The sequence below is a fragment of the Methylobacterium sp. Leaf361 genome (assembly GCF_001424445.1).
Taxonomy (GTDB): domain Bacteria; phylum Pseudomonadota; class Alphaproteobacteria; order Rhizobiales; family Beijerinckiaceae; genus Methylobacterium.
The window spans coordinates 1-110,810 of sequence record NZ_LMPY01000004.1 but is presented as its reverse complement, the minus strand read 5'-3'; the positions used below and the strand labels follow the sequence as shown (position 1 = coordinate 110,810).

Here is a 110,810-nt window from a genome sequence, read left to right as displayed (position 1 = left end):
CATCGCCGGCGGCGTCATCACCCCGAAGCAGTGGCTGATCCTCGACGACATCGCCCGGACCTACGCGGGCGGGGCGCTGCGCGCGACCACGCGCCAGACCTTCCAGTACCACGGCGTGATCAAGTCGAACCTGAAGCGCACGATGGCCGCCATCGACGGCGCGCTGCTCGACACGATCGCGGCCTGCGGCGACGTCAACCGCAACGTCATGGCGGCGACGAACCCCGCTCAGACCGGCGCCCACAAGGCCGCCTACCAGCTCGCCAAGGACATCTCCGACTCGCTGCTGCCCAAGACCAGCGCGTGGCGGGAGATCTGGCTCGACGGCGAGCGCGTGGTCGGCGGCGAGGAGGAGGCCGAGGTCGAGCCGGTCTACGGCCGGACCTACCTGCCGCGGAAGTTCAAGACCGTCGTGGCGGTGCCGCCCTCCAACGAGGTCGACATCTTCGCCCACGACCTCGGCTTCATCGCGATCCTCGACAAGAAGAACCAGGTCACCGGCTGGAACGTCACGGTGGGCGGCGGCATGGGCATGACCCACGGCGAGCCCGACACCTTCCCGCGCACCGCCGACGTGATGGGCTTCGTGAAGCCCGAGGACGCCCTGAAGGTCGCCGAGGCGGTGATGACCGTCCAGCGCGACTGGGGCAACCGCAAGAACCGCAAGAACGCCCGGCTCAAGTACACGATCGAGCGCTACGGCCTCGACGCCTTCCGGGCCGAAGTCGAGAAGCGCGCCGGCAAGAAGCTCGGCGCGCCCAAGCCCTTCACCTTCACGGGCAACGGCGACCGCTACGGCTGGGTCGAGGGCGACGACGGCCGCCACCACCTGACCCTCTACGTGCCCTCGGGCCGGATCAAGGACATCGCGGGCGGCGCGCAGTTCCTCTCGGGCCTGCGCCGCATCGCCGAGGTGCATCAGGGTGATTTCCGCCTCACCGGCAACCAGAACGTCATCATCGCCAATGTCCCGGCCGAGAAGCGCGCCGAGATCGACGCGCTGGTCGACGAGTACGGCCTGACCCGGGGCGCGAGCGCGCTGCGGCGCAGCTCGATCGCCTGCGTGGCCCTGCCGACCTGCGGCCTCGCGCTCGCCGAGAGCGAGCGCTACCTGCCGGACCTGATGACCGAGCTGGAGGAGAGCCTCGCGTCCCACGGGCTCGCCGAGGAGGAGATCACGATCCGCTCCACCGGCTGCCCGAACGGCTGCGCCCGGCCGTTCATCTCGGAGATCGGCCTCGTCGGCCGCGGCCCCGAGCGCTACCACCTCTACCTGGGCGCCGCCCACGACGGCTCGCGGCTCAGCAAGCTCTACCGGGAGGACGTGGCGGCCTCTGAGATCCGCGACACCCTCGACCCGCTCTTCGCCGACTACGCGAAGGGCCGGCAGCCGGGCGAGCATTTCGGCGACTACCTGATCCGCGCCGGCCACGTGGCGCAGACCACCAATGGCCCGGACTTCCACGAGCGGACCGGCGCCCTCAAGCCGGCCACGCTCGGCTGACGAAAGGCCGCGCGCGTCCGGGACGGCGCTTCCGGACGCGCCGGGACCGCGAGGCCGCGGCGGCAGGGTCGCGGGCAGGGTTGCGGAATGCGGGTCGCGGCCCGGCCCCGCCCTGACCGGAGCCGCGCGCCGATCCCGGGCGGCCGGGTCGCGGCGCGAGGGATCCGAGCCCCGGAGGAGCTCCCCGCCCACGCGTGGATCCGGACGGTCGTTCCGAGAAAACCGGAACCGCCGCCGGAGACCCGGCCGCGCTCGCGCCGGCACGCCCGGTAGATCCCCGCCCTCGCATATCCCGGCCCCAGCGATGCGCTGCCGTCGCAACCCATCGCCCACGATGAGAATGAACGTTCATTGACATGAGAATGAACGTTCATTATAAGGGTGGGGCAAACAGGAGCGCGCGATGGCTCTCACACTCGAAGGCCGCTGGTCCGATCTCGATGCCGAGCGTTTCGGCGCCCGCGGCCCGGGCGCCCTCGCCCTCGTCCGCGCCGTCTGCACCCCCGCCAACCTGACCTTCGGCGCCGTCCTGGCCCTCGCCTGGCTGGCCCTGATCAACTGGACGGGCGCCGGCCCGGACGGCTGGCAGGCCCGGATCTGCGCGGACCTGCATCAGGGACCGCAATCCTGCGCCGTCGCCAGCCTGGGCAAGGACCAGAGCCGCGTCGCCCCGGTCGCCGTCACGGCGCAGCCGGGATCGTGACCGGCGCGGCGGACAGGAGGGCGGAGGCCCGCGGCGACCCGTCCGCCCGGCGCGCGCACATCCTCGACGCCGCCGAGGCCTGTTTCGCGCGCAACGGCTTCCATCGCACCACCATGCAGGACCTCGCCCGCGAGGCCGCGATGAGTCCGGGCAACTTCTACCGCTACTTCGAATCCAAGGAGACCCTGGTCCTCGGGCTGGTGGAGCGCGAGCGCGAGCGCGGCACGCTCCTGGTCGCCGAGATGGAGGGCAGCGGCGATCCGCGCGGGACGTTGCTGGGCATCATCGCCCGCTACTTCGCGTCGATCACCCGTGAGGCCGCAACCCTGCGGGTGGAGATCTGGTCGGAATCGACCCGCAACCCGGACATCGCCGCCATGACGGCGCGGACCGAGGCGGAGAGCCGCGACTGGTTCGTGGCGACCCTGGCGGCGCTCGCCACCGCGCCGGGATGCGATCCGGCCGGGCTCTACGCCCTGCTCGCGCCGCTGATGAAGGGGATCGTCGTCGGCCGGGCCGCGCTGCCCGACTACGACGTCGCCGCGGCGATCGCCCAGCTCCACGCGCTCCTCGACGCCGGGCTCGACGGTCGCCTGCCGTCCCCGGCGCCCTCGGACCGGCACGCCGACCGCTGATCCCGGCGCCGCCGCCGCGCGCCGGGCCGCACCGGCGGCGCGTTGGTCGAGCCGCCATCGACGATCGCGCGCCGGACACGGCGCGCGGTACGCCGGCCGGTCCGCGTTTCCCCCCTCGCGCGGGCCGGCCGGCCGTTCTCCCGGGCGATCCCGCGCGGTCACCTGACAGACGCGACGGCGTGAGTCGGCCCGCGGCCCGGGATTCAGCCGGTTGCGAAGGCCACGCATTACACACTCTGTAGTTGGCATCTTTGAATGATTTCAAAGCATTGCCCCTCAAAGCGTGCCTTCCGCGCCACATCCGGGCAGAGGATGCGCGCGTCACCCGCGGCTTTCCGGATCGGCGTTGAGAAAGGACGGCGTTTGCACTCTAGAAACACCGCACCGCGTCGATACGCCGCTCTTGAGAACGATTTTAAATCATGCACGCCGCCCGGATCGACGTCGTCGATCGCATCAAATACTGCCGGTCGCGCCTGAATATCTGCAGCACCGGACTCGCGACGTCGCTCCTCCTGCTCGCGCCGACGGAGATCCGCGCGCAATCCGACCCGGCCGCCGACGAGGTCGTTCTCTCCGAACTCAGCGTTGCGGGCACGGGCCCGGCCAGCGAGCGGGCCGACGGTCCCGTCGTGGGCTACCGGGCGACGCGCTCGGCGACCGCCACGCGCACCGACACGCCGGTGCGCGACTCGCCGCAATCGATCAACGTCGTGTCCCGCTCGGTGATCACTGACCAGCAGGATCTGCGGCTCACCGATGCCGTGACCAACGTCAGCAACGTGGTTCTCGGCAGCACGGTGCAGGGCCGGTCGCAGAACTACCTGATCCGCGGCTTCTCCACGCAGGTCTTCGCCGTCGACGGCGTGCTGGTCGATCCGGCCATCAACTTCTACCCGGTCACACGGGACCTCGTGGACGCCGAGCGCGTCGAGGTGATCAAGGGCCCGGCCTCGGTGCTGTTCGGCCGGGGCGATCCCGGCGGCGTCATCAACATCGTGACCCGCCGGCCCACCTTCGAGCCCACGGCCGACGCGAGCGTGCAGGGCGGCAGCTTCGGCTTCCGGCGCTTCCAGGGCTCCGTGTCGAGCGCGCTGCCCGCCGTCGAGGGCCTCGCCGCGCGTCTCAGCTTCGCCGCCCAGGAGGATCCGACCTTCCGCAATTACGGCGGCGACACGAACCGGCGCGTCTTCGTGGCGCCGGCCTTCAGCTGGACGCCGAGCGCCGACACCCGGGTCTACGTGAACTCGGAATTCACCAACCAGCACACCCAGTACGACGAGGGGCTGGTGGCCTTCCGCGGCCGCGTCCCGCTCGACAACATCGGCCGGTTCTACGGTGAGCCGTCCTCGCGCTACTTCGGCGCGTTCAACACGATCACCATGCGGGCTGAGCACGACGTCAACGAGAACCTGACGCTCCGGCAGGTCATCGCCGGGCAATGGGGCACGTTCGACGTGTTCGCCGCCCGTGCCCTATCGGTCAACAATGCCGGCACGCTGCTGAGCCGGCGCGAAGCCACGGTCAATTCGCGCTTCGCCGCGGTCGACAGCCAGACCGAGGCCGTGATGAAGTTCGACACCTTCGGCTTCGCCCATACGGCGCTCCTCGGGTTCGAGTACTCGAACGGCTTCCGCCACGCCTTCTCCCAGCAGGGCAACCTCGCCCCGGTCAGCTTCCTCAACCCGATGTTCGGCGCGGCCTTCCAGCCGCTCCAGTTCCAGGCCGACCTGAAGCAGAAGCTGGAGGTGTTCGGGCTCTACGTCCAGGACCAGATCGTGCTGGCGCCGGGCCTGCAGCTCGTCGTCGGGGCCCGGTTCGATCTCGGCAGCCAGTACTATTTCAACCGCCAGCCGGCCTCCCGGACCCAGCCGCCCGAGCAGACCCTGTTCGGCGCCTCGCCGCGGGTCGGGCTGATCTACCGGCCGTTCGAGCCGCTGACCTTCTACGCGAGCTACGCCACGTCGTTCCTGCCGCAGACCGCCAGCGTGCTGAACGTGGCGAGCCCCCCGCCCAGCACGGGCGAGCAGGTCGAGGCCGGCACCCGGGTCGATCTCACGCCCGGCCTGACCCTGAGCGCGGCCGCCTTCCAGATCGTCCGGGACAACGTCGCGGCCACCGACCCGCGCAATCCGACCTTCTCGGTCATCACCGGCCAGCAGCGGTCGCGGGGTGTCGAGGCCGATCTGGCCGGCGAGATCCTGCCCGGCTGGAGCATCATCGGCAGTGTCGGCCTGATCGACGCGCGGATCACCAAGGACACGACCTTCGCGGTCGGCAACCGGCTCACCGGCGTGCCGGTGTTCAGCGGCAGCCTGTGGACGACCTACGCGTTCCAGGACGGCCCGCTGCGCGGGCTCGGGCTCGGCTTCGGCGTCACCCATGTCGGCCGACGCTACGGCGACCTCGACAACAGCTTCACCGTGGGCGCCTACAACCGGCTCGACGCGCTCGTGTACTACGATTTCGACGCCCACTGGCGCCTGTCGGTGAACATGCGCAACCTGACGAACGCGCGCTACATCGAGGCGCCGACCAACGCGACCAACAACACCCCCGGGGCGCCGTTCACGGTGCTGGCGACGATCACCGCACGGCTCTGACGGGCGGGCCGCATCGCCCGAGCGGCCGGGCAGTCGCCCCGCCGGAGGCCGCCGTCAGGGGCTCGCCGTGCGGACGGCGCCCCCCGGCGCCCCGGCCGCGACGGTCCTGCGCCGGGCGCCGGCGCGGCGACGCAGGACGTAGAGCGTCAGGCCGGTCGCCGCGAAGCCCGGCATGGCCAGCGCCGCGAGGCAGAACAGCAGCGCGACGAGGTCGCCGAAGAAGCGGCCGCGATGCACCTCCAGGACGTTGTCCAGGAGGCGCCGGCCCAGCGGCGCGTCGGCGGCCCGCTCGGAGGCCAGCAGCGCGCCCGTGGCGGGATCGTAGCGGATCTCGTTGCGGGCGCTCGGCGCGTCGACGCCCTTCGGCAGCCAGCGGATGCGGATCGCCTTCGTGTCGGCGCCCGGCAGGGTCAGGACCGCCGTCCCGGCCTCCGCGCCGGTCCGCGCGCGGAAATCCGCCCAGGCGCGGTCGACGGCCGCGCCGTCGGCGGCGGGATCGGCCGGTTTTCCGGCGGCCCTGCGGCCGGCCGGCTTCGCGGCGTCGGGGGCGCCCACGAGCAGCCGCGTCGCGCCGTCCTTGAACCACGGGTAGGACCACGTCAGGCCGCTCAGCGCGATGACCAGGTAGACCGGCAGGAGCCAGGTCCCGACCACGGCGTGCAGCGACCACCAGCGCGGCCAGCCGGGCCGCGACAGGGCCGGCTTCAGCCAGATCCGCCAGCGGTGGATCCGGGGCCAGCGCAGGTAGAGGCCGGTCGCCAGGAAGGCCAGCAGCGCCAGGGTGCAGGCGCCCGTCACGGTGCGGCCCCAGCCCTTGGACCCGCCGGGCAGCAGCAGCCAGCGGTGCAGGTCCCGCACCGTCGTGAAGGCGCCCTCCAGCCGCACCGGGCCGAGCAGAGCGCCGTCGTAGGGGTCGGCGTAGGCAGCGGGCGGCCGCGCGCGAGTCTCGGGATCGCGGGCGAAGCGGACGTGGACGCTCGCGCGCGGGTCGTCCGACAGGGTCAGCACGTTGGCGACGCGGCCGCCCGCCTGCGCGTCGATCCGCGCCGCCAGCGCCGCGGGGGGCAGTGCCGTCCGCCCGGCGGGCGCGACCTCGAGCCGGTCGCGGTTGGCGAAGGCGGTGACCGCCTCCTCGTAGCTCATCAGCGCCCCGGTCAGGCCCATCAGGGCGAGGACGAGGCCGGCGGTGAGGCCGAGCGCCCAGTGCAGGCGGAAGAGCAGGGTCCGGAGGGAGGGAATCGGCAGCGTCATGGCGGTGCCGGCTGCCTAGCAGAGTCCGGCCACGCTGACGACGCGGCGGGACGCATGCCCCGCCCGACCGTCCGGCCGTCCGCCGGTCTCAGGTGATCGGCGCGGGGTTGAACAGGGTCAGGTCGTTGAACAGCCCCCACCGGTCCGACCAGGGGCGCTTGCGCCCGCTCGCGACGTCGAGGATCAGGTGGAACAGCTCCCAGCCGACCTCCTCGATCGTCGCCGCGCCGGTGGCGATGCGGCCGGCGTCGAGGTCGATCAGGTCGGACCAGCGCTCGGCCAGCTCCGTGCGGGTGGCGACCTTGATCACCGGCGCCTGACTGAGGCCGTAGGGCGTGCCGCGGCCGGTGGAGAACACCTGCAGGGTGATGCCCGAGGCGAGCTGCAGCGTGCCGCAGACGAAGTCGCTCGCCGGCGTCGCGGCGAAGATCAGCCCCTTCTCGCGGACGCGCTCGCCCGGCGCCAGGACCCCGGAGATCGCGCTCGTGCCGGACTTGGCGACCGAGCCCAGCGCCTTCTCGACGATGTTGTTGAGCCCGCCCTTCTTGTTGCCCGGCGACGGGTTGGCCCGGCGGTCGGCCTCGCCCTTGGCGAGGTAGGCGTCGTACCACGCCATCTCGCGGACCAGCGCCGCGGCGACCTCCGGGCTCTTCGCCCGCGGGGTGAGCAGGTGGATCGCGTCGCGCACCTCGGTCACCTCGGAGAACATCACGGTGGCGCCGCAGCGGACCAGCAGGTCGGCCGCGAAGCCGAGCGCCGGGTTGGCGGTGACGCCCGAGAACGCGTCGCTGCCGCCGCATTGCAGGCCGACCACCAGTTCGGAGGCCGGGCAGGTCTCGCGGGTCCGGCGGTTCAGCACCTCCAGGCGGGCCTCCGCCATGGTCAGGATGCTGTCGATCATGGCCGAGAAGCCGCGGTGGCGCTCGTCCTGCAGCCGCACCACCCCGTCGCCGGCCGCGCCGCTGTCGGGCAGGAGCCGCTCCGAGACGAGCTTCTCGCAGCCGAGGCCGACGACCATGACCTCGCCGCCGAAATTCGGGTTCTGCGCGAGGCTCTGGAGCGTCCGGATCGGCACCACCGCCTCGGGGGCGTTGATGGCGACGCCGCAGCCGTAGGCGTGGGTCAGGCCGACCACGTCGTCGACGTTGGGGAAGCGCGGCAGCAGCTCCTGCTTGATCCGCCGGATCGCCACGTCGAGGGTGCCGGCGACGCACTGCACGCTGATCGAGATCGCCAGGATGTTCTTGGTACCCACCGACCCGTCCGGGTTGCGGTAGCCCGCGAAGGTGTAGCCCTCGAGCGGGGGCAGGGGGGCCGGCACGCGGGTGGCCATCTCCAGGGCGTCGAGGGCGGGGGCGACCGGCGTCGCGACGCGGGATTCCTCCACCCAGGCGCCCCGCGGGATCGGTTGCGTCGCGATGCCCACCACCTCGCCGTAGCGGCGGACCTCGCCGCCCTCCGGGATGTCGGTGAGCGCCACCTTGTGGCCCTGCGGCACGAACTCGACGAGCTCCAGCCCGTCCGGGAACACGGTGCCGGCCGGCAGCCCGAAGGCGTTGACCACGATCGCGACGTTGTCGCTGTCGCTCAGGCGGATCGTGCGCGGCACGTCGCCGGCGGCCCCTGCGGCCCCTCCGGCCCCCGCGCCGGCCGGGTGCGGGCGGGTCGGGGCTTCGATCTCGGCCTGCATCGGATGCTCCTTCCGTCTCGCGCCCGTCCGGGCTCCTGTCGGGATCAGGCGGCGTCGCCGACCGCGTGGTTCGCCAGGGCCTCCAGGGCCTTCACCATGGCGGAGTGGTCCCAGGCCGCGCCGCCCTGGGCCACGCAGGCCGAGAACAGCTGCTGCGCCAGCGCCGTGGCGGGCAGGCTGAGGCCGAGCGTCCGGGCGTTGTCCAGGGCGAGGTTCAGGTCCTTCTGGTGCAGGCCGATGCGGAAGCCGGGATCGAAGGTCCGCTCGATCATCCGCGCGCCGTGCAGCTCCAGGATCCGCGAGGTGGCCAGCCCGCCGGTGATCGCCTGCCGCACCTTGGCGGGATCGGCGCCGGCCTTCGAGGCGAAGAGCAGCCCCTCGGCCACCGCCTCGATGGTCAGGGCGACGATGATCTGGTTGGCGACCTTGGCCACCTGTCCGGACCCGACCGGGCCGACATGCGTGACCGTCTTGCCCATCGCGGCGAACAGGGGCTCGGCGCGCGCGAAGGTCTCGGCCTCGCCGCCGACCATGATCGAGAGCGCGGCGTTCTTGGCCCCGACCTCGCCGCCCGAGACCGGCGCGTCTAGATAGGCGCCGCCCCGCTCGGCGATCCGGGCGGCGAAATCCTTGGTGGCGAGCGGCGCGATCGAGCTCATGTCGATCACGGTCTTGCCGGGCGACAGCCCCTCGGCGACGCCGCCCGCGCCGAACAGGACCTGCTCCACGTCCGGGGTGTCGGGCAGCATCAGGATGATCGTGTCGGCGCGCTCGGCGACCTCGGCGGCGGTGGCGCAGGCGGTGCCGCCCGCCGCGAGCAGGGCCTCGGGCACGCTGCGCCGGGACTTGAGGAACAGGCTGTGGCCCGCCGCGATCAGGTGTCCGGCCATGGGCGTGCCCATGATGCCGAGGCCGATGAATCCGATGTTCATGGGTACGATCCCGTTGCGGAGCTCAGGCGCGGAAGCGGGCGGCGAGCGCCTCGGAGCTGCGGGCGAGGAGCCCCATGTCGGAGCCCACCGCGGTGAAGCGGGTGCCGGCCGCGATGTAGCGGCGGGCCAGCTCCTCGCTCGGCGTGAGGATGCCGGCCTGCTTGCCGGCCCGGACGATCCGGGCGACCGCCGCCTCGATGGTGGCGACCACCTCCGGGTGGCCCTGCTGGCCGACATAGCCGAGGCTGGTGGAGAGGTCGCCGGGCCCGATGAACACGCCGTCCACGCCCTCCACGGCGGCGATCGCGTCCAGATTGTCGAGGGCGCGACGGGACTCGACCTGCACAGCCACGAAGATCTCGGCCTCGCAGCGGGTGTGGTAGTCCTTGATCCGGCCGAACCGGGCGGCGCGGGGCGCCTGCGAGAAGCCGCGGATGCCGCGGGGCGCGTAGCGCGTCGCCGCGACCACGCGGGCGGCCTGCGCGGCGTCGTCGATGTTGGGGATCATCAGCGACTGGGCGCCGGCGTCGAGGATCCGCTTGATGGTGATCGGGTCGTCGCTCGGCACCCGCACCATCGGGTGCGTGTCGCCCTCCATCATCGCCTGGAGCTGGGCGTAGATGTCCCGGAGGTCGTTGGCCGAGTGCTCCATGTCGAGGAGCAGCCAGTCGAACCCGGCCCCGGCGACCACCTCGGTGGAGATGGGACTGGCGAGGCTGCACCACAGGCCGATCTGCTGGCGCCCCTCGGCGAGGGCCGCCTTGAAGCGGTTGGTGAGGTTGTCCATCACGATCCTCCCTGGGGGCGTCGCGGCGTCTGCGCGCCGTCCGCCCCATCACGCGCAGCCTTCCGCCGCGAGGTCAAAGCCAAACACTGGATCGATCGATGCGGATCGCGCATCGATCGACCGTGCGGGCTCACGCGGGCGGCATCTCGGCCACGATCGAGACCAGCTGGGCGATGAGGGGGTCGTCCGCGTCGCGCCGCCACGCGAGGAGCAGTTCCACCGGGCGCGGCGCCGGCAGGACGAGGGGGCGGAACACCACGCCCTCGAAGCGCAGGCGCTCGGCGGCGGCCGGCACCAGGGCGATGCCGAGCGCCGCCCGGACGAGGGCCAGGATCGAGTGGATCTGCGTGAGCTGCTGGACCGTCGGGGGCCGGATCTCGGCCTCGGCGAGCAGGCCCAGGACGAGGTCGTGGAAGTAGCGCGCCTCGTTGGGCGCGTAGCCGATGAGCGGCTCGCGCGCGAGATCGGCGGGGGCGAGCCCGTCGCGCAGGGCCAGGGGGTTCCCGGCCGGCAGGGCCACCACCAGGGGCTCGGCCAGCGCCCGGACGGCGATCAGGTCCGGGTGCGTCACGGGCGGGCGCACCAGCGCGGCGTCGATCCGGCCGGCGAGCAGCTCCTCGATCTGGTCCTTGCTGACCATCTCGCGCAGCGCGAGCGTCACGTCCGGCAGCGCCCGCCGGAACGCGGTGACGAGGCGCGGCAGGAAGTCGTAGGCCGAGGCCGCCGTGAAGCCGAACTTGAGGACGCCCGCGCGCCCCGCCGCGACCTGCCGGGTGACGTGCGTCGCGGTCTCGGCGAGCCGCAGGATGCGCTGCGCCTCGGGCAGGAAGCTGCGACCGGCGGCGGTCAGCCGGACCGTGCGGCTGGTGCGCTCCAGGAGCTGCACGTCGAGGACGCGCTCCAGGACCTGGATCTGCCGCGACAGCGGCGGCTGCGTCATGTTCAGCCGGGCGGCCGCACGCCCGAAATGCAGCTCCTCCGCCACGGCGGCGAAGCACCGGAGCTGGCTGAAGTCGAACATGAAGGCTCCCTCTCCCGGACCGCGGCGCAGTCGGGCGGGAGCATAAGGCCTTCGCGGCGGCCACGTTGAGATCGCCGCCCTCATCCAATTAGGTAAGGCGGCGGCCTCCGGGCCCGACCGGCCTACGGGGTCACCTCGTGCCCGGCATAGTCGATCCGGCCGTCCGGCCCCTTGGTCCACTCGTAGATGACGTAGTCGGGGCGGGTGAGGTCGCCCTTCCCGTCGTAGGCGATCGGCCCGACCACCGTGTCCACCGGCTTGCCCCGGTGCAGCCACTCGGCGAGCGCCTTGCCGTCGCTGGAGCCGGTCTCGGCCATCGCCTTGGCCAGGACCTGCACGGCCGCGTAGGCGTAGAGCGTGTAGGCCTCGGGATCGATGCCCCGGGCGTTGAACGCCGCGACCACGCCCTTGGCGTTCGGGTTCTTGCGGGCGTCCGGCGCGAAGGTCATCAGGGTCCCGGCCGCGCCCGGGCCGGCGATCTGGACGAATTCCTTGTCGGGGATGGCGTCGCCGCTCATCATGCGGGCGGCGAGGCCCTGATCGCGCATCTGCCGGATGATCAGCCCGGCCTCGGTGTGCACGCCGCCGAAATAGACGACGTCGACGTTGGCGGACTTCATCTTGGAGACGAGCGCCGAGTAATCCTTCTCGCCCGGGTTGATGCCCTCGGACAGCACCTCCTTGCCGCCCTTGGCCCTGAACGCCTTCAGCGTCTCGTCGGCCAGCCCCTTGCCGTAGGGGGTCTTGTCGCGGACGAAGGCGATCTTCTTGCCCTTGAAGTGCCCGGCCAGGTAACTGCCCGCCACCGCGCCCTGCTGGTCGTCGCGGCTGCAGGTGCGGAACGTGTTCCACATGCCGCGCTCGGTGAACTTCACGCTCGTGGAGGCCGGCGTGACCTGGATGATGCCGGCGTCGAGATAGACGTCGGAGGCCGGGATCGTGACGCCGGAATTGTAGTCGCCGACGACCATCTTCACGCCGTCGCTGGCGAACTTGTTGGCCACCGAGACGCCCTGCTTCGGGTCGGAGGCGTCGTCGCCGACCGTCNCGCCGGAATTGTAGTCGCCGACGACCATCTTCACGCCGTCGCTGGCGAACTTGTTGGCCACCGAGACGCCCTGCTTCGGGTCGGAGGCGTCGTCGCCGACCGTGACGGTCAGCGTCGTGCCCTTCAGCGTGCCGGCCCTGTTGATGTCCTCGACCGCCTGGCTCACGCCGTTCCGGATCTGGGCGCCGAAAGCCGCGTTCGGCCCGGTCATGGGCGCGGCGACGCCGATCTTCACCGGTGCGCCGCCCTCCTGACCTCGCGCCGCGGTCATGAACAGCAGCCCGGCCAGGCCGGCCATCAGTAATCGCGTCATCGTTCCCCCAAGATGTGGCCGGTCAGATCGCCGACGAACGTTGAATTCGGATAGATCAACGCGGCTCCCCGCGCGTCGAGTCGCAGATCACCCGGCGCGATCCTGTCGCTCACCTTCACCGGGGTCAAGGTTTCGGGGCGGGCCGAGACGGTCACCGGCGCGGGCGCGCGATCGGCCGGCGGGTCCTCACGGAGCCGTGCGGCGGCCCGAAGGCCCGACGGGTCGGGATGGCGCCGATGATGCATCGGGCCGGCGCATCCGCAGCAACCCGCCGTGACCGATGACCGCCTCCCGTCCCCGCCGCACCCCCAGCCCCGGCCGACCGGGCCCGCGTCCGGGACGCGGCTGATGGGGCCGCGCGCAGACGAGGATCGGGACGAGGATCGGGGCGAGGGTCGGGACGAATGCCGGGACGCGTCGGTGGACTGGGCCGAGCGCCGCCGGATCGCCGAGCAGGGCCGGGGCGACCGGGCGTGGTCGCTCTGGGGCCCCTATCTCAGCGAGCGGCAATGGGGGACCGTGCGGGAGGATTACAGCCCCTGCGGCAACGCCTGGGCCGCCCTGACGCACGAGGACGCCCGCTCGCGCGCCTATCGCTGGGGCGAGGACGGGCTGGCCGGGATCTGCGACGAGCGCGGCAACCTGTGCCTGGCCCTCGCCCTCTGGAACGGGCGCGACCGCATCCTCAAGGAGCGGCTGTTCGGCCTGACCAACCAGGAGGGCAACCACGGCGAGGACGTGAAGGAGGTCTACCACTACCTCGACGCGGTCCCGAGCCACGCCTACCTGAAGATGCTGTACCGCTACCCGCAGGCGGCCTTCCCCTACGCGGAGCTCGTCGACGAGAACGGGCGGCGCGGGCGGGAGCAGCCCGAGTACGAGATCGAGGAGACGGGCGTCTTCGACGGGGACCGGTTCTTCGACGTCACCGTGGAGTACGCCAAGGCCGACGCCGACGACGTCCACGCGGTGATCACCGCGCTGAACCGGGGGCCCGAGCCCGCCGACCTCCACCTCGTCCCGCAGCTCTGGTTCCGCAACACGTGGTCGTGGGAGGCCGGGCAGGCGCGCCCGCGGATCGCCCGCGCGCCCGACGGGGGCGCCGTCTGCACGCACGAGCGGCTCGGGCCGTACCGGCTCGCCTTCGACGGGGCGCCGGACCTGCTGTTCTGCGAGAACGACACCAACCTGCGGCGGCACGGCGGGCAGCCGGACGCCGCGGGGCCGTTCAAGGACGGTCTCCACGCGGCGATCGTCGACGGCGATCCCGCTTCGGTGCGCCGGGACGCGGGCACCAAGCTCGGCCTGCACTACGCGCTGCGGCTGGCGCCCGGGGAGACCGCCCGGATCCGCCTGCGGCTGTCGGCGGGCCTGCGCGCCCGGGCCATCGACGACGGGTCCCTGGTCCGCCGCCGGGTGGCCGAGGCGGACGCGTTCTACGAGGAATTGCAGGACGGCATCGCGAGCGCGGAGTCCCGCGCGATCTTCCGCCAGGCCGCCGCCGGCCTGATCTGGTCGAAGCAGCTCTACAGCTACGACGTGCGGCGCTGGCTGGAGGGCGACCCGCTCCAGCCGCCGCCGCCCCGGGGGCGCGCGGGCGGCCGCAACGGCCAGTGGCGCCACTTCGCGGCGGCCGACGTGCTGTCGATGCCCGACACCTGGGAATATCCCTGGTTCGCCGCCTGGGACCTCGCCTTCCACTGCCTGCCGCTCGCCCTGCTGGACCCGGACTTCGCCAAGAAGCAGCTCCTGCTGCTCACCCGCGAATGGTACATGCACCCGAACGGCCAGCTCCCGGCCTACGAGTGGGAGTTCGGCGACGCCAACCCGCCGGTCCACGCCTGGGCAGCCTACCGGGTGTTCGAGATCGACCGGGACCGGCGGGGCGGGCGCGGCGACCTCGCCTTCCTGGAAGGCGTGTTCCACAAGCTCCTGATCAACTTCTCCTGGTGGGTGAACCGCAAGGACGCGCAGGGCCGCAACGTGTTCCAGGGCGGCTTCCTGGGGCTCGACAATGTCGGCGTGTTCGACCGCTCGCGCCCGCCCCCGGGCTTCGGGGTGGTGCACCAGGCCGACGGCACCGCCTGGATGGCGATGTACGCGCTCACCATGATGCGCATCGCCCTGGAGCTCGCCCTCCACAACGACGTCTACGAGAGCACCGCCTCCAAGTTCTTCGAGCACTTCCTGCTGATCGCCGAGGCCATGACCGACATGGGCGGGTCGGGCGGGGACGGGCAGGGCTACGGCCTGTGGGACGAGACCGACGCGTTCTACTACGACGAGGTCGACATCCCCGGCGGCGGGATGCTCCCCTTGCGGGTCCGCTCCATGGTCGGGCTGGTCCCGCTCTTCGCCGTCGAGGTGATCGAGCCCTCCGTGCTCCACCGGCTGCCGGATTTCGCCCGGCGCCTGAACTGGGTGCTGGAGAACCGGCCCCACCTCGCCCGCTTGGTCTCCCGCTGGACCGAGGGGGGCGTGAAGGACCGCAAGCTGCTGTCGCTGCTGCGCGGCCACCGGATGAAGGCGCTGCTGCGCCGCATGCTCGACGAGGCCGAGTTCCTCTCGCCCTACGGCGTGCGCTCCCTGTCGAAGGTGCACCGCGACGCGCCCTACGTGCTCAACGAACTCGGCGCCTCCTTCACGGTCCGGTACGACCCGGCCGATTCCACCTCGAACATGTTCGGCGGCAACTCGAACTGGCGCGGCCCGGTCTGGATGCCGATGAACTTCCTCATCGTCGAGGCGCTGCGGCGCTTCCACACCTATTACGGCGACGACTTCCTAGTGGAGTACCCGACGGGCTCGGGCGCGATGCTGACGCTCAGCGCCATCGCGGACGCCCTCGAGGACCGCCTGATCGCGCTGTTCGCCAAGGACGGGACCGGGCGCCGGCCGGCCTTCGGGACCCGGCCGCCGATCGCCCCGGCGCCGGGTGCCGAGGAGGCGCTGCTGTTCCACGAGTTCTTCGACGGGGATACGGGGCGGGGCCTCGGCGCCGCGCACCAGACCGGCTGGACGGCCCTGATCATCAACCTGCTGCGCGACCGGGCACGCCCGCGATAGGCGCGCCCGGCCGGGAGCCGGCCGATCGGGTCAGCAGCTCAGCCGCCGGCCTTCGCGACGCCCGAACACTTTGTAGTGGGCGGCACCCGATTCCATCTGGCCGTTGGCCACGGCGCGGCGGACATCCGGATTGCAGCGCAGGTACTCGCGCTCGTCGAACCCGTAATTGGCGCGGCCGCGGTAATCGTCCCGGTCGCGGTAGCCGCGGTCCCGGTAATCGTAGTCGCCGCGGTCGCGGTAGCCCCGGCCGCCGTAATCGTCGTAGTCGGGGCGCGGCTGCGCGGAGACCGGGCCGACCACGCCCAGAATGCCGAGGCTCACCGCGGCCGCTGCCAGAATCGCCTTCATCGTACCAATTCTCCCTTGTCGGTGGCCAGAAACGCGTCGGGGCGCGGATGGTTCGATCGCCTCGGACGTGGCACCCCCGGCCAGCCCGAGCCCAGCCCCCGCGATGCGGGAAGCCCGCCTCGCGGCTCTGCCCCGGCCCGCGCCGGGGCGGACGCAGCCCCGGCGCGGATGCGCGTCACATGCGGCGCATCATCTCGCGACGCATCTCGCGGTGGCGCATCTCGCGGCGCATCTCCCGATGCATCATGTGGCGCTCCATCCGGTGGCGCATCATCCGGCGCTCCATGCGACGGCGCATCATGTGGCGCTCGACGGGATCCATCTGGACCGTCGAGACCATGCCGGCGGGCGCCGACACGCCCGTGCCGGGGCCGATCGGCGCGGCGGAGGCCGGGATCGCGACGGCGGAACCGAGGGCCGCCAGCAGGGCAGCGGCAATGATCGTTGAACGCACGTGAGGTTTCCTCTCTCGCCGCCCGGGAAGACGGGCGGGCGTTTCCAGGGGACTCGCGGCCGGATCCGCCCGCAATCCCGCCCAGGAAGGCTCGGGCCGCCCGGATGGTTCCCCGGACCGGGCCGCCCCGCCAGGAACGCGCCGGAGCAGTATCGCGACGGGCATCGCGTCGGGCCGGCGGCCCGGCCCCGTGGCCGCCCTGGGTTAGACCGGGCAGGGCGCAGGTGATGCACGAACGCATCACCCGGCCGCAAAAGCGAACGGAACCAAGCCGCGGCACGACCGAAGATCAGATCAACATCTCCGCCCACAATGAATCGAATACACCCTCAAAATACTCATTCTATAAAATCCGTGAGATCTATAAAATATCATTCTCGTCTCAACGATTGCAGAACCAGTCAAATTTGAGGAAAAATCTCGAAAATCAACACTTCAGAATCGAGACATCATGACCTAATCATAAGAACGCATCATGCGAACCGCGCGAGATCAGCAGAAGCTCCGCTTCGGCATCCGAAGCCTTACCGGCGAAGAGACCTTGACGCTCATGCCTTCGACGACGCGCGGCGGGGGACACTACATGTACCGCATCTCGAGTTCTGGACTTCTCCTGTGCCTGCTGTCGCAGACCGCGATGGCGGCGGACCTCCCGCGGCGGGCCCTTCCGCCGGCGGCGACGGCCGTGCCGATCTTCTCCTGGACCGGAGCGCATGCCGGCCTGTTCGCCGGTTACGGGACCCTCGATCGGGCCACGCAGTTCGTCTGCACAGGTCCGGACGGGCAGCCCGGAGCCCGGAACTGCCCGGTCATTCCATCGAAGCGGGCCTCGGACGGGAGCTTCGTCGGCGGCGCCGAGGTCGGCTACGATTGGCAGGTGAATTCCGGCTTCGTCGCCGGCGCCGCCGCGGATTACCAGTTCACCCGGCTGTGGGGCTACGATCGCCGCGAGGGCGCCTTTCCGGCCGCGGGCGGCGGCTTCTATCGCCGCAGCGTCGCCCATTCCGGCCAGAGGCTGGACGAGCTCGCCACCCTGCGCGGCAGGATCGGCTTCGCCGTCGATCGCACCCTCGTCTACGCCACGGGCGGCCTCGCCGCGGGCACGGTCCGGACCGACAACAACCTGTCGTTGGCCGGTTTCCCGCTGTTCGACGGGCGCCAGGGCGCGGTGCGCCTGGGCTACGTGGCCGGCGCCGGCATCGAGCACGCCTTCAGCGAGCACCTCTCCGCCAAGGTCGAGGGTCTCTACTACGATCTCGGCTCCCGGGCGGTCCTCCCGGCTCCGTCGTACCCCGTGCTGACCGGCTACCACGCCGGCACGCGGGTCGCGACGGACGGCTTCCTGGCCCGCGTCGGCCTCAACTACCGGTTCGGAGCCGGGCTTCCCACCCTGGCCCCGATCGCGTCGGCAGGCCCGGCCACCTGGGATTTCGAGGGCGGCCTGCGCTACTTCTTCAGCTCCGGGACACCGCGCGAGAAGCTCGGCGACCCCGACGCGCCCGGCCAGCTCAATTCGCGCCTGACCTACAACAACACCCAGGCGCATGCCGGCGAGAGCTTCGCACGGCTCGAGCACAACCCCACCGGCCTGTTCGCCAAGGGCTTCCTCGGCTCGGGCGGCGTCACCGGCGGCCGCCTCGCCGACGAGGACTTCCCGCCCGCCCTGCGCCGCTATTCGAAGACGCTATCGCCGATCAAGGACGGCGACATCGGCTACGGCGTGATCGATCTCGGCTACGACGTGCTGCGCCGGGACGGGTACAAGCTCGGCGGCTTCCTCGGCTACCAGTTCGCGTCCGAACTGTATAACGGCTACGGCTGCCGTCAGGTGGCGGGCGGGGCTCCCTGCGCCAGACCCTACCCGACCAGCATGAAGACGCTGGGCGAGAGCATGCAGTGGAACGCGCTGCGCGTCGGCGTGATCGGCGAAGCGCGGTTCGACCGGGTCCGGCTGAGCCTGGAAGGCGCCTACCTGCCGGTCGTGAGCCTGAGCGGCGTCGACCGGCACTGGCTGCGGCCCGACATCAATCCGGGGCCGGAAGGCGGCCGCGGCGACGGCTACTTCCTGGAGGGGATCATCTCGTACGACCTGACGCCGTCCGTCAGCGTCGGCGTCGGCGGCCGCTACTGGCAGCTCCAGGCCGACAAGGCGCACACGACGGCCTTCCCGTTCTCGCCGCCCAGCCCGATGAAGTTCGAGACCGGTCGCTACGGCGGCTTCGCGCAGCTCTCCTACCGGCTGGCCGATTTCGGCTTCGGCGAGACAGGCGCTCCGGCGGCCCCGATCCGCAAGGACTGATCCAGCCGCCACGCCGCGCCCGAACGCGGGCGCGGCAGGCCAGGGGACGGGCCGCGCCGGCCGTTCGATCCCGGTGCCTCGATCCCGGTGCCTCGATCCCGGCATCGGCTCCACCCGGCCCGCGGCAGCGACGCCGCGGGGCCGCACAGCTTGGCCGCGCGGCCGCGTGAACCGGCCGCGACCGGTCGTCGGCGTCCCCGGCAGGTCCGGCCCGGACGGGAGTTCCGGCCCGGACGGGAGCGCCGGCACGCTCGACGGAGGGCCGACGCGGCCGGACCGCTCCCCCACGCAGCACGCGCCCCGCGCGCCCGCACCCCCTCACGGCCGCGGCCGGGCCGGGTTCCCCACCACGGTGGCGCCGGCCGGGACGTCGCGCGTCACCACGCTGCCCGCCCCGACGATCGCGTCATCGCCGATCGTGACCCCGGGGAGGATGATCGCGCCGCTGCCGATCCAGACATTGGCGCCGATCACCACCGGGCGGGCGAATTCCAGCATCTGCCGGCGCTGGGCCGGGTCGCGCGGATGATCGGGGGTCAGGATCTGCACGGCCGTGCCGATCTGCGTCAGGTCGCCGATCGTGACCGACATCACGTCGAGGATGCTGCACCCGAAGTTCAGGAACACGCCGCGGCCCAGGCTGATGTTGTAGCCGTAGTCGCAGTGGAACGGCGGCCGGATGTTGCAGCCCGGGCCGACCCGCGCGAAGGCCTCCTCCAGGAGCGCCTGCCGCTCGGGCTGGCTCCGCGTCTGCGCGGCGTTATACCGGTCCATCCATTCCGAGATGCGCCGGTTGTCGGCGGCCAGTTCCGGGTCGTCGGCGCAGTACAGTTCGCCCGCCAGCATCCTCTGCTTCTGGGTCTTCACGATCTCTGTGTTCATGGTGGGGACCTCCCTCCGGCCGCGTCGGACCCTAGCTATGCGTACAGATGTACATATCAAGGCCGCGCGCGTCACGGCCCGGCTGCCCTGAACCGGATCCGAGGAGGTCCCCTTGCCCGCCGCCCAGCGCCGTTTCGACCCGGATCGCCGGGCGCGCATCATCCGGGCCACCCTCGACGTCGTCGCCGAGCACGGCGTCGCCGGCACGACCCACCGCCGGGTCGCGGCGGCGGCCGACGTGCCGCTGGGCTCCATGACCTACCATTTCGACAGCCTCGACGCGCTTCTGACCGAGGCGTTCACCGGGCTCGCCGACACGGTCTCGGCGCGGTTCGCCGACCGGCTCGCCGCGGCCGCGACCGTCGATGAGGCCTGCGAGGCCGTGGTCGACCTGATCGTGAGCGACCTCTGGGCGAGCCCGCGCACGATGCTGCTGAGCTACGAACTCTACGCCTTCGCGGCCCGGAACCCGCCGCTGCGCCGGGTCATGCAGGACTGGATGGCCAAGAGCCGGGCCGCCCTGGAACGGCACTTCGCGCCGGAGACCGCCAAGGCCCTCGACGCCGTGATCGAGGGCCTGACGATCCACCGCTCGGTCGACCCGCAGCCGGCGGATCGGGCGCAGGTGCGGGCGATCGTGGAGCGGCTGGTGCGGTAGGCCCGCACCCGTCCCCGCACCCGCCCCCCACCGGGCCGGGGACGCCGCGTGCCGGCCCCTCAAGCGATCGTGATCGCCGGCCGGACAGGTGCCGAATGCCGCACGGTGCCGGCAAGGAATCAGCAACCGTCGCGCGAGCAGGTTCGCCCCGATGCGTGCCGAGGGCGCGCCCGGGCGCGGTCCGCGCCGGTGGTGGGGAACCCTGGGGCCGATGCAGACTGACGCGACCCGCCCGGCCGCGCCGCCGGATCCCGCTCCGCACCGGGCCGCGGGCGAGCCTGCACCCTGGGACGGGGGCCCCGGTTTCGGGCAGTGGCGTCTCGATCCGCGGACCCGCCGGGTGACCCGATCGGCGAGTCTCGCGCGGCTGCTCGGGACGCCCGGCGCGTGCGACCTGCCGCTCGCCGAGCACGTCGCGTGCTATCATCCGGACGACCGCGCCGCCCTGGTCGCGCGGCTCGAGGGGATCCTGGAAGGAAGCCGGCCGGCAATCCCCTACCAGGCGCGGGCCCGCATCGTCCGCCCGGACGGGACCGTGCTGGACGCGATCATCCAGGGGCTGCCCGAGTTCGGGCCCGACGGCGCGCTCGTCGCCCTGCACGGCCTCATCCTCGACGTGACCGACCTCGTCCGGTCGGAGCGGCGGGCGCGCGAGACCGACATGATCCTGCGCGGCACGCTGGACAGCTTGGACCAGGGCCTCGTCGTCCTCGACGCCGACCAGCGGGTGCGCGCGTTCAACCGGAGCGCCGCGGACCTGCTCGACCTGCCGGACGACGTCCTGCGGGCGGGCGTCGCCCTCCCGGACATCCGCGCCTACCAGCGGGCCCGCGGCGACTGCGCGGCGGCCGGGTCCGATCCGGGCCTCGGAACGGGCGCGCGCGCCGGGCTGCCCCCGCTGTTCGACTGGCGCCTGCCCGGCGGCCCGATCCTGGAGGTCCGGTGCGCCGCCCTGCCGGACGGCGGCACGGTCCTGACCTTCGGCGACGTGACCCAGAACCGGATCGCCGAGCGGGACCTGGAGGAGAGCGAGCGCCGCTACCGGCTGCTGGCCGAGAACGCCACCGACATCATCATCTGGTCCGACCTGACCGCCCGCCGCCGCTACGTCTCGCCGGCGGTGCGCGCCGTCCTGGGCTACGACCCGCAGGAGCTGATCGGCACCCATCCCCTCGACTTCGTCCATCCCGACGAGGTCGGCGCGTACCGCCGCGTCCTCGACGACCTCACCGGCGGCCGCGCGTCCCGCGCCCTGACCTCCCAGCGCTACCGGCACCGGGGCGGGCACTGGGTCTGGGTGGAGATCTCGTTCAGCCTGACCCACGATCGGGCGACCGGCGCCCCGGACGGCTACGTGGCGACCCTGCGCGACGTGAGCGCCCGCAAGGCCGCGGAGGACGCCCTGCGGTTGAGCGAGGCCCGCTACCGCGCCCTGGCCGACGCGCTGCCGCAGCTCGTCTGGATCGCCAGCACGGAGACCGGCGACGCCTCCTACGTCAACCGGCGCTTCGAGGATTACTACGGCCCGATCGGCCCGACGCGCGCCGCCCGGATCGCCCGGACGCATCCCGACGACACGGAGCGGATGGAGCGGCTGTGGTCGGAGGCGCCCGCCCGCCGCGCGCCCTACGAGGTCGAGGGCCGCCTGCAGCGGCACGACGGCGCCTACCGCTGGCACAAGATCGTGCTCCTGCCGATCTGGCAGGGCGAGAGCATGGTGGGCATGCTCGGCACCGCCCTCGACATCGACGAGATCGTCACCGCCCGGCGCGCCGTGGAGGATGCCAGCAGCCTGCTGCACCTCGCCCAGCAGGCTGCCCATGCCGGGACGTGGCACCTCGACCTCGACAGCGGCCGGATCGAGTGGTCCCCCGAGAGCGCGCGGCTCCACGGCATCGAGACCGACCGGAACCACGCCCTCGACACCCGGGACTGGCTCGCCCTGATCGACCGCGCCGACGGCGAGCGGGCGCTGCGGATCGCGGCCGCGGCCGCGGCCGCCGGGCAGACCTTCTCGATCGAGTTCCGGGTCCCCACCGCGGACGGCGGGGTGCGCTGGATCAACGGCGTCGGGCGCGGCGCGCCCGGGCAGGCGCGGCGGATGATCGGCCTCAACATCGACGTCACCGCCCGCAAGGCCGCCGAGGCGGCGCTCCTCGCCGCCAAGGCGGCGGCCGACGCCGCGCGCCTGGAGGCGGAGCGGGCGAGCGCGGCCAAGAGCGAGTTCCTCGCCGCCATGAGCCACGAGATCCGCACGCCGCTCAACGGGGTGATCGGCTACGCCGACCTGCTCCTCGACGGGACGGATCTCGGACCGTCGGCGCGCCGGAACGCCGACCGCATCCGCACCGCCGGGGCCGCGCTCCTGACCGTGGTCAACGACGTCCTCGACTTCTCGAAGGTCGAGGCCGGGCAGATCGAGATCGTGCCCCGGCCCTTCGCCCTGGAAGCGCTGATCGACAACGCGGTGTCGATCGTGCGCCCCTCCGCGGAGCGCAAGGGGCTCGCCCTCACGCTCGCCCAAGGCCCGGGCCTGCCCGACTGGGTCGAGGGCGACGAGGACCGCCTCCGGCAGATCCTGCTCAACCTGCTCAACAACGCCGTGAAGTTCACCGCGTCGGGCGGCATCGACCTGTCGGTCCGGGTCAGCCCGGACGCGATCGGCGGGACGCGGCTGCGCTTCGCGGTCCGCGACACCGGCATCGGGATCCCGACCGACAAGTGCGACCGCCTGTTCCGGCGCTTCTCGCAGGTCGACGGCTCGATCAGCCGCGAGTACGGCGGCACCGGGCTGGGGCTCGCCATCTCGAAATCCCTCGTCACGCTGATGGGCGGGACGATCGGCGTCGCGAGCACGGTCGGGCACGGCTCGACCTTCTGGTTCGAGGCCGACCTGCCCGCGGCGGTCCCGCCGGCCCGCGCGACCGCGCCGGCCTCGGCGATCGCCCGGGCGACCGGCCGCCGCCTGCTCCTGGCCGAGGACGTGCCGCTCAACCAGGACCTCGCCCGGATGATCCTGGAGCGCGCCGGGCACGCGGTGGACGTGGTGGCCGACGGGGTCGCCGCGGTGGCGGCCGTCCAGGCGCGGTCCTACGACGTCGTGCTGATGGACGTGCAGATGCCCGTGATGGACGGCATCGCGGCGACCCGGCGGATCCGCGCCCTGGGCGGCGCCGCCGGCCGCCTGCCGATCCTCGCGATGACGGCGAACGTCCTGCCGCAGCAGGTGGCCGAGCTGCGCGCCGCCGGGCTCGACGACCATATCGGCAAGCCGTTCCGCGCGGACGCGCTGCTCGCCGCGATCGACCGGTGGGCGGCCCCTCGCGCCGAGCCGCCGCGCCGCGCGGGGACGATCGACCGGGCCACCCTGGACGAGATGACCGCGATGGTCGGCCAGGCGCGCATGGGCGACCTCCTGGCGATGCTGGCGAAGGAACTCGCCGAGCGGTTCGGGCCGGCGGCGACCGACGGCGACCGGACGCGGCTGATGGGGGACGCGCACGCCATGGTGTCGGCGGCCAGCATGATCGGCTTCCTGGATCTGGCCGCGACCTGCCGGGCCTTCGAGACGGCCTGCCGCGCGGGCGAGGACGTCACCGCGCTGCTGGCCGCGCTCCGGGCCCAGGCGGCCGCCACGATCGACGAGATCGCGGTGCTGCGCGCGGCCTGAGCGGGGGCGCCGCCGGAGCCGGCCCGCGGGTTTTGCACGCCCAAATTCTCGTCTCCCAGGCACGCGGCGGCGAGGAACGATCTTCCAGCCGGCGGTCCCGCGGCGGCGGCGCACCCGCCGGGCCGCGACTCCGGGACGACGATGGCGGGCGCCTCCGGCGAGGGCGGTTCGGAGAACGGCACCGGGGATCGCGCGCGTCCGGGGAGATGGATGTTCCGGCGCGCGCGGTCCGCGCACCGCCGCGGGCGGCTGCCCGGGACCCGCGCACCGCCGCGGGGGCCGCGGCGCGAGGCGGATCCCGGGCGCGACCGGGGCAGGGCGCGGGCCCTTGCCTTCGTGGCCGAGCTCGGTCGACCCTGCGCCCGGCCGCCCGAGTCGCCTCCGCGCCGGGACGGCCGGAATGGGGGACATCTCATGACATCTGCCGGTCCGCACCGCCGCGCCGTCGCGCTGGCCGCCCTGGCCGCCCTGGTTCTCGGCGCGCCGTTCCCCGGCACCGCCCGCGCGGCCGACCGGGAGGTCACCTTCGCCCACCAGGACATGGTGGTGCCGTTCCGCGCCCTGATGGCCTCCGGGGCGATCGAGAAGGCGACCGGCTACACGATCCACTGGCGCAAGTTCGGCGGCGGCGGCGACGTGATCCGCGCCATGGCCTCGGGCAGCGTCCAGATCGGCGAGGCGGGGTCGAGCCCGATCGCGGCGGCCGCCTCGCAGGGGCTCGACATCCAGCTGTTCTGGATCCTCGACGAGATCGCCGACGCCGAGCAGCTCGTGGCCCGCGCCGGCAGCGGCGTGACGGGCGTGGCCGACCTGCGCGGCAAGACGGTCGCGGTGCCGTTCGTGTCGACCGCGCATTACCAGCTGATCGCCGCCCTGGCGGAGGCCGGGCTCACGCAGGCCGACGTCCGGATCCTCAACATGCGGCCGCCCGAGATCGCCGCCGCCTGGGAGCGGGGCGACATCGACGCGACCTTCATCTGGGACCCGGTGCTCGCCCGGGTGAAGAAGTCCGGCACCGTGGTCGTCTCGGCCGGCGACCTCGCCCGCCGGGGCAAGGCGACCTTCGACGGCCTCGTGGTCGACCGGGCCTGGGCGGCGCGGAACCGGGACTTCCTGGTGACGCTCGTCCGGCTGATCGCCGCCCAGGACGCGGCCTACGCCGCCAGGCCCTGGGGCGCCGACGCGCCGGAGGTGGCGGCGGTGGCCCGGATCAGCGGCTCGGCGCCCGCCGAGGTGCCCGCGAGCCTCGCGGCCTACCGGTTCCCGACCCTGGAGGCGCAGGCCTCCCCGGCCTGGCTCGGCGGCGCCGCCGCCAAAGCCCTGACCGAGACCGCCGCCTTCCTGAAGGCGCAGGGGCGCGTGCAGGCGCTGGCGCCCGACTACGCCCGGTTCGTCACGACGGAGGTCGTGGACGCGGCCCGGAAATAGCCTGTCCCCGGACCGGAGGGCCCATGATCGAGATCCGCAACCTGAGCGTCCGCTACGGGCAGGGCGCCGACGCGGTCGCCGCGCTGTCGGGGATCGACCTGACCATCGGTCCCGGGGAGTTCGTGGTGGCGCTCGGCGCCTCGGGCTGCGGCAAGACCACCCTGCTCTCGGCGATCGCGGGATTCCTGGCGCCCACCGAGGGCCGCATCCTCCTCGACGGCGCGCCGGTCCGGGGTCCGGGAGCCGAGCGGGGCGTGGTGTTCCAGCGCCACGCCCTGATGCCCTGGCTGGACGTCGCCGAGAACGTGGCCTTCGGACCGAAGATGCGGGGCGTGCCCCGGGCGGAGCGGCGGCGGATCGCCCTGGCGACGCTCGACCTCGTCGGCCTGCCCGACTGCGCCGACCGGAAGGTCTACGCGCTCTCGGGCGGTATGCAGCAGCGGGTCGGCCTCGCCCGGGCGCTCGCCGGAGACCCGCGCGCCCTGCTGATGGACGAGCCGCTCGGTGCGCTGGACGCCTTCACCCGCGAGCAGATCCAGGAGCTGATCCTCCGGATCTGGCACCGGACCGGCAAGATGGCCTTCTTCATCACCCACGACGTCGAGGAAGCGGTGTTCCTCGCCACCCGGCTGGTGATCATGAGCCCGCGGCCCGGCCGCATCGTCGAGACGCTGGACCTGCCCTTCTCCCGGGCGTTCGTCGAGGGCCGCGACGCCCGGGCCGTGAAGTCGGACCCCGCCTTCATCGCCGTGCGCGAGCGCGTGCTCGCGCGCATCCGGAGCGGCGCCGCCGCGGCACCGGAGGCCGTCCGATGAGCGGTCTGCCCCGCGCCGCGCCGGACGCGGTCCCGGACGTGATCCCGGACACGGCCCCGGCCCCGGCTCCGGCGGCGGCCCCGCTGGCGCGCACCGGAATCCGCCGCCGCCGTGGGATCCTGGTGCCGACGGTCAGCGCCGCCACGGTGCTGGCAGCCCTCGGCCTCTGGCTGGTCGCCACCCGTGCCGGCTGGGTGAAGCCGCTGTTCCTGCCGCCGCCGGAGGCGGTCCTGGCGGCCTTCGGTCAGGCCTGGCGCGGGGAGATCGACGGCGCCCCGCTCGGGCTCCACGTCGGCGACAGCCTCCTGCGCGTCCTCGGCGCCTTCGCGCTCGCCGCCCTGGTGGGCATCCCGGCCGGGCTCGCCATGGGCACGAGCCGGATCGCCCGGGGCATCCTCGACCCGCCGATCGAGTTCTACCGGCCGCTGCCGCCGCTCGCCTACCTGCCCCTGATGATCATCTGGTTCGGGATCGGCGAGCTGTCGAAGGTGCTGCTGATCTTCCTCGCCTGCCTCGCCCCGGTGGCGCTCGCCGCGCGGGCGGGGGTGCGCTCCGCCTCGGTCGACCAGATCAACGCCGCGCGCGCCCTCGGGGCGAGCCGCTGGCAGGTCCTGCGCCACGTGGTCTTCCCGGCGGCGCTGCCGGAGATCCTGATCGGCCTGCGGATCGGCATGGGCGTGGGCTGGACCACCCTGGTGGCCGCCGAGATGGTGGCGGCCCAGGCCGGGCTCGGCCAGCTCGTCCTCAACGCCTCCAATTTCCTGCGCACCGACGTGGTGGTGATGGGCATCCTGCTGATCGGCCTGTTCGCGGGCCTGTTCGAGCTCGGGATGCGGGGCCTGGAGCGCGTGCTGGTGCCCTGGAAGGGCCGACACTAGCGCCGCCGCAGCACCCGCTTGAGCCGGCTGCCCGCGTGCGGATCGACGTAGTGCAGCAGGGCCGTGGCCCGGATCGCGTCGGACGCGCAGGGCTCGTTCGTGTGCAGCGAGCGGTAGCCCCAGAAGAAGTACAGGCTTCCCGGCTTCAGCGACAGGCGGATCACGCGGTCGCTGCCGCGGTCGTAGGCGCGGGTCAGGAGCTTCTGCGCGAGCGGATTGTCGACCAGCGCCTTGTCGACGAGGTTGCGGAGGTAGCTCCGACGCAGTGCGCGGGTGTTCGGGTGGATGATCAGGCGCCCCGGAGTACCGTGGTCCGGCATCGTGATGGGGACGAGGGCCGTGAGCACGTACGAGTCGAAGTGGAAGCGCATCGAGTGCGTCCTGGCGCCATGTCCCGCCAGACAGCGCAGGATCTGGTAGTAGCCGACATCCGGCGCGGGCCGTCCCACGGCGCTCTCGTAGATGCCGCGGCACAGGGCGTTGAAGGTCGGGTCGTCCGGCAGGGCGGCCAGGAACGTGCCGCCGAGATCCTTCGTCCCGGTGAAACCCGCGTACTCACCGCCCTTCGCGGCGACCGCCCGCGCGACGAAAGCCTGCGCGACGCGCAGGTCCTCCGGGCTCACGTAGTCCTCGAGAACCGCGTAGCCCTGTGACGTGATCTGCTGCGCGATCGCCCCCGCCACGGCGCCGGAGGGGACCTTGAACATGTAGCTCATGGGACCGAACCTTGCCGACCCGAGCCAGACGACACCTGAGAGCCGGTCCGAACGCCATCGAGCGCACGATCTGAGCCGATAGATCCGGATTCGTCAATCATTCAGCTGGATAAATAGCGGCACAAGATGGCGCAAATTGCGCCATTACTGTACAGGCCGCCGGAACGAAGGCCCCCCGGGTTCACGGCGCGGCGGCGGATGGGTCCGCACGGAGACCCTGCGGATCGGAGGAACCGTCCGGCCCGCGCGCGGCTCTGCATCCACGTCCGCGTCCCGACAAGATGTGGGGCCCACCAGGCAGCGGACGTGGAGGTCGGCAGAACCAACCCGTTCTTGATCGCGTCGGCCCGCTCGCCGGTCGCCCTCATTTGATGCGCTCACTGCGCTGACGAACCGCGTCCAGCGCCCGCGCGGACGCGCAGGGCGCGCAAGCTCCGGCCCGGACCGGGACGTCCCGGGCCCCTCGGCCTGGACGCTGGGCCTGGACGCTGGGCCTGGACGCTGGGCCTCGCCCCGTCCCCGCCGGCGGAGTCAGGTGTCGGCCAGTGGAGGGACGGCACGTCGCGGCGGCCAGCAGAAGAAAATTCCCTTCGAGTCCGCCGCTCAACTCTGATGGAAGCCTAGGGCGGGCGAACCGGGCACGGCGAGACAACACATATATTTGAATACAAGATCTTTACGGGAATTTGTATTAGGCTATAACGGATTTTGCAGGATCACAATCGTCGCGCAGCGTCGCCTCTGGTTGCGGTGAGATCGGGGAGGTCTCGGATGGACCACGCGGACGACGTCGTATCCGAGGCGGCGCTCGTCGCGGCGCTCGAAGCCTCGGGCGGCGTCGGCTTCTGGATGTGGGACATCCTCCGGGACGAGGCGCGGGCCGATCCGGTGAGCGCCCTGCTGTTCAACATCAGCCCGGCCCGGTCGCGGGTCGGGGTCAGCCTCGCGGAGCTCCTGAAGGCCGTCCATCCGGACGATCAGCCCCACATCTCGCAGGTCATTCTGGACTGCGTCCGGACCGGCGGCTCCTACACGGCGGAGTACCGCGTCTGCTCGCCGGAGGGGCGGCTGCGGTGGCTGTTCACCCGCGGGCACTTCTACCTGGACCAGGACGGGCGACCGACCACCGGACGGGGCGTGATCGTCGAGATCTCGGACAGCAAAGCGGCCGGCGCGGCTTTCGCGGAGCGCGACGGGGACACGATCGACGACGCCCTCAGCCGCACCGCCGACCTCTGCCTGTCGCTGCACAACACGGTCTCGGTGGTCGGCGACACCGCCCTCGTGGCGCTGACCGAGACGCTGCTCCTCGAGATCGGCAAGCGCCTCGCGGAGCGCCAGCGCGCCGAGCGCAGCGGCGGCCTGCACTGAGCGGGGCAGCTGCCGGAGGTCGCGGATCATCCGCTCGATGCGCGCCGCCCCGGCTTCGTCGACCGGCACCGGCTGTCCGGTCTCGTCCGGCCCGTCCGGGACCGGCGCCCCTCCCGCGCCTGCGACCTTCCGACCGGAACTTGGCCGTGCGGCACCCGTGTTTGCCGGTTGAATGAGCCCCGAGCTCACAACTGCTGAGAGGTGAACGCCATGACCACGGACGCCCGCGAGATCTACGTCACGGCCCTGAAGAACACCCATGCTGTGGAGATGCAGGCGCTGCAGATCATGGAGCGGCAGGTCGAGCGCCTGGAGCGCTATCCCGAGATGGAGCAGGCCCTGCGCCGCCACATCGAGGAGACGCACGGGCAGCGCCACCGGCTGGAGGAGGCGCTCCAGAGCCTGGGCGACAGCCCCTCGACCCTCAAGGAGGGCTTCCTGGGCTTCGTCGGCAACATGATGGCGCTGGGTCACACGCCGGCCCAGGACGAGATCCTGAAGAACACCTACGCCAACCACGCCTTCGAGAATTTCGAGATCGCCGCCTACGAGTCGCTGCTCACCATCGGCGACGCCGCCGGCCAGCAGGGCCACCGGACGGCGTTCGAGCAGTCCCTCAAGGAGGAGCAGGCCATGGCGGAGGCGGTGCGCAAGCTGATCCGCCCGACCACCGAGCGCTACCTCTCCCTGACGGTATCCGGCGCCAAGGCTGACCGCTGAGGTCCCGCCGTCCCCGCCCCGAGACCGGGCGGGGACGGCCCTTCGTCCACCTTCGCCCCCACCCGAGCCACGCTGACCCGGTCTGATCGCGCGCCCATGGACATCGGAAGCCGCCCATCGACGGACAGTCCCCGGCCGGAGCCGGAAACCGCCGGCGGGGCCCTGGGGAGGGGGTGCGTCCACCTCTGCGTGGACATGCAGCGCATGTTCGCCGAGCCCACCGACTGGCAGACCCCGTGGATGAACCGCGTCCTGCCCCATGTCTGCCGCCTCGCGGCGGCGCATCCGGAGCGGACCGTCTTCACCCGCTTCATCCCGGCCGCCCGGCCGGGCGAGGGCCGCGGGACCTGGGCGACCTACTCGCGGCGCTGGGCCGGCATGACCCGGGAGCGCCTCGACCCGGGCCTGATCGACCTCGTCCCGGACCTCGCCCGACTGGCTCCGCCCGCCGAGATCGTCGACAAGACCGTCTACTCGCCCTGGCTCGAGACGGGTCTCGACGCGCGCCTGCGCGCGCGGGGGGTCGACACGCTGATCGTCACAGGCGCCGAGACCGACGTCTGCGTGCTGGCCGCCGTGCTCGGCGGGGTCGATCTCGGCTACCGGATCGTGCTGGCCACCGACGGCCTGTGCAGTTCCTGCGACGAGGCGCACGACGCCCTCCTGCTGATGTACCGGATGCGGTACGGCCACCAGGTCGAGACGATGACGACCGCCGAGATCCTCGACCGCTGGCACTGAGCCGGCCGCGCGCCCTCCCGCCGCGCCCGAGCATCCGATCTGTAATGGCCAAGCTCAAGGCGAGTTCTCGGCCCGGCTCCGCCGGCCACCCCGGCTCACGAACACTCGATCCGTGCGGCCGCGCACGCGAAAAACAGTCGCGGCGCATGAACCGGTGGCCGGTGAGACCGTTATGTTCCTGAACAGGGTTCCGGAGGAAAGGTTATGGCCAAGCACGAGATCCTCGGCTACTTCGAGCACCGCCGCGACGGGGCCTGGGTCTGCGTCCGTCCCTTCACCCTAACCACGCGGGACGCGAGCGTCGACATCCGCCAGGGCATGCGCTTCGACTACGGCAAGCGCGTCGGGGGCGTCGATCTGGCCGAGTACCTCGAGCGCCTGGGTTCGCAGTTCGGCTCCTGAGGCGCGGTCACGCGCGAGCCGCATATCGCAGACCCTTCGACGCGGCGCCGGGCGTGACCCCTGCGCCGCGCTTCGTCGTTCCGGGCGCCGCTCAGGCGCCGCCCCACTGCATCGTCAGGCCGCCATCGACCACCAGGGTGTGGCCGGTGACATAGGCGGCGTCCTCCGAGGCGAGGTAGAGGATCGCCCGGGCGATCTCCTCGGGCTGGCCGGCCCGGTGCCACGGGATCCGCTCCAGGGACTCGTCGAGAACCTCCGGCTTCTCGAACCGGTCGGCGGTCATCGGCGTCTCGATCAGGCCCGGGGCGACGCTGTTGACGTTGATCCGATCCTCCGCGAGTTCGCGCGACAGGGACCGGCAGAGGGAGCCGAGCCCGGCCTTCGACATGCCGTAGGGGGCGCTCTCCGGCGTGGGCAGGTGCTGGGCCACGGAGGAGACGAACACGATCTTTCCGTTGCCGCCCTGGGCCCGGCGCATCCGGATGAAGGGGCGGGCGCAGAACAGCGGCCCCATGAGGTTCACCCGCAGGATCCGCTCCAGCACCGCGTCGTCCATCTCGGCGACCGGCATCCCGCTCATGGCCTGCCCGGCATTGGCCACGAGGATGTCGAGGGTGCCGAACTCGCTGCCGATGCGGTCGAAGGCCGCCGTGACCGCCGCCGGGTCGCCGACGTCGAGCTGGAGCACCAGCGCCCGCCGGCCCGCGGCCTCCACCCGCGCGGCGGTCTCGCGGATGCCCTCCGCGTCGCTGTGATAGGTGATGGCCACGTCGGCGCCCGCGCGGGCGAGCAGTTCCGCGGTCGCCTGCCCGATGCCGGAATCGGCCCCGGTGACCAGGGCGCGGGTGTCGGTGAAGCGCATCGCGGATCTCTCGCTGACGCCGCCGTCGCGGCGGGGTGCCTGGGCAATGGGCGCCGCCCGGGCCGGTTCCGGGCGCGCGCAGCCGCCGCAGGGGAACCCGATCCGGGTTCGCGTCTTTGACGCCCCGCCGCCGCATGGCCTAGTGAGGTCGCATGTCCCTGGAAGATACGACCCGCTCGCTCGCGGAGGAGTGCGCGCCCGACACGCGGAGCCGCATCCTCGCGACGGCGGGCACGTATTTCCGCGAGATCGGCTACCAGAAGACGACCGTGGCCGACATCGCCCGGACGCTGAAGATGAGCCCGGCCAACGTCTACCGCTTCTTCGAGTCGAAGAAGGCGATCAACGAGGCGGTGCTGGAGCGGCTGATCGGCGAGAGCGAGGCGGTGATCCTCGGCATCGCCGACCGGCCGGGCCTCGACGCCACCGCGCGCCTCGCGGCGGCGATCGAGGCCCTGCATCGCGACTCCACCCGGCGCTGCGAGACGTTTCCCCGCCTGCACGAGATGATCGAGGCGGCGATGGCGGAGAGCTGGGACGTCTGTCGCCACCATGTCGCCCGGATCACCGCCGGGTTCGAGCGGATCATCCGCGACGGGGTGGCGCGGGGCGAGTTCGAGGCGGCCGATCCCGCCGAGGCGGCCGCCTGCGTCCACGTCGCCATCGCCCGCTACACCCACCCGCTGCTGGTGGGCTGCTCCACCCTCCAGCCGGTGCCGCCCATGGCGGCGATGACGGCGTTCCTGCTGCGGAGCCTCGCGCCGCGCGGGCCGCTCCCGTAGCGCGCCGCCGCCTACTCGGAGGCCGGCCCCGCCTCCGGCGCCGGCTCGGAGGCGCTGGGCTGCGGCCCGTCATAGCCCTCGATCACCAGGATCTCGGCCTCGACGCCGCCGCGCTGCTTGGCCTTGGCGGCCTGGTAGAGGTCGGAGTTCCAGCAGGCGAGGGCGTCGGCGTAGCTCGGGAACTCGATCACCACGTTGCGGGACCGGGCCGGGCCCATCACCGCCTCGTGGGCGCCGCCGCGCACGAGGAACCGGCCGCCGAACTTGGCGAAAGCCGCGCCGTTGGCCGCCACGTAGTCCTTGTAGGCCTCCGCGTCGCGGACATCGACCCGCGCGATCCAGTAGCCCTTGGTCATGCTGCGTCTCCTGCCCTGCGGAGCGAAGTGGGACCGCTCCGCCCGAAGGCAATCCCGCTCGGATCAGGCAAGGTCCGCCACGATCGCCCGCGCCACTGCGCGGGGGTCGGCGGCGCCGGTGATCGGGCGCCCGACCACCACGTGGTCGATCCCGGCCCGGCGGGCATCGCCCGGCGTCATGACCCGCTTCTGGTCGCCGGCCGCGGCGCCCGCCGGGCGGATGCCCGGGGTGACGATCAGCCGGTCCGGACCGACGACGCGCCGGACCGCGCCCGCCTCGGCGGCCGAGCAGACGAGGCCGTCGATGCCGATCTCGGCCGCCTGGGCGGCGCGCTTGGCGACGAGCTCCGCCACCGGCAGGCCGTAGCCGGCCTCCGCGGCGTCGGCGTCGTCGTAGGAGGTGAGCACCGTCACGGCGAGGATCCTGAGTCCCGCGCCCCGGCCACGGACCGCCGCCCGCATGGTCTGCGGGTAGGCGTGGACGGTGAGGAAGGTGGCGCCGGAGCCCGAGGCCGAGCGCACGCCCTCCTCGACGGTGTTGCCGATGTCGTGGAGCTTCAGGTCGAGGAAGACCTTGAGCCCGCGGGCCGCCAGCCGCTCGGCCAGGGCGAGGCCGCCCGCGTAGCCGAGCTGGTAGCCGATCTTGTAGAAGGTCGCGGCGTCGCCGATCCGGTCGATCAGCGCCTCGGCGGCCTGCACGCTCGGCAGGTCGAGGGCCACGATCAGGCGGTCGCGGGGGTCGGCAATCTCGGTCATCGGCGCGTCCTTCGGGGGTCGCGGCACGGATCACGGGCCGGCGATGCCTGTCAATGCGGGCGGGTCCGGGCGACGCCGTCCCCGACCTGCCGTGCGCGCCCCGACTCGCGCGCCGTCCTCGCGAGCGCAGCGAAGCAATCCAGGGCGGCGCGACCCGTCAGTCCCGAGCGATTTGGCACGCGCATGTCGTCGCTGTCGGGACGAGGCCCCGACGGCCCCTCACCCCGCCATCACCCCGCCATCACCCGCGCCACCTCGGCGCGCAGCACCGGCAGCAGCTCCGCCTCGAACCAGGGCTCGCGCTTCAGCCAGCCGTTGTTGCGCCAGGACGGGTGGGGCAGGGGCAGGACCCGGGGGCGGCGCGGCTCGGCCAGGATCTCCCGCCAGCGCCGCACCGTCCCGGTGAGGCCGCCCTCCATCCGTCCGAGGTGCCAGCCCTGCGCGTACTGGCCGATCACCAGGATCAGCTCCAGGTCCGGCAGGCCGGAGAAGAGTTCCGCCCGCCAGCGCTCGGCGCATTCCCGCCGCGGCGGCCGGTCGCCGCCCTTGGCGTCGAGGCCGGGGAAGCACGACCCCATCGGGACGATGGCCACCCGGGCGGGATCGTAGAACCGCGCCGCGTCGAGGCCGAGCCAGGCGCGCAGCCGCACGCCCGACGGGTCGGTGAAGGGCTGCCCGGTGCGGTGGGCGCGGGTTCCGGGAGCCTGGCTGGCGATGCAGAGGCGGGCCGTGGCCGAACCCTGGACGATCGGCCGGGGCTCCTGGGGCAGGGGCGGCCCGTAGCGCGGCGTGTCGCGGCAGAGGCGGCAGGCGCGCAGGCGCGCGGCGGTGTCGTCGAAGGCGGGCATGGCCCGGAGATGGCGTCGCGGCGCCCGAAAAAGAAACGGCGCGGTGTCGCGCCGCGCCGTCGTCAGTCGGGTCTCTTGCCTTGGGGGGAAGGCCCACCCTTCCTACGCCGATCCGGGCCGGCGGAACGTGCGTTTCCTCACGCGCCCTTCACGCCGGAGAGGTCGAGCGGCAGCGAGCGCAGGCGCCGGCCGGTCGCGGCGAAGACCGCGTTGGCGATCGACGGCCCGAGCACGGGCACGCCCGGCTCACCGATCCCGGTGGGCGCCGCCTGGCTCGGCACGATGTGCACCTCCACCTTCGGCATCTCGCTCATCCGGGTCGGCTCGTAGGCGTCGAAATTGTGCTCCTGCACCTGCCCGTCCTTGAGGGTGATGCGGTTGCGCAGCACCGCCGACAGGGCGAAGCCCACCGCGCCCTCGACCTGCGCGCGGATCACGTCCGGGTTGACCGGAACGCCGACATCCACCGCCGCCACGATCCGGTTGACGCGGATCGCGGCGTCGTGCGCCGTGACGTCGGCCACCATGGCGACGTAGGAGCCGAAGGATTCGTGGACCGCCACCCCGAGGCCGCGGCCCTGGTCCTGCGGCTTGGCGCTCCAGCCGGCCTTCTCGGCGGCGAGCTTGAGCACGCCGGACAGCCGCGGCGCCTGGGTCAGGAGGGAGAGCCGGTAGGCGACCGGATCGACGTTGGCGGCGTGGGCCAGCTCGTCGATCATCACCTCCATCACGTGGGCCGTGTGGGTGTGGCCGACCGAGCGCCACCACAGGACCGGCACGCCCTCGCGGCCGTTATGGACGCCGAACCGGTAGGCCGGCAGCGCGTAGGCGGTGTCGGAGGCGCCCTCCACGGTGGTGGCGTCGATGCCGTTCTTGACGATCATCGCCTCGAAGGGCGAGCCGATCATGATCGACTTGCCGACCATCACGTGGTCCCAGCCGACCACCGCGCCCTTGCCGTCGATGCCGGCCCGGACCCTGTGCAGCACGGTCGGGCGGTAATAGCCGCCGGCCATGTCGTCCTCGCGGGTCCAGACGAGGTGGAGCGGGGCCTTCTCGCCGGACGCCTTGAAGACGGTGGCGGCTTCCGCGAGGTAGTCGGCGGTGGGCGTCGCCCGGCGCCCGAACGAGCCGCCGGCCCAGTTGCTGTGCAGCCGGACCCGGTCGGCCGTCACGCCGAGGATCGCCGCCATGGTGGCCTGCTCGACGGTCTGGAACTGGAAGCCCGCGTAGACGTCGTAGCCGCCGTCGGCCCCCTTCTCGATCGTGGCGTTCAGGGGCTCCATCGCCGCGTGGGCGAGGTAGGGGAAGGTGAACTCGGCCTCGACGACCTTGGCGGCGCCCTTGAGCGCCGCCTGCGGGTCGCCGCGCTCGGAGGCCGTCAGGCCGGGACCCTTGGCGCGCTCGCGGTACTCGGCCAGGATCGCGTCGGACGAGCGGGTCTCGGCGGTGCTGTCGTCCCAGGCGACGGTCAGCGCCTCGCGGCCCTTCATGGCCGACCACGTGTCGCGGGCGATCACCGCCACGCCGGTCGGCACCTGCACCACGTCGAGGACGCCCGCGACCTTCCGGGCGGCCGCGGCGTCGAAGCTCTTCACGGTGGCGCCGAAGCGCGGGGCCCGGGCGACGAGGGCCGTGACCTGGTTCGGGCGGCGGATGTCGAGGGAGTAGACCGCCGTGCCGTTCGTCTTGGCGACGGAATCGAGGCGCGGCACCTTCTGGCCGATCAGCGTCCACTCGCTCGGGTCCTTGAGCCGCGGCTCGGAGGGCACCGGCAGCGAGGCGGCCGAGGCCGCGAGCTCCCCGAACCGGGCCTGCCGGCCGGACGGGGCGTGGCGCACGAGACTGTCGGCGACCGTGATTTCGGAGACCGGCACCTTCCAGCGGAAGGCGGCCTCGGCCATCAGCATCTCGCGGGCGGCCGCGCCCGCCTTGCGCAGCTGGAACCAGGAATTGGCCACCGCGGTCGAGCCGCCGGTGCCCTGGATCGGGCCCATCAGGGTGTTGTTGTAGAGCGCCGCGTCGGCGGGCGCGAACTCGGTGCGGACGTGTCGCCAGTCGGCGCCGAGCTCGTCGGCCAGGATCGTGGCGAGCCCGGTCGTGTTCCCCTGGCCCATGTCGAGGTGCTTGATCACCACCGTGACGGTGTCGTCCGCGCCGATCCGCACGAAGGCGTTGGGCTGCGCCTTCACGTCGGCGAGGTTCGGGCCGGGCGCGGCGCGGGCGGGTTTCGGGTCGAGCCGGAACGCGACCACGAGGGCGCCGGCGCCCGCGAGCAGGCCGCGGCGGCTCGGACGGACGGGGAGGGGGTTCGGTCGACGGGCGTTCAGCATGGCGGCGAGGCTCCGGTCGGGACCGCGGGGGAGGGCGGGAAGGTGGGCGCCGGGACGGATCAGGCGAGGCTGCGCGCGGCTTCGTGAATCGCCGCGCGGATGCGCTGATAGGTGCCGCAGCGGCAGATGTTGCCGTCCATGGCACCGTCGATGTCGGCGTCGGTGGGCTTGGCGTTGCCCGAGAGCAGGCCGATCGCCGACATGATCTGGCCGGACTGGCAGTAGCCGCACTGGACCACGTCGAGCTTGCGCCACGCCGCCTGGACGGCCTCGGCCACCCGGCCCGACACGCCCTCGATGGTCGTCACCTGCGCGGCGCCGACATCGCCCAGGCGCGTCTGGCAGGCCCGGACCGGCTGGCCGTCGAGGTGGACCGTGCAGGCGCCGCACTGCGCGATGCCGCAGCCGTACTTGGTGCCGGTGGCATCGAGCCGGTCGCGCAGCACCCAGAGCAGGGGCATGTCGGGATCGGCGTCGATCGCGTGCGCGACGCCGTTGACGGTGAGATTCGGCATGGTCGGCGACCCTCTCTCGACGCGCGTGTCCGGGCGCCCCGGATCGCGGCGTGCGACCGCGCTCGGGCCGGCGGGCCTCCACCCGAGACTAGCGGGCGCGGGCCCCGACACGATGTGCGGCACCGCACGTCGATCCGGCGGCACGACAGTCTCGATACAGCCCGCGATGCTTAAGATTGCAGGGATGTCGGCAGCCGCTTCTTAACATATCCGCCCCATCCTCACGGAGTGCTTCCCCGCCACCGCCGCCCGTCCGCGCATTCGAGCCGAGTTTGAAGACGCGCATGTCCGATCTCACCGTCGAGATGGTCCAGCGCGGTCGCGGCCCCTCGACGGAGGAGGCGGCGCGCCGCCGCGGGGTCGCCCGGGAAATCCGCTCGGCCCGGGAGAAGCTGACCTCGCGGACCGGCCTGGAACGGGCCTTCGACTACGAGCTGCTGCGCCACTACGCCCAGTACCGGGTCGGCGCGGGCATCCCGCTGGTGGGGTTCGCGGCGGTGCTGGCCGCGGCGTCGACCTTCTGGATCGCGCCGCCGGTGGCGGCGATCTGGGCGCTCGGCGTGGTCCTGATGATCTCGCTCAACACGACGTTGAGCCGGCGCTTCCTCCGCGCCGACCCGGCGACGATCCCGCTCGCCCGCTGGCGCCGCCGCTTCCTGGTCGGCGAGGTGCTGCAGAGCCTGTCGTGGGCCGCGATGATCGGGCTCGGAACCACCGGCGGCTGGACCTTCGCGCTGTTCGGCCTCGTCATCGCCTCCGCGGTCACCACCATGCTGGCCGCGACGGTGCCGCTCGCCGCCGTCGCCGCCCTGGTGCCGCTGGCCCTCGCCACCGCCTCGCTCGCGGCCTTCTCCCGCGGGATGGACCTGCTGATGCTGGTGGTCATGGCCGGCGGCGCGCAGGTCTTCTTCCTCGGCCTGTCCCGCCGCCTCTACACCTCGACGGTGGGCGCCCTGCGCTCCCGCGCCGAGAAGGACGCGGTGTTCGGCGAGTTGGAGCAGGCCAAGGCCAATTCGGACGAGGCCCGCCGCCGGGCCGAGGAGGCCAACCTCGCCAAGTCGCGCTTCCTCGCCACGATGAGCCACGAGCTGCGCACGCCGCTCAACGCCATCCTGGGTTTCTCGGAGGTGATGAAGAACGAGGTGTTCGGCACCCATACGGCGCCGTCCTACCGCGAGTACTCGCACGACATCCACGACAGCGGGATGCACCTCCTGAACCTGATCAACGAGATCCTCGACCTGTCGCGGATCGAGGCGGGGCGCTACGAGCTGAACGAGGAGCCGGTGCAGCTCGCCCACGTGGTCGAGGAGTGCCGCCACATGATGGGCCTGCGGGCCAAGGCGAAGAACCAGACCTTCCACGACCTCGTCGACGGCTCGCTGCCGCGGCTCTGGGCCGACGAGCGGGCTCTGCGCCAGATCGTCCTGAACCTCCTGTCGAACGCCGTGAAGTTCACGCCCCCGGGCGGCGAGATCTGGCTGAAGGTCGGCTGGACCGCCTCGGGCGGGCAGTACGTCTCGGTGAAGGACAGCGGCCCGGGCATCCCCGAGGACGAGCTCGGCACGGTCCTGTCCTCGTTCGGGCGCGGCTCGCTCGCGATCAAGACCGCCGAGCAGGGCTCCGGCCTCGGCCTTCCGATCGTGAAGGGCCTCGTGGAGCTGCACGGCGGGCAGTTCCAGCTGTCCTCCAAGCCCCGCGAGGGCACCGAGGTGGTGGTGACCCTGCCGGCCGCCCGGGTCATGGACACGCTGCCGCCGGTCGAGGTCGAGCCGGACTTCGTGGGCCCCGTGCGCGGCCCCCTCAACCGCGCCGCCTGAGCGGCCCGTCGGGCCGCGGGCCCCGGCTCAGCCGAGACCGCCGAGGGCGCAGACCCGCGCCCACTCGGCCTCGGTCACCGGCTGCACCGACAGCCGGGAATTGTTGACCAGCACCATGTCGGCGAGCGCCGCGTCGGCCTTGATCGCCTCGAGCGTGACCGGGCTCGGCAGCGCCCGCACGGCCCTGACGTCGACCATGCCGAAGCGGCCAGTCTCGTCGGTGTGGTCGGGATAGTAGGCGCGGATCACCGCCACGATGCCCACCACCGCCTTGCCCTCGTTCGAGTGGTAGAAGAAGCCCTCCTCGCCGACCTGCATGGCCATCAGCTGCTTCTTGGCGAGGTGGTTGCGCACGCCGTTCCAGTGCGTGCCGGCCTCCCCGGCCGCGACCTGCTGATCCCACGACCAGGTCGCGGGCTCGGATTTGAACAGCCAGTACGCCATCGCTGAAGTCCCAGTAGACCGCCCGGCCGGGCGGCGCGCCCCGCCATAGCCCAGCTTCGCCTCCCGGGAACAGGCCGGTCCGGCCCCGGCCGCGCGCGGGACCGGCGGTCAAGCAGAACCCGCGTAGAACGCCGCAGCTCTGCTAGCGCAAGCCTTGGGCAAATATTAAATTCTGCATGCAAATAGCCGTATAGCGCGTCACGCACCAATCGCCGGTTGCATACATGATCTCAGTCATCGGTTGCTTTATCGGTGAACACAACCTGTGGCTGGTAGGCCTCGCGGCCCTGGTCTGCGCGCTGGCGAGCGGCACCGCGATCGAGCTCCTCACCCATGCCGGCCGGACCGGCGGCCGCGGCCGCTACGTCTGGGTCGCGGTGGCCGCCGCCGCCGGGGGATCGGGGATCTGGGCGACGCATTTCCTGGCGATGCTCGCCTTCGAGCCCGGGCTGCCGTCGGGCTACGGCGTCGGGCTGACGCTCCTCTCCTACGTGGACGCCGTCGCGATCACCGGGCTCGGCTTCGCCCTGGCCGTCTCCGGCCGGGCGGTCCAGGCGGGCCTCGGCGGCGCCGTGGTCGGCGGCGGCATCGCGACGATGCACTACACCGGCATGGCCGCCTATCAGGTGGCGGGGCACCTCGCCTGGACCCCCGCGCTGGTCGTGGTCTCGGTCGGCCTCGGGGCGGGGCTCGGCGCCGCCGCCCTGGTGGTCGGCCTGTCGGCCACCACGTTCCGGGGCCGGTACGGCGGCGCCGCGCTGCTGATCCTGGCGATCTGCGGCCACCACTTCGCCGGCATGGGCGCGGTGACCCTGCATCCCGACCCCACCGTGGCGATCCCCTCGGGCGCGATCCGGAGCGGGTGGCTCGCCGCGGCCGTGGCGGTGGCGAGCTGCCTGATCCTGCTGCTCGCCGGCGCCGCCCTCGTGGTCGACCTGCGCGAGCGCCGCCGCGCCGACCTCGAGCGCGAGCGCCTGCGCAGCCTCGCCAACGCGGCCGTGGAGGGCCTCGTCGTCTGCCGCGGCGGCGAGATCGTCAGCGCCAACGAGGCCTTCGCCCGGCTCGCGGGCCTGGAGGCGGCCCTCCTGACGGGCCGGAGCCTCAGCGCCTACCTGCCGGACCTCGTGCCCGGCTCAGGGACGGCCGACCAGCCCCTGGAGACCGAACTCGTCCCGGCGGCGGGCGCCCCCATTCCCGTCGAGGTGATCATGCGCCCGGTCGCCGAGTACGGGCGCCTGCCGCACCACGCCGTGGCGGTGCGCGACCTGCGCGCGCGGCGCCGGGCCGAGAGCGAGATCCACTACCTCGCCCACCACGACGCGCTCACCGGCCTCGCCAACCGCACGAGCTTCCACGCCCGGCTCGAGCGCGCGATGCGCGCCGCGGACGCCCAGGGCGGCCGGCTCGCGGTGCTGTGCCTGGACCTCGACCGCTTCAAGGAGGTCAACGACCTGTTCGGGCACGCCGCCGGCGACGCGATGCTGCGCGACCTCGCGCTGCGGGTCGGCGGTCTCCTCGATCCCGAGCAGCTGATGGCGCGGCTCGGCGGCGACGAGTTCGCCATCCTGACGCCGCAGGCGGAGGGACAGGCGGAGGGAAAGGCGGAGAGACAGGGGGAGAGACAGGGGGAGGGACGGGCCGAGCGGCTGGCCGAGCGGATCCTCGCCACCCTGGCGGCGGTGCCGGCCGCCTCCGGCCCGGTGATCGCCACCAGCATCGGCATCGCGGTCTATCCCGACGACGCCGCGGACCTGCGCGCGCTCCTGAGCCACGCCGACGCCGCCCTCTACCGGGCCAAGAGCGAGGGGCGCGGCACCTGCCGGCGCTACGACGCCAGCATGGGCGCCGAGATCCGCGACAGGCGCCAGCTCGAGCACGACCTCCGCCACGCGGTGGCGCGGGGCGAGCTGGAGCTCGTCTACCAGCCGCAGAGCCAGATCGAGTCCGGCACGGTCACGGGCTTCGAGGCGCTGCTGCGCTGGCACCATCCGGCCAGGGGCGGCATCTCGCCGGCCGTGTTCATCCCGATCGCCGAGGAGACCGGGGCGATCCTCGAGATCGGCGCCTGGGTGCTGCGGGAGGCCTGCCGGGCGGCGGCCGGCTGGCCGAACCCGCTGGCGATCGCCGTCAACGTCTCGGCGGTGCAGCTCCACAACCCGCACTTCGTCCCGTTCGTCCACGGGACCCTGTACGAATCCGGATTGCGGGCGGAGCGCCTGGAGATCGAGATCACCGAGACCGCGCTGATCCGGGATCCGGCCCGGGCGCTCCTCACCCTGCGCCAGCTCAAGGCCCTCGGCGTGCGGATCGCCATGGACGATTTCGGCACCGGCTACTCGTCGCTGTCGAACCTGCGCGCCTTCCCGTTCGACCGGATCAAGATCGACGGCTCGTTCATCAGGGCGGTCCACAGCAACCCGCAGGGGGCCGCGATCGTGCGCTCCGTCCTGGGGCTGGGGCGCGGCCTCGGGCTCGCCGTGGTGGCGGAGGGCGTGGAGACCGCCGAGGAGCTGTCCTTCCTGGCCGGCGAGCAGTGCCACCTCGCCCAGGGCTACCTGCTGGGTCGGCCGGCGCCGATCGCGCGCTTCGCGGCCCACACCCACGGCCAAGGACAAGGCCACGCTGTGCCGGCGGCCTCGGTGGCGTGACGCGGGTTGCGGGCCGGGGCCGGCGCTCAGTCGGTCTCCCCGCGCAGCGGACGGGCCAGCAGGCCGGCGATCACGTCGTCGACGCTGGCGGTGCCCGCCACGATGGCGGCGACGGCCGCCGCCACCGGCATCTCGATGCCCCTGGCGGCGGCCAGCCCGGCCAGCGCCGCGGCCGTGAACGCCCCCTCGGCGAGCTTGCCGCCCGCGGCCTCGGCCGGGCTCGCCCCGGCGCCGAGGCGCTGGCCGAAGGCGAAGTTGCGCGATTGCGGCGAGGAGGCGGTGAGCACGAGGTCGCCGAGGCCGGAGAGCCCCATCAGCGTCTCGGGCCGGCCCCCGAAGGTGCGGGCGAAGCGCATCAGCTCGGCGAAGGCCCGGGCGATCAGCGCCGCCCGGGCGCTCTCGCCGAGCCCGCGCCCGGCCACGATCCCGCAGGCGATGGCGAGCACGTTCTTGCCGGCGCCGCCGATCTCGACGCCGCGCACGTCGTCGGTGTGGTAGAGGCGGAAGCTCGGTCCCGACAGCAGGGCGCTCAGGGCGGCGGCGCGGCCGGCATCGGCCGCCGCCAGGGTCACGGCCGTGGGCAGGCCGCGGGCGACGTCGATCGCGAAGCTCGGGCCGGACAGGACCGCCACGGGCGTCCCCGGCGGCAGGACCTGCTCGGCCACCGCGCTGAGGAAGCTGTCGCTGCCGCGCTCGATCCCCTTGGCGCAGAGGATGACCGGCCCGGCCGTCGCCAGGGGTCCGCGCAGGGATTCCAGCACGCCGCGCACGGTCTGGGCGGGCACGACCAGGAGCGTCGCCCGGGCACGGGCGAGGTCGGCGGCCTCGCCCGTCGCCCGGATCGCCGGGTGGAGCGGCACGCCCGGCAGGTAGCGCGGATTCTCCCGCTGGGCCTGCAGGGCGGCGGCGGCCCCCGCGTCGCGCAGCCAGAGGGTGACGGGATGGCCGGCCCCGGCGGCGGCGTTGGCCAGCGCCGTGCCCCAGGCCCCGCCGCCGACGACGTTGATCGGGGTCTGGGCGCTCATGCCGCTTCCTCCCTGTCGGCGCAGTCCAGCCGGTAGAGCACGTGGTCGCGCAGCGGCCCCTCCGGCACCGCCGGGTGCGGGAATGTCCCGGCCGCGCGCATGCCGAGGCGCTCCATCACGGCGCGGGAGCGGCCGTTGCCGGCCGCCGTGAAGGCCACGACGCTGCGGATCCCGCAGCGCTCCGCGAGGTCGGCGCGGGCGAGCCGCGCGGCGCGCGTGGCGAGGCCGCGGCCCCAGGAGTCGCGCGCGAGGCGCCAGGCCAGCTCGACCGTCGAACCGGGCCGGTCGCCGCCCGGGAAGGGCAGGGGCCGCAGGATCCGCATCGCGCCGGCGAAGCCGACGAACCGGCCCGCGTGTTCCAGGGCCCAGGGGCCGAACCCGTCCGCCACGAAGCGGCGGTCGAGGAGGCCGGCCTCGGCCTCGCTCTCCGTCGCGGTCCGGGTCCGGGGACAGTGGGCCATCACCGCCGGATCGGCGTTGAGCGCCGCGAACGGCGCCGCGTCCTCCGGGCGCCAGCGGCGCAGGGTCAGGTCGCCGTCGCGGAGAGCCGCTGGCACCGGTGCCAGGGCGATCTTGCCGCGCCACGCGAGCGAGCGGCGGTTGAGGAGGGCGAGATCCGCGCGCCCCGCGAGCACCGCCTCGCCGAGCGCGATCGCCAGCTCCAGCTGCGCGAGGGGCATGGTGGCGTGGGCGGGCGGGCGGACATGGTCGCGCCAGGCACCGCCGCAGGCGTGGTCCAGGAGGATGCGGGCGAAGCAATGGTCGAGCCGCACCGGCCAGCCCGGCCGGGCGGCCCCGGGCAGGCGGCGCTCCACCAGGTCCCGCCAGTGGGCGCGCCGGTCCGCCGCGCTCATCCGGCCGGGACCGCCGCGCGGGCCGGGGCGGCCGCCAGCGGCCAGCGGGGCCGCGCCGGGGCTGTGAGGTCGTCCACCAGCCCGAGGCGCAGGCGCTCCAGCCCGGCCCAGGCGATCATCGCGCCGTTGTCGCCGCAGAGGGGCAGGGGCGGGGCCACGAAGCTCAGGCCCGCCTCGCCCGCGAGGGACGCGAGCGCCCGCCGGACGGCGCCGTTGGCCGCCACGCCCCCCGCCGCCACCAGGGCGGTCGGGCGTCCGGCGACGTCCGAGAAGGCGCGCAGGGCGACCCGGGCGCGGTCCACCACCACGTCGACCACGGCGGCCTGGAAGCTCGCGCAGAGATCGGCGACGTCGCGCTCGGCCAGCGGGGCGATCCGCTCGGCCTCGATCCGCACGGCGGTCTTGAGGCCCGAGAGGGAGAAGTCGGCCTCGCGGCGGCCGAGCATCGGCCGTGGCAGGGCGAAGCGCTCGGGATCGCCGGCCTCGGCCACGCGCTCGACCTCGGGGCCGCCGGGATAGCCGAGGCCCAGGAGCTTGGCGACCTTGTCGAAGGCCTCACCGATGGCGTCGTCGACGGTGGAGCCGAGGCGCACGTAGTCGCCGACGCCGCGCACGGCGACGAGCTGGGTGTGGCCGCCCGAGACCAGGAGCAGCAGGTAGGGGAAGGCGATGCCGTCGGTGAGCCGCGCCGTGAGGGCGTGGGCCTCCAGGTGGTTGACGGCGAGCAGGGGCTTGCGGGTCACGAGCGCCAGGGTCTTGGCGGTGACGAGGCCGACCAGCACGCCGCCGATCAGCCCGGGCCCGGCCGCCACCGCGATGCCGTCGAGGTCCCGGAAGCCGGTCCCGGCCCGGTCGAGGGCGCGGGCGATCAGCCGGTCGAGCACCTCGACATGGGCGCGGGCGGCGATCTCCGGCACGACGCCGCCGTAGGCCGCGTGCTCGGCGATCTGACTGAGCACCTCGTTGGCGCGGATCTGAGCGCCACCCTCCTCGTCGACCGACACCACCGCGGCGGCGGTCTCATCGCAGGTGGTCTCGATGCCGAGCACGGTCTTCTGCACGCGCGGAACTCCTTGGTCCGGGCTCATCCTATCCGGCGGCGGCGGCGGCGCGAAGGCGGCCGGCCCCCGTCCGGGCCCGGAGCGTGGTGAATGGGCGCCGCCCTCCGTCCAAGAGGGCGGCGCGCGAGCCGTCGTCAGTCGACGGCGACCATGACGTCGGAGGCCTTGATCACCGCGTAGGCGGGACCGCCGGCGACGAGCTTGAGGGCCTCGACGGCCTCGTTGGTGATCGAGGCGGTGACCACCTGGCCGGGGCTGATCTCGATCCTCACGTGGGAGGTGGTCGCCCCCTTCTCCACCGAGACGACCGTACCCTTGAGAACGTTGCGCGCGCTGATCTTCATGGTCTTCTGCCAATCTCCACGAGCGGCACCGGAACGGGCCGCGGGGCGGCCCCGGGCCGGTCTCCTACAGCATGGCGGAGCCCGGCGCGACCGCCTCAGCGCGGATCGGCCCCGGGCGCGCCGGGCTCGTCCTCGGGGACCGGCGCGGCGCCCCAGGCGGCGAGCGCGGCGTTGAGGTCTTCGAGGACGAAGTGCCGGGCGCTGTCCCGGTCGTAGCCTTCCGCGAGGAGTTCGTCGTAATCCGTGAAGACGTGGCGCGCGTAGGCCACGAGGGCGAGGCGGGCCGCCGTCTCGGGGGCGGCCCGGCGCAGGCCGGGGCTCGCCAGCGCCCGGTCGAGGGCGGCCTCCGCCTCGAAATCCGGCAGGCGCGGGGCGAGGCGGGCCAGGGCCGCGGCGACGGCCTCCCGGCGGTTCAGGGGCGGACCGGCGCTCACCGGGGATCTGCCGTCGGCATGATTTTAAAGGTGTGATCGGGTAGGATCGCCGCCAGATGAGGCGGGGCCGGCACAGGATCCTCCGCCGGGGAGATCACGTCCATGGCAATTCTTCGTCCCGCGCTGCTTCTCGGCCTCCTGCTCGGGGCGACGCCGGCGCTGGCCCAGAGCCCGGCTCCGGGCGCAGGCCCCGGCCCCGCCGCCCCGGCCGGCCCCATCGTGGGCGGCCGCCGGGTCACCCCCATGAGCCAGACCAAGCCGACGGGCAACGCCGCGGCCACCGGACTGCCGCAGCCCGTGAGCCAGGCCGAGATGATCAAGGCTCAGAAGGCCGCCGAGGCCCGCTCGAAGGCCTGGGACAGCAAGATGCGGCACACGATGGGCTCGATCTGCCACGGCTGCTGAGGCCCGCGCCCCGTCCCGGGTGCCGGAGGCCGGCCTTCGGGACGAGGGTATCGAAACGCGAAGGGGCCGCCCGAACGGGCAGCCCCTTCATCGGTCGCCGGGGCGACAGGATCAGCGGGAGTAGAACTCGATGACGAGGTTCGGCTCCATCTGCACCGGGTAGGGCACCTCGGACAGGCTGGGGATGCGGGTGACGCGGGCGGTCATCTTGGCGTGGTCGGCCTCGATGTAATCCGGCACGTCGCGCTCGGAGAGCTGGGTCGCCACGATGACGATCTCCAGCTGGCGGGACGACTCCTTGACCTCGATGAGGTCGCCGGCCTTCACTTGGTAGCTCGGGATGTTGACGCGGACGCCGTTGACCTTGACGTGGCCGTGGTTGACGAACTGGCGCGCGGCGAACGGGGTCGCGACGAACTTCGCCCGGTAGACCACGGCGTCGAGGCGGCGCTCGAGCAGGCCGACGAGGTTCTCGCCGGAATCGCCGCGCAGGCGGATCGCCTCGGCGTAGTAGCGGCGGAACTGCTTCTCGGTGATGTTGCCGTAGTAGCCCTTGAGCTTCTGCTTGGCGCGCAGCTGCGTGCCGAAGTCGCTCATCTTGCCCTTGCGGCGCTGGCCGTGCTGGCCGGGGCCGTACTCGCGGCGGTTGACGGGGCTCTTCGGGCGGCCCCAGATGTTCTGGCCCATGCGGCGGTCGAGCTTGTGCTTCGCCTGAATCCGCTTCGACATATCTTCCGCGTCCTCTCGTGACGAGAATGAGGAACGCGCCCTCCTTTTCCCGGCCCTTCGCGGTCCGGGACGACAGGGCGGGAGGATCCCGCCCACGGGTGCGCGTGAAAACGCGACGGGGCCCCGTGCGGAGCCCCATCGACGGGCGGGTCTTTAGGGGACGGACGCGCCGCGGTCAACCGTGAGAGGTCAGATGAACGAGTCAGTCGCGCTCCGGCGCGGTGCGCCCGCGGACGCGGACGCGATCCGGGCGCTGGTGGAGGCGGCCTACACGAAGTGGATCCCGGTGATCGGCCGCCTGCCGATCCCCATGTGGGCGGACTACGCGCAGGCTCTGCGGGACCACCGCTTCGACCTGCTGGTGGCCGGCCCGGATCTCGCCGGCCTGATCGAGACGCGGACCGAGGCCGATCACCTTCTGGTCGTCAACGTCGCGGTGCATCCGGCCTTCCAGGGCCGGGGCTTCGGCAGCCGGCTGATGGGACGCGCCGACGCGGTCGCGGGCGAGGCCGGGCTGACGCGACTGCGCCTCTACACCAACAAGAAGTACACGGCGAACCTGCGCCTCTACGGGGCACTCGGCTACCGGGTGGAGCGGGAGGAGCTCTATGACGGACCGGGTCGGACCCGCGACGACGACGTCACCGTGCACATGGTGAAGGACCTGGTTTGAGGAATCGGCGCCGGCCCTGCCGCCATCGCGCGCGCAGCGAAGCGACCCGGAGTCGCGCCGTCGTCGAGTATGGCGCCTCTGGGTCGCTTCGCTCCCCGCGCAGAGACGGGACGTCTCCCGGCTCCCCTCAGGTCACCACGCTCGGCTCAGGCCTTCCGGTGCGCGGCGCGATCTCGGCGATCGCGCGGGCTGCGGCGGCAACCGGGGCCAGCACCTCGGCCACGGCCAAGTCGAGCCGGTCCGGCGCGTTCTCGTAGCGCTCCAGGTAGACCCGCAGCGTCGCCCCGGCGGTGCCGGTGCCCGAGAGCCGGAACACCGCCCGCGCGTCCTCGGCGAAGCCGATCCGGATGCCCTGGCGCTCGGTGAGCGAGCCGTCGACCGGGTCGCGGTAGGCGAACTCGTCGGCCGTCGACACCGTGAGGTCGCCGATCCGCGTGCCCGGCAGCCCGGCGAGCTTCTCGCGGAGCGCGTCCATCAGGCCGTTGGCGGCGTCGGAATCGACCTCCTCGTAATCGTGGCGGGCGTAGTAGTCGCGCCCGTAGGCGCGCCAATGCGCCCGCACCAGCGCGTCGGCGCGCTCGCCAGTGGCGGCCAGGATGTTGAGCCAGAGCAGCACCGCCCAGAGCCCGTCCTTCTCGCGCACGTGGTTCGAGCCGGTGCCAGCGCTCTCCTCGCCGCACAGGGTGATGAGGCCCGCATCCAGCAGGTTTCCGAAGAACTTCCAGCCGGTGGGTGTCTCGTAGGCCTCGATGCCGAGGGCGGCGGCGACCCGGTCGGCGGCGCGGCTCGTGGGCATGGACCGCGCGACACCGGCGAGCCCGCCGGCGTAGCCCGGCGCCCGGTGGGCGTGGGCGGCGAGCAGGGCGAGGCTGTCGCTCGGCGTCACGAACAGGCCCGGCGCCACGATCATGTTGCGGTCGCCGTCGCCGTCCGAGGCCGCGCCGAAATCCGGCGCGTCCGGGCCCTGCATCAGGTCGAACAGGTCGTGGCAGTGGACCGGGTTCGGGTCCGGGTGGTGGCCGCCGAAATCCTCCTTCGGCACGGCGTTGACCACCGTGCCGGCGGGGGCGCCGAGCATCCCTTCGAGGATCGCCGTCGCGTACGGCCCCGTCACCGCGCTCATGGCGTCGAAGCGCATGCGGAAGCCGGAGGCGAACAGCCGCGACACCGCGTCGAAGTCGATGAGCGTGCGCATCAGCTCGGCGTAATCGGCCACCGGGTCGATCACCGTGACCGTCATGGCGCCGAGGCGGGTGTCGCCGAGCGTGTCGAGGTCGAGGTCCGGGGCCTCGACGAGGCGGTACTCTGTCAGCGCCTTGGCCCGCGCGAAGATCGCGTCGGTGACGGATTCCGGTGCCGGGCCGCCGTTGGCGGCGTTGAACTTGATGCCGAAATCGCCCTCCGGGCCGCCCGGGTTGTGACTCGCCGAGAGGACGATGCCGCCGAGCGCCTTGGCCTTCCGGATCACGCAGGAGGCGGCCGGCGTCGAGAGCAGGCCGCCCTGCCCGACCAGAACCCGGCCGAAGCCGTTTCCGGCGGCCAGCCGCAGCGTCTTCTGCACCACCTCGCGGTTGAGGAACCGGCCGTCGCCGCCCAGCACCAGGGTGGCGCCCGCCCTGTCGGGCAGGGTGTCGAAGATCGCCTGGACGAAGTTCTCGACGTAGTTCGGCTGCCGGAACACCGGCACCTTCTTGCGCAGGCCGGAGGTGCCCGGCTTCTGGTCGGGGAAGGGCGTAGTGGCGACGGTGGTCGGAGTCGTCATAAGCGGGCGTCTCCCGAAATCCTGCGCCTCAATGCCCGCCCGGAGGCGCGGCGTCACCAGCCCCGGCGACAGGGGCGGGCTTTTATCACGCGGTTTCGCCGGATCGGGCGACGGAACCCGCCGCCTGTCCGCCGCCGGCCGCCCCGGAGCGTTGCGCCCGCCGGCACCCGCCGGTTCAATCGCCCGAGCCGCCAGACAAGGCGGACCGGAGGAAACCATGGCGGACAGACCGATGCGGACAGATCCGAACGGGGTACGACCGGGCCGGGGCCTGGCCCGGCGCGAGCTGGTCGGGGCGCTCGCCGCCGGGGCGGCGGTCGCGGCCGCGGCGGCCCCTGCCGTCGCGGCTCCCGCGGCCCGGCTGGCCACGGAAGAGTTCCGCCTGCCCTGGAGCGAGCCGGGCGTCGACATCTACGTGCGCAACAAGCGCCCGGCCGGCACCGACACGTTCCCGGGCGACCGGATCCTGCTCTACGTGCACGGCTCGACCTACCCGTCCTCCACGGCCTTCGACCTGCCGCTCGGCGGGATGTCGGCCATGGACTACCTCGCGGGCCTCGGCTTCGACGTCTACTGCGTGGACCTGCCGGGCTACGGCCTGTCGGGGCGCCCGGCCGCCATGGACGCGCCGCCGGACGACAACCCGCCGCTGATGCGCACGCCCGACGCCGCCAGGGTGGTGGGGCAGGTCGTAGACTTCATCAAGAAGCGGCGCGGCGTCGAGAAGATCGACCTGATGGGCTGGTCCTGGGGGACCTCCACCATGGGGCTCTACACCAGCACCCACAACGACAGCGTCAACCGCCTCGTCCTCTACGCGCCGCAATGGCTCGCGCGCACGCCGGGCCTGATCGGCGGCGGTGGCAAGGTCGGGGCCTACCGCACCGTCAGCCGGGACAGCGCCCGGGCCCGCTGGCTGACCGGGGTGCCCGAGGACAAGAAGGCCGACCTGATCCCGGCGGGCTGGTTCGACCAGTGGGCCGACGCGACCTTCGCGACCGACGCGGCCGGCGCGAAGCGGTCGCCGCCGGTCCTGCGCGCGCCGAACGGCACGGTCGCCGACAAGGACGCCTACTGGGCGGCCGGCAAGCCGCTCTACGACCCGGGCGAGATCCGCGTGCCGGTGCTGATCATCCACGCCGAGTGGGACGCCGACCTGCCGAGCTACCAGGCCCAGGAATACTTCGCCAAGCTCACCCACGCCCCCTACAAGCGCTTCGTCGAGCTGGGGGAGGGCACCCACACGGTGATGATGGAGAAGAACCGCATGCAGTTCCTCCACGCCGTCGGGGCGTTCCTCACGGAGGCGGACCCGCAGGCGCTGAACTGAGGCACCTCGGAAATAAGGTCCGCGGCGGCCAGCCCGGCCGCCGCGGGAGGCTCGCCCTACTCCGCCGCCTGCCGGGCCGCGTAGCCCAGCCGCTCGTTCAGCGCGCGGATCAGCTTGGCGGCCGCCTCGGCGATCACCGTGCCGGGCGGGAAGATCGCCGCCGCGCCCGCCGCCGTCAGCGCCTCGTAGTCGCCCGGCGGGATGACGCCGCCGATGGCGATCATCACGTCGTCGCGGCCCTGCTCGGTGAGCGCCGCCTTCAGCTCCGGCACCAGCGTCAGGTGGCCGGCCGCCAGCGACGAGACGCCGACGATGTGGACGTCGTTCTCCACCGCCTGCCGGGCGGCCTCCGCCGGCGTGGCGAAGAGCGGCCCGATATCCACGTCGAAGCCGAGATCCGCGAAGGCCGAGGCGATCACCTTCTGGCCGCGGTCGTGCCCGTCCTGGCCCATCTTGGCGACCAGGATGCGCGGCCGGCGGCCGTCGTTCTCCTCGAACGCCTCGACGAGAGCCCGGACTTCCTCGACCACTGGCGACATGCCCCCCACCTCGCGCTTGTAGACGCCGGAGATCGAGCGGATCTCGGCGCGGTGCCGGCCCCAGGCCTTCTCCAGGGCCTCGGAAATCTCGCCCACCGTCGCCTTGGCGCGGGCCGCGTCGACGGCGAGTTCGAGCAGGTTGCCGGTGCCGTCGGCGGCCTTCGTGAGCGCGTCGAGCCGGTCCGCGACCGTCGCCTCGTCGCGCTCGGCGCGCAGGCGCTTGAGCTTGTCGATCTGGAGCCGGCGGACATTGCCGTTGTCCACCCGCAGCAGCTCGATCGCCATCTCGTCGTCGGCCCGGAACTTGTTCACGCCCACGATGGTCTGGCGGCCGGAATCGATCCGCGCCTGCGCCCGCGCGGCGGCCTCCTCGATGCGCAACTTCGGGATGCCGGCCTCGATCGCCTTGGCCATGCCGCCGAGCCCGTCGACCTCGCGGATGTGCTCCCAGGCCCGGGCGACCATGTCGGCGGTGAGCTTCTCCACGTAGTAGGAGCCGCCCCAGGGATCGACGATCCGGGTGGTGCCGCTCTCCTGCTGGAGGAACAGCTGGGTGTTGCGGGCGATCCGGGCCGAGAAGTCGGTCGGCAGCGCCAGCGCCTCGTCCAGCGCGTTGGTGTGGAGCGACTGCGTGCCGCCCTGCGTCGCCGCCATCGCCTCGATGTTGGTGCGGGTGACGTTGTTGAACACGTCCTGGGCGGTGAGCGACCAGCCCGACGTCTGCGAGTGGGTGCGCAGGGCGAGCGACTTTTCCGACTTCGGATCGAACCCCTTCACGAGCTTCGCCCAGATCAGGCGCGCGGCCCGCATCTTGGCGACTTCCATGAAGAAGTTGGTCGAGATCGCCCAGAAGAACGACAGGCGCGGGGCGAACTGGTCGATGGTCAGCCCGGCCGCCAGCCCCGCCTTGATGTACTCGACGCCGTCGGCGAGCGTGTAGGCGAGCTCCAGGTCGTTCGTGGCGCCCGCCTCCTGCATGTGGTAGCCGGAGATCGAGATCGAGTTGAACTTCGGCATGTTCTTCGACGTGTAGGCGAAGATATCGGAGATGATCCGCATCGATCCCTTCGGGGGATAGATGTAGGTGTTGCGGACCATGAACTCCTTGAGGATGTCGTTCTGGATCGTGCCCGCGAGCTTCTGCGGCGGCACGCCCTGCTCCTCGGCGGCGACGATGTAGAGGGCGAGGATCGGCAGCACGGCGCCGTTCATCGTCATCGACACGGTCATCTCGTCCAGCGGGATGCCGGAGAACAGCGTGCGCATGTCGTAGATCGAGTCGATCGCCACGCCCGCCATGCCGACATCGCCCGAGACACGGGGATGGTCGGAATCGTAGCCGCGGTGGGTGGCGAGGTCGAAGGCCACCGACAGGCCCTTCTGCCCGGCCGCGAGGTTGCGGCGGTAGAAGGCGTTCGAATCCTCGGCCGTGGAGAAGCCGGCATATTGCCGGATCGTCCAGGGCTGGGTGACGTACATGGTCGGGTAGGGGCCGCGCAGGAACGGTGCGATCCCCGGATAGGTGTCGAGGAACTCGATGCCCTCCCGGTCCTCCGGCCCGTAGCGGCCCTTCACCGGGATGCCCTCCGGCGTCATCCAGGGCTCGCCGAGCGCCGGGGCCGACACCGCGAGCGATTCGCCTGAGAACGGGACTTCGGCGAAGTTCGGGATGCGGGAGGTCATGGCGTTGACTCGTTGTGGCGTTTGTCACGCCATTATAGGGACCCGCTCGGAGCGGGCTACTCCCCTATCGGTCAAGCCTCGCGCGGAGGCCGCGCGGCGCCGGCGCCCCAGCAGGCCTCAGCGCGCCTCGGCGTCCCGGTCCCCCGGGCCGCGCCGCAGCAGGTAGATCACGGCGCCGGCGAGCATCAGCGCCATCCCGTACCACGTGATCGCGTAGACGAGGTGGTTGTTGGGGAAGGCGATCACCGTCAGGCCGCCCACCGGCAGGCCGCCCGGATTGGGTGTCGCGTCCGCGTCCACGAAGTAGGGGGCGACGTCGGTCAGGTCCCGGGCGGCGGCGATCGCCGCCACGTCGCGGGAATACCAGCGGCCGTCCTTCGGATCGTTGGCGCGCAGGAACGCCCCCCCGGGCTCGGTCAGCCGCAGGAGGCCGGTCACCGCGGTCTCGCCCGCGACCTGCCCGGCCGCCCGGGTCGCCGGGTCCCGCCGGTCGCCGGGCACGAAGCCGCGATTGACCAGCACGACGGTCCCGTCCGGCCGCCGCAGGGGCGTCAGCACCCAGAAGCCGCCGCCCAGCTCGGTGACGGCCTGAACCAGGGTCTCGCGATCGTGCAGGAAAGTGCCGGAGAGCCGGACGTGCCGGTAGGCGTCGTCGGGGCCGACGCGCGGCCACGCGGCGGCGCCGGGCGCCGGCATGGGCGGCGCATGGACCCGGGCATCGACCCGGGCGATCAGGTCGAGCTTCCAGGCCCGCCGCTCCACCTGCCAGGTCCCGAGCCCCAGCAGCACCAGGAAGACGAGGCCCGCGCCGGCGCCGAACACGGCGCGCCGCAGCAACGAGAGCGGGGCCGGGGAGGGGCCCGGATCGGACCCCCCTCCCGACCCCGCGGGTCTCGAAACCGAACGCGCGCTCAGCGGGCGTTCTTCATGACGTCGTGGGCCTCCATCGGCATCATGTTGTGGTTGAGGTGGTACATGACCCACACCGAGCCGGCGAGCATGATCACCACCAGCGTGATGGTGAAGATCAGCGCCATGAAGGTCCAGCCGCCCTCCGACTTCGTGCTCATGTGCAGGAAGTAGATGACGTGCACGACCATCTGGATGCCGCCGAGCGCCAGGATCACCAGGGTGGTGACGAGGCTGTTGTCGAGCACGTTGCCCATCACCAGCCAGAACGGGATCACCGTCAGGATCACCGACAGGACGAAGCCCGTCATGTAGCTCTGGAAGCTGCCGTGGCCGCCCTCGCTGTGGGCGTGGGGGTCGTGCGTGTCCTGACCGTGGCCGGTGAGGTGGTGTGCGTCGGCGCTCATTCGAGCACTCCCATCAGGTAGACGACGGTGAAGACGCCGATCCAGATCAGGTCGAGGAAGTGCCAGAACATCGACAGGCACATCAGCCGGCGCTTGTTCTCGACGATCAGGCCGCGCTTGCTGACCTGCACCATCAGCACGACGAGCCACAGGATGCCCATCGAGACGTGCAGGCCGTGCGTCCCGACCAGGGTGTAGAAGGAGGACAGGAACGCGCTACGCCAGGGCGGCGCGCCCTCGTGGAACAGGTGGACGAACTCCCGGATCTCCAGGGCCACGAAGGCGACGCCGAACAGGCCGGTGATGGCGAGCCAGATCTGGGTCTGCTTCACCCGGTCCCGGTCCATCTCCAGCATGGCGAAGCCGTAGGTGATGGACGAGAACAGCAGCATGGCGGTGTTCACCGCGATGCCCGGCAGGTCGAACAGCTCCTTCGGGGTGGGGCCGGCCGCGTAGCTGCGCCCGAGCACCCCGTAGGTCGCGAACAGGGTCGCGAAGATGAGGCAGTCGCTCATCAGGTAGAGCCAGAACCCGAGCATGGTCGAGCCCTCGGAATGATGGCCCTCCTCGTCGGTCTGGTAGAAGACCGGCGCCGCGGCGCCGGGGGGTGCAGTCTCCGCGTGCATCATCGGATCACGCCATCTCCAGTTCGCGCGTCCGCTGACCTTCCGTCCGACTGACGACGTCGGCGGGAATGTAGTAGTCGCGATTGTAATTAAAGGTGTGGGCGATCGCCACGACGAAGATCGCCACGAAGCTGAGGATCGCCAGCCACCAGACGTACCAGACCATGGCGATGCCGAACGTGAAGTTCAGCGCCGCCAGGATCGCGCCGGCCGCGGTGTTCTTGGGCATGTGGATCGGCCGGTAGCCCTTGAGCGGGCGGTCGAAGCCGCGGTTCTTCATGTCCCACCACGCGTCGGAATCGTGGACCACCGGCGTGAAGGCGAAGTTGTAGTCCGGCGGCGGCGAGGAGGTGGACCATTCCAGCGTCCGGCCGCCCCACGGGTCGCCGCTGAGGTCGCGCAGCTTGTCGCGGTTCCGGATCGAGACCACGAACATGATGATCTGCGAGGCGATGCCGCAGGCGATCAGCGCCGCGCCGATGGCCGCGATCACGAACCAGATCTGAAGCGACGGGTCGTCGAAGTGCTGCATGCGCCGGGTCACGCCCATCAGGCCGAGCACGTAGAGCGGCATGAAGGCGACGTAGAACCCGGTCACCCAGAACACGAGGGCCATCTTCCCCCAGAACTCGTCGAGCTTGAAGCCGAAGGCCTTGGGGAACCAGAAGGTCACGCCGGCGAACATGCCGAACAGCACGCCGCCGATGATCACGTTGTGGAAGTGCGCGATCAGGAACAGCGAGTTGTGCAGGACGAAGTCCGCCGGGGGCACAGCGAGCAGGACGCCGGTCATGCCGCCGATCACGAAGGTGACGATGAACGCCACCACCCACAGCATCGGCACCTCGAACCGGATCCGGCCGCGGTACATCGTGAACATCCAGTTGAAGATCTTCGCGCCCGTCGGGATCGAGATGATCATGGTCGTGATCCCGAAGAACGAGTTCACGTCCGCACCCGAGCCCATCGTGAAGAAGTGGTGCAGCCACACGAGGTAGGCGAGGATGGTGATCACCACCAGCGCGTAGACCATCGAGGTGTAGCCGAACAGGCGCTTGCCGCAGAAGGTCGAGGTGATCTCCGAGAACACGCCGAACGCCGGCAGGATCAGGATGTAGACCTCCGGGTGACCCCAGATCCAGATCAGGTTGAAGTACAGCATGGCGTTGCCGCCGAGGTCGTTCGTGAAGAAGTGCGTGCCGACGTAGCGGTCGAGCGACAGCATCGCGAGAACGGCCGTGAGGATCGGGAAGGCGGCCACGATCAGGATGTTGGTGCACAGCGACGACCAGACGAAGATCGGCAGCTTCATCATGGTCATGCCGGGCGCCCGCATCTTCACGATGGTGGCGATCAGGTTGATGCCCGAGAGCAGCGTCCCGATGCCGGCGATCTGCAGGGCCCAGATGTAGTAGTCGACGCCGACGCCGGGGCTCATCGCCGCCCCCGAGAGGGGCGGGTAGGCCAGCCAGGTGGCGCGGGAGAACTCGCCGACGAAGAGCGAGACCATCACCAGCAGGCCGCCGGAGACCGTCATCCAGAAGCTGAAGTTGTTGAGGAACGGGAAGGCGACGTCGCGGGCGCCGATCTGCAGCGGCACGGCGAAGTTCATGAGCCCCGTGACGAACGGCATCGCCACGAAGAAGATCATGATCATGCCGTGGGCGGTGAAGATCTGGTCGTAGTGGTGCGGCGGCAGGAAGCCCTGCTGGTCGCCGAACGCGACCGCCTGCTGCGAGCGCATCAGGATCGCGTCGGCGAAGCCGCGCAGCAGCATGATGCCCGCGAAGATGCAGTACATGATGCCGATCTTCTTGTGGTCGATCGACGTGATCCAGTCACGCCACATCGGCCCCCAGAAGCGGTAGTAGGTGATGACGCCGAGCACGGTGAGGCCGACGACGGCCACGCCGGCGAACGTCCCCTGCAGGATCGGCTCGTGATAGGGGATCTGCTCGATCGTGAATCGCCCGACGAGCAGCTGCTGTAGGTCCAGGTTTGCGAACATGGGATCGGCCCGTTCAGTGGGTTCGACGGCGACCGCCGGTTGTGTGTGTGGAGTCCGCTGTCAGCACGCGCGGCCTCACTGGTTCAGCTGCTTCGGGGCGATCTGGATGCCCCCGCTCCGACCCCCGCCGGAGCCCTGGCCCGTGGCGTCGGGCGGCGTCGTCTGGCCCCGGACGTCCGGGTTGCCCATGTCGGGCCGCGGCTGCATGCCCTGCGGCTGCGTCTGGCCGTGCGGCGCCGTTCCGGAGGCCGGCGCCGTCGCGCCCGGCCCCTCGACGCCGCGCTCGGCGAGGCGGTTGTCGTACCGGAGACGCGCGTAGTTCTCCGCGGCCTCCGCGCCGGTGGCGCCGCCCTGCGCGTCGATCTTCGCCATCTCGCCGACGCACATCTGGTCGGGCCGGGGGCACATGCCGATGATCCGGTCGTACAGGCCCTTCATGTAGGACTTGTAGAACCGCGCCGGCTCGGCCTCGCTCGGCTCCTCCAGCTTCAGGTAGGCCTCCTGGGTCAGCTCGCCGCCCTCGGCCTTGGCCTTGGCGATCCACTGGTCGAACTTGTCGTCGGTCAGGCCGTGGAACTTGAAGAACATGTTGGAGAAGCCGGCGCCGCTGTAATGCGCCGAGCGGCCCTCGTAGGCGCCCTCGCGGTTGATCACCGCGTGGAGCTGGGTCTGCATGCCCGGCATCGCGTAGACCATGCCGGCGAGCGTAGGCACGTAGAACGTGTTCATCACGTCGGTGGCGGTGATCTTGAAGCGGATCGGCCGGTCCACCGGCGCGGCCAGCTCGTTGACCGTGGCGATCCCGTATTGCGGGTAGAGGAAGAGCCACTTCCAATCCATGGCCACGGCCTCGACCTCGAGCGGCACCGTCCCGGCCGGGACGTCGCGCTTCGGGTCGATCTTGCTGAGCGGCCGGAACGGATCGAGGGTGTGGGTCCCGATCCAGGTGAGGGCGCCCAGGGCGATGATGATCATCAGCGGCGCCGTCCAGATCAGCACCTCGAGCTGCGTCGAGTGGTGCCATTCGGGATCGTAGACCGCGTCCTGGTTGCTGGCGCGGTAGCGCCACGCGAAGATCAGCGTGAAGGCGATCACCGGGACGATGATCAGGAGCATCAGCCCGGTCGCCGCCAGCACGAGGTTGCGCTGCTGCTCGGCGACGTAGCCGGCCGGGTGCAGGACCACGAAGTTGCAGCCGCCGAGCAGGGTCAGGAGCGGCAGGGCGAGGAGCGGCAGGAGGCGCCGAGCGCGACCGCCTCGGCGGGTCGCGGTGTCGGTCCTGTCCGGTCGATGGATCGTGGATGTCACAGCACGCGTCTCGTCATCCCAGGCCGCTGCCGCGGCACTTCTGCCATGCCGCTGCCGCGGCGCTTCTGCCGTACCGCGCGAGGCGGCGTTCCAGTCAGCTCACGGGCGGGCCGGGCGGCCTGCGCCGCCGGCCGCCGACTCACATCTGGCGCAGTTCCGACCGGTCGGTGAACAGGGCCACGAGGCTGCAGACCGCGCCGGAGAGGAGGTAGACGCCGATCATCGCCAGGCCGTAGCGCTGCGACAGGAACAGGGCCACCAGGGGCGCGAAACCGGCCCCGATCAGCCACGCGAAGTCGGAGGTCAGCGCCGCGCCGGTGTAGCGGTAGCGGTTGCCGAGGCGGGCGCTCACCGCTCCCGCGGTCTGGCCGTAGGCGAGGCCGAGCAGCATGAAGCCGATCGTGACGTAGATGGTCTGGCCGATGGCGCTCTCGCCGAACAGGAGCGGCGCGATGATGCTGCCGACGGCGAAGAAGCCGATCAGCGAGCTGCTCATGATCAGGCAGTTGCGGCGGCCGATCTGGTCGGCGATCAGCCCCGAGGCCGCCACCGCGCCGGCGCACACGATCGCGCCGGAGAACTGCACGATCAGGAACTCGCCCGGCGAGCGGGTCGTGCTGTTCAGCGCGAGCCACGCGATCGGGAAGATCGTCACGAGGTGGAACAGCGCGAAGGCGGCGAGCGGCACGAAGGCGCCGCGGACCACGTCGCCGGCGTGGTGGCGGAACAGCTCCAGGGCCGGGACCGGGCGCAGCCGGTCGAGGTCCATCATCCGGGCGAACTCGTCGGTGGCGACGAGGCGCAGCCGGGCGAACAGCGCGACCACGTTGATGGTGAAGGCGCAGTAGAACGGGAAGCGCCAGCCCCAGTCGATGAAATCGGCCTCGTCGAGGTTGACGATGAAGAACGCGAACAGGGCGCTCGCCACCATGAAGCCCAAAGGCGCGCCGAGCTGCGGGATCATCGCGTACCAGCCGCGGCGCTCCCGCGGGGCGTTCATGGCGAGCAGCGAGGCGAGGCCGTCCCAGGCGCCGCCGAGGGCGAGGCCCTGCAGGATCCGCAGGCCGGCCAGGATGTAGACCGCCGAGATGCCGATGCTGTCGTAGCGCGGCAGGAAGCTCACCGCCGCCGTCGACCCGCCGAGCAGGAACAGGGCCGTGGTCAGCTTGACGCTGCGGCCGTGGCGCCGGTCGATCGCCATGAACAGCACGGTGCCGAGCGGCCGGGCGATGAAGGCGAGGGCGAAGATCGAGAAGGCGTAGAGGGTGCCCTTCAGCGGGTCGACGAAGGGGAAATACACCTTCGGGAAGACCAGCACGCAGGCGATGCCGAACACGAAGAAGTCGAAGTATTCGGACGCGCGTCCGATCACCACGCCGATAGCGATCTCGTTGGGGTGGACCTTGTGGTCTCCCATCGCCTGCTGGGCGTCGCGCTCCAGGCCCGCGACCGTAGGGGTGTTCGCACTCATCTCTGATTGTCGCCCTCGCCGCGCGCCCGTGGGGACGCCTTGGCCGGAACTGCCTCTTGCGGCATGTCCAGAGGTACCGCAACCGGCTCCGGACGCAAGTTTACCCACTGACGCATGCATAGCACCGCGCGGTCGCGACCACCGGTGTCGCCACGGGGCGAGGACCGCTCACACGCGGTAATGGGCGGAATTCCGTGACAGGTTGATGTTGTAATAGGGGTCGGCACGCAGCTCCGGGCCCCAGCGGTCGAGCATGGTCAGCACCTCGCCCTCGAAGCGCTTCTGCTTCTCCGGCGTGTCCTCGGCCCCGCGGCTCTTCGACTCGTGATGAATCAATTTCGCGAAGGGGGTCCAGACGATCCGGTAGCCGGACCGGCGGATCTTCAGGCAGAGGTCGACGTCGTTGAAGGCGACCTTCAGGGCCTGCGCGTCGAAGCCGCCGACCTCCGCGAACACGTCCGCCCGCATGGCCAGGCACGCGCCGGTGACCGCCGAGACCTCGTGGGCGATGACCATGCGGCAGAAATAGCCCGGATCCGCGTCCGCGACGCCGAGATGGCTGTGGCCGGCCACGCCCCCGATCCCGAGGACAATGCCGCCGTGCTGGATCGTGTGGTCCGGGTAGAGGAGCTTGGCCCCGACGGCCCCGATCTCCGGCCGCACGGCGTGGCGGACCAGCTCGGCCAGCCAGCCGGGCTCGAGCACCTCGATGTCGTTGTTGAGGAACAGGAGCACCGCGCCGGTGGCCGCGGCGGCGCCGCGATTCGACAGATCCGAGAAATTGAACGCCCCCGGCACCGGCACGACGCGCACCCGCGGATCGTCCCGGTAGCGGGCGAACAGGGCGGCGGTCTCCGGCTCGCGGCTGTCGTTGTCGACGATGATCACCTCGATGTCGGGGTAGTCGGTCGCGCCGAGCAGCCCGTCGAGGGTCACCGACAGGATCTCGGCCCGGTCGCGGGTCGGGATGATCGCGGAGACCCGCGGCGGCGAAGCCGGCAGCGGCCGGACCAGGCGGTTGAAGCCGCCGGGACCGCGCTCCGCGCGGCCGCCCCAGGGCGCCACGACCTCCTCCAGAGCGCGCAGGCGCGCGGCCTCCGCCCGGGCGAGCGCCCGGTCCGAGAAGGTGCCGGACCCTTGGGCGGCGCGCCAGTGATAGAGCACCCGCGGGATGTGGCGGATGCGGGCGGGGTCGAGCCCGTCGGTCAGCCGCAGCAGCAGGTCGTGGTCCTGACTGCCCTCGAAGCCGGGGCGCAGGCCGCCGACGGCGCGCAGCGCCTCGGTGCGCACGACCGTGAGGTGGTTGATGTAGTTCTGGGCGTAGAGCAACTCGCGGTCGAAGCAGGACTTGAAGTGCGGGTCGAATCGCCGGCCGCGCCCGTCGATCTTGTCCTCGTCGCTGTAGATCAGCACGAGGCCCGGGTCGCGGCGCAGCGCCCGGGCGACCTCGTAGAGGGCGTCCTCGGTGAGCGCGTCGTCGTGGTCCATGAAGGCGCAGACCGCCCCCCGGGCCATGCCCAGCGCGTCGTTGGTCGCCCGGGCGATGTGGCCGTTCTCCGTCCGGGCGAGGACGCGGATGCGCGGGTCGGCCTCGGCCGCCCGGCTCAGGATCCGCGGGATCTCGGGGCGCGTGGAGGCGTCGTCCACGGCGCACAGTTCCCAGTGGGGGTAGAGCTGCGCCCGCAGCGAGGCCAGGGCCGCGCGCAGCACCTTCGGGTCCGGATCGTGGACCGGCATCAGCACGGAGATCAGGGGCGGATCGGTCCAGGCGGCGATCTCGGCGGCGATCCCGTCCCGCTCCGCGCGGCCCAGGGTGTGGGTCCCGAGCCAGGCCTCGTAGCCGCTCACGCGCCGGTGGCGCAGCGCCCGGCCGAGGAAGCCCCGCGCGCGCACCTTCTTGCCGAGGATCCGCCAGGTGAAGGCCTGCACGGTCAGGCCGGGATCGCGCAGGAGCCCGCGGGCGGCCAGGACCGGCCGGGCGAGGCGGCGCACGGCGATCCGGCGCAGCCGGACCGGGACGCGCCCGGCCGGGTCGGCGACGCGCAGCTCGACGACGTCCTCGGGCAGGCAGCCGATCCACGCGAAGGCGCCGCCGCCCCGGGCCTCCTGCGGCAGCAGCGTGCCCGCCCGTCCGTCGGGACCGACGAAGCTGATGTCGGGGAGGGTGTCGCGGGCCTCGGCCGGGTCGTTGGACAGGATGATCTCGACCCAGCGGCCCGCGAGATCCGGCAGCGCGACGCGCAACCCGTCGGAGCCCGCACGCGCCGGGAGGGCGCGCCGCTTGCCCCAGAGCCCCGTGACCTGCGCCGTCGGGAGGCGGAGTTCGGGCACCGCCGGCCCGGTCGAACGCACCATCAACTCCAGCTCTTGTCGACCGAGGCCTTCACGGCATCCGACATGGCCACGTCGAACACGATCATGTCCTCGACCGCCTTGACGCTCTTCAGGCGCTCGGCCAGCGCCAGCGTCTCGGCCGGCACCGGCGGCAGCGTCGGGATCGGCGCGCCGATCCCGAGGCGGTCGAACAGCGTCGACGCGAAGGCGGGGAACCGGGTCTTGTGGCCGACGATCCCGACCCGGGCGAGAATCTCGATCGCCGCGATCGAGTTGCCCGGATGCAGCCGGTCGTCCGGCATGCGGGTCCCGAGCTGGCGGGTCAGGGGGTTGTAGAGCAGCCGGTAGGCGGGCTCGGGCAGCATCCGGAAGAAGCGCTTGAGGCTCTTCACGTCGGAGAAGTCGTACCCGTCCGCGAAGGCGGCGGCCTCGGCCAGCGGCCCCAGGCGCCAGCTGCGCGCCGGATCGGCCGCATCCGCGGCCCGGGCCTTCAGCCAGCGCATCCGGGCCGCCATCTCGATCTGCGGCTCCTGGAGCAGGATGGCCGTGACCATCAGGTCCGGCGTCATGAAGTTCTCGTAGCGCGGGATGGTCACGGCGCCCGACAGGAAGGCCGACGGGGCGGCCGGGCCGGCCAGGACGCAGCTCAGGATCTCGTCCGGCAGCTTGTGGATGCCGAAGTAGCAGTGCTGGAAATACGGGAAGAGCGCCGTCTGGAGGACGGTCTCGGGCTCGATGCCGGTGTTGATCAGCATGGTCCGCAGCCGAATCTGCCCCTCGACCGGCATGCGGCGGTAGACCAGCACGTTGGTGTCGGCATCGTAGAGTTCGAGCCGCGGGATCTCGGACAGGCCCGGCACCTCGGCCTCGCTGACCACGAAGGTGCATTGCCCGGTGGCGTGCCAGCCGTTGCGCTTGAACGCCTCGTCGATGACGCTGGCCGGGACCTCGGCCACGCGTCGGCCGTCGACCGCGACCACGACCCGGCTGATGGCGAGGGGATTGTCCGGCACGATCCAGCCGCGGATCGAGTCGCCCTGATCGTGGTCGATGAAGTAGCGCATGTCCTGAAGCGTGAGGCGGCGGCATGCCGGCGCCGAGTGTCCGCCATGTGTCGCGGCGCGGCCGGATGCCGAGCGGCAGGGCCATAGCGCATTTTCCCGTCGGCGTGCACCATGGCGCGTTCAGCCCGGAGACGGATCCCGGCGGGTTGCCCCCGCCGGCTCGTTCTCCCCGTCTCTAAGCCATTGACGCAGAATGCGCTATCCGCGCGCGGCGCGGGGCGATCGGGTCGGCGCGCGCCGCGGCCGGACCCTCGAGGGACGCGATCGATCGGCCTGGTCACGCAGGTTCCGCTTGCGCCCTCGCCGGGCAGCCGCTATAGGCCCCGCCCACCGGAGCCCGAACGGCGCCGGCCCGGACGCGCAGCTCGGCGGGAGAGCACTACCTTGACACGGTAGTCGGCACTCTCATAAGTTACTGAGCAGTCTGGACTATTTCGATGGCTTGCAGGTTCGTCGAACCTGATCGCGGTCGATACGGAGACGTAGCACAGCGGTAGTGCATTCCCTTGACATGGGAAAGGTCACAGGTTCGATCCCTGTCGTCTCCACCATTCGACGCCGTGACTCCCGGCCCGTCTCCAGATTGAACGCCCCAGACTGACGTCACGGCAGGATCGCCCACCGAGAGGGGTTCTCCGAACCCGTCGCGGCCTCCGGCATCGCGCCTGCCCGCTCCTCCCTCACGGCGTCGCTCGTGCCTCCTCTCGCGTGGCGAGACGGCGAGGCTCGAGCAGAACCGATGCCCGACCCGGCGGCGGGACCGGGATCCTACGGGATCGCGGCGCGGGCTAGGGCCGCGCGGCGCAGCCGACAGGCGGCCTCCGTGACACGGCGCGAGCGGTCCCGTCCCGCGTCCGGCCGCGCGCGGTCGCAGGTCTTCGCGACCGCGTCCAGCACGGCCGAGGCCGCCGCCATGAGGGCCAGCGTCGTCGCCGAACCGACCGAGACCAGGAAGAAGATCGTTGCGATGACTTGCGGAGCGGTCATGACGCACCTCCTCGGGTGCTTCGCGGTGATGCGGGAGACTTATGGCCGGTGCGGCGGGAACAGCGTGCGGCCGAGCACGGGCCGCGTCGCGTCGGGCGCACCGCCCGCGGGCTCCGTACGGGGGGAGAACCTCAGCTCGATCGTCCGGCCCTCGCGCGCGACGACCTCGCAGGCCTGGTTCAGCAGCAGGGCGATCGAGACGAGCCGGACGGCCTGCGGTGGCACCGCCTCCGGCTGGACCTCGATCCGCGCCCCGGATGTCCTGAGCTCCCAGATCAGGCAGTCACAGCATTCCTGCGGGTGCCCGAAGAAGATCTGTCCGGTCTTGAAGGCCGGCCTCCAGGCCTCTTCCATGCGGTTCCCGGCCATCGCGATCTCCTGCAGAACAACCATTTCAGCCCGTACCGATGAGCTGAATACGCGGTCATTCCGGGCGCGAATTCCGTATCAAACAGCACATCCGGCGAGCGCGCCGGCAATCCTGCCGCCGGCTTCGATCCGGCGATCCGGGGCCCGGCGCGAGGCCCGCCCGGCCGTGGCCGCCGCGCGCGGATCGGCCGCCGTCATCAATTGTCCAATACCCGATCACCCGTCGTTTAATCCTTCGTTAACCATTCTAAACAGCTTAGTCGGATCAGAATCGCGTACACAGGGAGCAGGGGATCCGTGAGCGAGCTGCAGAGGCTTCTGAGCGATCCTCGGTTCCGGCCCGCAGACAAGGCCAAGCGCGGCGCCGCGTCCGAACCCGACCTCGGCAACGTCCTGCGCGCCGTCGCGTCGCTGCACGCGCGGGCCGAGTCCCCGACACCGCCGGCCGCGCCGCGGGACTGGGACGCGCTGATCCACCGGGTGCAGACCGCCGCCCGCCAAGCGCGCGTGATCGAGGCCCAGGCGCGCGAGCGGGAGGCGCGGATCGAGCAGGTGCTGGATCAGGTCCGCGAGGAGGTCCACGCCTCCAACGAGCGCGCCCGGATGGCCGAGATGCAGGCGCGCGAGGCCCAGCTGCGCGCCGAGGCGCAGGTCGTCGCCGCCGAGGAGCGCGCCAAGGCGGCCGAGGCCCGCGCCCGCGCCGCCGAGGATCGGGCCCGGCAGGCCGAGGAGTGGCTGGACCGTGTCCAACAGGCGATCCTGTCCGAGTTCTCGGACCTCACCGAGCAGGCCGCGGCATGAGCGCCGCCCGCGCGTGGGCCGAGCCGACGGCGCCCCATCCCCTGTCCGACCCGGCCCTGCCGCGCGACGGCCACGCCGACCCGATCGACCGGGTCGTGGCGCTGTTCTCCGGCGCCGCGGCCGCATCCCCCGCGCCCGCCTCCCCGGCGGCCGAGGATGACTGGTCGACCTCCCTGACCGCCGTGCGCGGCGCCGCGGCGCGGGTCCGCGCCCTGCAGGCGAGCGCCCGCGACTCCGTCCGGGAGGCTCAGAGTTCCGTGCGGGCGGCCGAGACGGCGCTCCGCGCGGCCGAGGAGCGGGCCCGCCACGCCGAGGCGCTCCTGCAGGCGGCGCTCGCCCGGGCCGAGCGGGCCGAGGCGCAGGCCCGCGCGTCGGACGAGCGGGCCGAACGGGCGGAGGCCCAGCGGGCCGAGGCGCGGGCGTGGCTGCGCCGGATGCACGAGTGCATGGTCAACGAGTTCGGCGCCCTGTCCGGAGCGGCGGATCAGCCCTGAGCCGGCGTGCACCGGCCCCGGTCGCCCGGACATCCGGCCGGGATCGCGCGGACCCGCGATGCGTCGGCCTCGGCCGAGCGTCCGACGCCACCATGACGCGCGATGGTCGCCGCGACGCGGGCCGGCCGCGCAGATCTCCTCCGGGGGTCCCGCAATTACGAGCACTCGCCTTAAGTCGTCGAAAACAATTCTCAGGATATGGAATTCTGATCTCGTCGCCTCGACACCGTCCGCCTGGCAGGATCGCCGTGACCCTCAGCCTCGTCCTCAGCACGTCCCTTCCGCTCCTCACCGGGGCGGTGGCCCTGCTGTGGGCGGGCTTCGTCGCTCCGGAGCGGGAGGAGCGTCCGGACCTGCCCGGCGCCCGCGACCTGCGCACGTGGTGAGCGCCGGATCCCGGTTCCGGCCGTGAGGCGCCCGCCGCCGAACCGGCCCTCCGGAGGCGGAGAGACCCCGAGAGGCCCCGCGCCCCGTCCCGGGCCGCTTCCGGGGACGGCACCCGGCGCGCTATGACGCGCCGGACGCCCTCGCGGCGAGGGCCGGCTCACGGAGGCTTCCCATGGATCTCGGCTTGAGCGGACGCCGGGCGCTCGTCTGCGCGGCGAGCAAGGGACTGGGCAAGGGCTGCGCCCTGGCGCTCGCCCGGGAGGGCGTCGCGGTGACGATCACGGCCCGCACCGCGGAGACGCTGGAGCGGACCGCGGACGAGATCCGCGCCGCGACGGGCGTCACCGTCACCGCCGTCGCGGGCGACATCGCCACCGAGGCCGGCCGGGCCGCCGCGCTCGCCGCCTGCCCCGAGCCCGACATCCTGGTCAACAATGCCGGCGGCCCGCCCCCCGGCGATTTCCGCGAGTGGGACCGCGACGCCTGGATCCGGGCGCTCGACGCCAACATGCTGGCGCCGATCGCGCTCATCAAGGCGACGGTCGACGGGATGATCGACCGCGGGTTCGGCCGGATCGTCAACATCACCTCCGGCGCCGTGAAGGCGCCGATCGAGCATCTCGGCCTGTCGAACGGCGCCCGCTCGGGGCTGACGGGCTTCGTGGCCGGCCTGGCGCGCAAGACCGTGCGGCACGGCGTGACGATCAACAACCTGCTGCCCGGCCCCTTCGACACCGACCGGATCCGCGGCAACGCCGTCGCGGGGGCCGCCAAGGCCGGCACCTCCGTGGAGGCGTTCCTGGAGGCGCGGGCCCGCGACAACCCCGCCGGCCGCTTCGGCCACCCCGACGAGTTCGGCGCCGCCTGCGCGTTCCTGTGCAGCCAGCAGGCGGGCTTTATCACCGGGCAGAACCTGCTGATGGATGGCGGCGCCTATCCCGGCACGTTCTGACGCGGACCGGCCCGACCGGCCATCCGCTTGCAGGGCCGGATCAGATCATGCGGTGAGGACCATGAGCGTACGCGAGACCCTCGAGGCCCGGCTGGCCCGGATCGCCGCGGGGGACCCGGCGGTCTTCACCCGCCTCTACCCGGAGCAGGCCCGCGCGGCGGCGGACGCCGCCGATGCGCGCCGCCGGGACGGGATCTCCCTCGGCCCCCTCGACGGCGCGATGGTCTCGATCAAGGACCTGTTCGACGTGGCGGGCGAGACGACGCGCGCCGGCTCGGTCCTCTTGGCAGACGCGGCGCCGGCGCGGTCCGACGCCCCGGTGGTCGCCCGCCTGCGCCGCGCCGGCGCGGTGATCCTGGGCAAGACCAACATGTCCGAGTTCGCCTTCTCGGGGCTCGGCCTCAACCCGCATTACGGCACCCCCGGCAACGCCACCGATCCGGCGCGCATCCCGGGGGGCTCGTCCTCCGGCGCCGGGGTCTCGGTGGGGCAGGGGACGAGCGACATCGCGATCGGGTCCGACACGGGCGGCTCCGTCCGGATCCCGGCCTCGCTGAACGGCGTCGTCGGCTTCAAGCCGACCGCAAGCCGCGTGCCGCTGGAGGGGGCGTTCCCGCTGTCCTACGCCCTCGATTCCCTGGGGCCGCTCGCCCGGACGGTCGCGGATTGCGCGGCCGCCGACGCCGTGCTGGCGGGCGAGGAGCCCGCGCCGCTGGAGGCGCTCGCCGTCGCCGGCCTGCGCATCGGCGTGCCGCGGGGCCTGCTGTTCACCGAGACGGAGGCGCCGGTCGCCGAGGCCTTCGAGCGGGTGCTGTCCCGCCTGTCCCGGGCCGGCGCCCGGATCGCCGATCACCCGATCGACGACCACCTCGCCGCCATGGACGCGGCGCTCCCGGACGGCTCCCTCGCGGCGATCGAGGCCGCAGCGATCCACGCCGACTGGCTGGACAGCGCGGCCGACCGCTACGACCCGCGGGTGCATCGCCGCATCGTGGCCGGCCGGGAGGCGACGGCCGCAGGCTACATCCGGACGATGCGCCGGCGGGCCGCGCTGATCGCCGCCTTCGACCGGCACCTCGCCCCGCTCGACGTGCTGGCGCTCCCGGCGACCGCCGCGACGGCGCCGCTCACCGCCCCGCTGGCGGCGGACGACGCGGCCTTCCTGGCGGCCAATCGCCTGATGCTGCGCAACACCGCCTTCGGCAACTTCTTCGATCTCACCGGCCTGTCCCTGCCGATGCCGGGCCTGCCCCGGCCGGCGGGCCTGATGCTGCTGGCCCGGCACGGACAGGACCGCCGGCTCCTGGCGATCGGGGCCGGGATCGAGGCCGGGATCGAGGCCGGGATCGAGGCCGGGATCGAGGCCTCGCTGGCGGGGTGAGCGCCCCGCGCGGCCCGGGCCCGCTCAGCGGATCTGGCGGGACAGCGCCACGCCGAGGCGCTCCGCGCCGATCTTCGGCTGGCCGCCGGCCACGAAGACGACGAGATCCTTGCCCGGATTGACGACGACCACGCTGTTGAAGCCGTCGGTCCCCCCGACCTTCAGGAAGACCGGCCGCTGGCCCGCGTCCGGGTCGCCGATCTCCTCGATCCAGGCCATGCCCTGCCGGAAGGTCTGTCCCTCCGGCTGGTAGAGCGGCGTCATCGCCTCGCGCAGCGCCCGGGTGAGCGCTGGCGGCACGGGCGCGCCGTTCACCGCCTCGTGCCCGAGCGCCGCCTCGCCGAAGGCGAGCATGTCGGTGGCGGTCGAGCGGAGCGCTCCCGCGGCGTACCACGCGAAGACCGGCCAGGGCATGACCGGCTGGCCCTCCATCCCGTAGCCCTGCGCGAGACGCGCGCGGTCGGCCGGCTTCACGGTGACCGCCGTGCTGAGCATCCCGAGCGGCCCGGTGATCCGCTCGTGCACGAGGCTCTCCCACGGCGCGCCGAGACGTTCGGAGAGAACGTAGCCGAGCAGGCCGATGCCGGCATTCGAGTACCGGTAGGGGGCGGGCAGGGCGCAGCCGCCCGCCTCGGATCCCTCCGGGCTCCAGCGCGACACCCAGGCCAGGAACGCTTCCGGCGGGTAGGTCCGGACGCTGCGCTCCGCCAGGGCACGCGGCAGGTCGCCCGGCAGCGTCGGCATCCCCGAGGTGAAGTCGGCGAGCTGCAGCGGCGTGATCTGGGCCGTGCAGGGCCGGAGCCGCAGGTTCGGCAACAGCTCCTGCAGCGGCGTGTCGGGACGCAGGCGGCCCGCATCGACGGCCTCGGCGAACAGCGCGGTCGTGAACACCTTGGTGATCGAGCCGATCTCCACGATCGTGTCGGACCGGTAGGGCGCGCCGCCGGCCCCGTTGAACCCGAAGTAGCTGCGCCGCCCCCGGTGGCTCACGCCCACGATCAGGCCCGGGATCGCCCCGCGCGCGACCCAGGCGCCGGCCAAGCGCTCGACGACCGGCCGCAGCGCGTCCACCTCCGCGCCGGCCGCGAGGTCGGCCGGGCGCCCGGCCCCCTCACCGAAGCCGTCCTGCGCGCCGCCGGGACCGGCGGCGAGCGCGAGGACGAGGGCGGCGAGGCCGGCCGTCACGATGGGTCGAGACCGTCCGCCGGCCCGACGATCCGTGCTGTTCATGGTCCTCCTCCCGATCCGTCACCGGCGCGCCGGGTGCGTCAGATTGGAACGGATGCATTGACGAACACTGAATACAGAACGGAAATCGCGCGGCTCATAAATGATGATGCGTAGTTGATACAGGTATTGACTGAATGCGGGCCATTGACATTAATCTTGGCTCGCAAGCAGCATGATGCACGATCCGGACGCGGACAGCGCGCCGGTCGCGGGAGGATCACGCCGTGCATTTCATGCGGATGATGGGGCTCGTGGCCCTTGTGTTGAGCGGCCTGGGCCTGGCGGGCCCGGCGTCGGCGGCCCCGCTCTCACCGGCTCCGCTGGCCGGCGACGCGAGCGGGCTGACCCGGGTCGGCTACTGGTGCGGGCCCGGATTCCACCTCAACCCGTGGGGCCGGTGCGTCCCGAACGCCCGCCGGTTCTACGGCCCGGGCCCGGCCTTCTACGGAGCCCGCTACTACGGAGGCCGGCGCTTCTACCGGACCTACAACTATCGCTGGCATCGCAACTATCGCTGGCACCGCAACTATCATTGGCATCGCAGCTACCACTGGCGTCGCCGCTGACGAACGCGCCGGCGGCGCTCGGGACGGTCTCGCCCGGAGCGCCGCCGGCCCCACATACCGCTTCCCAGATCCGCGGCCGGCCGAACAGCGGCCACCGCGGCGCCGTATTCGGAGACCTGTGACGATGCGCCTCCCGCTGATTGCCTTCGCGACCGCGATTGCCCTGACCACGGGGGCGGCGGCGCAATCCGTGCCGGAGCCACCCATCCAGAGCCCGCAGGACGCCGCCTGCCGCGAGCAGGCGCGGGCCCAGATCTTCAGCTACCCCAACCCGAACAACCTCAGCCTCTACGACCTCGGTTCGCAGATCTGGCATTTGTGCATGGCGTCCTATCACGGCCGCGGCCCCAACCCCGGCCGCACCGATCAGCGCTTCTAGGCAGCGCTTCCAGGCAGCGCTTCCAGGCAGCGCTTCCAGGCAGCGCTTCCAGGACGGCCCCGGGCCGCGGTCGCGGCCGCCGGGACGGCCCCTCGAGACAGCTCAGCGGAACCGATCATGACGAGCAAGCTCCGCGGCACCGGGCCGCACGGCCACGCACCGCCCGTCGCGCCCGATGCGGGCCGGCGCGCGTTCCTCGGGGCCGCGGCGCTCGGCGTGGCGCTGTCGACGGGCGCGCGCCCCGCGTCGGCGACCACCGCCGCGCCGGCCACGGCCGCGGACGAGACTTTCATGCGGGCGGCCATCGCCGAGGCGCGCCGCGCCGACTTCCCGTTCGGCGCCGTCATCGTCGCGGAGGGCGAGATCCGCGCCCGGGGCCTGAATCTCGGGAAGCAGCAGCGCGATCCCACGGCGCACGGCGAGATGGTGGCGATCCGCCGCTTCCTCGCGGAGCACGGGCCGGAGGCGCTGCGGGGGACGACCCTCTACACGTCCGGCGAACCCTGCGCGATGTGCATGGGCGCGATCGTCTGGTGCGGGATCTCGCGCGTCGTCTTCGCCGCCTCGCTGCAGCAGCTCGCCACGAAGATCGACCAGATCATGATCACCTGCACGGAGGTCGCGGACCGGTCGGCGTTCCGCCCGATCGCGATCACGGGCGGCGTCCTGGCGGAGGAGGCGCTCGCGCTCTTTCCACCCGGCGACCGCCCGTCCAAGTAAGGGACTGGAAGACGGCTCGGGCGACCGCCCGCGCGGCCCGGCAATCCGGTGGGACGCGGCCGTCGCTCCCCCGGAGGTCCCGCCGCATTGCCGGGCCGCCCGCCCTGGTGCACCCTGCCGGCGATTCCCGGACCTCGCCCCGAGCCCCCGCCTCGGGCGCCCGGGGATCGCGGGACCGCCTGCGCCGGGCGGCGATCCCGGAGGGCCGACAGGGCCGACCGGCAGGGAGCCGTCGCATGAGCGCAGCCACACCGTCGACCGTCGCGGACCGGGATACGGACCCCGCCGATCGCGCCGCGATCCGCGCGATGCGCGTCGACCTCGCGGCCGCCTACCGGCTGATCCATCGGCTGGGCCTCGACGACAGCATCTACACCCACATCTCGGCGCGGCTGCCGGGCGCCGGGCACCGATTCCTGATCAACCCCTACGGGATGCGCTTCGAGGAGGTGTCGCCGGAGAACCTCGTCACCGTCGACATCGACGGGAAGGTGCTCGAGGATCCGATGGGGCTCGGCATCAACCCGGCCGGGTTCACGATCCACAGCGCCATCCACGCCGCGCGCCACGACGCGATCTGCGTGCTGCACACCCACACGGTCGCGGGCGTGGCGGTCTCCTGCCAGGAGGAGGGGCTCCTGCCCCTGAACCAGTGGTCGATGCAGTTCACGGGGCGCGTCGCCTACCACGCCTACGAGGGCATCGCCCTCGACCTCGACGAGCGGGAGCGGCTGGTGGACGATCTCGGCGACAAGCCCGTGATGGTGCTGCGCAACCACGGCCTGCTGACCTGCGGCCGCACAGTCGGCGAGGCGTTCCGGCTGATGCACAACCTGGAGCGCTCGTGCCGGGCGCAGCTGGCGATCCAGGCGGCGGGCGCGCCGGTGATCCGGCCGTCCTCCGCCATCGCCACCAAGACCGCCGGGCAGTACGCCGCCGGCTACGACCGCGTCGTGGTCCAGGGGGCGCCCGACAACGAGTGGGCGGCGTTCAAGCGCATGCTGGCGCGGACCGATCCGGACTTCGCGCAGGGCTGAGGGCGGATCGGTCGCCAGCTGACCGATTCGGTCGACGCGCCCCTCTCCGTCATCGCGAGTGCAGCGAAGCGACCCAGGGCAGCGCGCGATCGGTGAGCGTGGCGCTTCCCTGGATTGCTTCGCTCCGCTCGCAAGGACGGCGGTCCCGCACGCATCGACAGGAGTTGGTATGAGACGTCCAACGGACATCTCATACCCTGCAGGAGCGAGACGCCGCAGCACGGGCCTCACCCGTCTGCCCAGGCCCCGCTCGACCGGTAGGTCTGCTTGAGGAACGCGATGAAGGCCCGCGTCTTGGCCGGCACGAAGGCCCGGCTCGGGTAGACTGCGAAGATGCCGGCCGAGGCCGCCGCCGCGTAGGCCGGCAGCACCACCTCCAGCAGGCCGTCGCGCAGCTCCGCGTGCACGTCCCAGGTGGAGCGCAGCGCGATCCCGAGGCCGCCGATCACGGCCTCGCGCACCACCTCGTTGGAATGGGTGCGCAGCGGCCCCGAGGCGCCGACCGTGCAGGGGCCCTCCGGCCCGACCAGCCGCCAGGGATTCTGGTTCTCGGTGGCGAGGCAGACATGGCCGCGCAGGTCGTCGAGGCTCCGCGGCCGCCCGGCCGCGTCGAGGTAGCTCGGCCGCGCGCAGAGGACCCGCTGCACCGGCGCGAGGCGCACCGCCGTCAGCCCGGAACTCTCCAGCGCGCCGACCCGGATCGCGAGGTCGTAGCCGCGCTCGACGATCGACTCGAAATCGTCGCTCAGCTCCAAGTTGAGCACGATGCCGGGATGGAGGGCGAAGAAGGCCCGCAGGTGCGGGACGATGTGCAGGCGCCCGAAGGAGCTCGGCGCCGTGACCCGGAGCGTCCCCCGCGCCCGCGTCGCCGTCTGCGACACGAGGCTCTCGGCCTCCGCGATGGCGTCGACGATCGGGGCGATCCGCTCGAAGAAGGCCGCCCCGACATCCGTGGGCGCCACCCGCCGCGTGGTGCGATGCAGCAGGCGCACGGCGAGCCGTTCCTCCAGCCTTTTCAGCCGCTTCGACACCACCGCGACCGACAGGCCGAGCTCCGAGCCGGCCTGGGTGAGGCTGCCGGTGCGGACCACCCGGGCGAAGATCTCCAGGTCGCTCTGGTCGTGCATTGTCAACGCTGCGGAAAAAATCAAATCCCTTTTGCCGCCTTTCTCGCGGATGCCAAGCGATCTATCGAGGGGACATCAAAAATTTTTCACGGCGCGTTCGATTTTTTCTGACGCGCGTCGCCACGCATCCCCGAGGATCGCCATGTCGAAGCTCGTCGCCGCCGAGGATCTCCGCACCTTCCTCTCCGAGGAAGCGCTGCCCGGGACCGGTCTCTCGGCCGACCAGTTCTGGTCGGGCTTCGCCGCGATCGTCCGCGATCTCGCACCGCACAACCGGACGCTGCTCGACCGGCGCGACGGCCTCCAGGCCGACATCGATTCCTGGCACCGCGACCATCGCGGAGCGCCGCACGATCCGGCGGCCTACGCGGACTACCTGACGCGGATCGGCTACCTGCAGCCGGAGCCCGAGACCGTGCGGGTGACCACCGAGAACGTGGACGCGGAGATCGCCGCCATCGCCGGGCCGCAGCTCGTGGTGCCGATCTCCAACGCCCGCTACGCGCTGAACGCCGCCAATGCCCGCTGGGGCAGCCTCTACGACGCCCTCTACGGCACCGACGCGATCCCGCAGGACGGCGAGCTCGCGCCCGGCGCCGGGTTCAACCCGGCCCGCGGCGCCTCGGTGGTGGCCAGGACCAAGGCGTTCCTCGACGCGACCGCGCCGCTGAGCGTCGGCTCCTGGGCGGATGCCGTGGGCTTCTCGGTGACGGACGGCCGCCTGGCCGCCGATCTCGGCGCCGGTCGCAGCGCCGGCCTGACCGGATCGTCCGCCTTCGCGGGCTACACCGGCGACGCCGCGGCGCCGACCGCGCTCCTGCTGCGCCACAACGGCCTGCACATCGAGGTCGTTATCGACCGCGCGAGCCCGATCGGCCGCACCGACCCGGCCGGCATCGCCGACGTGGTGCTGGAGGCCGCCCTCTCGACCATCATGGACATGGAGGATTCGGTGGCGGCCGTGGACTCGGCCGACAAGGTCGCGGTCTACCGGAGCTGGCTCGGCCTGATGCGTGGTGATCTGACCACCACCCTGTCCAAGGGCGGCCGCACGGTCGAGCGGCGGCTCGCCGAGGACCGGACCTTCACGGCCCCCGACGGCGGGCGCCTGACCCTGCCGGGTCGGTCGCTGATGCTGGTCCGGCATGTCGGCCACCACATGTACACCGACGCCGTGACCCTCGACGGCGCCGAGATCCCGGAGACGATCCTCGACGCGGCCGTCACCGCGCTGATCGCCCTGCACGACCTGAAGGGCACCGGTCCGCTCCGCAACAGCCGGACCGGCTCGGTCTACATGGTCAAGCCCAAGCTGCACGGTCCCGACGAGGTCGCCTTCGCGGTGGCGCTGTTCGGGCGGGTCGAGGCGCTGGTCGGCCTCGCGCCGCGGACGCTCAAGATCGGCGTCATGGACGAGGAGCGGCGCACGACGCTCAACCTCAAGGCGGCGATCGCCGCGGCGTCGGACCGGCTGTTCTTCATCAACACCGGCTTCCTCGACCGGACCGGCGACGAGATCCACACCTCGCTGGAGGCCGGCCCCGTGGTCCGCAAGGACGCCATGAAGGCGACCGCCTGGATCCAGGCCTACGAGGACGGCAACGTCGATGCCGGCCTCGCCTGCGGCCTGCCCGGCCACGCGCAGATCGGCAAGGGCATGTGGGCCGCCCCCGACCGGATGGCGGCGATGCTCGACGCCAAGGGCGCCCACCCGGAGGCGGGCGCCAACACCGCCTGGGTGCCGTCGCCGACCGCCGCGACGCTCCACGCGCTCCACTACCATCAGGTGGATGTCCGCGCCCGTCAGGCGGCGCTCGCCGGCCGGGCGCCCGCGACCCGCGCCGCCATGCTGACCCTGCCCCTCGCCGAGGGCGCGTTCGCGCCGGAGGCGGTGCGGGAGGAGCTCGACAACAATTGCCAGGGGATCCTGGGCTACGTGGTCCGCTGGGTCGACCAGGGCGTCGGCTGCTCCAAGGTGCCGGACATCCACGAGGTCGGGCTGATGGAGGACCGCGCCACCCTGCGGATCTCCAGCCAGCACATCGCCAACTGGCTGCGCCACGGGATCGTGGACCGCGACGAGGTCGCCGCGGCCCTGCGGCGCATGGCCGAGGTCGTCGATCGCCAGAACGCCGGCGACCGGGCCTACCGGCCGATGGCCCCGGGCTTCGACGGGCCGGCCTTCCGCGCCGCCGAGGCCCTGGTCTTCGAGGGCGCCGGCCAGCCGAACGGCTACACCGAGTTCGTGCTGCACCGGTTCCGCCGGGAGGCGAAGCGCCTGGACGCCCGCGTTCGGGCGGCCTGAGGCCGCTCCCGGATCCCGGACGCGCAGCGCCCCGAGATCGCCCCAAGACCGCCCCGGGCCCGCCGACGGCCTGTGCGGCCTGAAACGCCGCGCCGCGGATCTGCCAGGGTCCGCGGCCTCTGCCGGTCGGGACGGGCCGACCGGTCAACGCCGCTGCCACGCCTCGGCCACGCCGCGCCAGTCAGCGGCGCTTGCGCGTCATCACGTAGACCAGCAGGTTCGCCACCGCCCGGTAGAATTCCGCCGGGATCGCCTGGTTGACCTCGACATGGTCGTACATCGCCCGGGTGAGCGCCTTGTCGACGACGACCTCGATCCGGTGCTTCTCGGCGATCTCGCGGATGCGGAGGGCGATCAGGTCCGCGCCCTTGGCCAGAACCGTCGGGGCGTCGTTCTCGCTCTGGTCGTAGCGCAGCGCGATCGCGTAGTGCGTCGGGTTCGCCAGGATCATGGTGGCGCGGGGCACCGCCGCCATCATCTGCTTGCGCAGCCGGTCCTGCGCCAGCGAGCGCATCTTCGCCTTCACGAGCGGGTCGCCCTCGAGCTGCTTGAACTCGTCCTTCACCTCCTGCCGCGACATCCGCAGGTCGCGCTGCCAGCGCACGCGGGTCCAGACCAGGTCGCCGGCGACCAGCGCGATCGTCGCGACGCTCACGGCCGAGACGAGGCGCACCGAGAGGGTCAGCAGGAATTCGGGCAACCCGACTGGATCCACGAACATGACATTGACGATCTCGTGGCGATCCGCGTGCAGGACCATGTAGGACATGCCGCCGATCGCGAAGAACTTGAACAGATTTTTCCCGAACTCGACGAACCCCTGCAGACTGAAGAGCCGATTCCAGCCGGCGACGGGGGAGATGCGGGACCATTTCGGCTGGATCCGATCGAACACCACGCGCGGCGCGTTCTGGAAGATCGAGGCGGCGATGCCGGCCACGAGCAGGATGACCAGGACCGGCAGCAGGAAGCGGCCCATCTCCAGGGCGAGGGCGTGGACGAGGCGCATCGCGTCGTGGCTCGTCTCCACGCTGAAGTTGCGCGGCTGCTCCAAGATCAGCGCGAGCCTCTGCACCAGCGGCAGCCCCTGATCCCGCGCCACGAAGACCAGGAAGATCAGCAGTCCCAGGATGGAGGCGAAGACGGGCACTTCCCGCGAGAACGGCGTGTTTCCTTCCGCGATCGCGTCGCTGATCTTCTTCTCGCTCGCCGCCTCGGTCTTGCTCTCCCTGTCCTCAGACATCGCGGCGCCCCGAACTCGGGCCGCCGACGGCACCGCCCCGGTCGGCCCGGCGGGACGCGTCCGCCGGAGCGGCGCCCCGGAGCCGTCCCCGACCGGGGACGGTGCTAGCGGAAGTAGGTCTCATCCGAGTCGGCCGGGGTGAGTTCGATCTCGCCGCGCGACGCCATCTCGAGCGCTTGGTCGGTGATCGCGCGGCGCGCGTCGAGCACGTCCCGCTGGGCGGCGGGCTCGCCTCCCTCCAGCTCGTGCTCGACGAGGCGCCGGGCGCGGGCGGTCAGCGCGCTGAGCACGACGTTCCGCAACGGCCCGTTCGTGCCCTTCAGGGCGAGGATGACCTTCTCGTGCGGGACCTGATCGAAGAGCGTCGTCCGCGCCCGCGGCGTCATGTGGATGATGTCGTCGAAGGTGAAGAGCAGGCTCTTCAGGATCTCGGCCGATTTCGGGCGCGTCTGCGTGAGGTTGTCCAGGACCTCCTCCATGCTCTGGCGCTCCATCTTGTTGACGATGTCGGCCATGCGCGAGTGGGTATCCGCCGCGGCATTGCGCGCCAGGTTGATCATGAAGTCCTCGTGGATGGTCTGCTCGATCATCTTCATGGTCGCGTCGACGATCGGCTTGAACGTCAGCATCCGCCGCATGACGCCGTTGCGCAGCGGCGCCGGCAATTGCGCCATCACCTTGGCGGCGCAGGCCGGCTTGACCTTGGACAGCACGAGCGCCGCGGTCTGAGGATGCTCCTTGATCAGGTAGCCCGCAAGGGCGGTCTCGGACCCGTTGGAGATGCGGTCCCAGATCGAGCGCTCTCCCCCGCCGAGCACGTCGGCCATGATGTCGGCGATCTGCTCGGGGGGAAGCACGCCCTCGAGCAGCTTCTCCATCTCGCGGGCGGTGCCGATCAGGTTCGCGCCGTCGGCGAAGAACGCCGCCAGCTGCTCGACGATGACCTCGAGCTGCGGCCTCGGCACGGGCCCGAGCTGCGAGACCGCGCGGGTGATCTGCTTCAGCTCACCGGTGTCGAAGTACTTGACCAGTCGGCTCGCCGAACCCTTGTTCATCGCGATGAGGACGGCCGCGACTTCCTCGGCGGGCGTGAGAACCTTCCGACCAACCTTGGTCATGGAGCCTGCGGCCATGGTGATCCGCCCCGTCAGCCGTTGGCGTCGGCCGCGGCGGGGCCGACGATCTCGGTCAGGGAGACGCCGAAGCGCGAGTTGTCGTCCTCGACGACGACGACCTCGCCGCGGGCGATGATGCGGCCGTTGACCACGACGTCGACCGGCTCGCCGACGCGGTGATCCAGGGATACGATCGCGCCGCGTCCCAGCTTCATCAGGTTGGAGACCGGCATCGTCGCGGAGCCGAGGACCACCTGCATCAGGACCGGGATCCGCAGGATCGAGTCGAGGTTCCGGCCGCTGCCCAGCCGCTCGTCATGCACCCGCTGGCCTTCGGCCTGCGCCTCGATCCGCGTGAACAGGCTCTCGCTGTGACCGCCTCCCTGTCCGGACTCGCTATTCGGTTGTTCTGAGGGGGATGACATCAGGCGCTCCTCGGGGAAGGGGAAGGCCCACCGCGCGGGATCGCCGGGTCCGGCGATCGCGGGGGGCAACGGGTGTCGCGCCGCCGACGGAAGGCGTCAGGCGCTCGTGAGGCGGCTTCCGACCGCGGCCTCCGACGGGGCGGCCGCGTGCGCGGGGGCCGTCAGCCGGTCCCGCTCCGCCCGCAACTCGGCCAGGGCCGCCTTGGCGAGCTCGATCTCGCGGCCGAGGTCTTCGAGGACCACGCGGCCGTCCTGGGCGAAGGACTGGACGGCGTTGCTCGCGCCGACCAGGGCCGAGGCGCTCCAGTCGACCATGTCTCGGTACTGCGCGTGATAGCGGTCCAGTCGCTTCAGCCGCATGTACATCGGAACGAGGCAGGCGGTCGTCGCGACGAGAGCGGCGAACAACAGGGCTTCAGCGAGCGAGAACATCATCGATAAACTCCTGGTCCTGATCGATGAAGTGGTCCACGCGCAGGACGATGGCGCCATCCTCCTGCCCGACATCGCACCAGAACAGCTCGCGGTCGTTCCCGACGAGCTTGACGCGGCTCCGCGGCGTGGCCCGCAGTTCCAGCACCTGCCCGACCGCGAGACCGGCGATCTCGCTCAGCGTGAGAGGCTTCTCCTCCAGGATCGCCTTCAGGGTGACAGGGGTCTTCTGCACCTCGCCGGCGATCTGCCGGGTCCACCGGGAATCCCTGGCCGAGGTCTCACCCACCAGGATCCGCGCCAGGCTCTGGCGCATCGGGTTGAGGACGGATTGCGGGATGACGATGAACATCTCGCCGCCGCGATTGAGCGCCTGGAGGAGGAATTTCGCCGCGACCGCCTGGTTGTTGCGGCGGCCGATCACCGCGAAGTCCATCCGCAGCTCGGTCCGCTCGAGCTTGAACGGCGTGTCCGCCACCAGCGCGAAGGCGGACTGCATCGCCCGGCCGATCTGGTCGAACAGGCGCTGGGCGATCCGCATCTCGATGTTGGAGAAGGATCGCTCCTCGTCGAGGGGCGGCTCGGACCCGTCGGATCCGAGCAGGACCTCGACCATCGTGAAGATGAAGTCGCGGTCGAACCCGACCAGGATGTGACTGTCCCATTCCGGCGCCTGGAAGATGCCGGCGATCGCGTTCGACTCGTAGGGTTCGAGAATGTCGCCGAAGCGCTGGCTCTCGACGTTGCTCAGCGAGAAGTAGACCGGGGAGGCGGCGAAATGCCGGAGCTGATCCGCGCAGAAGGTCGCGACCCTGTCGAGGATCACGTGCAGCATCGGCAGCCGCTCGAGGGACAGGCCCGCCGCATCCAGCAGCCGGTCCCGGATGTCGTTGACGACTTGTTGCCGGTCCATCGTCACGCCGCCTCGCGCAGGACGGTCTCGCCGCGGGGCGAGGCCGTCATCGTCGCGTCCTCGACCTCGTCGATGGTCGGCCGGTTGGCGGAGGTGATCGCCTTGCGCCCGTACTCGACCGCGATCTGCGGCAGGGCCCCGTTCATGTAGGCCAGCAGGGTCTGCTTCACGATGATGTAGAGCCGCGCCTGCGACTCGCGGGTCGCCTTGATCTTGTTGGCGATCGGCGCGACCACCGTGTACGAGACGAAGATGCCGGTGAAGGTGCCGACCAGCGCCGCGCCGATCAGGCTTCCCAGGAGCGCGGGCGACTGATCGAGCGCGCCCATCGCCTTCACGATCCCCAGGATCGCCGCGACGATGCCGAGGGCGGGCAGGCCGTCCGCCGTGATCATCAGCGCGTTGTACACCTTCAGCTTGTCGCGCCGGTGCGTGGCGATCTCCTCCTCCATCAGCGCCTCGACGTCGTAGGGGCGCGCGTTGCCGATGATGATGAGGCGGACGTAGTCGCAGATGAACAGGGTCAGCGCCGGGTCCCGTGCGGCCCGCGGATAGGCCTTGAAGATCTCGGACTCGCCGGGACGCTCCAGGTGGTTCTCGACCTCGTTGCGGGGCTTCGAGCGCACCTCCCGCGTCAGCGCGAAGAGCAGGCCGAGAAGCTCCAGGTAATCCTCCCGCTTGGGAACCCGCGCGAGAACCGCGTCCTTCAGCGCGCTGCCGGTGTCCAGCACCACGCCGGCCGGGTTGGCGACGACGAAGGCGCCGATCGCGGCCCCGCCGACGATGATGAACTCGAAGGGCTGCCACACCACGGTCAGGTGGCCGCCGATGGCCCAGAAGCCGCCGCCCACGCTGGCCGCGGCGATCAGTAAGCCGATGATTACACCCACGCGGCGCCTCGACGTCGTAACGATTGATCCGTCAGGCCGTAGACCGCCATGCTTGCGCAGGGCTGGAGCCGCGGGGACGTCCCGCCGGGTCGCGGGCCCGATGCCGGCCCGGCAAGGCTCGGACAAGCTCCGAGAGCCATAACCGGACGCGCGGATTTCCAAGATCCCGACCCGCTTCGCCCCGCCTCGTCGGGGACGGCCGGGAGCCCTGCCGAAGGGTTCGCGCAGGGTCGGGCGCGCTGAGGGTCGCCGACATGACATCGACCTACACGGATTACCAGATCATCGCCCGGGATGTCCCGAAAGCACTGAGCAGAAAAGCCACGGAAGCGCAGGTCGCGCGAGACCTGAAATACTTCACCGACCATATCGGCGGGATCAAGACGGTCGACGACTTCCTCGGCAACACCCGCCTCTTCGACTTCGCCATGCAGGCCTTCGGGCTGGCCGACATGGCCTACGCGAAGGGATTCATGAGGAAGATCCTCGCCGGCGAGCCCGATGCGAACGGGCAGCTCTTGGTCGACCGCATCCAGGACGAGCGGTTCCGCGCCTTCGCCAAGGCGTTCGATTTCCGCACCCTCGGCGCGGAGACCACGCAGCGCTCCGAAGCCAGCACGGCCGTCGTGGACGCGTACGTCCGGCAGAAGCTCGAGAGCGACGCCGGCGATCAGGACGAGGGCGTCCGGCTCGCCCTCTACTTCAAGCGGCAGGCGGGAACCATCACGTCGGCCTACGGGATCCTGGCCGACAAGGCGCTGGGGGTGGTCGTCCGCACGACCCTCGGCTTGGCGGACGAGACGGCCAGGGGCAGCCTCGACGCGCAGGCCGCTCTCATCACCAGCAAGGTCGATCTCGCGAGCTTTCGGGATCCCGACAAGCTCGATCGCTTCATCAAGCGCTTCACGCTCAGGTGGGACATGAAGAACAACGCGACGTCGGCGCCGCTCCTCTCACTGTTCGGCGGAGCCGACGGCGGCTTCGACACCGGTGTCCTGCTCAAGCTGCAATCCATCCGGCTCGGGGGCCACTGACATGCAATCGTCGCTCTACGTCACGCTGTCTGCCCAGATGGCGCTCGAGCAGCGCCTGAACACGGTGGCCGCCAACGTCGCCAATCTCGGGACGGCCGGCTACCGGGCGGAAGAGGTGAAGTTCGAGACGATCCTGTCCCAGGCGGGCCAGCGCGACGTCGCCTTCGCGACGCCGGGCGAGACATTCCTGTCGCGCAAGGCCGGCCCGCTGATCAAGACGGATTCCCCGCTCGATGTCGGCCTTCAGGGCGACGGCTGGCTGGCCGTGCGGGGGCCGCGGGGCACGGTCTACACGCGGGACGGCCGCATGCAGGTCACGGCGGCCGGCGACCTTCAGGATCTCAACGGGCGCGCGATCCTAGATCCCGGCGGGTCGCCGCTGACCGTCGACCCGGAAGGGCCGCCGCTCACGATCGGCCAGGACGGGATCGTCTCCCAGGGCGCCAACCAGATCGGGGCGCTCGGCGTGTTCCGGCTGGACCCCGCCGCGCGGCTCACGCGCGTCGCCGGCGGCGCGGTGGCGTCCGACAGCCCGGGCCGACCGATCCTCGACTTCAACCAGCGCGACGAGACAACGGTCCGGGTCCAGCAGGGCTTCCAGGAGGGCGCCAACGTCAATCCGGTCATGGAGATGTCGCGGCTCATCGAGATCACGCGCACCTTCCAGAGCGCGGCGGCCGCGGTGGCGGAATCGGAATCGTCGCTGCAGGACGCCATCCGTGGCCTCGGCCCGACCACGTGAGCCGCTCCCGCTCTGGCCCCCGGGAAACAGCATGAACGCCCTCGACCGCGTCGCCGACATGCTGGGGCGTCAGGACGATCACCCCCTCATCCGGATCGGCGGGTCGGTCAGGGAAATCGGCGCGGGCCATTGCCGGATCCGCGTCGCCGTACCGCTCCTGAGACTCGGCGACCGCATGCGGATCGAGGCCGAAGGTCGGCAGATCGAGGGCGAGGTTGTTCGGATCGACGAGGACGGCGTGATCCTCAAGCCGTTCGAGGGCCGGATCGAGGCCGGCCTGGGATCGCCGGCCTACCGGGTGCCGACCTCCGGACCTCGTCCCTGCGAGGCGTGGAAGGACCGGGTCGTCAACGCCCTCGGGACGCCGATCGACGGGAAGGGCGACCTGCCGACGGGCCCGCGGGCGATGCCGCTGGACGCGGACCCGCCGCCCGCGATGGCGCGGTCGCGGGTGGACAGCCCCCTCCGGACCGGCGTGCGGGCGATGGACCTGTTCACGCCGCTCTGCGCGGCCCAGCGGATCGGCATCTTCGCCGGCTCGGGGGTCGGAAAGACGACGCTGCTCTCCATGCTCGCCCGCTGCTCCGGGTTCGACGCCGTGGTGGTCGCCCTGGTGGGCGAGCGCGGACGCGAGGTGCGGGAATTCCTCGAGGGCCCGATGCGGGACAGCCGGTCGCGCGCGGTCGTCGTCGTCGCCACGGGCGACGAGAGCCCGATGATGCGTCGGCAGGCCCCGAAGCTCGCCTTCGCGGTCGCGGAATCTTTCCGGGACCGGGGCCAGTCCGTGCTGCTGGTGCTCGATTCGGTGACGCGCTTCGCCCATGCCGCCCGCGAGGTGGCGCTGGCCGCCGGCGAGCCGCCCGTGGCGCGGGGCTACCCGCCGAGCGTGTTCGGCGATCTGCCGCGCCTGCTGGAGCGGGCCGGCCCCGGCCTGGACGGGGGCGGGGCGATCACCGGGCTCTTCTCGGTGCTGGTCGACGGGGACGACCACAACGATCCCGTGGCGGACAGCATCCGCGGAACCCTCGACGGCCACATTGTCCTCGACCGGGCCATCGCCGACCAGGGCCGCTACCCGGCGATCGACGTGCTCGGCTCGATCTCCCGGCTCGCCGACCGCGTGTGGACCGAGCAGCAGCGCCAACTCGTGCGCATGCTCAGGAACCTGATCGCGCGCTACGAGGATTCCCGGGATCTGCGCCTGATGGGCGGCTACCATGTCGGGGCCGACCCCGAGCTGGATCAGGCGGTCGCCCTGGTCCCGAAGATCTACGGCGCCCTGCGGCAGGAGCCGACCGATCCGGAGAGCCTCGACGCCTTCCTGGATCTCGCGACCGCGCTGCGGAGCTGATCGGGAGCCGGGCTCCGGATGACCGCAGCGGGCCGGAATCCGGTGCCGAAAGCTTCGGGCAAGCGAGCCCTGCTCTGAGTAACGCGACGGTTTCGGATGAGAGGATCCTCGCCATGGGCCTGTATGGTGTGCTGCACGCCGGCGTCTCCGGCATGAACGCGCAGTCCAACAGACTGGGAACAGTTCACGGAACAGTCGCTGCAATCGATGCTCGATCGCCTCGGCATCAACGTGCGCGACCAGCGGCTGCGGACCCGCAACGTGGCGGCCGTGATGGTGACGGCCAACCTGCCGGCCTATGTCGAGCCGGGGTCGCGCGTCGACGTCTCCGTGAACTCCATGGGCGACGCGACCTCCCTGCGCGGCGGCACGCTGCTGATGACGCCGCTCTCGGGCGGCGACGGGCAGATCTACGCGGTCGCCCAGGGGGCGCTCGTCGTCTCCGGCTTCAGCGTCACCGGGCAGGCGGAATCGCTGGTCTCGGGCGTGGCGACGGCCGCCCGGATCCCCAACGGGGCCCTGGTGGAGCGCGCGGTCGCCGGCACGTTCAGCGAATTGCCCGGCATGGCGCTCGAGCTGAAGAACCCGGACTTCCACACCGCCGTCCTGATCTCGGACGCGATCAACGCCTACACGCTCCAGAAATACGGGCGGCGCGCGGCGAGCCCGCGCGACTACCGCACGGTGGTCCTGTCCCGCCCCGGCCACGTGGGCCGGACCCGGTTCATGGCCGAGATCGGCGAGTTGCAGGTCCAGCCCGACATCCCCGCGAAGGTGGTGATCGATCAGCGGACCGGGACCGTGGTCATCGGCCGGAACGTCCAAGTCTCCACCGTGGCGGTCAGCCGCGACGACGTGAGCCGCATGGGCGCCGCGCTCAAGGATGCCGGCATCCCCTTCGATATCAGCGCGGACGGGACGTCGGTCCTGGTCAGCTACGGGCAGACGGCCCAGGCGCGCATGCTCCTGGCCGAGAAGGGCCTGCCGCAGAGCGGCAAGGCGGGCTACGAGCTGTTCAACGACCTGGGCTCCCTGGGCCTGACCTCGTTCATGCAGGACATCACGCGGGTCCGCGCCCTGGAGGGCGAGATCGCCCGCACGATCCAGACCCTCAAGAGCGTCAAGGCGGCCCGGGTCCACATCGTCATGCCCGATCCCGGCTCGTTCCGCCGGGAGCAGCAGCCCGCCTCGGCCTCGGTGGTGGTGCGCACGGAACCGGCCAACGATGCCACGGTCGCCCCCGCGATCCGCCAGCTGGTCGCGGCCGCCATTCCCGGGATGAAGCCCGACAAGGTAACGGTGCTGAACACCGACGGGACGGTGCTGCTCGCCGGAGACGACGCCACGACGGCGCCGGCCGGGCGCCTGACGAATCTGGAGCAGAGCGTCAACCGGGAGATCCAGGACAACATCCGCCGGACGCTCACGCCCTATCTCGGACCGAACAACTTCGAGGTCAGCGTCGTCGCCCGCCTGAACACCGACAAGACCAAGACCGACGACCCGAGACCGACGGGGGTGAGATGGACGAACCGGAGGGCGCGACCGGGGAGGATCGGCGGCCCGAAGCCGGCGCATCGCCCGCGCCGCCGCCGTCACCGGGCGATCCCGGCAGCGCCGCCGCGGCGCTCGCCGAGATCCTGAGCGCGGCCGTCCTGTCGGCCCGTCCGGAACTGCCCACGGGACACGGAACCGGTGCTCCGGGACCGGCCCCATCCGCCGCATCCCCGGCGGGCCCCGACGCGGCCCCTGAGACCAGCCTCGTGGGAAATCTCGAGGCGGCCCGCGCGGACGCGTCGCCGCGCGCCGGGCCGAGCCCGGGCACCCTGCTGCAGGGCGCCCCCCCGCAGGTCGAGGTCCTCGACCGGGCGGTTCACTTCAAGCCCGTCCTGCCCGAGGCGGCCCGCCACGCCCTCCCGGCCGCCGCAGCGGCAACGTCCCCGTTGCCGGCCGTCCCGAACGCGGCGGACGCTCAGCCTCGACCCGTCCGCCCCGGACCGGTGGCTCCGGCCGTCGCCGGGCCCGATCCTGCTCCGATCGCGCCGGCCGCCCAGATCGCCGCCCAGATTGCCGCGCAAGTCGCCACCCAGATCGCCGGGACGGTCGCCGGGAAGGTGAACGCAGCGCCGCCGAAGGCGACGGTCGCCCTCGCGACCGATCCCGAGCCTCGAGCCGGCGATGCGTCGGCCCGCGCCGATGCGTCGGCCCGCACCGCGACGGGGATCGATGGGCCGGGGGGGCTCACGGCACGCGAGGACAACCGTCCCCGCTCCGGCATCGCCGGACTCCTCCTCGCCCCCACCGGCCGGCAGGGGCCGCCGGGCGTCCCCATCCCGGGTCCCGGCAACGGATCCGGGACCGAGCCGGCCCGACTCGCCGCCGTCCTGCCGACGATCGCGGCGGCCATCACGGAGGAGATCGAGCGCGCGACCGCGGCCGGACCGGAGCGTCGCGTCGGCGCCGATCCGACGATCCCCGCGGCTCAGGACGGGCCGCTCCGGGTGCTCAAGATCCAGCTCCGGCCGGAGAGCCTCGGGATCGTCACGGTGGAATTGCGGCTCGTCGACGGTCAGCTCGAGACCCATCTGCGCGCCGCGCGTCCCGAGACGGCGGCGATGCTGCAACGGGATTCGGCGATCCTCACCGAACTGCTCAAGCACGCGCATTACCGGCCCGAGATCATTGTCGAGCCGGTTCGCCCCGGCGACGCCGGGTTCTCCGCGGGCGGATCACCGTCCCAGGGCCAATCCGGGCTCACCGACGGCGGCGCCCGGCCGGGTCACGGCGGGGACGGGCAGCGGCAGGCAGACCAGCGCGCGGCGCAGCGGCCGACGCTCGGCAGGCGCGACGGGGAGCGGACAGATGAGACGGTACGTCCTCGCGACGGCGGCGTTTATCTGTAGCGCCGCCCCGGTCGCCGGGAACGTGTGCGAGGCCGAGATGGGCCGTGCCGCGGCCCGTTACGGCGTGCCCCTCGGCGTGCTCTACGCGGTCGGCCTCACGGAGACGGGCAAGCGCGGCTCGCTCCAGCCCTACGCCATGAACATCGAAGGGGCGGCCTATTTCGCGACCGGGCCCCAGGACGTGCTGGCCCACTTCGCCGCGGCGCGCCGCCGGGGCGCGCGCCTGATCGATCTCGGCTGCATGCAGATCAACCACCACTATCACGGCGAAAAGTTCGCCTCGGTCGAGGCCATGATCGACCCGCGCGCGAACGTGGACTACGCGACGCAATTTCTCCGGGATCTGAGGCGGCGGGAGGGCAGCTGGACGATGGCCGTGGCGCGCTATCATGCCGGCCCGCACAACAACGCGGCGCAGAAGATCTACATCTGCCGGGTCGTGGCCAACATGGTCGCCACGGGCTTCGGCCAGTGGACGCCGGCCGCGGCGCATTTCTGCCGGTGATCGTCCCGGCCGGGGCGGAAGAATGCGGACCGGGCCCGGTCAGGGAACCAACCGAAGGACCGGGCCCTTTCGGCAGAGGCCCCGTCACCGGCCCGGAGGAGCCGCATGACCGACGCCCCAGACCCGCCGGAAGGACCGCCCGGGAAAACGGCGCTGCTGGTGGTCCTCACCCTCACGGCCGTTGCCGCCGCCGCCTACGTCCTGATCCACATGGACTAGGTTGCCCGGCGACGCCCCTACAGGGTCCGACAATTCCCGTAGCTGACCTTGACGTCGTTGCGCTCCTCGGGATTGAGCTGCGCCTCGACGAAGTTCATCTTGTTGAGGTCGATCAGAAGGAAGTAGACGCCGTTCTGACACTTGATCGCGTTGCGCGGCGTGCGCTCGTTCAGCCGCGGCGAGGCCGTCTGGCACTCGTAATAGTCGGAGCGCCCGGCCGAGATCACGGTCAGCAGGCCGCCGCTGGAGACCAGCGAGAATGTCCGGGCCTTCTGGGATTGCGGTTTGGCGCCTTCGGGTGCGGCGACATCGAGACTGGTCGACGCCTCCACCGTACACGTCATCGGACGGCGCAGCTGGGGGACCGCGGGTGTGATGCTCAGCAGGAGGAGCGCACCAGCGAGCGCTACCCGTTCGGCGATCATCGGCGAGGGATCCGTGATTCGTGGGTAGTTTCTACCCAGAAGCTAGACCGTTATCCATCCTTGTAAATGCCGCCTGCTCGGATCGATGGGCCGATCAACAGATTTGCCGCCCGCTCCATTGCATCGCGCCAAGGATTACGGGCCAGGCCGGTTCTTCCGCCGGGACCCGATCCGACCGGAATGCCGGCGAAGCGCGCTCTAATCCTCCAGGGCGTCCGGATTGTCGTTGGCGGCCGGATCGGGATCGCGCCGCGCCGCGATCTCCGTACCGATCTCCATGAGCAGCAATCGGGACAGGAGCTGCATCGTCGCCGTGCCGTGCGCGACCACGAGTTGATGGGCCAGGATCGTCGCCTCCACCATGCGGTCAAAACCGTCGTCGTCGGACATGGCGGTGCAGTAACCTGGTTGAATGCCGAGCATACAACTTAAAGGTAAGGATCCGGTTCGACCGCCCGCGCAGAAACAGGATTTCCCATGATCCCGACCGTCCAGGCCGACGCGCTCCTGGGGAGACTGGCCGAGGCCCTGGGGAGCCCGATCGAGATCTTCTTCGCCGCGGGCGCGCCGGCGACCGGGCGCACATCCGGGGACGCGTCGCCGGATTGCGACGCGCTGCCGACGCTGGAGCTGCTCCGTCTGTGGGAATCGCTGCGGGAGCCGGTGCGCCGGGAGCGGGTGCTGGCCGCCGCCCGGCAGGAGGCCCGAACCCTGCGGGCGAGCCGCGCCGAGGACGCGGCGGCCGGCTGACCGGAACTCGGCGCGCAGATCCGGGACGCGGCTGTCGGATCGGGCCGTCTCGATCAGGGGCCCGCGGCGGGCGGCGCGGGTACGGCCGCGAAGGTCAGGGCCGTCGCGGGCAGGGCGGGCGTGGCCGGCCTGTCCTGCTGAGCCGGCTTCTCCGGCTTCTCCAGCTTGGCCGTGCGCCTGTCGCGCTTCTCGTAGAAGGCGTTGCCGCCGGCGACGGCCACGTAGTGCATGTTCGTGTAGGGGAAGCGGTGGCCCGCAGTGTGGAAGAACATCGCCTTCCCGACCTTCGGGTGCCGCTCGCCGGCCAGGACGGCGTCGGCGGCGTCGGCGACCTTCTGCAGGTCCTTCTCCTGCATCGGCTTGGTGAGGACGCCCGGCGCGAACTGGCCCGGCTGCCCGACCACCGCGCAGATGCCGCCCGGGAAGATCGCGTTCTCGAGCCGGTTCATCACGACCGTGCCGACGGCGACCAGCCCGTCGCTGTCGCTCCTGTTCGACTCGAAGTACATGGCGCGGCCCAGACAATCGCGCTCGGCGTCGCTGACGACCATCGGCGGCTTGCGGTCGGGGATCGATCCCGTCGTGAGCACCGGCGAAGCGGTGTTGCAGGCCCCCAGGCCGCCGGCCGCCGCCAGAACGATCAGTGCAGGACCGACCTTCGTCCTCTCGCTACCCCGCATGCATCCGCGCTCCGTGCTCCTCCAGCCTGACCAGCCGGGCGGTGTTCCGCTCCGACCGGACGAAGGCCAAGCTTGACGGCACGTTCGCGGCGAGGATGTGGCGAGGGTGTCCCGTTTCGGGACCGGACCGGGAGCCTCAGTGCTGGCCCTGGCCCGCGGCCAGGACGGTCACGCCCAGGGCGATCACCCCGATGCCCACCAGCATCGTCGGGTTGAGCGCCTCGCCGTACAGCCACGCGCCGCCGAGCGCCGCGCCGATCATGCCGATCCCCGACCAGATCGCGTAGACCACGCCGATCGGCAGCATGTCCATGCTGGTCGACATCAGCCACAGGGCGGTGCCGTAACCGAGCGCCACGATCACCGTCGGCCCCGGGCGGGTGAGGCCGTCGGCGGCCTTCAGCGCCAGGGTGGCGGTCACCTCCGCGCCGATGGCGAGCCCGAGGATCAGGTACGGATTCATGGCACGGCGGACTTTCGGGCTGCGCGGGCTGGGTGAGTCGGGCGGTCGAGGCGTGTAGAACCAGGTTCGAATCGGACGCCCGCGCGGACGGGGCGGCGCTGGGCCGGCCCGGATCCGCGTCGAAACGGCCGCGGGACGTCGGCGGCCGCCGGACACAAGGCCACAGATCCGTGAACATTTCCGAACCGGCGGCTCGCCGCTTCGCGGGCGACGGACCGGCCCGGCGCCGGGGCCGATTGGGGCTTTCATTAAGGCCTGCTGATCATGGTGACCGCGCGCCGTCCCGCCCCGAGGCCGGCCGCGCGACAGCGACGATCCAGAGCGACACAGATCCAGCATGACCGCGTCCTTGGCGATCCCGGATTCTCCGGCCCGCGCGCGCCGGGGCCGCCGCTGGGGCGTGATCGCCGCGGCGGGCGGCGCCGCGATCGCGGGCTGCGCCTGGACCGCGGCCGCGCTGATCAACGTCCCCGATCCCGTCACCCTGACGGCGCTCGCGGTCATCGAGCCGTCGTCGGTGGGCACGTGGTTCCCGAGCCGGATCGTCCAGGCCCCGGCCCGGGCGAGCGACCTGCCGGCGCGGCCGCGCCCGATCCTCGACCGCGTCCCCTGGAAGGGGAAGACGGTCCCGCTGATGGCGGTGCTGGAGGCGACCCACACCAACGCGTTCCTGGTGCTGCAGGACGGCGTCCTGATCCACGAGTGGCAGCGCGCGGGCACCGGACCGGAGACGCTGTTCCCCTCGTGGTCGGTGGCGAAGTCCATCGTCTCGCTGCTGGTCGGCGCCGCGGTGGCGCGGGGTCAGCTCGCCGAGACCGACCGGGTCTCCACCCTCCTGCCCGAGCTGCGGAACGGCGCGGTCTTCGGCCAGATCACCGTGCGCAACCTCCTCGACATGGCGAGCGGCATCGCCGTGCCGGAGAACTACGACCCCCGGCATCCCCTGACCGGCACCGCCGGCATGTACCTGACGCGCGATCTCACGGCCTTCGTGCGCGACAACGCCCACCTGGCGTTCAAGCCCGGCACCAAGGGCCGCTACCGCAGCATCGACACCGAGCTGCTCGGCCTGATCCTCGCCCGGGTCGAGGGCAAGCCGCTGGCCGACATCCTCTCGGAGCGGATCTGGAAGCCGATGGGCGCCCAGGCCGACGCCACCTGGAACCTCGACCGGCCCGGCGGCATCGAGAAGGCGTTCTGCTGCATCAACGCGACGGCCCGCGACTTCGCCCGCCTCGGCCTTCTGGTGGCCGACCAGGGCCGGTCGGGCGATCACCGCATCATCCCGGGCCGCTGGATCGAGCGGATCATGACGCCGGCCCGGCGCGACGTCGACGGCTGGCAGTACTCGGCCCAGTGGTGGCACGCCCCGGGCGGCGAGGACGACGACATCTCGGCCATCGGCGTCTACGGCCAGTACATCTACGTGAACCGCGCGACCGGCACGGTGATCGTGAAGCTCAGCGACCACGGCGCCGAGCAGGACGAGGTCGACACGCTGGCGGTGATGCAGGCCATCGCGGGCGACCTCGCTGCCGGCCGCCCCGCCGCCCGCAAGGACCCCTGAGCGGGCGACCGCGGTCCCGAGTCCCGATCGGGCCGGGATCAGGTCGGGATCAGGCTTCTGTCGGGCCAGCTCCCGGCACGGAGGGCTGCCGGGCGATCGGGCTCAGGGGCGCGAGGTCCCGCGCCCGCCAGTTGCGCAGGAGCCGCCAGCCGACCCGCTTCCAGGCGATCGACGGCACCGGCGAGGCCGGATCCACGAGGGCGCTCAGCGCCCGCGTGTAATCGAGCACGAGGCCCGGGGTCCAGGTCATGGACCGCGCCCCGTTGCGCAGGAAGGCCGCCGCCCAGAACTCCGGCGTGGTCAGCGCCGCCGCGAGCCGCCGCCAGGGATGCCCGCCGCGGCTGAACGCGCCCTCCACGGCGATGTCCAGCGCCCGCGCCACCGTGGTGGAGCAGTTGCGGCTGATGAAGTTGTAGGTGGTGTCGCGGCTGTACTGCGCCCAGAACGCCCGCAGCCGGGCGGCGTCGATGCCGTTCAGCGTCACCGCCACCGTCGCGGGGCACCAGTCCGCCACCTCCGCGGCGTGCGAGGGCAGGAAGCGCCCGGGCACGTCGTTCTCCGGGCCCGCGCGCAGGCTCGAGCGCAGGTTGGCGGGGGAGCGGTCGATCTCCACCGCGGGGTAGTGGCTGACGTAGAGGTCGTCGCCCTGCTGCAGGGCCGCGTGGCCGGTGGAGAAGCGCCCGGCCTTGTCGACGGAGGCGACGTAGCGCCGGATCAGCCGCTGGCCGGCGGGCGTGGTCGCCTGCCCGGTGGGCGTCCAGACATAGACCGTCAGGCTGCCGGGCTCGTCGCCGCCGACCGACACCGCCGGCTCGGCGGTGCCCAGGCGCCGGGTGCGCAGCCCGACCAGCGCGAGGTTGGCGCCGTTCAGGATCAGGAACATGCCGATGCAGTAGCCGACCGTGCCGGCGTACCAGGTCGGCCAGGGCTGGAGATGGAACAGGCCGAAGGCGATGCTGAGGCCACCGAGGGCGACCGACATCCGCCAGCCAGCGAATTTCAGCAGGCCGGCGATCGTGATCCGGACGAGGCCGTCGACCACGAAGGCGACGCCGAAGATCATGGCGAGCAGGAAGGTGCTGTGCTTCGTGGCCATCATGATCAGCACGGCCATGACCGACAGCAGCGCGCCCTTGGCGAGGCGCAGGCGGCGCGCGGCACCGATCGCGGACGCGCCGACGAGGAGGGAACTCACGCCCTCGGCCAGGAGGATCAGGCCGAACCACCGGTCCGGGACGTGGAGCGCACCGTCGAGGGAATCGATCACCACCAGGAGGCCGAGCGACGACCACAGCAGGCCGGTGGCGGCGATGAGGTGCCAGTGACGGCGGACCGCGGCCCGGCCGACGAGCAGCATCCAGAGGGGCGGCATCCGGCCGCCGACCGCGTCCGCGGCGCCCGGTCCGGGCGCTTCGAGCGCGGAGAGCGCGCGCGGGATAGTGGTCGCACAGGGTCCGGACATAGGGGTCGCCCTCGATAGCGCGCGTCGACGGGCCTCTCGCACGGATGCCGCCGTGCCGTCACGGCCGGAACGAGGCTCCCGACGCGCGAGCGTTTAGCGACGCGCCCGGCGCGCACGATCCACGCCTTGCCTGAGAACTTTGTTAATCGCGGCCCGGTCGCGGCGCCAGCGCCCGCGGAGAGGCCGTGGAGAAGCGCCACGGACCCCGGAATCCCGTCGCGCGCCGCCCGACCGATGGTCAGCAGGGACGCGGGCCGCGGTCCGATCGACCCGTAACCGGTCGGCATCCGCGATCCGTCCCTGTCTCCGCCGCTGATTCGCGCCCCTGCAGCCCGTCATCGCGCGGCCGTTCGCAGTCATCGCGGACAGCCTCACGGACCGGAGGCCGAAACTGCGCACTGTTTGCGAGACGCCGCCGGCCTGGCAACCTCATGTTGCTTCGCAAGAACAGAAAATGTTCAAAGAAAATCCTAAGATAAAGTATAGACAAAATAGACAGTTTTTGTATAGTTACGCGCCAATCTTGGCACACTCGAAGCAATTCGGCGCATGCTTGGGCGGTAAAAGCTGATCCTAGCATCAGTTTTATCGATGCGCCGGTTTTCATGCCTCGAATTTCGGTACTGGGGGATTCATGAACACAATCGATCTGAACGAAAAGACCTCGGACCTGAACACAGACCTGATCAAGTGCACGGCATCACTGGTCGCGGCCTACGTGTCTCGGAATGCGGTGGGCGTGGGCGACCTGCCGGTCCTGATCGACCAGGTGCACACGGCCATATCGGTGCTGCAGGGCGGCGGCTCGGGATCCGGTCCCGGCTGGACCGGCCCGACGGCGGCGCAGATCGAGGCTTCGATCCAGCAGGACGGCCTGATCAGCTTCATCGACGGCCGGTCCTACAAGACCCTGAAGCGTCACCTCACGGCGCACGGCCTCACGCCGGAGCGCTACCGGGCGAAGTACGGCCTGCCGGCCGACTACCCGATGGTGGCCCCGGGCTACGCCGCCAAGCGCTCGGAGATCGCCAAGGCGATCCAGCTCGGACACAAGGCGGCCTGAGGCGGCCAGGCCCGCACCGCCCTGGATCGGCGGCCCCGTCCGGGCCGCCGCGGGACACGGGCGCGGGGATGCCTGACGGCGGATCGCCCGATCCGCCCGTCCCGGTCTCCGCGCTGGGGTCGGGGGGCCCCCGGGGGGGCCAGCGCGGAGACCGACCCCGATGACCCGGTGGGGCGGGGCAGGGCGGATCCCGCGAGCGCCCGTCGGCCGCGCGGGCCGCTCAGACCCGGGCGACCGCCAGGGTCCCGTCATCAATGGGGACGAACCGGACGCCCGCCCGGCGCAGCGCCTCGACCGCGTGCAGGCGGGACCGGCTTCCCCGATGCTCGCTGTCCTCTTCCAGACGCCGCACGGTGGAATGCGACAGGCCGCTCGCCTGAGCGAGCTCCATCATTGACCAGTCGAGGAGCGCCCGCGCGGCCCGCAGGTGGTGGCCGCTCACGGAATGCTCCAGCCCCTCGTGCAGGCCGCCGGGGGGCGGGGCGTGGTTGCGGACGGGGTATTTGAGCCCGCAGCGCCCGAGATAGGTCCCGTCCGGATCCCAGACCGGCATCGTGAGGATCCGGAAGTGCCAGAGCTCGCCGTTGGCGAGGCGCTCGTGGGCGCCCCCCTGGAAGAACGCCCGCCGCTCGATCTGCTCCAGGGCCGCTGCCCGGAAGCCCGCGCGCTCCTCGGGAACGATCAGGATATACGGCTCGGCGCAGATCTCCTCCAGCGGGAGCCCGTGGACCTGGGCGACGGCGAACGGGATGTCCCGGACGCGGTCGAGCCCCATCGAGAAGGTCGTGATGTGCTCCGTGAGGTAGAGCGCGCTCTGCCGGCGGCGCTCTTCCTGCCGCAGGCGCGCCAGCTGCTCGCGGTCGCTCACGTCGAGCGCCGTGCCGCTGAGGGCGACGGGCCGCCCCTCCGCCGAGACGCGCACCTCCATCGTCAGCGAGAGCGTGCGCACTGTGCCGTTCGTCCGGATCACCCGGACGATGACCTCGCGGGGCACGTGCCCCTGCCGGATGTCCGCCAGCGCCGGCATGAGAGGCCGGTCCTCGGGATGGATCAGGCTCAGCAACAGGTCGTAGCGCGCCTTCGCGGCGTTCGGAACGAGCCCGAGCAGCCGGTAGAACCCGGGCGACCAGACCTGCTCCTCGCCCGCGAAGATCCAGCTCCAGGCCCCACTCACGCCCCGACTTTCCGTGAGAGTCAGGAACTCTCCCGACGAGAAAGTCAGAGCGCTTAAAGCAGTATGGAACATCTCAGCACCGTTCGAACCGTATCACCGTTCCCGCCGTTCGGCCACGAGAATTTTTCCGGCACAACACTTCACCATTCATCCGGAATTTCTTCAGATCCGGCACGTATCTCCATTGAGATGGCGCCCGCGATCGACAAACATCTTGCATCGACATTACAGCCCGAGGCGATTTGTTCCCGATCGAACGGATTCGTTCCTGCCGCGCTGTGAACGGAGGTTTCCGGGATCCCCGACCGCATCCCGCCCCTCGGCGCGTTCGGCACACACCGTCACGACAGCAACGCGACCGGATCTCGCTCGACAATGACCCCTGTCGCGAAGGATGTTCTCTGACCTTCGGTGTTTAAGAATGGTGATTTTCCGCTCCGGCATTGAATCGAACTTCAGAAAAGCGCGACGTCGAGATTCTATGACGAGTCATGCACGCATATTACAGATTCTATTGGGGATACTATTGATATTATATGATTCATTATCGGTCATGGTGCGTATATTACAATACGTTTGCGTAATTATCGAATTGCAAATCCCACGAAACCGAGCGACTGGCGCGCTGATCCTTGGATCGTCGAGGCTCCTCAGACGGGCGCGCGACGGGGCCACGCGAGCGCGGCCGGCGAGGTCGGGACCGGGACCGGTGGCGATTGACAGGCCGGGCCGTACAATGCGGGGACACGGGGTCGCGCACCGGGAGGAACCGCATGAGGGTCGCCTGCATCGGCGAGTGCATGGTCGAACTGTCCGAACGCCCGGACGGGAATCTGGTCCGGGGCTTCGGCGGCGACACACTGAACACCGCGCTCTACCTCGCGCGCCTCGGCGTCGCGGTGGACTACGTGACCGCGCTGGGCGACGACATCTGGAGCGACGAGATGGCGGCGGCCTGGGGCCGCGAGGGCATCGGCCTCGACCGGGTCCGGCGCCTGCAGGGCCGGATGCCGGGCCTCTACATCATCCGCACGGATGCCGACGGCGAGCGCAGCTTCCACTACTGGCGCGACCGGGCCGCCGCCCGGGACCTCTTCACCGAGCCGGGCGCCGCCGAGACGGAGGCGGAGCTGGAGCGCTACGACCTCGTCTACCTGTCCGGCATCAGCCTCTCGCTCTACGGCGAGACCGGGCGCGCCGCCCTGTTCGAGACGCTGTCGCGCCTGCGGGAGCGGGGCGGGCAGGTCGCCTTCGACACCAATTACCGTCCCCGCGGCTGGCCCGACCGGGACGAGGCCTGGGCGGCCTTCCGCGCGGCCCTGGACCTGGCCGACGTGATCTTCGCCTCGGCCGAGGATCTGGACTGGCTGTTCGGCGCGGCGGGCGAGGACGAGGTGCTGCGCCACCGCGGCCGGGCCGAGATCGTGCTCAAGACCTCGGACGGATCCGGCCCCGTCGCCCGGGTGCTACACGGCCGGGCCGACACCGCGGTGCCGGCCGGGCGGGCCGCGCGGGTCGTCGACACGACGGCGGCGGGCGACAGTTTCGCGGCGGGCTACCTCGCGGCGCGCATCGCCGGGCTGGCACCGGAAGCCGCCGCCGCCGAGGCGCACCGCCTGGCCGGGGCGGTGATCGGGCATCGCGGCGCCGTGATTCCCCGGGACGCGATGCCGGTCCCCGCCGCCCGACCGCCGGGTGCGGACGCCTGAGGGAGGCGGGGCCGCCCTTGAGGCGGACAAGCGCAACCGCTACCTCTCTGCCAGCGGGGGACGGCCCCGCAGCGTCATCGCCGCGCGTGGTGCGGCCGAGAGGGCACCCGTGGCGCCGATTCCCCCGCCGATCCAGGTTCCCGAGCCCGACGCCGCGGCGGGCGGCGGCACCCCGAAGACGCGGGTCAGCGCGCGCGGCCGGCTGCGCACCTATTTCCTCACCGGCATCATCGTCGCCGGCCCGCTCGCCATCACGGCCTACATCACGTGGTGGTTCATCGCGCTGATCGATTCGTTCGTGAAGCCGCTGGTCCCGGCGAGCTACCTGCCGGACCACTACCTGCCGTTCTCGATCCCGGGCCTCGGCCTCGTGATCGCGTTCCTGGCGGTGACCCTGCTGGGCTTCCTCACGGCGAACCTCGTCGGACGCTCGGTGATCGAGTTCGGCGAGGTCCTGCTGGCGCGGACCCCCGTGATCTCCGGCCTCTACAAAGGCCTGCGGCAGATCTTCGAGACGCTGTTCTCGGCCAACGGCACCTCGTTCCGCACGGTGGGGCTCGTGGAGTTCCCCGTGAAGGGCACGTGGTCGGTGGTGTTCCTGTCCGCCCCGGCGGCCCACGAGGTCGAGGGGGCGCTGCGGGCCCGGGGGGCGCCGGCGGACGACCTCGTCGGCGTCTTCCTGCCCTGCGCGCCGAACCCGACCACGGGCTTCTTCTTCTACCTGCCGCGCGCGGAGGTGGTGGAGCTCGCCATCAGCGTCGATGACGCCGCCAAGCTGGTGATGTCGGCCGGGGTGATCCAGCCGGAGGACCCACAGGGCCGCCTCAACGCCATGGCGGCCACCCTGCGGACGGCCCAGCAGGCCGGCGGACCGCTGCCCCGCCGGGAGCCGCAGGACGCGTGATGCGGCGCCCGGTCGCCGGCTTCGTCGCCCTCTCGGCGGCCTGAGCCACCCCGTGTCGCGCCACGGTTCAGGACGTCCCGCTGCCCTGGGTCGCTGCGCTGCGCTCGCGATGACGGCAGCGTCGACCGGAACCGTCGAAGCGGGGACGACCTCCGGGTCCGCTCAAGGGGCCGTCCCCGAGGCGCCGGCGCGCGATCCAGGCCTCGTGCGCGCCGAGCTCACCGCTCCTCGGCTTGCGGGAGACCGTGGGATTGGCGGCCATCGTCCACGAGAAAGGCCGTCCCGCGCGCGCGGGACGGCCCTGAAATGATCAGACTGCTATCGGCTCAGCGCTGCAGCGAGGCGGTCTGCGGCGCGATGGTCGGCGGCGTCGCCTGCGCGACCGTCACGGCGCTGCGGGGCGCCGTCGGGCCCCAGCCGGAGGCGCATTGCAGGGTGAGGGCGAGGCCCAGCGCGATGCAGAGCCCGTTGGCGGCCAGCCAGAAGGGCCGGGACGCCCGACGCACGGCGGCCTGCAGCTCGTCCGCGGTCTTGCCCGCCGCCTCGGCGGCGCGATCCGAGATCGGCAGGAGCCAGGGCTCGGTCGGCAGGGCGTGGGCACCGGCCATCTCGTGGGAGCCCGGCAGGCCTTGGAACAGTCCGTTCGACATGTCCGTCCTCCAGATTCGTCCGTGATGTCCCGGCTTACCGGGCCATTCGTTCATCTCCAGTTAAGGGAAGAATATGGCTGATGCAAGGTCACGAGGCCTGTCCGGAGCCTCCCGGACCGCCCGTACGGCGCCGCCAAGCTTCCGCGCGATCCCGTCAAACTCCTGAAACGAAACACTTTTTCAGAGAGCCTGTGACATCGGCGCTTCGGAGTACCGATCCGGTCGCGCGGCGGCGATTCCGGATCCGGCCGTTCAGGAAGGCCGGACTTTCCTGAACGAATCCGTTCAGGAAACCGTTCATCCGGCCCCGATCAGCCGGATGGCGGCCTCCCGCTCGAACAGGTAGAGCAGCACCCGCAGCGCCTGTCCCCGCGGGCTCTTGAGGCCGGGATCGCGCTCCACGATCATCCGCGCGTCGTCGCGGGCGGCCTCCAGCAGGGCGGCGTCGCTCTCCAGCCGCGCCAGCCGGAACGCCGCCATGCCGGATTGGCGGGTGCCGAGCACCTCGCCCTCGCCGCGCAGCTTCAGGTCGGCCTCGGCGATGCGGAAGCCGTCCTCGCTCGCGCGCATCATCTCCAGCCGGGCCCGGGACACCTGCCCGAGGGGCCCCCGGTAGAGCAGCAGGCACGAGGAGGCCTTCGAGCCGCGCCCGACCCGGCCGCGGAGCTGGTGCAGCTGCGCCAGCCCGAAGCGCTCCGCGTGCTCGATCACCATGATGGTGGCCTCGGGCACGTCGACCCCGACCTCCACCACCGTGGTCGAGACCAGGAGCTCGGTCTCCCCGGCGGCGAACCGCGCCATGGCGGCGTCCTTCTCGGGGCCGGGCATCTTGCCGTGGATCAGCCCGACCGCGTCGCCGAAGTGCTTCCGCAGATCGTCGAAGCGCTCGGCCGCGGCGGCGAGGTCGACGAACTCCGATTCCTCCACCAGGGGGCAGATCCAGTAGACCCGCTCGCCCCCGGCGATCGCCCGGGCGAGGCCGGCCACGACCTCGTCGATCCGCTCGGTCGGCAGCGTGATCGTCCGGATCGGCTGGCGGCCGGCGGGCTTCTCGTCGAGGATCGAGACGTCCATGTCGCCGAAGAAGGTCAGCGCCAGGGTGCGGGGGATCGGCGTCGCGGTCATGACCAGGAAGTCCACCGCCTCGCCCTTGGCGCCGAGCGCGAGGCGCTGGTGGACGCCGAACCGGTGCTGCTCGTCCACCACCGCGAGGCCGAGGTCGCGGAACGTCACCGCCTCCTGGAACAGGGCGTGGGTGCCGACGAGGATATCGATCTCGCCCGCGGCGAGGTCGGCGAGCGTGCTTTTCCGCTCCGCGGCCCGGTCGCGGCCGGTCATCAGGCGCAGGCGCAGGGGACCGGCCAGCGGTCTCAGCCGCTCGAAATGCTGCCGCGCCAGGATCTCGGTGGGCGCCATCAGGGCGGCCTGACGCCCGGCCTCGACCGCCGAGGCCATGGCGAGCAGGGCCACCGCGGTCTTGCCCGAGCCGACATCGCCCTGGAGCAGGCGCAGCATCCGCCGGGGCGCCGCGAGGTCGGCGCGGATCTCCGCCACCGCCCGGCCCTGCGCGCCGGTCAGCGCGAAGGGGAGGGCGGCCTCGAGGCGCCCGCTCAGGGCGCCGTCGCCGGCATTGACGCGGCCGGCCTTGCGCCGCTGGCGGGCGCGCAGGAGCGCCAGCGCCAGCTGCGAGGCGAGGAGCTCGTCGTAGGCGAGCCGCTTCCGGGACGGCGTCGCGGGCGGCGGCTGGAGCGGGTCCTCGGCCTTCGGGGGCGCCTCCTCGGGGCGATGCTCGAGGCGGAGCGCGTCCGCGAAGGCGGGCAGGCGGCTCCGCTCCAGCCAGGCCGAATCCTGCCATTCCGGCAGGACCGGCAGCCGGTCGAGGGCCGCGACCGCGAGCTTGTTGATCGCCCGGGAGGTCAGCCCCTCGGTGGCGCCGTAGACCGGCTCGACGGCGGGGAGTTCCGCGAGGCCCGCCTCGTCCACGATCCGCGACGGGTGGACCATCTGGCGGGTGCCGTCCCAGAGGTCGATCCGGCCGGTGATGTAGCGGTGCGCCCCGAGCGGCAGCATCTTCTCCACCCGGGCGCGGGGCATGCCGAAGAAGACCAGGGAGATGTCGCCGGAGGCATCCTCCACCAGCACCCGGTGCGGGCGCCGGCCGGGCCCGGCCTGGGCCGGCCGGTGCGCCACCACGGTGACGCCGATCGTCACCGGCTCGCCGGTGGGGGCCTCGCTGATCGAGCCCATGAGCTTCCGCGCCACGCCGCCCTGGGGCAGGTGGAACAGCAGGTCCACGACCCGGGCCTCGCGCTCGGGGGTGCCGAGCAGCTTCTCGATGAGCGGCGCCATCTTCGGCCCGATCCCCGGCAGGGCGCGGGCCGGAGCGAAGAGCGGGTCGAGGATGCTCGGCCGCAGGGGCGGGGCGACGGCAGGCGCGGGGGCGGCCTCCGCCGCCGGCGCCTCGGCCGCGTCGGAATCCTTCAAGGCCGGGTCCTGAGTCGCGCGTGCATCTGTCATGGCGGTTCGGCGGACATGGTGCCGGAGGCGCCTTATCATCCGGTGCATCCCGGCGCGCCAGTGCGGCCGAGTGGAGACCGAACCCGGAGACCGAATCCATGGCCCGCGACTTCCTGCCGGGTTTCGACCGGCACCGGATCGAGACCGCGCCCGGCGTGACGATCAACGCCCGCTCGGCCGGGTCCGGGCCGCCGGTGCTGCTCCTGCACGGCCACCCGCAGACCCTGTCGACGTGGCTCCACGTCGCGCCGCGCCTCGCCGAGCGGCACGCCGTGGTGGCGATGGACCTGCGCGGCTACGGCGATTCGGCCAAGCCCCCGGGCGGCGAGCGCCACGTCGCCTATTCCAAGCGCGCCATGGCGGCCGACGCGGTGGCGGTGATGCGGGCGCTCGGCCACGAAAGGTTCGCGGTGGTCGGCCACGATCGGGGCGGGCGCGTCGCCCACCGCCTCGCCCTGGATCATGCGCAGGCCGTGGAGCGGATCGCCGTGTTCGACATCGCGCCGACCGCGACCATGTACGCGCGCACCGACAAGGATTTCGCCACACGCTATTTCTGGTGGTTCTTCTTCATCCAGCCCTATCCCCTCCCGGAGACGCTGATCGGGGCCGATCCGGAATACTTCCTGCGCCACCACGTCGAGGGCCAGTCGAAGACCCCCGGCTCGACCCCGCCCGAGCTCTTCGCCGAGTACCTGCGCTGCTATTCCGACCCGGCCTGCCGCCACGCGATCTGCGAGGATTACCGGGCGGCCGCCGGGATCGACCTGGAGCACGACGCGGCCGATGCCGAGGCCCGGATCACCGCGCCGCTGCTGGCGCTCTGGGGCGCGAAGGGCGTGGTCGGCCGGACCTACGACGTGCTGGAGACGTGGCGCGAGAAGGCGACCGACGTATCGGGCCGGGCGCTGGATTGCGGCCACACCCTCCAGGAGGAGCGGCCGGACACGGTTGTCTCGGAGCTTGCGGCGTTCCTGGGTTGACGGACTGCGGCGCCGTGGCCCCGCGTCGCCGGTCTTGGCAGATCCGCTGAAAAGCGCAGATACGAGACGTGCCGGGCTCGCGAACAGCGTCCCCGGTTGATGGATTCGACACCTCCGTCCTTGCGAGCGGAGCGAAGCGACCCAGGGTGGCACCACGCTTCCTGACGTCCCGCTGCCCCGGGTCGCTTCGCTCCGCTCCCGATGACGGGGCCGCGCATCAACCGGAACCTTGGGAAGCCCGACGCCACACTGTCCCGAGTGGGACGCGTCGATCGTGCAGGACACCATGCCGGAGGACACCAACACCGTCTTCGAGGTCGCCGTGGTCGGGGCCGGGGCCGCGGGGCTCGCCGCCGCGCTGGCGGTCGCCCGCGAAGGGATCCCCACGGCGCTGGTCGGGCGCCACGCCCCGGTGGCGGACGGACGGACCGTCGCGCTCCTCGACGGGTCGGTGCGCTTCCTGGACGCGCTCGGCGCCTGGGAGGCGGTGGCGCCGCACGCGAGCCCGCTCTGCACGCTGCAGATCGTCGACGACACCGGCAGCCTGTTCCGGCCGCCGCCGGCGCGGTTCCGCGCCGCCGAGATCGGCCTCGACGCCTTCGGGTGGAACGTCGAGAGCGCCCGCTTGGTCGAGAGCCTGCGCGCCCGCGCCCGGGCGCAGGACAACCTCACCCTGGTCGAGGCGGACGCCGCCGGCGCCGTGCCCGGCGAGGCGGCGGCCCGCGTCGCGCTGGCGGACGAGCGTGCCGTCGAGGCCCGGCTCGTGGTGGGGGCCGACGGGGCCCGCTCGCCGCTGCGGGCCGCCAGCGGCGTCCGCGTGCGCGACTGGACCTACCCGCAGAGCGCCATCACCACGATCCTGGCCCACGCGCGCCCGCACCGCGACGTCTCCACCGAGTTCCACACCCGGTCGGGGCCGTTCACCCTGGTGCCGCTGCCGGGCGGCCACCGGTCCAGCCTCGTCTGGGTGACCGGGGAGGGGGCGGCCCGGCGGCTCGCCGCCCTCGACGACGCGGCGCTGGGGCAGGCGGTGGAGCGGCAGGCCCGGGCGATGCTCGGCGCCATGCGGGTCGACGGCCCCCGCGGCCTCGTGCCGATGCGCGGCCTCGCGGTGGCGACCCCCGTGGCCCCGCGGCTGGCGCTGATCGGGGAGGCGGCCCACGTCTTCCCGCCGATCGGCGCGCAGGGGCTCAATCTCGGCCTGCGCGACGCCGCGACCCTGCGCGACGCGGTGCTGGCCGCCGTCCGCGACCGCCGCGATCCCGGCTCCCGCGCCGTGCTCGACGGCTACGCGCGGGCGCGCCGCGTCGACACGGCCGCGCGCACCGCCGCGGTCGATCTCCTCAACCGCAGCCTGCTCACCGACCTGCTGCCGGTCGACGCGCTGCGCGGTCTCGGCCTGCTGGCGATGACGCAGCTCGGACCGCTGCGGCGCCTGGTGATGCGGGAGGGCGTGCTGCCCCGGATCGGCGCGCCGGAGCTGATGCGCGCGGCGCGCTAGGACCGCTCCCGATCGTTCGCGCCAGCGGCGCCCCCTTTCCCGCGCGGGAGAGGGGACCCGCGCCTCGTGCGGCACCGGCAGTGACAGGGAGCGGTCGGACGGCGTGTCCCGGAGGCGGCCTCAGTCCCGGCGCGAGCGCCCGGACGCCGCGACCTCGGCGCGCGCCGGAGGGGGCCTCAGAGATCCGGCTGGGCGGCGACGTAGGCGCCGAGCCGGGTCGCGAGATCGACCGGGCCGCCGCCTCGGGCCTCGCCCGAATCACCGATGAGGATCACCGGGATGCCGCGCTCGCGCAGCTGGCCGCGGAGGCGGGCCGCGCGGCGGGCGTAGGCGGGATTCCGGCGGGTGGGCGCCTGGAGCAGCACGGCCGCCGGACGGGCGATCACGGTCAGGACGTCGTCGGCCGCCTCCATCGAGGCGGTCACGCTCGCGTATCCGAGGCTGGCCAGCTCGCCCGAGAGGGACCGGTCCACGGCGCGGACGCCGTCGTCGACCACGAGCACTTGTTGCAGCGCACCCATAAGCTTGAGCGGTACTCCATCCCGGACGGCTTGGAAAGATAGCCGTCACGACAATCCGATGCAGAACCCGCGAAGAGGCGGATCGGATCCGTCGGTTCGTGTGCAGATGCGAGATTATCCGCGCCGCCTGAGTGCCGGATGAACCGGCGATCGTCCGCCGTTCAGGCGGAGGGGACGGTCGCGACGGTGGCGGCGATCGCCGCGACCGCCCCGTTCGCGCGCCCGTCCGCGCGCCCGTCCGCGCGGAGCGGGCGGAAGCCCGTGCTTCGCCACGCCAGGGGGTCCGTCGCCGGGATCGCGCCGCGGGTGAGCGGGGAGGCCGCGCAGGCCGCCCCCCGGCAGGCGAGGTCGCCGTCGGCGCCGGCGGCGAGGTCCAGGAGATCGCGGGGCAGGAAGGCCTGCCCGGGCTCGGCCAGGGTCGCGGCGAGGTCGTCCGGGCCGGGGCGGGTCAGCACGAGCGCCTCACCCAGGACCAGCGAATCGAGGCGCTGCGGGCCCGCGGGCCCGGCGCCCCGCGGGGTCAGCCGGGCGGGCGCGCGGTGGACCACGTCGAGGACCCGGACGGTCCAGGGCAGCGGCAGGGCGGCGAGGGCCGATTCGACCCGCGCCGGGACCACCAGCCGGGTCGGAACCGGCCGCAGCAGGGCGGCGCGGAACCCGGTCTCGTCGAAGGGCAGCACGGTCTCCAGGCCGGCGCCGGCCGCCAGGGCGGTGCCCAGGCCGGTCACGAGGCCGCGCAGGTCGTGGCCGGGCAGGAGCGTCAGGACCCGCTCGTCCGCGGTCAGGGGCAGCGCGTCGAGATGGGCGGCGACCGCCGCCGCCAGCGCCGCGGCGGTGCGGTAGACCGGCCGGCCGGGATCGCCGCCCGCGAAGGTGACGAGGCCGCGGCCCGGCGCCGGCTCGACCACGCCCCGCTCCAGGGCCATCGCGTCGAGGCTGATCACGCCGTCCGGCACGCTCGGGCCGAAGGCCGCGAGGTAGCGCAGGGCGAAATGGCGCATGGCCGCGCGGGTGAGGTCCTCGGCGGGCCGGCGCGCGCCGCGGCGGCCCTCCGTCAGCACGGCCACGAGGCCCGCGGCCTCGATCCCGGCGGAGAGCTCCGCCTCGTCCCAGAGGGCGGGCATCGCGCAGGGCAGGTGGCCGGCCGCCTCGACGGCGAGGTGGGCGAGGGCCGATTCGGCACCGCCCGAATACCACAGCCCGATCCGGCTGCCGGCCGGGAGCCGCCACGCGGCGATCCCGCGGGCGAGCCGCCCGACGATCTCGGCGGCGGCCGCGTAGGTCCAGGTGATGGACGGGCGCCCGCACCACGCGACCCGGTCCCCCGAATCACGCAGGAGGGTGCGCTGCGGGCCCGCCAGGGCGGCGGCGAACAGGCGGGTCGCGAGACCGTCGGACAGGCGTCCGGACAGGACTCCGGACAGGCCGTCGGGCGCATCCTCGGATCGCGCGGACGCGTCCGGTGCGGCGTCTTCCGCCCACTCCGCCACCGCCAACGCGCTCAAACCCGCCGCCCCCGCCGATCCTGCAGAACGCCTATCATCTCGGCCCGACAGGGTTAACCGACCGCTAAGAGCGGCCGCGCCGCTGGACGCCGCCGATCGCTGCCGGAGGGCGTCCGGAAGGCCTTCGGCGGCGTCCGGCGGCGCGGCCCGATCACGCGCTCGTGCCTCGCGGCCGCGCAACGTCGCGCTTGCGGCCGGGCGGATGGGAGCCTATCGGGGGCCGGGCGCGGTCGGGACGGTTCCGACAGCTTCCCCAGCCGCGGTGTCATGCCTTCGCCTCATTCGAGGGGAAAGGCAGGCCGCCCGGTCGCCGGGGAGAGGGATGCGCGCAGACGGCGCCCGTCCCGCCCGATGGCCGGACCGATTCATCCGGAGTTCCGGGCGGCGCGCCAACGCGGCGGGCAGCCGGACGCTCCGGCGGACCTGCCGCCAGGCCGGCTCCGCATCCTGCCAGCCACACCACGTCTCTTCCAAGGGGTCAGAGCCGATGTCCTTCACCCGCACCGCGACGCTCGCCCGCGCCGCCCTCCTCGGCCTCGCGGGCCTCGGCCTCGCGGCCGCGCCGGCCCTGGCGCAGCCGAAGAAGCCCGCCGCGCCCGCGCCGGCCGCCCCGGCGCCGACCGCCCCGGGCACCCCCGCGGCCAACACCCCGGCCGCCCAGACGGGCCCGCAGATCGTCGCGGTGAAGTCCGAGCCGAGCCAGGCCGACTGGACCAAGGTCTGCGGCAAAGACCAGGGTTCGGGCACCGACATCTGCTACACGACCCGCGACTTCGTGTCCGACCAGGGCCAGCCGGTGCTGGCCGTGGCGGTCTACGAGATGAAGAACGCCGCCCAGAAGCAGGAGGTGCGCGTGGTGCGCTACCTGCTGCCGCTCGGCCTGCTGCTGCAGCCGGGCATCCGCTTCAGCGTCGACGGCCAGGCGGCGACCGCCGGCCGCTTCGCGGTCTGCTTCCCGAACGGCTGCTTCGCCGAGGCCGGCGGCGTCGATGCCGGCGTGATCGCCGCGATGAAGAAGGGCACGACCCTGAACGTCTCGGTCCAGAACCAGACCCAGCGCGAGGTCACCTTCGCGGTGCCGCTGGCCGGCTTCGGCAAGGCCTTCGACGGCCCGGCCATCGACCCGAAGGTCCTCGAGGAACAGCAGAAGAAGCTCCAGGCGGAGCTGGAGAAGCGCTCCGAGGATATGCGCAAGAAGCTCGAGCAGCAGCAGGGCGCCGCCCCGGCCGCCGGCGCGGCTCCGGCGCCGGCCCCGGCCGCCAAGTAAGCGCCATCGACCCGCCGCGCGGCGGGTCCGTACCGGGGGCCGGGCCGCGAGGTCCGGCCCTTCGCGTTCGAGCCGCCCGGCGACGGGACCTAACGCGTCCCCGGGGTCGCCGAAGCCGGCTGGACGATCAGCACGCGCAGGTCCTGGTCGGGCACGTAGTCCCGGGCCTCCCAGCGGAACGTGGTCGGCCCGGTCTTCCGGATGTCCGTGCGGCAGAAGCTGACGACCGCCTCCGGGCTGCCCTTGTCGACCGTCAGGGTGAAGCGCCCGATCGGCGCGGCCCAGTTGCGCGCCGTGGTGACGATGTAGGGCACCACGGTCGCCCGCAGGGTGCCGCCGGGATCCGGCGCCTTCGCGTGCAGGCGCCGGATCGCCGCGAGCCCCGCCTCGTCCAGGCAGTAGGCCGCCCGGGATGCCGCCCGGGATGCCGCCTTCGGGTCGAGCAGGTGGAAACCGGTCACCGGCGCGTAGCTGTGCGCGATGCGGACCTCCTGCCCGGGCGGGAAGGTCTGGAGCCAGTGGAACTTGGCCTCGCCGCGCCACAACCCCTCGGTCATCCGGTCCGGCGTGTCGGGGACGTCGGGGAAGAGCCCGGCCTTGACCAGCGCGGCCCATTCGGGCGCGCCGATCCGCTTGGCCGCCGCGCTGATCGCCTCGAAGCGCAGCGGGTTCAGCGGCAGGCCGTGACGGCGCAGCAGGTCCGTCACCTCGCGCTCGCCCACGAAGGCGCGCTCCTCCAGCTCGGGCTCGAGGGGCTTGCCGTCCACCGTGACGGTGAAGCCGACGAAGTTCGGGCTGTCGGGCCGGGGCAGCGTCAGGGCCGAGAAGCTGAGTTCCCGCCCGTCGATCGGCGGCAGCGGGAAGGCGATCCGGACCGTGCGCGCCTCCTGAACCTGATTGCGGAACAGGTAGGACACGTCGATCCGGTCGCGGGCGATCGACAGGTCCTCGCTCACCAGCACGATCCCGGGCTCGCGCCGCAGGACGAGGCCGCCGGCATCGAGTTCGGCCGCGCTGTCGTTGGCGCGCGCCGTGCCCGTGAGCAGGCCAGCGCGCAGGAACGCGGCGGCGAAGCGGGGTTTGGCGACTATCGGGCGGGCTCGTCCGACGGCACGGGCCGTCGCGGCAGACGAGCGCCCGCCGCTTGCCAGGACCATCACGGACCGGGCGCCTCAGTTCGTGGCGCGGTCGCGCATCCGGTACGCGCCGGCGGCGTCGCGCTCGAACATCTCGGCGATGCCGGCGTGGCGCAGGGCCTCGCCCGACGTGTCGGGCAGGAGGTTCTGTTCCGACACGTAGGCCACGTACTCGGTCTCGGCGTTCTCGGCGAGCAGGTGGTAGAACGGCTGGTCCTTGCGCGGCCGGACCTCCTCGGGGATCGACAGCCACCACTCCTCGGTGTTGTCGAACACCGGGTCGACGTCGAACACGACGCCCCGGAACGGGTAGATCCGGTGGCGCACCACGGCGCCGATCGCGAATTTCGCGGTTCTCAGTGTTACGTCCGACATGGTTCAACCCGTCCAGATCGGACAGATAGGTCCGATGACGGATCGTGTCACCCGGTCGCCGCGGAAGTCGGCGTTTCCGCGGCGCGGGCCAAGCGGTCCCGGACGGCGATCGCCTCCGGCAGCGGCCGCCACGGGACGGTCATCTCGGCGATGCGCCCGGCCGCGTCGAGGCGCCGCTCATCCATCCCGTCGAGCCGGTGCGGGCCGGCCGCCGCGCCGACGAAGGCGGCGGCGTGCACGGGGCCTTCCAGGATCGCGCGGCTCTCGAAGGCGTCGACCACCGGCCGGATCGCCGCCGTCCCGCGCACGGGCTCGGCGGCGAGCGGGGTGTTGAGCACGCCCCCCTCGGCCATCTGCGCCAGCATGGCGTCCCGGTCCTTCGCCGCCAGGACGGCCGCGAAGGCGCGAACGCGGGTCAGGTCCATCGGAGGTCTCCTACGGGATCCGGATGCCGAGCTCGGTCGCGATCGCCCGGGCCGTGGCCTCGCGCCGGGCCGTGATGTCGGCCGCCGCCGCCCGCACCCGCGCCACGGTGTCCGGGGAGGCCGTGTGGGGCGTGCCGCTGTCGAAAGGGGGCTCGGGGGCGTACTGGATGCCGAGCTGGATGGTCCGGGCGGCCTCCTCGCCGCGCAGCGCGGCGGCGAGCTGCAGCGCCCCGTCGATGCCCGCGGTGACGCCGGCCGCGAACACCCAGGTGCGCCCGTCCGCGTCGCGGTCGATCACCACGCGCGCGTCCACCGGCTCGGCGCCGAAGAACGGCAGCAGGTGCACGGCGTTCCAGTAGGTCGTGGCCCGCCGCCCGACCAGCAGGCCGGCCGCGCCGAGGATCAGGGCGCCGGTGCAGACCGAGAGGACGTGGCCGGCCCCGGCCGCCTGGTCGCGGATCCAGCCGAGCACGGCCGGGTCCCGCATCAGGGCCTCCTGGCCCGTGCCGCCCGGGACGTGCAGCACGTCGAGCCGCGGGGCTTCCGCGAGCGTGGCATCCGGCAGCATCCGGAGGCCGCGGACGTCGCGGACGGGCTCCGGGCCCGGCGCGTAGACCCGGTAGGTGCTGTTGGGCACCCGGGACAGGACCTCGAACGGGCCGGTGAGGTCGATCTGGTCCAGCCCCTCGAACAGGAGCGAGCCGATTTGCAGGTGGGTGTCGGGCGGGATCATGCCGGGCCTCCGTGGTGGACAGGGTGATCCTAGCGCGTCAGGATCTGGCCGAAATGCCAAAGAGCCCTCGTTTCTCGCCAGATCCGCCGCGCCCGGTCGAGGTGCTGGCCTTCCCGTCGGTGCAGCTCCTCGACGTGGCCGGGCCGCTCCAGGTCTTCGCCACCGCCAACGAGCACGGCGGCGCCGGGATGCCCTACGCGCCGCGGGTGATCGCGGCCGGCGACCCGGGGCTCACCGCCTCGGCGGGCCTGCGGCTGGTCGCCGACCCATTGCCGGAACCCGAAGCGCCGGTGGACACGCTGGTGATCGCGGGCGGCCCCGGCGTCGTCGCGGCCTGCGACGACGCCGCCCTGGTGGCCTGGGTGCGGGCCCGGGCGGGCCGGGCCCGCCGGGTCGCTTCGGTCTGCACCGGCGCGTTCCTGCTCGGGGCGGCGGGGCTCCTCGACGGGCGGCGGGCCGTGACCCACTGGAAGCATTGCGGGGCGCTCGCCGCCCGCTACCGGCGCGCCCGGATCGAGCCCGACCCGATCTTCGTGCGCGACGGCCCGGTCTGGTCCTCGGCGGGGGTGACGGCGGGGATCGACCTGGCCCTGGCGCTGGTCGAGGAGGATCTCGGCCGCGCGACCGCGCTGACGGTGGCGCGCCACCTCGTGATGTTCCTCAAGCGCCCCGGCGGGCAGGCGCAGTTCAGCGCGGCGCTGGCGCTGCAGGCGGGCGAGGAGCGGTTCGGGCGGCTCCACGCCTACATCGCCGACAACCTGTCCGGCGACCTGTCGCTGCCGGCGCTGGCCGCGGCGGCCGGGATGAGCGCGCGCAGCCTGAGCCGGCACTATCACGCGGCGACCGGTCTGACCCCGGCCAGGGCCGTGGAGCGCCTGCGGGTGGAGGCGGCGCGGCGCGCGCTGGCCGAGACGGCGCAACCGGTCAAGCGCGTCGCCCGGACCTGCGGCTTCGGCTCCGAGGAGACGATGCGGCGCAGCATCCTGCGGCACGTCGCGGCGACACCGCAGGAGTACCGGGCGCGGTTCGGCGGGTGAGGGGGGACTAGGGCGTCTCTGCAAAGGGTTCACAGGCCGCGGGATCGGCCCCATGTGGGCCTGATGCGACGCTTTGAACTGACTGACGCGCAGTGGGAGCAGATCGCCCCGCTGCTGCCTGCGCAGAAGCCGCGCACGGGCCGGCCCGCCGAGGATCACCGCCAAGTGCTCAACGGCATGCTCTGGATCCT

The 110,810-nt window shown here is 72.2% G+C and carries 104 protein-coding genes, 1 tRNA gene and 3 pseudogenes (1 of these 108 running past the window's edge); 49 read left to right on the top strand and 59 right to left on the bottom strand.

Annotation, left to right across the window (positions count from 1 at the left end; genetic code table 11):
- The 4 genes from ASG32_RS05550 to ASG32_RS05535 form a co-directional block, all read left to right on the top strand.
- Positions 1–1,504: the 3' portion of an NADPH-dependent assimilatory sulfite reductase hemoprotein subunit gene (locus ASG32_RS05550; RefSeq protein ID WP_056523364.1), read on the top strand. It extends 341 nt beyond the left edge of the window; the window shows 1,504 of its 1,845 coding nt (coding positions 342–1,845); its start codon lies off the left edge, out of view; the stop codon is at positions 1,502–1,504.
- Positions 1,505–1,907: 403 nt separating this feature from the next.
- Complete coding sequence (locus tag ASG32_RS05545; RefSeq protein WP_020093189.1) at positions 1,908–2,207, top strand: hypothetical protein; 300 nt, start codon at positions 1,908–1,910, stop codon at positions 2,205–2,207.
- Positions 2,204–2,842, top strand: coding sequence for a TetR/AcrR family transcriptional regulator (locus ASG32_RS05540; protein ID WP_056523362.1), 639 nt, complete (start codon positions 2,204–2,206; stop codon positions 2,840–2,842). The genes ASG32_RS05545 and ASG32_RS05540 overlap by 4 nt, the downstream gene beginning before the upstream one ends.
- 422 nt (positions 2,843–3,264) lie before the next feature.
- Complete coding sequence (locus tag ASG32_RS05535; protein WP_056523360.1) at positions 3,265–5,445, top strand: TonB-dependent siderophore receptor; 2,181 nt, start codon at positions 3,265–3,267, stop codon at positions 5,443–5,445.
- 54 nt (positions 5,446–5,499) lie between these two features.
- Here the strand turns inward: ASG32_RS05535 and ASG32_RS05530 are convergent, their stop codons facing one another.
- The 8 genes and pseudogenes from ASG32_RS05530 to ASG32_RS05500 form a co-directional block, all read right to left on the bottom strand.
- On the bottom strand, positions 5,500–6,696 hold the full coding sequence (locus ASG32_RS05530) for a PepSY-associated TM helix domain-containing protein (RefSeq protein ID WP_056523358.1): 1,197 nt from the start codon (positions 6,694–6,696) through the stop codon (positions 5,500–5,502).
- An 88-nt stretch (positions 6,697–6,784) separates the two neighbouring features.
- Positions 6,785–8,386, bottom strand: coding sequence for a galactarate dehydratase (gene garD, locus ASG32_RS05525; RefSeq protein WP_107351924.1), 1,602 nt, complete (start codon positions 8,384–8,386; stop codon positions 6,785–6,787).
- A gap of 44 nt (positions 8,387–8,430) precedes the next feature.
- Positions 8,431–9,318, bottom strand: coding sequence for a 2-hydroxy-3-oxopropionate reductase (locus tag ASG32_RS05520; protein ID WP_056523355.1), 888 nt, complete (start codon positions 9,316–9,318; stop codon positions 8,431–8,433).
- A 22-nt stretch (positions 9,319–9,340) separates the two neighbouring features.
- Positions 9,341–10,105 carry an HpcH/HpaI aldolase/citrate lyase family protein gene (locus ASG32_RS05515; RefSeq protein WP_056523353.1) on the bottom strand — a complete coding sequence of 255 codons (765 nt, stop codon included), beginning with the start codon at positions 10,103–10,105 and terminating at the stop codon, positions 9,341–9,343.
- Positions 10,106–10,235: 130 nt separating this feature from the next.
- The gene (locus tag ASG32_RS05510; RefSeq protein ID WP_056523351.1) at positions 10,236–11,126 is read right to left on the bottom strand and encodes a LysR family transcriptional regulator; all 891 of its coding nucleotides are present in this window, start codon (positions 11,124–11,126) and stop codon (positions 10,236–10,238) included.
- Between the two features lie 122 nt (positions 11,127–11,248).
- Positions 11,249–12,173, bottom strand: a pseudogene (locus ASG32_RS05505) (branched-chain amino acid ABC transporter substrate-binding protein); the annotation flags it as partial.
- A 1-nt stretch (position 12,174) separates the two neighbouring features.
- On the bottom strand, positions 12,175–12,445 hold a 271-nt coding region (locus ASG32_RS34920; RefSeq protein ID WP_280141553.1), incomplete at its 3' end, for an ABC transporter substrate-binding protein.
- Positions 12,446–12,483: 38 nt separating this feature from the next.
- Positions 12,484–12,732, bottom strand: coding sequence for a hypothetical protein (locus tag ASG32_RS05500; RefSeq protein WP_056523347.1), 249 nt, complete (start codon positions 12,730–12,732; stop codon positions 12,484–12,486).
- Positions 12,733–12,835: 103 nt separating this feature from the next.
- On the opposite strand from ASG32_RS05500, the gene ASG32_RS05495 reads away from it, so the two are divergent.
- Positions 12,836–15,553: a glucosidase gene (locus tag ASG32_RS05495; protein WP_244491824.1), complete on the top strand. Its 2,718-nt coding sequence runs from the start codon at positions 12,836–12,838 to the stop codon at positions 15,551–15,553.
- 30 nt (positions 15,554–15,583) lie between these two features.
- Here the strand turns inward: ASG32_RS05495 and ASG32_RS05490 are convergent, their stop codons facing one another.
- Complete coding sequence (locus tag ASG32_RS05490; protein WP_020093199.1) at positions 15,584–15,901, bottom strand: hypothetical protein; 318 nt, start codon at positions 15,899–15,901, stop codon at positions 15,584–15,586.
- Positions 15,902–16,076: 175 nt separating this feature from the next.
- Positions 16,077–16,355 carry a hypothetical protein gene (locus ASG32_RS05485; protein ID WP_012318753.1) on the bottom strand — a complete coding sequence of 93 codons (279 nt, stop codon included), beginning with the start codon at positions 16,353–16,355 and terminating at the stop codon, positions 16,077–16,079.
- Between the two features lie 550 nt (positions 16,356–16,905).
- Here ASG32_RS05485 and ASG32_RS05480 point away from each other — a divergent pair.
- The gene (locus ASG32_RS05480; RefSeq protein ID WP_244491822.1) at positions 16,906–18,654 is read left to right on the top strand and encodes an outer membrane beta-barrel protein; all 1,749 of its coding nucleotides are present in this window, start codon (positions 16,906–16,908) and stop codon (positions 18,652–18,654) included.
- A gap of 318 nt (positions 18,655–18,972) precedes the next feature.
- Here ASG32_RS05480 and ASG32_RS05475 read toward each other — a convergent pair whose 3' ends face one another.
- Positions 18,973–19,536 (bottom strand): sugar O-acetyltransferase, encoded by a 564-nt coding sequence (locus ASG32_RS05475; protein ID WP_056523342.1) that lies wholly within the window; start codon positions 19,534–19,536, stop codon positions 18,973–18,975.
- A 112-nt stretch (positions 19,537–19,648) separates the two neighbouring features.
- Between ASG32_RS05475 and ASG32_RS05470 the strand changes: the two genes are divergently transcribed.
- The 5 genes from ASG32_RS05470 (at position 19,649) to ASG32_RS05450 (ending at position 26,985) form a co-directional block, all read left to right on the top strand.
- Complete coding sequence (locus ASG32_RS05470; RefSeq protein ID WP_056523340.1) at positions 19,649–20,194, top strand: TetR family transcriptional regulator C-terminal domain-containing protein; 546 nt, start codon at positions 19,649–19,651, stop codon at positions 20,192–20,194.
- Positions 20,195–20,534: 340 nt separating this feature from the next.
- Positions 20,535–23,864, top strand: a complete 3,330-nt coding sequence (locus ASG32_RS05465; RefSeq protein ID WP_244491820.1) for a PAS domain S-box protein — start codon at positions 20,535–20,537, stop codon at positions 23,862–23,864.
- Positions 23,865–24,278: 414 nt separating this feature from the next.
- Positions 24,279–25,292, top strand: a complete 1,014-nt coding sequence (gene tauA, locus ASG32_RS05460) for a taurine ABC transporter substrate-binding protein (RefSeq protein WP_056523335.1) — start codon at positions 24,279–24,281, stop codon at positions 25,290–25,292.
- 23 nt (positions 25,293–25,315) lie between these two features.
- The gene (locus ASG32_RS05455; protein WP_020093206.1) at positions 25,316–26,107 is read left to right on the top strand and encodes an ATP-binding cassette domain-containing protein; all 792 of its coding nucleotides are present in this window, start codon (positions 25,316–25,318) and stop codon (positions 26,105–26,107) included.
- Positions 26,104–26,985, top strand: coding sequence for an ABC transporter permease subunit (locus tag ASG32_RS05450; RefSeq protein ID WP_056523333.1), 882 nt, complete (start codon positions 26,104–26,106; stop codon positions 26,983–26,985). Before ASG32_RS05455 ends, ASG32_RS05450 begins: the two co-directional genes overlap by 4 nt.
- Here the strand turns inward: ASG32_RS05450 and ASG32_RS05445 are convergent.
- The gene (locus ASG32_RS05445; protein ID WP_056523331.1) at positions 26,982–27,701 is read right to left on the bottom strand and encodes a hypothetical protein; all 720 of its coding nucleotides are present in this window, start codon (positions 27,699–27,701) and stop codon (positions 26,982–26,984) included. The two genes, ASG32_RS05450 and ASG32_RS05445, sit on opposite strands and share 4 nt — an antisense overlap.
- Before the next feature lie 771 nt (positions 27,702–28,472).
- Between ASG32_RS05445 and ASG32_RS05440 the strand changes: the two genes are divergently transcribed.
- The 4 genes from ASG32_RS05440 to ASG32_RS05425 all read left to right on the top strand — a co-directional run bounded on the left by ASG32_RS05440 (position 28,473) and on the right by ASG32_RS05425 (position 30,935).
- Complete coding sequence (locus tag ASG32_RS05440) at positions 28,473–29,072, top strand: PAS domain-containing protein (protein ID WP_020093209.1); 600 nt, start codon at positions 28,473–28,475, stop codon at positions 29,070–29,072.
- A gap of 210 nt (positions 29,073–29,282) precedes the next feature.
- Positions 29,283–29,792, top strand: coding sequence for a ferritin-like domain-containing protein (locus tag ASG32_RS05435; RefSeq protein WP_056523329.1), 510 nt, complete (start codon positions 29,283–29,285; stop codon positions 29,790–29,792).
- A gap of 96 nt (positions 29,793–29,888) precedes the next feature.
- Complete coding sequence (locus ASG32_RS05430) at positions 29,889–30,533, top strand: isochorismatase family cysteine hydrolase (protein ID WP_082557760.1); 645 nt, start codon at positions 29,889–29,891, stop codon at positions 30,531–30,533.
- 204 nt (positions 30,534–30,737) lie between these two features.
- Entirely contained in the window at positions 30,738–30,935 is a 198-nt protein-coding gene (locus ASG32_RS05425) for a hypothetical protein (protein ID WP_012318739.1), read from the top strand.
- A gap of 91 nt (positions 30,936–31,026) precedes the next feature.
- Here the strand turns inward: ASG32_RS05425 and ASG32_RS05420 are convergent, their stop codons facing one another.
- Positions 31,027–31,797 carry a glucose 1-dehydrogenase gene (locus ASG32_RS05420; protein WP_020093212.1) on the bottom strand — a complete coding sequence of 257 codons (771 nt, stop codon included), beginning with the start codon at positions 31,795–31,797 and terminating at the stop codon, positions 31,027–31,029.
- A 152-nt stretch (positions 31,798–31,949) separates the two neighbouring features.
- Here ASG32_RS05420 and ASG32_RS05415 point away from each other — a divergent pair, with 152 nt between their 5' ends.
- A complete protein-coding gene (locus ASG32_RS05415; protein WP_056523325.1) occupies positions 31,950–32,579 on the top strand; it encodes a TetR/AcrR family transcriptional regulator in 630 nt (209 codons plus the stop codon).
- An 11-nt stretch (positions 32,580–32,590) separates the two neighbouring features.
- Here the strand turns inward: ASG32_RS05415 and ASG32_RS05410 are convergent, their stop codons facing one another.
- From ASG32_RS05410 to ASG32_RS05390, 5 genes are all read right to left on the bottom strand, one after another.
- Positions 32,591–32,935, bottom strand: a complete 345-nt coding sequence (locus ASG32_RS05410) for a DUF1330 domain-containing protein (RefSeq protein ID WP_020093214.1) — start codon at positions 32,933–32,935, stop codon at positions 32,591–32,593.
- A 63-nt stretch (positions 32,936–32,998) separates the two neighbouring features.
- Positions 32,999–33,691, bottom strand: coding sequence for an orotidine-5'-phosphate decarboxylase (gene pyrF, locus ASG32_RS05405; protein WP_056523322.1), 693 nt, complete (start codon positions 33,689–33,691; stop codon positions 32,999–33,001).
- Positions 33,692–33,921: 230 nt separating this feature from the next.
- Positions 33,922–34,539: a uracil-DNA glycosylase family protein gene (locus ASG32_RS05400; RefSeq protein WP_056523320.1), complete on the bottom strand. Its 618-nt coding sequence runs from the start codon at positions 34,537–34,539 to the stop codon at positions 33,922–33,924.
- Between the two features lie 137 nt (positions 34,540–34,676).
- Positions 34,677–36,872: a xanthine dehydrogenase family protein molybdopterin-binding subunit gene (locus ASG32_RS05395; RefSeq protein WP_056523318.1), complete on the bottom strand. Its 2,196-nt coding sequence runs from the start codon at positions 36,870–36,872 to the stop codon at positions 34,677–34,679.
- Between the two features lie 59 nt (positions 36,873–36,931).
- Positions 36,932–37,387 carry a (2Fe-2S)-binding protein gene (locus ASG32_RS05390; RefSeq protein WP_020093218.1) on the bottom strand — a complete coding sequence of 152 codons (456 nt, stop codon included), beginning with the start codon at positions 37,385–37,387 and terminating at the stop codon, positions 36,932–36,934.
- A 284-nt stretch (positions 37,388–37,671) separates the two neighbouring features.
- Between ASG32_RS05390 and ASG32_RS05385 the strand changes: the two genes are divergently transcribed.
- On the top strand, positions 37,672–39,207 hold the full coding sequence (locus tag ASG32_RS05385) for an ATP-binding protein (RefSeq protein ID WP_020093219.1): 1,536 nt from the start codon (positions 37,672–37,674) through the stop codon (positions 39,205–39,207).
- Positions 39,208–39,234: 27 nt separating this feature from the next.
- On the opposite strand, the gene ASG32_RS05380 is transcribed toward ASG32_RS05385, so the two are convergent.
- Positions 39,235–39,651 (bottom strand): EVE domain-containing protein, encoded by a 417-nt coding sequence (locus ASG32_RS05380; RefSeq protein WP_020093220.1) that lies wholly within the window; start codon positions 39,649–39,651, stop codon positions 39,235–39,237.
- A 224-nt stretch (positions 39,652–39,875) separates the two neighbouring features.
- Between ASG32_RS05380 and ASG32_RS05375 the strand changes: the two genes are divergently transcribed.
- The gene (locus ASG32_RS05375) at positions 39,876–42,299 is read left to right on the top strand and encodes an EAL domain-containing protein (RefSeq protein ID WP_056523316.1); all 2,424 of its coding nucleotides are present in this window, start codon (positions 39,876–39,878) and stop codon (positions 42,297–42,299) included.
- A gap of 26 nt (positions 42,300–42,325) precedes the next feature.
- Here the strand turns inward: ASG32_RS05375 and ASG32_RS05370 are convergent, their stop codons facing one another.
- The 5 genes from ASG32_RS05370 to ASG32_RS05350 all read right to left on the bottom strand — a co-directional run bounded on the left by ASG32_RS05370 (position 42,326) and on the right by ASG32_RS05350 (position 46,017).
- Positions 42,326–43,324, bottom strand: a complete 999-nt coding sequence (locus ASG32_RS05370; protein WP_056523315.1) for an NAD(P)H-dependent glycerol-3-phosphate dehydrogenase — start codon at positions 43,322–43,324, stop codon at positions 42,326–42,328.
- Positions 43,321–44,178 carry a GNAT family protein gene (locus tag ASG32_RS05365; RefSeq protein ID WP_020093223.1) on the bottom strand — a complete coding sequence of 286 codons (858 nt, stop codon included), beginning with the start codon at positions 44,176–44,178 and terminating at the stop codon, positions 43,321–43,323. Before ASG32_RS05365 ends, ASG32_RS05370 begins: the two co-directional genes overlap by 4 nt.
- On the bottom strand, positions 44,175–45,266 hold the full coding sequence (tsaD, locus tag ASG32_RS05360) for a tRNA (adenosine(37)-N6)-threonylcarbamoyltransferase complex transferase subunit TsaD (RefSeq protein ID WP_042670840.1): 1,092 nt from the start codon (positions 45,264–45,266) through the stop codon (positions 44,175–44,177). Before tsaD ends, ASG32_RS05365 begins: the two co-directional genes overlap by 4 nt.
- Positions 45,267–45,373: 107 nt before the next feature.
- Positions 45,374–45,583: a molybdopterin-binding protein gene (locus ASG32_RS05355; protein WP_020093225.1), complete on the bottom strand. Its 210-nt coding sequence runs from the start codon at positions 45,581–45,583 to the stop codon at positions 45,374–45,376.
- A gap of 95 nt (positions 45,584–45,678) precedes the next feature.
- Entirely contained in the window at positions 45,679–46,017 is a 339-nt protein-coding gene (locus tag ASG32_RS05350; RefSeq protein ID WP_042670839.1) for a DUF2293 domain-containing protein, read from the bottom strand.
- A 102-nt stretch (positions 46,018–46,119) separates the two neighbouring features.
- Between ASG32_RS05350 and ASG32_RS05345 the strand changes: the two genes are divergently transcribed.
- A complete protein-coding gene (locus ASG32_RS05345) occupies positions 46,120–46,422 on the top strand; it encodes a hypothetical protein (protein ID WP_020093227.1) in 303 nt (100 codons plus the stop codon).
- Positions 46,423–46,533: 111 nt separating this feature from the next.
- On the opposite strand, the gene rpsD is transcribed toward ASG32_RS05345, so the two are convergent.
- A complete protein-coding gene (rpsD, locus tag ASG32_RS05340; RefSeq protein WP_010686187.1) occupies positions 46,534–47,151 on the bottom strand; it encodes a 30S ribosomal protein S4 in 618 nt (205 codons plus the stop codon).
- Between the two features lie 193 nt (positions 47,152–47,344).
- Here rpsD and ASG32_RS05335 point away from each other — a divergent pair, with 193 nt between their 5' ends.
- The gene (locus ASG32_RS05335) at positions 47,345–47,824 is read left to right on the top strand and encodes a GNAT family N-acetyltransferase (RefSeq protein WP_056523313.1); all 480 of its coding nucleotides are present in this window, start codon (positions 47,345–47,347) and stop codon (positions 47,822–47,824) included.
- 127 nt (positions 47,825–47,951) lie between these two features.
- Here ASG32_RS05335 and ASG32_RS05330 read toward each other — a convergent pair whose 3' ends face one another.
- The gene (locus ASG32_RS05330; RefSeq protein WP_056523310.1) at positions 47,952–49,586 is read right to left on the bottom strand and encodes an alpha-D-glucose phosphate-specific phosphoglucomutase; all 1,635 of its coding nucleotides are present in this window, start codon (positions 49,584–49,586) and stop codon (positions 47,952–47,954) included.
- Between the two features lie 217 nt (positions 49,587–49,803).
- Here ASG32_RS05330 and ASG32_RS05325 point away from each other — a divergent pair, with 217 nt between their 5' ends.
- Complete coding sequence (locus tag ASG32_RS05325; protein ID WP_056523307.1) at positions 49,804–50,916, top strand: alpha/beta hydrolase; 1,113 nt, start codon at positions 49,804–49,806, stop codon at positions 50,914–50,916.
- A 56-nt stretch (positions 50,917–50,972) separates the two neighbouring features.
- Here ASG32_RS05325 and scpA read toward each other — a convergent pair whose 3' ends face one another.
- The 9 genes from scpA to ASG32_RS05280 form a co-directional block, all read right to left on the bottom strand.
- On the bottom strand, positions 50,973–53,138 hold the full coding sequence (gene scpA, locus ASG32_RS05320) for a methylmalonyl-CoA mutase (RefSeq protein ID WP_056523306.1): 2,166 nt from the start codon (positions 53,136–53,138) through the stop codon (positions 50,973–50,975).
- 117 nt (positions 53,139–53,255) lie between these two features.
- A complete protein-coding gene (locus tag ASG32_RS05315; protein ID WP_056523304.1) occupies positions 53,256–53,975 on the bottom strand; it encodes an SURF1 family protein in 720 nt (239 codons plus the stop codon).
- Positions 53,976–54,049: 74 nt separating this feature from the next.
- A complete protein-coding gene (gene cyoD / locus ASG32_RS05310; protein WP_056523301.1) occupies positions 54,050–54,454 on the bottom strand; it encodes a cytochrome o ubiquinol oxidase subunit IV in 405 nt (134 codons plus the stop codon).
- Positions 54,451–55,083: a cytochrome o ubiquinol oxidase subunit III gene (cyoC, locus tag ASG32_RS05305; RefSeq protein WP_020093234.1), complete on the bottom strand. Its 633-nt coding sequence runs from the start codon at positions 55,081–55,083 to the stop codon at positions 54,451–54,453. The genes cyoD and cyoC overlap by 4 nt, the downstream gene beginning before the upstream one ends.
- Before the next feature lie 4 nt (positions 55,084–55,087).
- A complete protein-coding gene (gene cyoB, locus ASG32_RS05300; protein ID WP_056523299.1) occupies positions 55,088–57,088 on the bottom strand; it encodes a cytochrome o ubiquinol oxidase subunit I in 2,001 nt (666 codons plus the stop codon).
- Positions 57,089–57,163: 75 nt separating this feature from the next.
- Positions 57,164–58,396, bottom strand: a complete 1,233-nt coding sequence (cyoA, locus tag ASG32_RS05295) for a ubiquinol oxidase subunit II (protein ID WP_056523297.1) — start codon at positions 58,394–58,396, stop codon at positions 57,164–57,166.
- 139 nt (positions 58,397–58,535) lie between these two features.
- Positions 58,536–59,867 (bottom strand): MFS transporter, encoded by a 1,332-nt coding sequence (locus ASG32_RS05290; protein WP_020093237.1) that lies wholly within the window; start codon positions 59,865–59,867, stop codon positions 58,536–58,538.
- 168 nt (positions 59,868–60,035) lie between these two features.
- Positions 60,036–62,222, bottom strand: a complete 2,187-nt coding sequence (locus tag ASG32_RS05285; protein ID WP_056523295.1) for a glycosyltransferase family 2 protein — start codon at positions 62,220–62,222, stop codon at positions 60,036–60,038.
- Positions 62,222–63,265, bottom strand: coding sequence for a hypothetical protein (locus tag ASG32_RS05280; RefSeq protein WP_020093239.1), 1,044 nt, complete (start codon positions 63,263–63,265; stop codon positions 62,222–62,224). Before ASG32_RS05280 ends, ASG32_RS05285 begins: the two co-directional genes overlap by 1 nt.
- Before the next feature lie 476 nt (positions 63,266–63,741).
- Between ASG32_RS05280 and ASG32_RS05275 the strand changes: the two genes are divergently transcribed.
- Positions 63,742–63,816: transfer RNA gene (locus ASG32_RS05275), tRNA-Val, on the top strand.
- A 217-nt stretch (positions 63,817–64,033) separates the two neighbouring features.
- Here the strand turns inward: ASG32_RS05275 and ASG32_RS05270 are convergent.
- On the bottom strand, positions 64,034–64,252 hold the full coding sequence (locus tag ASG32_RS05270) for a hypothetical protein (protein ID WP_020093240.1): 219 nt from the start codon (positions 64,250–64,252) through the stop codon (positions 64,034–64,036).
- Between the two features lie 39 nt (positions 64,253–64,291).
- Positions 64,292–64,621: a hypothetical protein gene (locus ASG32_RS05265; RefSeq protein WP_056523406.1), complete on the bottom strand. Its 330-nt coding sequence runs from the start codon at positions 64,619–64,621 to the stop codon at positions 64,292–64,294.
- A 297-nt stretch (positions 64,622–64,918) separates the two neighbouring features.
- Between ASG32_RS05265 and ASG32_RS05260 the strand changes: the two genes are divergently transcribed.
- The 5 genes from ASG32_RS05260 to ASG32_RS05245 all read left to right on the top strand — a co-directional run bounded on the left by ASG32_RS05260 (position 64,919) and on the right by ASG32_RS05245 (position 68,636).
- A complete protein-coding gene (locus ASG32_RS05260; protein WP_056523293.1) occupies positions 64,919–65,422 on the top strand; it encodes a hypothetical protein in 504 nt (167 codons plus the stop codon).
- Entirely contained in the window at positions 65,419–65,916 is a 498-nt protein-coding gene (locus ASG32_RS05255; RefSeq protein WP_056523291.1) for a hypothetical protein, read from the top strand. Before ASG32_RS05260 ends, ASG32_RS05255 begins: the two co-directional genes overlap by 4 nt.
- A 248-nt stretch (positions 65,917–66,164) precedes the next feature.
- Positions 66,165–66,302, top strand: coding sequence for a hypothetical protein (locus ASG32_RS34365; protein ID WP_199866083.1), 138 nt, complete (start codon positions 66,165–66,167; stop codon positions 66,300–66,302).
- Positions 66,303–66,475: 173 nt separating this feature from the next.
- The gene (locus tag ASG32_RS05250; protein ID WP_056523289.1) at positions 66,476–67,255 is read left to right on the top strand and encodes an SDR family oxidoreductase; all 780 of its coding nucleotides are present in this window, start codon (positions 66,476–66,478) and stop codon (positions 67,253–67,255) included.
- A gap of 61 nt (positions 67,256–67,316) precedes the next feature.
- Positions 67,317–68,636 carry an amidase gene (locus ASG32_RS05245; RefSeq protein WP_056523287.1) on the top strand — a complete coding sequence of 440 codons (1,320 nt, stop codon included), beginning with the start codon at positions 67,317–67,319 and terminating at the stop codon, positions 68,634–68,636.
- 24 nt (positions 68,637–68,660) lie between these two features.
- Here the strand turns inward: ASG32_RS05245 and ASG32_RS05240 are convergent, their stop codons facing one another.
- The gene (locus ASG32_RS05240) at positions 68,661–69,866 is read right to left on the bottom strand and encodes a serine hydrolase (RefSeq protein ID WP_082557759.1); all 1,206 of its coding nucleotides are present in this window, start codon (positions 69,864–69,866) and stop codon (positions 68,661–68,663) included.
- Between the two features lie 233 nt (positions 69,867–70,099).
- On the opposite strand from ASG32_RS05240, the gene ASG32_RS05235 reads away from it, so the two are divergent.
- The 4 genes from ASG32_RS05235 to ASG32_RS05220 all read left to right on the top strand — a co-directional run bounded on the left by ASG32_RS05235 (position 70,100) and on the right by ASG32_RS05220 (position 72,568).
- Entirely contained in the window at positions 70,100–70,432 is a 333-nt protein-coding gene (locus ASG32_RS05235) for a hypothetical protein (protein WP_244491827.1), read from the top strand.
- A 124-nt stretch (positions 70,433–70,556) separates the two neighbouring features.
- Positions 70,557–70,811, top strand: a complete 255-nt coding sequence (locus ASG32_RS05230; protein WP_042670699.1) for a hypothetical protein — start codon at positions 70,557–70,559, stop codon at positions 70,809–70,811.
- A gap of 117 nt (positions 70,812–70,928) precedes the next feature.
- A complete protein-coding gene (locus ASG32_RS05225) occupies positions 70,929–71,531 on the top strand; it encodes a nucleoside deaminase (RefSeq protein ID WP_082557758.1) in 603 nt (200 codons plus the stop codon).
- 236 nt (positions 71,532–71,767) lie between these two features.
- Complete coding sequence (locus ASG32_RS05220; protein WP_056523283.1) at positions 71,768–72,568, top strand: class II aldolase/adducin family protein; 801 nt, start codon at positions 71,768–71,770, stop codon at positions 72,566–72,568.
- 227 nt (positions 72,569–72,795) lie between these two features.
- On the opposite strand, the gene ASG32_RS05215 is transcribed toward ASG32_RS05220, so the two are convergent.
- A complete protein-coding gene (locus ASG32_RS05215) occupies positions 72,796–73,695 on the bottom strand; it encodes a LysR family transcriptional regulator (protein ID WP_042670683.1) in 900 nt (299 codons plus the stop codon).
- 142 nt (positions 73,696–73,837) lie between these two features.
- Between ASG32_RS05215 and ASG32_RS05210 the strand changes: the two genes are divergently transcribed.
- A complete protein-coding gene (locus tag ASG32_RS05210) occupies positions 73,838–76,000 on the top strand; it encodes a malate synthase G (protein WP_056523281.1) in 2,163 nt (720 codons plus the stop codon).
- Positions 76,001–76,181: 181 nt separating this feature from the next.
- Here ASG32_RS05210 and flhB read toward each other — a convergent pair whose 3' ends face one another.
- From flhB to motA, 6 genes are all read right to left on the bottom strand, one after another.
- Positions 76,182–77,243 carry a flagellar biosynthesis protein FlhB gene (flhB, locus tag ASG32_RS05205; RefSeq protein ID WP_056523279.1) on the bottom strand — a complete coding sequence of 354 codons (1,062 nt, stop codon included), beginning with the start codon at positions 77,241–77,243 and terminating at the stop codon, positions 76,182–76,184.
- A gap of 104 nt (positions 77,244–77,347) precedes the next feature.
- A complete protein-coding gene (locus tag ASG32_RS05200; protein ID WP_082557757.1) occupies positions 77,348–78,376 on the bottom strand; it encodes a flagellar motor switch protein FliG in 1,029 nt (342 codons plus the stop codon).
- Positions 78,377–78,390: 14 nt separating this feature from the next.
- A complete protein-coding gene (fliN, locus tag ASG32_RS05195) occupies positions 78,391–78,783 on the bottom strand; it encodes a flagellar motor switch protein FliN (RefSeq protein WP_056523402.1) in 393 nt (130 codons plus the stop codon).
- Positions 78,784–78,879: 96 nt separating this feature from the next.
- On the bottom strand, positions 78,880–79,218 hold the full coding sequence (locus tag ASG32_RS05190) for a hypothetical protein (protein ID WP_244491819.1): 339 nt from the start codon (positions 79,216–79,218) through the stop codon (positions 78,880–78,882).
- Positions 79,199–80,128, bottom strand: coding sequence for a FliM/FliN family flagellar motor switch protein (locus tag ASG32_RS05185; protein ID WP_056523274.1), 930 nt, complete (start codon positions 80,126–80,128; stop codon positions 79,199–79,201). Before ASG32_RS05185 ends, ASG32_RS05190 begins: the two co-directional genes overlap by 20 nt.
- A 2-nt stretch (positions 80,129–80,130) precedes the next feature.
- The gene (gene motA, locus ASG32_RS05180; RefSeq protein ID WP_056523272.1) at positions 80,131–81,018 is read right to left on the bottom strand and encodes a flagellar motor stator protein MotA; all 888 of its coding nucleotides are present in this window, start codon (positions 81,016–81,018) and stop codon (positions 80,131–80,133) included.
- A 254-nt stretch (positions 81,019–81,272) separates the two neighbouring features.
- Between motA and ASG32_RS05175 the strand changes: the two genes are divergently transcribed.
- The 7 genes and pseudogenes from ASG32_RS05175 to ASG32_RS05150 all read left to right on the top strand — a co-directional run bounded on the left by ASG32_RS05175 (position 81,273) and on the right by ASG32_RS05150 (position 87,553).
- Positions 81,273–82,052: a DUF1217 domain-containing protein gene (locus ASG32_RS05175; RefSeq protein ID WP_056523271.1), complete on the top strand. Its 780-nt coding sequence runs from the start codon at positions 81,273–81,275 to the stop codon at positions 82,050–82,052.
- Between the two features lies 1 nt (position 82,053).
- Positions 82,054–82,794 carry a flagellar basal-body rod protein FlgF gene (gene flgF / locus ASG32_RS05170; protein ID WP_056523268.1) on the top strand — a complete coding sequence of 247 codons (741 nt, stop codon included), beginning with the start codon at positions 82,054–82,056 and terminating at the stop codon, positions 82,792–82,794.
- A 31-nt stretch (positions 82,795–82,825) separates the two neighbouring features.
- Positions 82,826–84,145, top strand: a complete 1,320-nt coding sequence (fliI, locus tag ASG32_RS05165; protein ID WP_056523266.1) for a flagellar protein export ATPase FliI — start codon at positions 82,826–82,828, stop codon at positions 84,143–84,145.
- A 180-nt stretch (positions 84,146–84,325) separates the two neighbouring features.
- Positions 84,326–85,006: pseudogene (locus tag ASG32_RS34360) on the top strand (flagellar basal body P-ring protein FlgI); the annotation flags it as partial.
- Positions 84,986–85,648: pseudogene (gene fliF / locus ASG32_RS34355) on the top strand (flagellar basal-body MS-ring/collar protein FliF); the annotation flags it as partial. The pseudogenes ASG32_RS34360 and fliF, both read left to right, overlap by 21 nt.
- A gap of 260 nt (positions 85,649–85,908) precedes the next feature.
- Positions 85,909–87,048: a flagellar hook-length control protein FliK gene (locus ASG32_RS05155; RefSeq protein ID WP_244491818.1), complete on the top strand. Its 1,140-nt coding sequence runs from the start codon at positions 85,909–85,911 to the stop codon at positions 87,046–87,048.
- Positions 87,008–87,553 (top strand): transglycosylase SLT domain-containing protein, encoded by a 546-nt coding sequence (locus ASG32_RS05150; protein ID WP_056523264.1) that lies wholly within the window; start codon positions 87,008–87,010, stop codon positions 87,551–87,553. The genes ASG32_RS05155 and ASG32_RS05150 overlap by 41 nt, the downstream gene beginning before the upstream one ends.
- Positions 87,554–87,789: 236 nt before the next feature.
- Here ASG32_RS05150 and ASG32_RS05145 read toward each other — a convergent pair whose 3' ends face one another.
- Positions 87,790–88,197 carry a hypothetical protein gene (locus ASG32_RS05145; RefSeq protein ID WP_042670689.1) on the bottom strand — a complete coding sequence of 136 codons (408 nt, stop codon included), beginning with the start codon at positions 88,195–88,197 and terminating at the stop codon, positions 87,790–87,792.
- Between the two features lie 198 nt (positions 88,198–88,395).
- The gene (locus tag ASG32_RS05140) at positions 88,396–88,587 is read right to left on the bottom strand and encodes a hypothetical protein (RefSeq protein ID WP_056523262.1); all 192 of its coding nucleotides are present in this window, start codon (positions 88,585–88,587) and stop codon (positions 88,396–88,398) included.
- An 87-nt stretch (positions 88,588–88,674) separates the two neighbouring features.
- On the opposite strand from ASG32_RS05140, the gene ASG32_RS05135 reads away from it, so the two are divergent.
- Positions 88,675–88,947 (top strand): hypothetical protein, encoded by a 273-nt coding sequence (locus tag ASG32_RS05135; RefSeq protein WP_056523260.1) that lies wholly within the window; start codon positions 88,675–88,677, stop codon positions 88,945–88,947.
- 53 nt (positions 88,948–89,000) lie between these two features.
- Here the strand turns inward: ASG32_RS05135 and ASG32_RS05130 are convergent, their stop codons facing one another.
- Both ASG32_RS05130 and ASG32_RS05125 read right to left on the bottom strand, forming a co-directional pair.
- Positions 89,001–89,627: a cell wall hydrolase gene (locus ASG32_RS05130; RefSeq protein ID WP_056523258.1), complete on the bottom strand. Its 627-nt coding sequence runs from the start codon at positions 89,625–89,627 to the stop codon at positions 89,001–89,003.
- Positions 89,628–89,763: 136 nt separating this feature from the next.
- A complete protein-coding gene (locus ASG32_RS05125) occupies positions 89,764–90,090 on the bottom strand; it encodes a multidrug efflux SMR transporter (RefSeq protein WP_020093265.1) in 327 nt (108 codons plus the stop codon).
- 337 nt (positions 90,091–90,427) lie between these two features.
- On the opposite strand from ASG32_RS05125, the gene ASG32_RS05120 reads away from it, so the two are divergent.
- The gene (locus ASG32_RS05120) at positions 90,428–91,657 is read left to right on the top strand and encodes a serine hydrolase (RefSeq protein ID WP_056523256.1); all 1,230 of its coding nucleotides are present in this window, start codon (positions 90,428–90,430) and stop codon (positions 91,655–91,657) included.
- Between the two features lie 49 nt (positions 91,658–91,706).
- Here ASG32_RS05120 and ASG32_RS05115 read toward each other — a convergent pair whose 3' ends face one another.
- Complete coding sequence (locus ASG32_RS05115) at positions 91,707–93,119, bottom strand: DUF4105 domain-containing protein (protein ID WP_056523253.1); 1,413 nt, start codon at positions 93,117–93,119, stop codon at positions 91,707–91,709.
- A 634-nt stretch (positions 93,120–93,753) separates the two neighbouring features.
- Here ASG32_RS05115 and ASG32_RS05110 point away from each other — a divergent pair.
- The gene (locus ASG32_RS05110; RefSeq protein ID WP_020093268.1) at positions 93,754–94,182 is read left to right on the top strand and encodes a MucR family transcriptional regulator; all 429 of its coding nucleotides are present in this window, start codon (positions 93,754–93,756) and stop codon (positions 94,180–94,182) included.
- A 220-nt stretch (positions 94,183–94,402) separates the two neighbouring features.
- Here the strand turns inward: ASG32_RS05110 and ASG32_RS05105 are convergent, their stop codons facing one another.
- On the bottom strand, positions 94,403–95,356 hold the full coding sequence (locus ASG32_RS05105; protein WP_244491817.1) for a PAS domain-containing protein: 954 nt from the start codon (positions 95,354–95,356) through the stop codon (positions 94,403–94,405).
- 773 nt (positions 95,357–96,129) lie between these two features.
- Here ASG32_RS05105 and ASG32_RS05100 point away from each other — a divergent pair.
- On the top strand, positions 96,130–97,065 hold the full coding sequence (locus ASG32_RS05100) for a sugar kinase (protein ID WP_042672778.1): 936 nt from the start codon (positions 96,130–96,132) through the stop codon (positions 97,063–97,065).
- A 109-nt stretch (positions 97,066–97,174) separates the two neighbouring features.
- On the top strand, positions 97,175–97,969 hold the full coding sequence (locus ASG32_RS05095; RefSeq protein WP_042672775.1) for a DUF502 domain-containing protein: 795 nt from the start codon (positions 97,175–97,177) through the stop codon (positions 97,967–97,969).
- A 326-nt stretch (positions 97,970–98,295) separates the two neighbouring features.
- Here the strand turns inward: ASG32_RS05095 and ASG32_RS05090 are convergent, their stop codons facing one another.
- On the bottom strand, positions 98,296–98,619 hold the full coding sequence (locus ASG32_RS05090) for a hypothetical protein (RefSeq protein WP_012318646.1): 324 nt from the start codon (positions 98,617–98,619) through the stop codon (positions 98,296–98,298).
- A 297-nt stretch (positions 98,620–98,916) separates the two neighbouring features.
- The gene (gene recG, locus ASG32_RS05085; RefSeq protein WP_244491816.1) at positions 98,917–101,136 is read right to left on the bottom strand and encodes an ATP-dependent DNA helicase RecG; all 2,220 of its coding nucleotides are present in this window, start codon (positions 101,134–101,136) and stop codon (positions 98,917–98,919) included.
- Positions 101,137–101,234: 98 nt separating this feature from the next.
- On the opposite strand from recG, the gene ASG32_RS05080 reads away from it, so the two are divergent.
- Positions 101,235–102,119 (top strand): alpha/beta hydrolase, encoded by an 885-nt coding sequence (locus ASG32_RS05080; RefSeq protein WP_020093273.1) that lies wholly within the window; start codon positions 101,235–101,237, stop codon positions 102,117–102,119.
- 286 nt (positions 102,120–102,405) lie between these two features.
- Positions 102,406–103,620, top strand: a complete 1,215-nt coding sequence (locus ASG32_RS05075; protein WP_056523250.1) for a UbiH/UbiF family hydroxylase — start codon at positions 102,406–102,408, stop codon at positions 103,618–103,620.
- A gap of 176 nt (positions 103,621–103,796) precedes the next feature.
- On the opposite strand, the gene ASG32_RS05070 is transcribed toward ASG32_RS05075, so the two are convergent.
- Together ASG32_RS05070 and ASG32_RS35565 are read right to left on the bottom strand one after the other, a co-directional pair.
- A complete protein-coding gene (locus ASG32_RS05070) occupies positions 103,797–104,141 on the bottom strand; it encodes a hypothetical protein (protein ID WP_020093275.1) in 345 nt (114 codons plus the stop codon).
- 161 nt (positions 104,142–104,302) lie between these two features.
- The gene (locus ASG32_RS35565) at positions 104,303–105,646 is read right to left on the bottom strand and encodes an AMP-binding protein (RefSeq protein WP_280141551.1); all 1,344 of its coding nucleotides are present in this window, start codon (positions 105,644–105,646) and stop codon (positions 104,303–104,305) included.
- A 487-nt stretch (positions 105,647–106,133) separates the two neighbouring features.
- Between ASG32_RS35565 and ASG32_RS05060 the strand changes: the two genes are divergently transcribed.
- The gene (locus ASG32_RS05060) at positions 106,134–106,913 is read left to right on the top strand and encodes an invasion associated locus B family protein (RefSeq protein ID WP_020093277.1); all 780 of its coding nucleotides are present in this window, start codon (positions 106,134–106,136) and stop codon (positions 106,911–106,913) included.
- An 89-nt stretch (positions 106,914–107,002) separates the two neighbouring features.
- On the opposite strand, the gene ASG32_RS05055 is transcribed toward ASG32_RS05060, so the two are convergent.
- Genes ASG32_RS05055 through ASG32_RS05040 form a run of 4 tightly spaced genes read right to left on the bottom strand, consistent with a single transcriptional unit; the run spans position 107,003 to position 109,582 of the window.
- Entirely contained in the window at positions 107,003–108,070 is a 1,068-nt protein-coding gene (locus ASG32_RS05055; RefSeq protein WP_244491826.1) for a DUF4424 domain-containing protein, read from the bottom strand.
- Between the two features lie 15 nt (positions 108,071–108,085).
- The gene (hspQ, locus tag ASG32_RS05050) at positions 108,086–108,424 is read right to left on the bottom strand and encodes a heat shock protein HspQ (protein WP_012318638.1); all 339 of its coding nucleotides are present in this window, start codon (positions 108,422–108,424) and stop codon (positions 108,086–108,088) included.
- A 47-nt stretch (positions 108,425–108,471) separates the two neighbouring features.
- On the bottom strand, positions 108,472–108,849 hold the full coding sequence (locus tag ASG32_RS05045) for a hypothetical protein (RefSeq protein ID WP_056523248.1): 378 nt from the start codon (positions 108,847–108,849) through the stop codon (positions 108,472–108,474).
- A gap of 10 nt (positions 108,850–108,859) precedes the next feature.
- Positions 108,860–109,582: a DJ-1/PfpI family protein gene (locus tag ASG32_RS05040; protein WP_020093280.1), complete on the bottom strand. Its 723-nt coding sequence runs from the start codon at positions 109,580–109,582 to the stop codon at positions 108,860–108,862.
- 53 nt (positions 109,583–109,635) lie between these two features.
- Between ASG32_RS05040 and ASG32_RS05035 the strand changes: the two genes are divergently transcribed.
- Positions 109,636–110,619, top strand: coding sequence for a helix-turn-helix domain-containing protein (locus ASG32_RS05035; protein ID WP_056523245.1), 984 nt, complete (start codon positions 109,636–109,638; stop codon positions 110,617–110,619).
- Between the two features lie 63 nt (positions 110,620–110,682).
- Positions 110,683–110,810: transposase (locus ASG32_RS05030; protein WP_157861906.1), on the top strand; the 128-nt coding region annotated here is incomplete at its 3' end.

What these genes read in the sequence shown, in the direction of transcription:
- ASG32_RS05545 (WP_020093189.1), top strand. Translation starts at nt 1,908, where the DNA reads ATGGCTCTCACACTCGAAGGCCGCTGGTCCGATCTCGATGCCGAGCGT.
- ASG32_RS05535 (WP_056523360.1), top strand. Translation starts at nt 3,265, where the DNA reads ATGCACGCCGCCCGGATCGACGTCGTCGATCGCATCAAATACTGCCGG.
- ASG32_RS05530 (WP_056523358.1), bottom strand. Translation starts at nt 6,696, where the DNA reads ATGACGCTGCCGATTCCCTCCCTCCGGACCCTGCTCTTCCGCCTGCAC.
- garD (WP_107351924.1), bottom strand. Translation starts at nt 8,386, where the DNA reads ATGCAGGCCGAGATCGAAGCCCCGACCCGCCCGCACCCGGCCGGCGCG.
- ASG32_RS05520 (WP_056523355.1), bottom strand. Translation starts at nt 9,318, where the DNA reads ATGAACATCGGATTCATCGGCCTCGGCATCATGGGCACGCCCATGGCC.
- ASG32_RS05515 (WP_056523353.1), bottom strand. Translation starts at nt 10,105, where the DNA reads ATGGACAACCTCACCAACCGCTTCAAGGCGGCCCTCGCCGAGGGGCGC.
- ASG32_RS05510 (WP_056523351.1), bottom strand. Translation starts at nt 11,126, where the DNA reads ATGTTCGACTTCAGCCAGCTCCGGTGCTTCGCCGCCGTGGCGGAGGAG.
- ASG32_RS05500 (WP_056523347.1), bottom strand. Translation starts at nt 12,732, where the DNA reads ATGCATCATCGGCGCCATCCCGACCCGTCGGGCCTTCGGGCCGCCGCA.
- ASG32_RS05495 (WP_244491824.1), top strand. Translation starts at nt 12,836, where the DNA reads ATGGGGCCGCGCGCAGACGAGGATCGGGACGAGGATCGGGGCGAGGGT.
- ASG32_RS05490 (WP_020093199.1), bottom strand. Translation starts at nt 15,901, where the DNA reads ATGAAGGCGATTCTGGCAGCGGCCGCGGTGAGCCTCGGCATTCTGGGC.
- ASG32_RS05480 (WP_244491822.1), top strand. Translation starts at nt 16,906, where the DNA reads ATGCCTTCGACGACGCGCGGCGGGGGACACTACATGTACCGCATCTCG.
- ASG32_RS05475 (WP_056523342.1), bottom strand. Translation starts at nt 19,536, where the DNA reads ATGAACACAGAGATCGTGAAGACCCAGAAGCAGAGGATGCTGGCGGGC.
- tauA (WP_056523335.1), top strand. Translation starts at nt 24,279, where the DNA reads ATGACATCTGCCGGTCCGCACCGCCGCGCCGTCGCGCTGGCCGCCCTG.
- ASG32_RS05455 (WP_020093206.1), top strand. Translation starts at nt 25,316, where the DNA reads ATGATCGAGATCCGCAACCTGAGCGTCCGCTACGGGCAGGGCGCCGAC.
- ASG32_RS05450 (WP_056523333.1), top strand. Translation starts at nt 26,104, where the DNA reads ATGAGCGGTCTGCCCCGCGCCGCGCCGGACGCGGTCCCGGACGTGATC.
- ASG32_RS05445 (WP_056523331.1), bottom strand. Translation starts at nt 27,701, where the DNA reads ATGAGCTACATGTTCAAGGTCCCCTCCGGCGCCGTGGCGGGGGCGATC.
- ASG32_RS05440 (WP_020093209.1), top strand. Translation starts at nt 28,473, where the DNA reads ATGGACCACGCGGACGACGTCGTATCCGAGGCGGCGCTCGTCGCGGCG.
- ASG32_RS05435 (WP_056523329.1), top strand. Translation starts at nt 29,283, where the DNA reads ATGACCACGGACGCCCGCGAGATCTACGTCACGGCCCTGAAGAACACC.
- ASG32_RS05430 (WP_082557760.1), top strand. Translation starts at nt 29,889, where the DNA reads ATGGACATCGGAAGCCGCCCATCGACGGACAGTCCCCGGCCGGAGCCG.
- ASG32_RS05425 (WP_012318739.1), top strand. Translation starts at nt 30,738, where the DNA reads ATGGCCAAGCACGAGATCCTCGGCTACTTCGAGCACCGCCGCGACGGG.
- ASG32_RS05420 (WP_020093212.1), bottom strand. Translation starts at nt 31,797, where the DNA reads ATGCGCTTCACCGACACCCGCGCCCTGGTCACCGGGGCCGATTCCGGC.
- ASG32_RS05415 (WP_056523325.1), top strand. Translation starts at nt 31,950, where the DNA reads ATGTCCCTGGAAGATACGACCCGCTCGCTCGCGGAGGAGTGCGCGCCC.
- ASG32_RS05410 (WP_020093214.1), bottom strand. Translation starts at nt 32,935, where the DNA reads ATGACCAAGGGCTACTGGATCGCGCGGGTCGATGTCCGCGACGCGGAG.
- pyrF (WP_056523322.1), bottom strand. Translation starts at nt 33,691, where the DNA reads ATGACCGAGATTGCCGACCCCCGCGACCGCCTGATCGTGGCCCTCGAC.
- ASG32_RS05400 (WP_056523320.1), bottom strand. Translation starts at nt 34,539, where the DNA reads ATGCCCGCCTTCGACGACACCGCCGCGCGCCTGCGCGCCTGCCGCCTC.
- ASG32_RS05395 (WP_056523318.1), bottom strand. Translation starts at nt 36,872, where the DNA reads ATGCTGAACGCCCGTCGACCGAACCCCCTCCCCGTCCGTCCGAGCCGC.
- ASG32_RS05390 (WP_020093218.1), bottom strand. Translation starts at nt 37,387, where the DNA reads ATGCCGAATCTCACCGTCAACGGCGTCGCGCACGCGATCGACGCCGAT.
- ASG32_RS05385 (WP_020093219.1), top strand. Translation starts at nt 37,672, where the DNA reads ATGTCCGATCTCACCGTCGAGATGGTCCAGCGCGGTCGCGGCCCCTCG.
- ASG32_RS05380 (WP_020093220.1), bottom strand. Translation starts at nt 39,651, where the DNA reads ATGGCGTACTGGCTGTTCAAATCCGAGCCCGCGACCTGGTCGTGGGAT.
- ASG32_RS05375 (WP_056523316.1), top strand. Translation starts at nt 39,876, where the DNA reads ATGATCTCAGTCATCGGTTGCTTTATCGGTGAACACAACCTGTGGCTG.
- ASG32_RS05370 (WP_056523315.1), bottom strand. Translation starts at nt 43,324, where the DNA reads ATGAGCGCCCAGACCCCGATCAACGTCGTCGGCGGCGGGGCCTGGGGC.
- ASG32_RS05365 (WP_020093223.1), bottom strand. Translation starts at nt 44,178, where the DNA reads ATGAGCGCGGCGGACCGGCGCGCCCACTGGCGGGACCTGGTGGAGCGC.
- tsaD (WP_042670840.1), bottom strand. Translation starts at nt 45,266, where the DNA reads ATGAGCCCGGACCAAGGAGTTCCGCGCGTGCAGAAGACCGTGCTCGGC.
- ASG32_RS05355 (WP_020093225.1), bottom strand. Translation starts at nt 45,583, where the DNA reads ATGAAGATCAGCGCGCGCAACGTTCTCAAGGGTACGGTCGTCTCGGTG.
- ASG32_RS05345 (WP_020093227.1), top strand. Translation starts at nt 46,120, where the DNA reads ATGGCAATTCTTCGTCCCGCGCTGCTTCTCGGCCTCCTGCTCGGGGCG.
- rpsD (WP_010686187.1), bottom strand. Translation starts at nt 47,151, where the DNA reads ATGTCGAAGCGGATTCAGGCGAAGCACAAGCTCGACCGCCGCATGGGC.
- ASG32_RS05335 (WP_056523313.1), top strand. Translation starts at nt 47,345, where the DNA reads ATGAACGAGTCAGTCGCGCTCCGGCGCGGTGCGCCCGCGGACGCGGAC.
- ASG32_RS05330 (WP_056523310.1), bottom strand. Translation starts at nt 49,586, where the DNA reads ATGACGACTCCGACCACCGTCGCCACTACGCCCTTCCCCGACCAGAAG.
- ASG32_RS05325 (WP_056523307.1), top strand. Translation starts at nt 49,804, where the DNA reads ATGGCGGACAGACCGATGCGGACAGATCCGAACGGGGTACGACCGGGC.
- scpA (WP_056523306.1), bottom strand. Translation starts at nt 53,138, where the DNA reads ATGACCTCCCGCATCCCGAACTTCGCCGAAGTCCCGTTCTCAGGCGAA.
- cyoD (WP_056523301.1), bottom strand. Translation starts at nt 54,454, where the DNA reads ATGAGCGCCGACGCACACCACCTCACCGGCCACGGTCAGGACACGCAC.
- cyoC (WP_020093234.1), bottom strand. Translation starts at nt 55,083, where the DNA reads ATGATGCACGCGGAGACTGCACCCCCCGGCGCCGCGGCGCCGGTCTTC.
- cyoB (WP_056523299.1), bottom strand. Translation starts at nt 57,088, where the DNA reads ATGTTCGCAAACCTGGACCTACAGCAGCTGCTCGTCGGGCGATTCACG.
- ASG32_RS05290 (WP_020093237.1), bottom strand. Translation starts at nt 59,867, where the DNA reads ATGAGTGCGAACACCCCTACGGTCGCGGGCCTGGAGCGCGACGCCCAG.
- ASG32_RS05285 (WP_056523295.1), bottom strand. Translation starts at nt 62,222, where the DNA reads ATGGTGCGTTCGACCGGGCCGGCGGTGCCCGAACTCCGCCTCCCGACG.
- ASG32_RS05280 (WP_020093239.1), bottom strand. Translation starts at nt 63,265, where the DNA reads ATGCGCTACTTCATCGACCACGATCAGGGCGACTCGATCCGCGGCTGG.
- ASG32_RS05270 (WP_020093240.1), bottom strand. Translation starts at nt 64,252, where the DNA reads ATGACCGCTCCGCAAGTCATCGCAACGATCTTCTTCCTGGTCTCGGTC.
- ASG32_RS05265 (WP_056523406.1), bottom strand. Translation starts at nt 64,621, where the DNA reads ATGGCCGGGAACCGCATGGAAGAGGCCTGGAGGCCGGCCTTCAAGACC.
- ASG32_RS05255 (WP_056523291.1), top strand. Translation starts at nt 65,419, where the DNA reads ATGAGCGCCGCCCGCGCGTGGGCCGAGCCGACGGCGCCCCATCCCCTG.
- ASG32_RS05250 (WP_056523289.1), top strand. Translation starts at nt 66,476, where the DNA reads ATGGATCTCGGCTTGAGCGGACGCCGGGCGCTCGTCTGCGCGGCGAGC.
- ASG32_RS05245 (WP_056523287.1), top strand. Translation starts at nt 67,317, where the DNA reads ATGAGCGTACGCGAGACCCTCGAGGCCCGGCTGGCCCGGATCGCCGCG.
- ASG32_RS05240 (WP_082557759.1), bottom strand. Translation starts at nt 69,866, where the DNA reads ATGAACAGCACGGATCGTCGGGCCGGCGGACGGTCTCGACCCATCGTG.
- ASG32_RS05235 (WP_244491827.1), top strand. Translation starts at nt 70,100, where the DNA reads ATGCGGATGATGGGGCTCGTGGCCCTTGTGTTGAGCGGCCTGGGCCTG.
- ASG32_RS05230 (WP_042670699.1), top strand. Translation starts at nt 70,557, where the DNA reads ATGCGCCTCCCGCTGATTGCCTTCGCGACCGCGATTGCCCTGACCACG.
- ASG32_RS05225 (WP_082557758.1), top strand. Translation starts at nt 70,929, where the DNA reads ATGACGAGCAAGCTCCGCGGCACCGGGCCGCACGGCCACGCACCGCCC.
- ASG32_RS05220 (WP_056523283.1), top strand. Translation starts at nt 71,768, where the DNA reads ATGAGCGCAGCCACACCGTCGACCGTCGCGGACCGGGATACGGACCCC.
- ASG32_RS05215 (WP_042670683.1), bottom strand. Translation starts at nt 73,695, where the DNA reads ATGCACGACCAGAGCGACCTGGAGATCTTCGCCCGGGTGGTCCGCACC.
- ASG32_RS05210 (WP_056523281.1), top strand. Translation starts at nt 73,838, where the DNA reads ATGTCGAAGCTCGTCGCCGCCGAGGATCTCCGCACCTTCCTCTCCGAG.
- flhB (WP_056523279.1), bottom strand. Translation starts at nt 77,243, where the DNA reads ATGTCTGAGGACAGGGAGAGCAAGACCGAGGCGGCGAGCGAGAAGAAG.
- ASG32_RS05200 (WP_082557757.1), bottom strand. Translation starts at nt 78,376, where the DNA reads ATGGCCGCAGGCTCCATGACCAAGGTTGGTCGGAAGGTTCTCACGCCC.
- fliN (WP_056523402.1), bottom strand. Translation starts at nt 78,783, where the DNA reads ATGTCATCCCCCTCAGAACAACCGAATAGCGAGTCCGGACAGGGAGGC.
- ASG32_RS05190 (WP_244491819.1), bottom strand. Translation starts at nt 79,218, where the DNA reads ATGATGTTCTCGCTCGCTGAAGCCCTGTTGTTCGCCGCTCTCGTCGCG.
- ASG32_RS05185 (WP_056523274.1), bottom strand. Translation starts at nt 80,128, where the DNA reads ATGGACCGGCAACAAGTCGTCAACGACATCCGGGACCGGCTGCTGGAT.
- ASG32_RS05175 (WP_056523271.1), top strand. Translation starts at nt 81,273, where the DNA reads ATGACATCGACCTACACGGATTACCAGATCATCGCCCGGGATGTCCCG.
- flgF (WP_056523268.1), top strand. Translation starts at nt 82,054, where the DNA reads ATGCAATCGTCGCTCTACGTCACGCTGTCTGCCCAGATGGCGCTCGAG.
- fliI (WP_056523266.1), top strand. Translation starts at nt 82,826, where the DNA reads ATGAACGCCCTCGACCGCGTCGCCGACATGCTGGGGCGTCAGGACGAT.
- ASG32_RS05150 (WP_056523264.1), top strand. Translation starts at nt 87,008, where the DNA reads ATGAGACGGTACGTCCTCGCGACGGCGGCGTTTATCTGTAGCGCCGCC.
- ASG32_RS05145 (WP_042670689.1), bottom strand. Translation starts at nt 88,197, where the DNA reads ATGATCGCCGAACGGGTAGCGCTCGCTGGTGCGCTCCTCCTGCTGAGC.
- ASG32_RS05140 (WP_056523262.1), bottom strand. Translation starts at nt 88,587, where the DNA reads ATGTCCGACGACGACGGTTTTGACCGCATGGTGGAGGCGACGATCCTG.
- ASG32_RS05135 (WP_056523260.1), top strand. Translation starts at nt 88,675, where the DNA reads ATGATCCCGACCGTCCAGGCCGACGCGCTCCTGGGGAGACTGGCCGAG.
- ASG32_RS05130 (WP_056523258.1), bottom strand. Translation starts at nt 89,627, where the DNA reads ATGCGGGGTAGCGAGAGGACGAAGGTCGGTCCTGCACTGATCGTTCTG.
- ASG32_RS05125 (WP_020093265.1), bottom strand. Translation starts at nt 90,090, where the DNA reads ATGAATCCGTACCTGATCCTCGGGCTCGCCATCGGCGCGGAGGTGACC.
- ASG32_RS05120 (WP_056523256.1), top strand. Translation starts at nt 90,428, where the DNA reads ATGACCGCGTCCTTGGCGATCCCGGATTCTCCGGCCCGCGCGCGCCGG.
- ASG32_RS05115 (WP_056523253.1), bottom strand. Translation starts at nt 93,119, where the DNA reads ATGTCCGGACCCTGTGCGACCACTATCCCGCGCGCGCTCTCCGCGCTC.
- ASG32_RS05110 (WP_020093268.1), top strand. Translation starts at nt 93,754, where the DNA reads ATGAACACAATCGATCTGAACGAAAAGACCTCGGACCTGAACACAGAC.
- ASG32_RS05100 (WP_042672778.1), top strand. Translation starts at nt 96,130, where the DNA reads ATGAGGGTCGCCTGCATCGGCGAGTGCATGGTCGAACTGTCCGAACGC.
- ASG32_RS05090 (WP_012318646.1), bottom strand. Translation starts at nt 98,619, where the DNA reads ATGTCGAACGGACTGTTCCAAGGCCTGCCGGGCTCCCACGAGATGGCC.
- recG (WP_244491816.1), bottom strand. Translation starts at nt 101,136, where the DNA reads ATGACAGATGCACGCGCGACTCAGGACCCGGCCTTGAAGGATTCCGAC.
- ASG32_RS05080 (WP_020093273.1), top strand. Translation starts at nt 101,235, where the DNA reads ATGGCCCGCGACTTCCTGCCGGGTTTCGACCGGCACCGGATCGAGACC.
- ASG32_RS05075 (WP_056523250.1), top strand. Translation starts at nt 102,406, where the DNA reads ATGCCGGAGGACACCAACACCGTCTTCGAGGTCGCCGTGGTCGGGGCC.
- ASG32_RS05070 (WP_020093275.1), bottom strand. Translation starts at nt 104,141, where the DNA reads ATGGGTGCGCTGCAACAAGTGCTCGTGGTCGACGACGGCGTCCGCGCC.
- ASG32_RS05060 (WP_020093277.1), top strand. Translation starts at nt 106,134, where the DNA reads ATGTCCTTCACCCGCACCGCGACGCTCGCCCGCGCCGCCCTCCTCGGC.
- ASG32_RS05055 (WP_244491826.1), bottom strand. Translation starts at nt 108,070, where the DNA reads ATGGTCCTGGCAAGCGGCGGGCGCTCGTCTGCCGCGACGGCCCGTGCC.
- hspQ (WP_012318638.1), bottom strand. Translation starts at nt 108,424, where the DNA reads ATGTCGGACGTAACACTGAGAACCGCGAAATTCGCGATCGGCGCCGTG.
- ASG32_RS05045 (WP_056523248.1), bottom strand. Translation starts at nt 108,849, where the DNA reads ATGGACCTGACCCGCGTTCGCGCCTTCGCGGCCGTCCTGGCGGCGAAG.
- ASG32_RS05040 (WP_020093280.1), bottom strand. Translation starts at nt 109,582, where the DNA reads ATGATCCCGCCCGACACCCACCTGCAAATCGGCTCGCTCCTGTTCGAG.
- ASG32_RS05035 (WP_056523245.1), top strand. Translation starts at nt 109,636, where the DNA reads ATGCCAAAGAGCCCTCGTTTCTCGCCAGATCCGCCGCGCCCGGTCGAG.